At 44.5% G+C, this 115,343-nt stretch carries 93 protein-coding genes and 2 pseudogenes (1 of these 95 only partly in view); 75 read left to right on the top strand and 20 right to left on the bottom strand.

Annotation, left to right across the window (positions count from 1 at the left end; genetic code table 11):
- The 4 genes from H7T88_RS15990 to H7T88_RS15975 form a co-directional block, all read left to right on the top strand.
- Window positions 1-2,182: the 3' portion of a beta-L-arabinofuranosidase domain-containing protein gene (locus tag H7T88_RS15990; protein WP_221789291.1), read on the top strand. It extends 137 nt beyond the left edge of the window; 2,182 of the gene's 2,319 nt are visible here — the last part of the coding sequence; its start codon lies beyond the left edge, outside the window; its stop codon occupies window positions 2,180-2,182.
- Between the two features lie 693 nt (window positions 2,183-2,875).
- Window positions 2,876-3,607 (top strand): hypothetical protein, encoded by a 732-nt coding sequence (locus tag H7T88_RS15985; RefSeq protein WP_221789289.1) that lies wholly within the window; start codon window positions 2,876-2,878, stop codon window positions 3,605-3,607.
- A gap of 12 nt (window positions 3,608-3,619) precedes the next feature.
- Window positions 3,620-5,308, top strand: a complete 1,689-nt coding sequence (locus H7T88_RS15980; RefSeq protein ID WP_221789288.1) for a vWA domain-containing protein — start codon at window positions 3,620-3,622, stop codon at window positions 5,306-5,308.
- Between the two features lie 59 nt (window positions 5,309-5,367).
- Window positions 5,368-6,507: a toxic anion resistance protein gene (locus H7T88_RS15975; RefSeq protein WP_221789287.1), complete on the top strand. Its 1,140-nt coding sequence runs from the start codon at window positions 5,368-5,370 to the stop codon at window positions 6,505-6,507.
- A 96-nt stretch (window positions 6,508-6,603) separates the two neighbouring features.
- Here H7T88_RS15975 and H7T88_RS15970 read toward each other — a convergent pair whose 3' ends face one another.
- The 4 genes from H7T88_RS15970 to H7T88_RS15955 all read right to left on the bottom strand — a co-directional run bounded on the left by H7T88_RS15970 (window position 6,604) and on the right by H7T88_RS15955 (window position 9,921).
- Window positions 6,604-7,239 carry a hypothetical protein gene (locus tag H7T88_RS15970; RefSeq protein ID WP_221789286.1) on the bottom strand — a complete coding sequence of 212 codons (636 nt, stop codon included), beginning with the start codon at window positions 7,237-7,239 and terminating at the stop codon, window positions 6,604-6,606.
- A gap of 111 nt (window positions 7,240-7,350) precedes the next feature.
- The gene (locus tag H7T88_RS15965) at window positions 7,351-8,070 is read right to left on the bottom strand and encodes a YoaK family protein (protein WP_221789285.1); all 720 of its coding nucleotides are present in this window, start codon (window positions 8,068-8,070) and stop codon (window positions 7,351-7,353) included.
- A gap of 129 nt (window positions 8,071-8,199) precedes the next feature.
- Window positions 8,200-9,243, bottom strand: coding sequence for a cupin domain-containing protein (locus tag H7T88_RS15960; RefSeq protein ID WP_260510948.1), 1,044 nt, complete (start codon window positions 9,241-9,243; stop codon window positions 8,200-8,202).
- Window positions 9,244-9,327: 84 nt separating this feature from the next.
- Window positions 9,328-9,921 carry a TetR/AcrR family transcriptional regulator gene (locus H7T88_RS15955; protein ID WP_221789284.1) on the bottom strand — a complete coding sequence of 198 codons (594 nt, stop codon included), beginning with the start codon at window positions 9,919-9,921 and terminating at the stop codon, window positions 9,328-9,330.
- Window positions 9,922-10,116: 195 nt separating this feature from the next.
- Here H7T88_RS15955 and H7T88_RS15950 point away from each other — a divergent pair, with 195 nt between their 5' ends.
- Window positions 10,117-10,875 (top strand): SDR family oxidoreductase, encoded by a 759-nt coding sequence (locus H7T88_RS15950; protein ID WP_221789283.1) that lies wholly within the window; start codon window positions 10,117-10,119, stop codon window positions 10,873-10,875.
- Between the two features lie 184 nt (window positions 10,876-11,059).
- Here the strand turns inward: H7T88_RS15950 and H7T88_RS15945 are convergent, their stop codons facing one another.
- Entirely contained in the window at window positions 11,060-12,094 is a 1,035-nt protein-coding gene (locus H7T88_RS15945) for a LacI family DNA-binding transcriptional regulator (protein ID WP_154891249.1), read from the bottom strand.
- A 448-nt stretch (window positions 12,095-12,542) separates the two neighbouring features.
- Here H7T88_RS15945 and H7T88_RS15940 point away from each other — a divergent pair, with 448 nt between their 5' ends.
- The 4 genes from H7T88_RS15940 (at window position 12,543) to H7T88_RS15925 (ending at window position 17,594) form a co-directional block, all read left to right on the top strand.
- Complete coding sequence (locus H7T88_RS15940; RefSeq protein ID WP_221789282.1) at window positions 12,543-13,832, top strand: sugar ABC transporter substrate-binding protein; 1,290 nt, start codon at window positions 12,543-12,545, stop codon at window positions 13,830-13,832.
- Window positions 13,833-13,900: 68 nt separating this feature from the next.
- Window positions 13,901-15,256, top strand: a complete 1,356-nt coding sequence (locus H7T88_RS15935; RefSeq protein WP_090917488.1) for a carbohydrate ABC transporter permease — start codon at window positions 13,901-13,903, stop codon at window positions 15,254-15,256.
- Window positions 15,253-16,089, top strand: a complete 837-nt coding sequence (locus H7T88_RS15930) for a sugar ABC transporter permease (RefSeq protein WP_221789281.1) — start codon at window positions 15,253-15,255, stop codon at window positions 16,087-16,089. The genes H7T88_RS15935 and H7T88_RS15930 overlap by 4 nt, the downstream gene beginning before the upstream one ends.
- A gap of 218 nt (window positions 16,090-16,307) precedes the next feature.
- Complete coding sequence (locus H7T88_RS15925) at window positions 16,308-17,594, top strand: MFS transporter (RefSeq protein ID WP_221789280.1); 1,287 nt, start codon at window positions 16,308-16,310, stop codon at window positions 17,592-17,594.
- A gap of 149 nt (window positions 17,595-17,743) precedes the next feature.
- On the opposite strand, the gene H7T88_RS15920 is transcribed toward H7T88_RS15925, so the two are convergent.
- Complete coding sequence (locus tag H7T88_RS15920) at window positions 17,744-19,900, bottom strand: alpha-amylase family glycosyl hydrolase (RefSeq protein WP_221789279.1); 2,157 nt, start codon at window positions 19,898-19,900, stop codon at window positions 17,744-17,746.
- Between the two features lie 499 nt (window positions 19,901-20,399).
- Between H7T88_RS15920 and H7T88_RS15915 the strand changes: the two genes are divergently transcribed.
- The 3 genes from H7T88_RS15915 to H7T88_RS15905 are packed head-to-tail and all read left to right on the top strand — an operon-like array spanning window position 20,400 to window position 24,567.
- Window positions 20,400-21,797, top strand: a complete 1,398-nt coding sequence (locus tag H7T88_RS15915; protein ID WP_260510947.1) for an alpha/beta hydrolase — start codon at window positions 20,400-20,402, stop codon at window positions 21,795-21,797.
- On the top strand, window positions 21,794-23,218 hold the full coding sequence (locus H7T88_RS15910) for a cysteine peptidase family C39 domain-containing protein (RefSeq protein ID WP_221789277.1): 1,425 nt from the start codon (window positions 21,794-21,796) through the stop codon (window positions 23,216-23,218). Before H7T88_RS15915 ends, H7T88_RS15910 begins: the two co-directional genes overlap by 4 nt.
- Complete coding sequence (locus tag H7T88_RS15905; protein WP_312027628.1) at window positions 23,215-24,567, top strand: ANL family adenylate-forming protein; 1,353 nt, start codon at window positions 23,215-23,217, stop codon at window positions 24,565-24,567. Before H7T88_RS15910 ends, H7T88_RS15905 begins: the two co-directional genes overlap by 4 nt.
- Window positions 24,568-24,786: 219 nt before the next feature.
- Here H7T88_RS15905 and H7T88_RS15900 read toward each other — a convergent pair whose 3' ends face one another.
- Window positions 24,787-26,559, bottom strand: a complete 1,773-nt coding sequence (locus tag H7T88_RS15900) for a glycoside hydrolase family 13 protein (RefSeq protein WP_221789275.1) — start codon at window positions 26,557-26,559, stop codon at window positions 24,787-24,789.
- 217 nt (window positions 26,560-26,776) lie between these two features.
- On the bottom strand, window positions 26,777-27,352 hold the full coding sequence (locus H7T88_RS15895; RefSeq protein WP_221789273.1) for a hypothetical protein: 576 nt from the start codon (window positions 27,350-27,352) through the stop codon (window positions 26,777-26,779).
- Window positions 27,353-27,831: 479 nt separating this feature from the next.
- On the opposite strand from H7T88_RS15895, the gene H7T88_RS15890 reads away from it, so the two are divergent.
- The 13 genes from H7T88_RS15890 (at window position 27,832) to H7T88_RS15830 (ending at window position 48,172) form a co-directional block, all read left to right on the top strand.
- On the top strand, window positions 27,832-28,851 hold the full coding sequence (locus tag H7T88_RS15890) for an ABC transporter substrate-binding protein (RefSeq protein WP_154891182.1): 1,020 nt from the start codon (window positions 27,832-27,834) through the stop codon (window positions 28,849-28,851).
- Between the two features lie 96 nt (window positions 28,852-28,947).
- Window positions 28,948-29,961 (top strand): FecCD family ABC transporter permease, encoded by a 1,014-nt coding sequence (locus H7T88_RS15885; protein ID WP_221789272.1) that lies wholly within the window; start codon window positions 28,948-28,950, stop codon window positions 29,959-29,961.
- Window positions 29,958-31,001: a FecCD family ABC transporter permease gene (locus H7T88_RS15880; protein ID WP_154891184.1), complete on the top strand. Its 1,044-nt coding sequence runs from the start codon at window positions 29,958-29,960 to the stop codon at window positions 30,999-31,001. The genes H7T88_RS15885 and H7T88_RS15880 overlap by 4 nt, the downstream gene beginning before the upstream one ends.
- A 13-nt stretch (window positions 31,002-31,014) precedes the next feature.
- A complete protein-coding gene (locus H7T88_RS15875; protein ID WP_221789271.1) occupies window positions 31,015-31,839 on the top strand; it encodes an ABC transporter ATP-binding protein in 825 nt (274 codons plus the stop codon).
- 413 nt (window positions 31,840-32,252) lie between these two features.
- Window positions 32,253-33,275, top strand: a complete 1,023-nt coding sequence (locus tag H7T88_RS15870; protein WP_221789270.1) for an ATP-grasp domain-containing protein — start codon at window positions 32,253-32,255, stop codon at window positions 33,273-33,275.
- A gap of 73 nt (window positions 33,276-33,348) precedes the next feature.
- A complete protein-coding gene (locus tag H7T88_RS15865) occupies window positions 33,349-34,704 on the top strand; it encodes a diaminobutyrate--2-oxoglutarate transaminase (RefSeq protein WP_221789269.1) in 1,356 nt (451 codons plus the stop codon).
- A complete protein-coding gene (locus tag H7T88_RS15860; RefSeq protein WP_221789268.1) occupies window positions 34,698-36,152 on the top strand; it encodes an MFS transporter in 1,455 nt (484 codons plus the stop codon). Before H7T88_RS15865 ends, H7T88_RS15860 begins: the two co-directional genes overlap by 7 nt.
- Entirely contained in the window at window positions 36,109-37,842 is a 1,734-nt protein-coding gene (locus H7T88_RS15855; protein WP_260510946.1) for an IucA/IucC family protein, read from the top strand. The genes H7T88_RS15860 and H7T88_RS15855 overlap by 44 nt, the downstream gene beginning before the upstream one ends.
- Window positions 37,817-39,823 (top strand): IucA/IucC family protein, encoded by a 2,007-nt coding sequence (locus tag H7T88_RS15850; RefSeq protein ID WP_312027627.1) that lies wholly within the window; start codon window positions 37,817-37,819, stop codon window positions 39,821-39,823. Before H7T88_RS15855 ends, H7T88_RS15850 begins: the two co-directional genes overlap by 26 nt.
- A complete protein-coding gene (locus H7T88_RS15845) occupies window positions 39,820-40,596 on the top strand; it encodes an HpcH/HpaI aldolase family protein (protein WP_221789266.1) in 777 nt (258 codons plus the stop codon). The genes H7T88_RS15850 and H7T88_RS15845 overlap by 4 nt, the downstream gene beginning before the upstream one ends.
- The gene (locus tag H7T88_RS15840) at window positions 40,593-42,029 is read left to right on the top strand and encodes a type III PLP-dependent enzyme (RefSeq protein ID WP_221789265.1); all 1,437 of its coding nucleotides are present in this window, start codon (window positions 40,593-40,595) and stop codon (window positions 42,027-42,029) included. Before H7T88_RS15845 ends, H7T88_RS15840 begins: the two co-directional genes overlap by 4 nt.
- Window positions 41,989-43,887 carry an IucA/IucC family protein gene (locus tag H7T88_RS15835; protein ID WP_221789264.1) on the top strand — a complete coding sequence of 633 codons (1,899 nt, stop codon included), beginning with the start codon at window positions 41,989-41,991 and terminating at the stop codon, window positions 43,885-43,887. Before H7T88_RS15840 ends, H7T88_RS15835 begins: the two co-directional genes overlap by 41 nt.
- Before the next feature lie 655 nt (window positions 43,888-44,542).
- Window positions 44,543-48,172 (top strand): glycoside hydrolase family 2 TIM barrel-domain containing protein, encoded by a 3,630-nt coding sequence (locus tag H7T88_RS15830; RefSeq protein WP_221789262.1) that lies wholly within the window; start codon window positions 44,543-44,545, stop codon window positions 48,170-48,172.
- A gap of 173 nt (window positions 48,173-48,345) precedes the next feature.
- Here the strand turns inward: H7T88_RS15830 and H7T88_RS15825 are convergent, their stop codons facing one another.
- The gene (locus H7T88_RS15825; protein WP_221789260.1) at window positions 48,346-49,965 is read right to left on the bottom strand and encodes a stalk domain-containing protein; all 1,620 of its coding nucleotides are present in this window, start codon (window positions 49,963-49,965) and stop codon (window positions 48,346-48,348) included.
- Between the two features lie 196 nt (window positions 49,966-50,161).
- Here H7T88_RS15825 and H7T88_RS15820 point away from each other — a divergent pair, with 196 nt between their 5' ends.
- The 13 genes from H7T88_RS15820 (at window position 50,162) to H7T88_RS15765 (ending at window position 61,509) form a co-directional block, all read left to right on the top strand.
- Window positions 50,162-50,638, top strand: a complete 477-nt coding sequence (locus H7T88_RS15820) for a DUF4362 domain-containing protein (protein ID WP_221789258.1) — start codon at window positions 50,162-50,164, stop codon at window positions 50,636-50,638.
- 221 nt (window positions 50,639-50,859) lie between these two features.
- Window positions 50,860-52,314 carry a DUF2207 family protein gene (locus H7T88_RS15815; protein WP_221789256.1) on the top strand — a complete coding sequence of 485 codons (1,455 nt, stop codon included), beginning with the start codon at window positions 50,860-50,862 and terminating at the stop codon, window positions 52,312-52,314.
- A 208-nt stretch (window positions 52,315-52,522) separates the two neighbouring features.
- Window positions 52,523-53,707: a WXG100 family type VII secretion target gene (locus H7T88_RS15810; protein ID WP_221789254.1), complete on the top strand. Its 1,185-nt coding sequence runs from the start codon at window positions 52,523-52,525 to the stop codon at window positions 53,705-53,707.
- Between the two features lie 18 nt (window positions 53,708-53,725).
- Complete coding sequence (locus H7T88_RS15805; protein ID WP_154891196.1) at window positions 53,726-54,196, top strand: hypothetical protein; 471 nt, start codon at window positions 53,726-53,728, stop codon at window positions 54,194-54,196.
- Between the two features lie 206 nt (window positions 54,197-54,402).
- Window positions 54,403-54,693, top strand: coding sequence for a SitI3 family protein (locus H7T88_RS29185; protein ID WP_423246141.1), 291 nt, complete (start codon window positions 54,403-54,405; stop codon window positions 54,691-54,693).
- 118 nt (window positions 54,694-54,811) lie between these two features.
- On the top strand, window positions 54,812-55,207 hold the full coding sequence (locus H7T88_RS15800) for a hypothetical protein (RefSeq protein WP_154960823.1): 396 nt from the start codon (window positions 54,812-54,814) through the stop codon (window positions 55,205-55,207).
- Window positions 55,208-55,225: 18 nt separating this feature from the next.
- Window positions 55,226-55,702 (top strand): hypothetical protein, encoded by a 477-nt coding sequence (locus H7T88_RS15795; RefSeq protein ID WP_154960824.1) that lies wholly within the window; start codon window positions 55,226-55,228, stop codon window positions 55,700-55,702.
- 350 nt (window positions 55,703-56,052) lie between these two features.
- Window positions 56,053-57,246, top strand: coding sequence for a WXG100 family type VII secretion target (locus H7T88_RS15790; RefSeq protein WP_221789252.1), 1,194 nt, complete (start codon window positions 56,053-56,055; stop codon window positions 57,244-57,246).
- Entirely contained in the window at window positions 57,243-57,728 is a 486-nt protein-coding gene (locus H7T88_RS15785; protein ID WP_221789250.1) for a hypothetical protein, read from the top strand. Before H7T88_RS15790 ends, H7T88_RS15785 begins: the two co-directional genes overlap by 4 nt.
- Before the next feature lie 201 nt (window positions 57,729-57,929).
- Window positions 57,930-59,123, top strand: coding sequence for a hypothetical protein (locus tag H7T88_RS15780; RefSeq protein ID WP_221789248.1), 1,194 nt, complete (start codon window positions 57,930-57,932; stop codon window positions 59,121-59,123).
- A gap of 133 nt (window positions 59,124-59,256) precedes the next feature.
- Window positions 59,257-59,928 carry a hypothetical protein gene (locus H7T88_RS15775; protein ID WP_221789246.1) on the top strand — a complete coding sequence of 224 codons (672 nt, stop codon included), beginning with the start codon at window positions 59,257-59,259 and terminating at the stop codon, window positions 59,926-59,928.
- Between the two features lie 413 nt (window positions 59,929-60,341).
- Window positions 60,342-61,142, top strand: coding sequence for a DUF4183 domain-containing protein (locus H7T88_RS15770; RefSeq protein ID WP_221789243.1), 801 nt, complete (start codon window positions 60,342-60,344; stop codon window positions 61,140-61,142).
- Between the two features lie 82 nt (window positions 61,143-61,224).
- Complete coding sequence (locus tag H7T88_RS15765) at window positions 61,225-61,509, top strand: DUF4183 domain-containing protein (RefSeq protein ID WP_221789241.1); 285 nt, start codon at window positions 61,225-61,227, stop codon at window positions 61,507-61,509.
- Between the two features lie 205 nt (window positions 61,510-61,714).
- Here H7T88_RS15765 and H7T88_RS15760 read toward each other — a convergent pair whose 3' ends face one another.
- Window positions 61,715-62,179 carry a hypothetical protein gene (locus tag H7T88_RS15760; protein WP_221789239.1) on the bottom strand — a complete coding sequence of 155 codons (465 nt, stop codon included), beginning with the start codon at window positions 62,177-62,179 and terminating at the stop codon, window positions 61,715-61,717.
- A 383-nt stretch (window positions 62,180-62,562) separates the two neighbouring features.
- Here H7T88_RS15760 and H7T88_RS15755 point away from each other — a divergent pair.
- The 9 genes and pseudogenes from H7T88_RS15755 to drmB form a co-directional block, all read left to right on the top strand.
- Window positions 62,563-63,654: pseudogene (locus tag H7T88_RS15755) on the top strand (phospholipase D-like domain-containing protein); the annotation flags it as partial.
- Window positions 63,655-63,705: 51 nt separating this feature from the next.
- Window positions 63,706-64,362, top strand: a complete 657-nt coding sequence (locus H7T88_RS15750) for a hypothetical protein (protein WP_221789237.1) — start codon at window positions 63,706-63,708, stop codon at window positions 64,360-64,362.
- A 20-nt stretch (window positions 64,363-64,382) separates the two neighbouring features.
- The gene (locus H7T88_RS15745) at window positions 64,383-65,438 is read left to right on the top strand and encodes a DUF3427 domain-containing protein (protein ID WP_260510945.1); all 1,056 of its coding nucleotides are present in this window, start codon (window positions 64,383-64,385) and stop codon (window positions 65,436-65,438) included.
- A 153-nt stretch (window positions 65,439-65,591) separates the two neighbouring features.
- Window positions 65,592-66,728: a DNA cytosine methyltransferase gene (gene dcm / locus H7T88_RS15740; RefSeq protein WP_221789235.1), complete on the top strand. Its 1,137-nt coding sequence runs from the start codon at window positions 65,592-65,594 to the stop codon at window positions 66,726-66,728.
- Window positions 66,721-67,812, top strand: coding sequence for a type II restriction enzyme NmeDI-related protein (locus H7T88_RS15735; RefSeq protein WP_221789233.1), 1,092 nt, complete (start codon window positions 66,721-66,723; stop codon window positions 67,810-67,812). Before dcm ends, H7T88_RS15735 begins: the two co-directional genes overlap by 8 nt.
- A 319-nt stretch (window positions 67,813-68,131) precedes the next feature.
- On the top strand, window positions 68,132-69,115 hold the full coding sequence (locus tag H7T88_RS15730) for a hypothetical protein (RefSeq protein WP_221789232.1): 984 nt from the start codon (window positions 68,132-68,134) through the stop codon (window positions 69,113-69,115).
- On the top strand, window positions 69,112-70,644 hold the full coding sequence (locus H7T88_RS15725; RefSeq protein WP_221789230.1) for a DISARM anti-phage system protein DrmE domain-containing protein: 1,533 nt from the start codon (window positions 69,112-69,114) through the stop codon (window positions 70,642-70,644). Before H7T88_RS15730 ends, H7T88_RS15725 begins: the two co-directional genes overlap by 4 nt.
- Window positions 70,641-74,159, top strand: coding sequence for a helicase-related protein (locus H7T88_RS15720; RefSeq protein ID WP_221789227.1), 3,519 nt, complete (start codon window positions 70,641-70,643; stop codon window positions 74,157-74,159). The genes H7T88_RS15725 and H7T88_RS15720 overlap by 4 nt, the downstream gene beginning before the upstream one ends.
- Window positions 74,156-76,042, top strand: coding sequence for an MrfA Zn-binding domain-containing protein (gene drmB, locus H7T88_RS15715; RefSeq protein ID WP_221789225.1), 1,887 nt, complete (start codon window positions 74,156-74,158; stop codon window positions 76,040-76,042). The genes H7T88_RS15720 and drmB overlap by 4 nt, the downstream gene beginning before the upstream one ends.
- Before the next feature lie 182 nt (window positions 76,043-76,224).
- Here the strand turns inward: drmB and H7T88_RS15710 are convergent, their stop codons facing one another.
- Entirely contained in the window at window positions 76,225-76,578 is a 354-nt protein-coding gene (locus H7T88_RS15710; RefSeq protein WP_221789223.1) for a helix-turn-helix domain-containing protein, read from the bottom strand.
- Between the two features lie 144 nt (window positions 76,579-76,722).
- Between H7T88_RS15710 and H7T88_RS15705 the strand changes: the two genes are divergently transcribed.
- The 5 genes and pseudogenes from H7T88_RS15705 to H7T88_RS15680 all read left to right on the top strand — a co-directional run bounded on the left by H7T88_RS15705 (window position 76,723) and on the right by H7T88_RS15680 (window position 81,882).
- Window positions 76,723-77,241 carry a hypothetical protein gene (locus tag H7T88_RS15705; protein WP_221789221.1) on the top strand — a complete coding sequence of 173 codons (519 nt, stop codon included), beginning with the start codon at window positions 76,723-76,725 and terminating at the stop codon, window positions 77,239-77,241.
- A gap of 113 nt (window positions 77,242-77,354) precedes the next feature.
- A pseudogene (locus H7T88_RS15700) lies at window positions 77,355-78,568 on the top strand (WXG100 family type VII secretion target).
- 1 nt (window position 78,569) lies between these two features.
- A complete protein-coding gene (locus H7T88_RS15690) occupies window positions 78,570-78,947 on the top strand; it encodes a hypothetical protein (protein ID WP_221789217.1) in 378 nt (125 codons plus the stop codon).
- A gap of 186 nt (window positions 78,948-79,133) precedes the next feature.
- Window positions 79,134-79,460 carry a nucleoside triphosphate pyrophosphohydrolase gene (locus tag H7T88_RS15685; protein ID WP_221789216.1) on the top strand — a complete coding sequence of 109 codons (327 nt, stop codon included), beginning with the start codon at window positions 79,134-79,136 and terminating at the stop codon, window positions 79,458-79,460.
- Window positions 79,444-81,882, top strand: a complete 2,439-nt coding sequence (locus H7T88_RS15680) for a DEAD/DEAH box helicase family protein (RefSeq protein WP_221789215.1) — start codon at window positions 79,444-79,446, stop codon at window positions 81,880-81,882. Before H7T88_RS15685 ends, H7T88_RS15680 begins: the two co-directional genes overlap by 17 nt.
- 128 nt (window positions 81,883-82,010) lie before the next feature.
- Here H7T88_RS15680 and H7T88_RS15675 read toward each other — a convergent pair whose 3' ends face one another.
- Window positions 82,011-82,454, bottom strand: coding sequence for a hypothetical protein (locus H7T88_RS15675; RefSeq protein ID WP_221789214.1), 444 nt, complete (start codon window positions 82,452-82,454; stop codon window positions 82,011-82,013).
- A gap of 269 nt (window positions 82,455-82,723) precedes the next feature.
- On the opposite strand from H7T88_RS15675, the gene H7T88_RS15670 reads away from it, so the two are divergent.
- Entirely contained in the window at window positions 82,724-84,646 is a 1,923-nt protein-coding gene (locus tag H7T88_RS15670; protein ID WP_221789213.1) for a 3'-5' exonuclease, read from the top strand.
- A 148-nt stretch (window positions 84,647-84,794) separates the two neighbouring features.
- Here H7T88_RS15670 and H7T88_RS15665 read toward each other — a convergent pair whose 3' ends face one another.
- The gene (locus H7T88_RS15665) at window positions 84,795-85,649 is read right to left on the bottom strand and encodes a hypothetical protein (RefSeq protein WP_221789212.1); all 855 of its coding nucleotides are present in this window, start codon (window positions 85,647-85,649) and stop codon (window positions 84,795-84,797) included.
- 82 nt (window positions 85,650-85,731) lie between these two features.
- Window positions 85,732-87,126, bottom strand: coding sequence for an RHS repeat-associated core domain-containing protein (locus tag H7T88_RS15660; RefSeq protein WP_221789211.1), 1,395 nt, complete (start codon window positions 87,124-87,126; stop codon window positions 85,732-85,734).
- 352 nt (window positions 87,127-87,478) lie between these two features.
- Here H7T88_RS15660 and H7T88_RS15655 point away from each other — a divergent pair, with 352 nt between their 5' ends.
- Together H7T88_RS15655 and H7T88_RS15650 are read left to right on the top strand one after the other, a co-directional pair.
- Window positions 87,479-87,967, top strand: coding sequence for a stalk domain-containing protein (locus H7T88_RS15655; protein ID WP_221789210.1), 489 nt, complete (start codon window positions 87,479-87,481; stop codon window positions 87,965-87,967).
- A gap of 522 nt (window positions 87,968-88,489) precedes the next feature.
- Window positions 88,490-89,779, top strand: coding sequence for a galactokinase (locus tag H7T88_RS15650; RefSeq protein WP_221789208.1), 1,290 nt, complete (start codon window positions 88,490-88,492; stop codon window positions 89,777-89,779).
- Window positions 89,780-89,974: 195 nt separating this feature from the next.
- On the opposite strand, the gene H7T88_RS15645 is transcribed toward H7T88_RS15650, so the two are convergent.
- Window positions 89,975-91,228, bottom strand: coding sequence for an MFS transporter (locus H7T88_RS15645; RefSeq protein WP_186811758.1), 1,254 nt, complete (start codon window positions 91,226-91,228; stop codon window positions 89,975-89,977).
- Between the two features lie 438 nt (window positions 91,229-91,666).
- Between H7T88_RS15645 and H7T88_RS15640 the strand changes: the two genes are divergently transcribed.
- From H7T88_RS15640 to H7T88_RS15570, 15 genes are all read left to right on the top strand, one after another.
- Window positions 91,667-92,113 carry a tellurite resistance TerB family protein gene (locus tag H7T88_RS15640; protein ID WP_090917587.1) on the top strand — a complete coding sequence of 149 codons (447 nt, stop codon included), beginning with the start codon at window positions 91,667-91,669 and terminating at the stop codon, window positions 92,111-92,113.
- A gap of 39 nt (window positions 92,114-92,152) precedes the next feature.
- The gene (locus H7T88_RS15635) at window positions 92,153-92,746 is read left to right on the top strand and encodes a TerD family protein (RefSeq protein WP_154891224.1); all 594 of its coding nucleotides are present in this window, start codon (window positions 92,153-92,155) and stop codon (window positions 92,744-92,746) included.
- Window positions 92,747-92,809: 63 nt separating this feature from the next.
- Window positions 92,810-93,385, top strand: a complete 576-nt coding sequence (locus tag H7T88_RS15630; protein WP_154891225.1) for a TerD family protein — start codon at window positions 92,810-92,812, stop codon at window positions 93,383-93,385.
- Window positions 93,386-93,506: 121 nt separating this feature from the next.
- Window positions 93,507-94,088, top strand: coding sequence for a TerD family protein (locus H7T88_RS15625; RefSeq protein ID WP_154891226.1), 582 nt, complete (start codon window positions 93,507-93,509; stop codon window positions 94,086-94,088).
- A 22-nt stretch (window positions 94,089-94,110) separates the two neighbouring features.
- Window positions 94,111-95,355 (top strand): TerD family protein, encoded by a 1,245-nt coding sequence (locus H7T88_RS15620; RefSeq protein ID WP_154891227.1) that lies wholly within the window; start codon window positions 94,111-94,113, stop codon window positions 95,353-95,355.
- Between the two features lie 29 nt (window positions 95,356-95,384).
- Entirely contained in the window at window positions 95,385-96,119 is a 735-nt protein-coding gene (locus H7T88_RS15615) for a MeeY/MeeF family manganese export membrane protein (protein ID WP_221789206.1), read from the top strand.
- A gap of 145 nt (window positions 96,120-96,264) precedes the next feature.
- Window positions 96,265-97,461 carry an HpcH/HpaI aldolase/citrate lyase family protein gene (locus tag H7T88_RS15610; RefSeq protein ID WP_260510944.1) on the top strand — a complete coding sequence of 399 codons (1,197 nt, stop codon included), beginning with the start codon at window positions 96,265-96,267 and terminating at the stop codon, window positions 97,459-97,461.
- Window positions 97,397-98,797 (top strand): phosphoribosyltransferase family protein, encoded by a 1,401-nt coding sequence (locus H7T88_RS15605; RefSeq protein ID WP_221789204.1) that lies wholly within the window; start codon window positions 97,397-97,399, stop codon window positions 98,795-98,797. Before H7T88_RS15610 ends, H7T88_RS15605 begins: the two co-directional genes overlap by 65 nt.
- Window positions 98,798-98,808: 11 nt before the next feature.
- Window positions 98,809-99,960 carry a cysteine protease StiP family protein gene (locus H7T88_RS15600; RefSeq protein WP_221789203.1) on the top strand — a complete coding sequence of 384 codons (1,152 nt, stop codon included), beginning with the start codon at window positions 98,809-98,811 and terminating at the stop codon, window positions 99,958-99,960.
- Window positions 99,957-100,784 (top strand): HAD family hydrolase, encoded by an 828-nt coding sequence (locus H7T88_RS15595; RefSeq protein WP_221789202.1) that lies wholly within the window; start codon window positions 99,957-99,959, stop codon window positions 100,782-100,784. Before H7T88_RS15600 ends, H7T88_RS15595 begins: the two co-directional genes overlap by 4 nt.
- Entirely contained in the window at window positions 100,781-101,821 is a 1,041-nt protein-coding gene (locus H7T88_RS15590; RefSeq protein WP_221789201.1) for an ATP-grasp domain-containing protein, read from the top strand. Before H7T88_RS15595 ends, H7T88_RS15590 begins: the two co-directional genes overlap by 4 nt.
- Window positions 101,822-101,975: 154 nt before the next feature.
- The gene (locus tag H7T88_RS15585; protein ID WP_221789200.1) at window positions 101,976-102,704 is read left to right on the top strand and encodes a hypothetical protein; all 729 of its coding nucleotides are present in this window, start codon (window positions 101,976-101,978) and stop codon (window positions 102,702-102,704) included.
- Window positions 102,705-102,719: 15 nt separating this feature from the next.
- Complete coding sequence (locus tag H7T88_RS15580; RefSeq protein WP_090917612.1) at window positions 102,720-103,823, top strand: toxic anion resistance protein; 1,104 nt, start codon at window positions 102,720-102,722, stop codon at window positions 103,821-103,823.
- 586 nt (window positions 103,824-104,409) lie between these two features.
- Window positions 104,410-104,976 (top strand): hypothetical protein, encoded by a 567-nt coding sequence (locus tag H7T88_RS15575; RefSeq protein ID WP_221789199.1) that lies wholly within the window; start codon window positions 104,410-104,412, stop codon window positions 104,974-104,976.
- 205 nt (window positions 104,977-105,181) lie between these two features.
- Complete coding sequence (locus H7T88_RS15570) at window positions 105,182-105,469, top strand: hypothetical protein (protein ID WP_154891235.1); 288 nt, start codon at window positions 105,182-105,184, stop codon at window positions 105,467-105,469.
- 301 nt (window positions 105,470-105,770) lie between these two features.
- Here H7T88_RS15570 and H7T88_RS15565 read toward each other — a convergent pair whose 3' ends face one another.
- The gene (locus tag H7T88_RS15565; RefSeq protein ID WP_154891236.1) at window positions 105,771-106,019 is read right to left on the bottom strand and encodes a DUF1433 domain-containing protein; all 249 of its coding nucleotides are present in this window, start codon (window positions 106,017-106,019) and stop codon (window positions 105,771-105,773) included.
- A 175-nt stretch (window positions 106,020-106,194) separates the two neighbouring features.
- Here H7T88_RS15565 and H7T88_RS15560 point away from each other — a divergent pair, with 175 nt between their 5' ends.
- Together H7T88_RS15560 and H7T88_RS15555 are read left to right on the top strand one after the other, a co-directional pair.
- Window positions 106,195-107,535, top strand: coding sequence for a lipase family protein (locus H7T88_RS15560; RefSeq protein ID WP_154891237.1), 1,341 nt, complete (start codon window positions 106,195-106,197; stop codon window positions 107,533-107,535).
- Window positions 107,536-107,574: 39 nt separating this feature from the next.
- Complete coding sequence (locus tag H7T88_RS15555) at window positions 107,575-107,871, top strand: WXG100 family type VII secretion target (protein ID WP_090917626.1); 297 nt, start codon at window positions 107,575-107,577, stop codon at window positions 107,869-107,871.
- A gap of 108 nt (window positions 107,872-107,979) precedes the next feature.
- Here H7T88_RS15555 and H7T88_RS15550 read toward each other — a convergent pair whose 3' ends face one another.
- A complete protein-coding gene (locus H7T88_RS15550; RefSeq protein WP_154891238.1) occupies window positions 107,980-108,507 on the bottom strand; it encodes a hypothetical protein in 528 nt (175 codons plus the stop codon).
- A gap of 157 nt (window positions 108,508-108,664) precedes the next feature.
- On the opposite strand from H7T88_RS15550, the gene H7T88_RS15545 reads away from it, so the two are divergent.
- The gene (locus H7T88_RS15545) at window positions 108,665-109,027 is read left to right on the top strand and encodes a hypothetical protein (RefSeq protein ID WP_154891239.1); all 363 of its coding nucleotides are present in this window, start codon (window positions 108,665-108,667) and stop codon (window positions 109,025-109,027) included.
- A 36-nt stretch (window positions 109,028-109,063) separates the two neighbouring features.
- Complete coding sequence (locus H7T88_RS15540; protein ID WP_154891240.1) at window positions 109,064-109,567, top strand: hypothetical protein; 504 nt, start codon at window positions 109,064-109,066, stop codon at window positions 109,565-109,567.
- An 84-nt stretch (window positions 109,568-109,651) separates the two neighbouring features.
- Here the strand turns inward: H7T88_RS15540 and H7T88_RS15535 are convergent, their stop codons facing one another.
- Genes H7T88_RS15535 through H7T88_RS15525 form a run of 3 tightly spaced genes read right to left on the bottom strand, consistent with a single transcriptional unit; the run spans window position 109,652 to window position 113,422 of the window.
- Entirely contained in the window at window positions 109,652-110,827 is a 1,176-nt protein-coding gene (locus H7T88_RS15535) for a Ger(x)C family spore germination protein (RefSeq protein WP_154891241.1), read from the bottom strand.
- Window positions 110,824-112,329, bottom strand: a complete 1,506-nt coding sequence (locus tag H7T88_RS15530) for a spore germination protein (protein WP_154891242.1) — start codon at window positions 112,327-112,329, stop codon at window positions 110,824-110,826. The genes H7T88_RS15535 and H7T88_RS15530 overlap by 4 nt, the downstream gene beginning before the upstream one ends.
- A complete protein-coding gene (locus H7T88_RS15525; protein ID WP_221789198.1) occupies window positions 112,286-113,422 on the bottom strand; it encodes a GerAB/ArcD/ProY family transporter in 1,137 nt (378 codons plus the stop codon). The genes H7T88_RS15530 and H7T88_RS15525 overlap by 44 nt, the downstream gene beginning before the upstream one ends.
- A gap of 757 nt (window positions 113,423-114,179) precedes the next feature.
- Between H7T88_RS15525 and H7T88_RS15520 the strand changes: the two genes are divergently transcribed.
- Window positions 114,180-115,073, top strand: a complete 894-nt coding sequence (locus H7T88_RS15520) for an NAD(P)-dependent oxidoreductase (protein WP_221789197.1) — start codon at window positions 114,180-114,182, stop codon at window positions 115,071-115,073.
- Window positions 115,074-115,343 lie beyond the last annotated feature (270 nt).

Genomic DNA, 115,343 nt, shown 5'->3' with positions numbered 1-115,343 from the left:
AGCCCACGGATTAACACCACGCAAGGAACGATATGCAGGCTGGGAGGCACGCTCGATTAGCGGACATTCCCTCGGGCATTACATGTCGGCTCTCGCGGTGACGTATCAGGCGACGGGTAATTCTACTTTAAAGCAAACGCTCGATTATGCTGTGAATGAACTGGCGGCAATTCAACAGACGACGGGCAGCGGATATATCGGAGGTTTGTCCGAGGACGCTTTCCGTATGGCTTTTCGTGCGGAGAACATTGGCGGATTTAACATCGGCGAATATTGGGTTCCGTGGTACAGCGTACATAAAATCTATCGCGGTCTGATTGACGCCTATCAAATGACGGGCAATGAGCAGGCGCTTGAGGTGGTTGCACGTTTTGCGGATTGGGCAGTGACGGGACTGAGTGCCATGACCGAGGAGCAGATCCAGACGATGCTGATGTCTGAGCATGGCGGGATGAACGAAGTGTTTGCCCAATTGTACGGGATTACAGGAAACTCAGCCTATCTGAGGGCTGCCCTTCAATTCACGCACCAACTCATTCTGGAACCGCTGGAGCAGGAGCGGGATGAGTTGCAAGGAAGGCATGCCAACACCCAGATTCCGAAAGTTATTGGCGCAGCCGAAATATACAATCAAGACCCTGCACGGACATCGTACCGGACAGCGGCACAATTTTTCTGGGATACAACCGTGAAGCATCGTTCTTATGTCTTTGGCGCGACGAGCATATCCGAGCATTATGAAGCAAAGGGCATGGAGAGCCTTGGCATCAAAACCGGGGAGAGTTGCTGTACGCACAACATGATGCATCTGACCAAGCAGCTGTTTGCCTGGAACCGGGACAGTGCCTACATGGACTATTATGAGAATGCAGTCTATAACCATATCCTTGGCACGCAAGACCCGGATACGGGCAACAAAACCTATTTTGCCTCCACCCTGCAAGGGCATTACAAAATCTACGGCACACATGATACGGCTTGGTGGTGCTGCACCGGATCAGGCATGGAGAACCCGGGAAAGTATGCAGAAGCTATCTATTATGAGGATGAACAAGACTTGTATGTGAACCTCTACATCGCTTCCGAGCTGGAGTGGGCATCACAGGGACTGAACTTAAAGCTGGAAACGGACTTCCCCTATTCGGAAAAAGCAACCCTGACAATCACCGAAGGCAGCGCCTCGGCTTGTCTAAGACTACGCGTGCCGTCCTGGCTCCAGGAGCCGATGACGGCAACTGTAGGCGGGGATTCGGCTCAGTCGTATACACGTCTGGAACCCGGCTATCTGTCCATCGATCGCACTTGGTCAGCGGGCGATACGATTACTATTATGCTGCCGATGGCACTGCGTAAATATACAGCACGGGATGATGCCCACAAGGTGGCATTCCAGTATGGCCCGATTGTGTTAGCTGGTGCGCTTGGCAGTGAAGGACTTCCCGAGGATACCATTATCGACGAAACTGCACTGAATCCAAAAACAGCTCCCGTACCCGTTATCCAAACGGAAGAAGAGGATGTGAGCAAGTGGATCAAGGTTGTCGATAAAGAGAAGCTTACATTTGAGCTTAGTGAGGAAGTGACATCTACAGGTGAAGCGGTGAAACTAATTCCGTTCTATGAGGTGCATCATGAGTTCTATACGGTGTATTGGGCGTTGAATGATGAAGGGGATGCGCTGGAGAAAGCGTTGAACGATATCACCATCGATAGCGTGCAGCCGGATGGTCAGCAGGATGAGATCGGGCATCAATTGGAGAGCAACTGCCGCGGGGAGCAATATAATGGCTCCGGTACAGACGGACGCAACAGGCTGTATATGTGGCGTGAGGCTTACGGAGTAAACGAAGCAGCATTCGGCTACCGCTTGGCTGTAGACTCGGGTGCTATGAACTATTTGTGCGTAGCCTACTGGGGCGGGGATTATTTGCATTTTGACCGAGAGGGAATTCGATATGAGCGGCAGTTTAACATTTTGGTGGATGGTACAGTTGTCGGGGAACAGCGCATTCATATGAACAAGATCGGAGAGGTATTCCGTGTCAGCTATGAGATTCCGGAAGAGGTCACCAGAGGCAAGGAGAGCGTGACCATAACATTCCAGGCAATCGGGGACAAGGGCTGTGCGGGAAAAGTGACAGAGGTTCGTACAACACGTAGCAGACCGAATTCTTTAGTGTGAGCGTCCAGTAACAACAAATCATCTGTACACCAAATAGCGTCATCTGTGATCGTTAGCCTGATGGGTAGTGAGTAGGTGGATTCAGATTTGACGAACAATAACGTACACAAGACGAAATGGGAGGTATTCGCCGTTTCGTCTTTTTGGCGTGCAACTCCCTCAAGAAATCTCTTTCTCGCACCGCATCCTACTCCAGCCCGCTAAGACAAGTCTATATAAAAAATGACACGTAACCTGATTTTCCACGTATTACCGGATAACATTTCATTTACCACTAACGCGCCTCCGTAGTTCCTGGTTGTCCAGCAGTTCTTCTAAACAGCAAGTTGTGAAGCTCGTTCTGTTTTGTCCGTGAAAAGGATAATGGGATAAGCTCTATCCACGTATATTACTATGAAGAATACTGCTCTGACATCATAGCTTATGGAGTACAGTACCAATACCAGCGCGAGTTCTCTTTTAAATATCTGGCAAGAATCATTTAAAGATCTTTCAAATCCACTGGACAATCACTCAAACTACAAGTCAAACATCTACTTTATAGCGCTCTAATATTAACGTAAATATCCCTTCCATTTTCCAATCCTATCCACCTGAGAGCGTTCACATCATGTACAATAAGAAGATGAGAGACAGGGAATATACGACATTTAATCCTAATATCTAACATGAAAGGAGGCCTTAGGATCGACCATGACCAGGTACATACAATTGTTTGGGCTCATCATCGGCATCGTGGCCGTGAATGTTCTGGCCTTCTCCCCGGGTTTTGCTGGACTTGGATTCGGAGAGAATGCGTTCCAGACCGCACTTTCCGTGACGCTACTCTTCGGAAGCGTACTTGCACTTTTCTATGGCAGTTACAATGTATTGTTCAAACAGCCGGTGGTTTTACCCGTGAGACAGATCGAAACCCATGAAGATTATGTAGAAGCTTTATCCTTTTACAGACGCATCAAAATTCTTGAAGAAGATATTACGCTGGGGCTGTCCCAACTGAACCGGATGAAAAAAAAGAAAGAGACATTGATGAATGTGCTTCATCAACGTTTTGACCCCGGCGAGTTGAGTTTTAAGAAATTCGCTTCGGTCACGGAAGAGGTAGAGAAGCTGTTATATCTGAACATTCGCAGCATACTGAATCGACTGAACGTCTTCGATGAAGCCGATTATGCCAGCATGATGAAAGCCAAATCGCCTGCGATCCCGCAGAGGATTTTTCAGGAGAAAACGAAAGTGTACAACGATTACCTGACCTACGTGAAGGATTCACTTCACACGAATGAAGAGATTTTATTGAAGCTGGATCAGCTGTTGCTGGAGATATCACGCCTGGACAGTGTTGAAGCTGGAGATATTGAGCAGATGCCTTGTATGCAGGAGATTGATCAGTTAATCAAGCACACCAAATTATATAGACAGTGAGGGGTTGCACCTATGGCAAAGAAGGGAAAGTTTTTTCTCATATCCATGATCATGTTAGTCCTAGTATTTGGTCTCGTTTATGGAGGAATCACACTGACATCGAACTTTGGCAAGTCTACCACACAGGTCACGACCGAAAATGCAGGTAAGGAACTTGGCAAATTGTACGCGGACATTGCACCAGCTACGGCGGAACCGGTGAAAGGACAGATTGATCTTGATCCGGTTGATGTTGCAGAATCCCTTCCGGACATTTCCAAATTCCCGGTTACAGTGGAGAACACCACCAATGATTTCGTCGAAATTTTCTCCTCCACCGAGAAGTCGGGTAGTGGCGTGGATGGATGGTTAACCGAGGTCGCAGAGGCATTTAACCAAGCGAACATCACGGCCGGCGGCAAACAGGTATCGGTCAAAATCCGTAATATTGCTTCCGGTACCGCAACGGATTACATCAAGTCCGGTAAGTATGTGCCCGATGCCTTCACCCCGTCCAATGAGTTGTGGGGCGAGATGGTGGAAGCCAGCGGAGTGAAGACGAAGCTGATCTCGAAGCGGCTCGTTGGCAACGTACCGGGAATCGTCATCTCCAAAGCCAAATATGATGCACTGGTGAACACCTACGGCTCCGTGAACGTCAAAACGATAACCGAAGCTATTGCCAATAATGAGCTGACGATGGGCTATACCGACCCGTTTGCCAGTTCTACAGGACTGAACTTCCTGGTTACCGCATTAAATACGTATGACAGCGCTAATCCGCTGGGCGAGAAAGCCATTCAAGGCTTTGAAAAATTCCAGGCGAACGTGCCATTCACTGCATCCACCACGATTCAGATGAGGGAAGCGGCCAAGTCGGGCAGACTGGATGCCTTTGTACTGGAGTATCAGACCTATGTGAATACAGCCGATCTGAAGAGCGGATATGTGTTTACCCCATTCGGTGTAAGGCATGACAGCCCGCTATATGCTCTTGGTCAACTGCCGCAGAACAAACAGGAGATCATCCAGAAGTTCGCTGATTTTGTCACGCAAGATCAGTATCAGAAAAAGGCAGTAGAGTTCGGATTCAACGGCCTGCAAGATTACAAATCGGAGCTGGCTACGGTGGATGGTGGAACATTGCTGTCCGCGCAGAAAGTCTGGAAAGAGAAGAAGAACGGCAGTAATCCAATTGCCGCTGTGTTTGTAACGGACGTATCCGGGAGTATGGCGGGGGAACCGCTTAACCGTCTTAAAGAATCTTTGCGCAAAGGCCAGAAGTATCTCGGTACCGACAACAGCATTGGCTTGGTTTCTTACTCCAGCGATGTAACCGTGAACCTGCCGATTGCCAAATATGATACGAACCAGCAATCCATGTTTGTCGGAACGGTGGATAGTTTGCAAGCAAGTGGGGGAACAGCGACATTCGACGGCATCGTGGTTGCAATGAAAATGCTGGAGGATTACAAAGCAGCCAACCCTAACGTGAAACCGCTGATTTTTGTTCTGAGTGATGGCGAGACGAACGAAGGACATTCGCTCAAAGATATTCGAGACCTGGTGGAGACGTACAAAGTGCCGATCTACACGATTGGATATAACGCCGACATCAAAGCCCTGGAGAGCATCTCCAGCATTAACGAGGCGGCGAGCATTAATGCGGACACCGACGATGTTGTCTACAAAATCGGAAACCTGTTTAACGTACAGATGTAAGTCTATATTAATGTTCAGATGTAAGCAGATACGGATGTAACTAAAAGGGGGAACTGTGAATGTCGTTTACGATGGAAATACCGAGCCAGAAGGAAATTCAGAAGGTGATTGAAGAAGAGATCAAACCGGTGCCCGCCGAGGTCGCGGAATTGCAACTGGTAGCAACTTCGAATGTGGATATGATTATGAACCTGGACCTCGAATCTCTGGAGAAGCGCAAAGAAATTTTGCAATCCATCGACGGCTTTGGCATGAACACCATGCGATCCTCTTCCGAGAAAAACGCGCTGCTTCAAGTCTCCGTTGGACATCTGTCCAAGACGGGAGACGAGGGCGGTCAGGTCGCCAAAGGCTTGACCGAGCTGCATATGCAACTGAAGGATCTCGACCCAAGCGTGGTCGATTTCGCCAAAACAGGCTTTCTGGGCAAGCTGTTCAACCCGCTGCGCGCGTATTTCCTCAAGTACCAGAAAGCCGACGCCGTCATCGCCGACATTGTCGTTTCACTCGACAAGGGCCGTGCCACGCTACGCAATGACAACACCACGCTTGAGATCGAGCAGCAGAGCCTGCGCGAACTAACCAAGCGGCTGCAGAAGGAGATCCAGCTTGGTATGTTAATGGATGAATCCATTGATACACAGATTGAGACAGCCAAGGTTCGCGGGGAAGACCACGAGAAAGTACGTTTTATTACCGAAGAAGTGTTGTTTCCACTGCGTCAGCGAGTCATGGATTTGCAACAGATGCTGGTCGTAAACCAACAGGGAATCATGGCGATTGAAGTGGTCATTCGCAACAACAAAGAGTTAATTCGTGGTGTGGATCGGGCGAAAAATGTGACGATCTCCGCGCTTAAGATTGCAGTCACCGTTGCCAGTGCACTATACAACCAGAAGATCGTCTTGCAGAAAATCGAATTGCTTAACCGTACCACGAATGATCTGATCGCTGGCACATCCAAAATGCTGAAAGATCAGGGAACAGCGATCCAGAAGCAGGCTTACGAAGCAAGTATTTCGGTGGATACGATGAAGCAAGCCTTTACGGATGTGCTGTCTGCGCTCGACTCCATCTCGGTCTACAAACAAGAGGCCTTGCCAAGAATGCGCGAGACGATCGGTCAGTTCCGTGAATTGGCGGAGAGCGGGGAACAGCAGATTCAGCGATTAGAAAAAGGACAGAAGCTTGGTCTGTAATTCACACTAAGTCATAAAGTCATATGCCCAACTGCTCTTAATAAAAGCGACCATATCCTGTTAATTAAACAGAAGATGGTCGCTTATTTATTTGCGCTATTGCGATGAGGACTCGTATCCAATTTCCACAGCATAATTGTACAGTGACTCTGTAGATTGCTCGACTAAAGCACGACCTGCATCAACTTTTGCATTCCCTTGTTGGAGTGTCTTGAGATTTACTTTGTTTCTGGAGAAGGCTTGCTTGTACAATATGTATCCTTCAAGCTGGAGGTAATGTCCTCTCACCAAATGTGTATGTAATCTTTTGATTTCCGGATTGGAGGACGTGATAAGTTTGGCCTTGGAGACCAGTTTCGTAAAATTTGGAACTACCGTATTCGCAAGTTTTAGATATATCGATTTTCGACTCGCTGTATTCCCTTCAGAAGCAATACTGTGCAAGGAGTCCACTGCTTTCTTTTCATAAGACAGTAGAGTTGAAAGCTGATCGAAATAGGTTTTTAACTCCGCTCGTGCTTGAATTAATGCCTGTTCTTCTTCAGACTCTTCGTCTGCGTCTGACTCGTCTGTTTGATCTTCATCATCCCAATATTCGTCCGGTATATCGTTAAAATCCCAATATGTAGAGAATTCTCCTTTGGCAGCATTGGCTTGAGGAGCAGGAAAGAGAAGCACCCCGCCAAGCAAAATGAAACTGGTCATTAATGAGATAATACTTGATTTTTTCATGTGAAATGTCACCTCCTTTTATCCTATTTCTGCACTCCTCTATAGTATACATGAAGCCGAGGGCGATCTCCTAGAACTAAAGTACAAAACGGTTGGCCCTTTTATTCAGGGTCAACCGTTTTTCAGACGTTGCATATAAACGACATAGGGGATAACGAGGACAAGAAACAACAGAGCTGCAATGAGGGATAGGAGCAGACCGCCATTAACGAGCATCCAGGCGCCCAGCGCCGCGCCAATGACAAAAATAAACCAAGATAGTGCCAGCACGGCCCATTCCGATGCAGGAGCTTTGCCACGTACAGCTTTGGCCAGAGCCTGACCGATCCCAAAAAGCGTACCCGATACAAAGCCTTTGCCTACATCTGCATGTGCAACCATCTGGTGCATCGTATTTTGCATGCCCATCGCCATAGTGAGCGGGAATATAATATAATGCGTGTGGAACAGGAGCGACAACAGGATTGCGAAGAGAAACAATACACACTCCACGCCCAAAATAAGGGTCAGATGCCATTTCCCCCATGACTCTGAAATGAAAGTGCCCACAAATGCTCCTGTAATAAATAAAAGAACGACAGTCCCTGTCATTGCCCATAACGCATAATCTGCTTCAAATAGAGCGATGCCCAGCTTGGTGCTGTTGCCGCTCATGAAGGATAAATACACTTTACCCAGCCCCAAATATCCAATGGAATCGATGAAACCGGCAAGCAGTACAAGAACGGAAGATAACAAAAGCCGGGAAAATCCCGGCTCTAAACGTTCTACCGTGTGTCCGATACTCTCGTTGTTAACGTTCGGGGAAGACGAGTCATGTACGGAATGCATAGGCATCTGTCCTCCAATTTCAGATAACCATAGGGTTCACTTAATCTAGCTTAAGTTTATGTTACCATTCCATTAACTGAGCTAATCTCCGGGAATGAACCTTGCAACACTCACGTATAGCCTTCTTGGTTATTTTCCCTTGTTCTGATCGGGTGCAATAAACAGCGTATCGTCAGGGAGCTGTTCTGCTTCCTCACGGGACATGCCTAGATTCGTGGAGAGCACGTCTACCGGATTGCCTGAGATCCACTCACTCAGATCAATAGCTTCATAGTGTCCACTGTTGAATCCAATGAGTACACGGCAGACATCATCACCCGTGTTTTTGATGTAGTGACCCGCACCCATCGGAGCGTACCCAACATCTCCAGCTTCGAATTGTTCAGTGACAGCCTGCCCTTCGGCGAGAAATACCGTCATTTCGGCACTGCCGCTAATGTAATACTGCCACTCATCCGCATTGGGATGCCAATGCAGTTCCCGCAGAGCGCCTGGTTGAAGCTCGATCAGAGAACCCGCCATCGTGGTGGAGATGGGGAAATCTTCGACGGTTACCGTACGCTGCGTACCGCCGCCTGGCGCGCGGCGTGGCTGTTTGGCATGCAAGGGATAACGATGCGGCGTGGTCAGTTCCGAGTTACGGCGATAAGTCGCAGAGGAGGAACTGTCATCGGGTACCGGGCCTTTGGCAAAATAGGCTTCGCCCTGATTGAGCTTGCCTGCTTGTTCGAGAGAGATACCAAGGTTCTGTGCCACGATATGATCTGGTGTCTGAGTCAGAAAGTCGGTAATACTGAACGTGTGATCCTCCGAAAAATCCCCATTGTCAAAAATCAAAATGAAGTGGCATTCGTCCGGCCCGAGTCCCTGGATGGAATGACCGTATCCGCGTGGGAAATACCATACATCTCCGGGTTCAAAGGTATCGGTATACGCGTGTCCGTCCGGATGGATAACGGTGGTACGACAGGAACCGCTGATCACATATGCCCACTCGGCCGCATTTGCATGCCAGTGCAGTTCACGCATGCCGCCTGGTTCCAGGCGCATGGATACTCCCGCAATACCGATGGATGCGGGGAAGTCATGAACCGAGGCTCCGCGAGTAATGCCGCCGGGACCGGTCCGAGGTTCTTTTTGCTCAAGACGATACTTGAAAGATTTCATCATCATTCCTCCTGCTTCAAATTTGAATTCACTAGACAATGTGTAAATAATTGAATAATAACTATATTATTATACCCATATTTTGAGAAATTATTCAGTTTTTAATCGTTGTGCGGGCGTATAATGAATAATTTTAAATAACTCTTCCGCCATGTACGTAGGACTGTGTTTGAAATCCTGTCTAATCCACTCCATGATCATGCCAAATATGGCATGAGACTGATAGCTTGCGAGCAGTTCCGGGTTAATATGGGGCGGGAAAGTATGAGTCAGATCCTGCAAAGACAGATCCCGCAGCACATCACAGATCATACGCTGAAAGCTGGATGAAGCTTCCGATTGCACAACGAGAGTGTAGAAATGGGCGTGCTGATGCACATGTGCGAAGATGGCAATGGCAGAAGAGGGCATTTGCCCCACCTGGAAATCCTCCATCCCCTCGTAAGGCTTGCGAAATGAAGTCACCAGATCCTGAGTCACATCATGCAGGATTTCGTTGAACAGATCTTCCTTGTATTGATAATGTCTGTAAAAGGTTCCCCGATTCAGATCAGCTTGCTGCACGATATCCGAAATGGAGATTTCCTTGAAATTTCGCTTCTGCATCAAATGAAGCAGTGCCTCCTTCAGGGCAGCTTTGGATTTGCGGATTCGTCGATCCATCGCGTCTGATGTTTCAGGCATTGGAATTCCTCCCGAGTGATATTTATTAAAAGATAACGTACAAACAGGTGAGAGCCTGTTGTTTAACGTACATTTGGACAGGCTTTTACTGATTGTATCGAAAAGCTATGACTTATTATACTAAGGATAAGAGATAATGAACATTTGTTTGTTATCTTTATGTAAGCGAATACATTTTAAAGGAGGAATAGACAAATGAAACTTCAAAATAAAGTGGCCATTGTCACAGGGGCAGGATCAGGAATGGGCAAAGCCATTGCCACATTGTATGCACAAGAAGGAGCCAAGGTCGTTGTTTCCGATATTAACGAAGAAGCTGCTCAGGCTGTCGTTCAAGAGATTCAGGCAAACGGTGGAGAAGCCTTCGTTCTTCTGGCTAATGTAGCGAAAGAGGAAGATGTACAGCAACTTATTGATCAAACGGTGAGTAAATACGGTACAGTAGACATTCTGGTCAACAATGCGGGGATCATGGATGGGATGGAGCCAGCTGCGGATATTAGCGATGAGCGGTGGGAGAAGGTTTTTGCCGTGAACACAACAAGTGTGATGCGAACCACACGCAAAGTACTGCCAATTTTCCTGGAGAAACAGCAAGGGGTTATTGTGAATATTGCTTCAGCAGGGGGCTTGCACGGTGGACGGGCAGGAGCGGCATATACCGCTTCCAAACACGCTGTGGTGGGCTTTACCAAAAATACAGGATACATGTATGCCGAGCAAGGCATTCGTTGTAATGCCATTGCACCCGGAGCGGTTGCGACTAACATCGGGGCATCCATGACAGGCATTAACCCGTTCGGTGCGGGACGGCAGCAGCAGGGGATGGCGATCAACCCGCGAGTAGGAACGAGTGAAGAGATTGCCAAAGTGGCTCTGTTCCTTGGATCGGACGAGTCCAGTTTTGTAAATGGGACTGTCATTACGGCTGATGCAGGCTGGAGTTCGTATTAATTTGTTGGTAAATTAATTGTGCTTAGGAACGGGAAATAGTACTGACGCTTAGCAAGGACAGGGAAATAAAGTGAAGAAAAAGCCGCAGAAATGCGGCTTCTTTGGCATCTGTGCTCATCACAGATCTTGCCTGAGTTGTTAAAAGGACAAACGTTTGCACTTCCCAAAAGATGAGGTAGAGCGCTTAACTCAGGAAGGGCTTTGCCTTCAAATATAGGGAGGACTCACGTACAATCAGGCGGTGCGGGATAATAACCGGGTTCTGAGCGAGAGGCTCGTTGCCGAGAATTTTTAGTAAAACCTGAACTGCGGTATACCCGAGCTGGTATGTGCCAATATCAATGGAACTGAGCGGAGGTGAAGCAAGTTCGGACAACGCGATATTGTTAAAACTGACCACACTGATATCCTCAGGCACTCGATATCCCAGCTCCGCAAGTGCTCTTAACACACCGAAAGCGACATTGTCATCGATAACTACAATGGCGGTAGGCCTGTCGGGCAGCGACATAAAAAGGGACATTGCCCGGAAGCCGCTTTCCTGTAAGAATTCACCCTCCACGATCCAGTCGTTCGTTGCCGTTAATCCGGATTCTTCAAGAGCCTTCCGATATCCACGCATGCGATCATGCGATAACGTAATATCAGGCGGGCCGCTCACAAAGCCGATGCGTGTGTGTCCCTGTGCAATAAGATGCTGCGTTGCATCATACGCGGTCTGCACATTATCGTTGTCGACCATAGGGGCATTCGGATGTGTCTCACTTCGGCCAATGAGAACAAACGGGAATTTTTCCTCTTCGAGAAAAGAGATGATGGGATCGTCCCGTTTGGAACCGAGCAACAGAATACCGTCGACCCTGCGACCATGCACGAGACGGGAAATGGCCTGTAATTCATCATCGGAGGACGTCTCGGTGGACAGCAGTAACTCATAGTTGTTACGAGTCGCGTGGGTAATAATGCCGCGCAACAACTCTCCAAAGAAATAATTTTGAAAAAGCTCCTCCGCAGGACGGGGCAGCATAATTCCAAGCGTCTGTGTTGTTTTGGATACAAGGCTCTTAGCCATCATATTGGGATGATAATTAAGTTCTTTCATAATTTGTTTAACTTTAAGAGATGTTTCCGTACTGATTCTGGGATGGCCTGAAATCACCCGTGACACTGTAGAAGGGGAAACACCCGCCAATTTGGCAATATCCTTGATCGTAATCATGTAAAAAACCCCTTCTGATTCAATCATTTCAACATTCTCCTATGGTAATGCAAAGGGTACCAGAAATCAATTGTTAACTCGTTAACCCGGAATGCAAGTGGAGCAAAATAAAGGAAGATAGAGTTAGATCAAGGAAATAGGAAATTACTGTGAACAAAATTTAGGATATGGTTAAATTTGAAGGAATACAGCTTGTGCAAACGTTTGTACAAATAAAGTGCGATATTGTATGATGTGGTATATATTATAGCGCTTACATCATTGAATTTACATACTTTTAACTCATTTACCCCTACATATCGAATGCATCAGTGACATTGTGTTTCGTTTTGAGCAAACGTTTGTACAACGATTCACATGGAACACAAATCCTGACAATCTACGGCGTTTAAAGGGTGAAAAGCGCAAAATTTTCTTGAACTACACAGAGGGAAAGGGGACATTTCACATGAGAAAATGGCAAGGCACAGTTCTGTCCATCGGAATGGCTTTTACACTAGCTGCATGTTCAACCGGAGGAGGAGGAAGTTCTACTTCTGCAGCGCCAAGTGATAATCCAGAGGATACCGTGCAGCTGACTGCTGAGAATCTCCAGCCAGAAGAGGGCGCAACACTGGTGATCTGGGAGGATAAAAACCAGAGTAGCTTTATTCAGCAACGAGTCAAAAAATTCGAAGAAAAATATGGCGTCACGGTCAAAATGGAGGAATTACCGCCAACAGATCAGGTAACCAAGTTAACGACGGATGGCCCTGCCGGGCTTGCTGCGGATGTCGTTGTGTTCCCGCATGACAAGATTGGAAGCGCCTCGGAAGCAGGACTTATTTTGCCTAATGATATCTTCGAAGCTGAGACCACAGCTAATATCAGCGAGAATGCGCTGAAAGCGGTGACGTTCAAAGACATTTTATACGGATATCCGTACAGCGTCGAAACGTATGCCCTCTTTTACAACAAAGCCTTGTACCCTGAAGCACCGAAAAACTTTGATGAAATTATCGATTTTGCCAAAACGTTTAACAATACCAAATCCAATCAGTATGCGCTGATGTGGGAATTACAACAATTCTATTATAACTATGCTTTCCTAGCGTCTCAGGGTGGATATATCTTTGGGGACAACGGGATGGATAGCAGTGACCTCGGTTTGAACAACGAAGGAGCGCAGAAGGGGGGAGAATTCCTCCAAAAGCTGAAGGCTGAAGTGCTGCCGCTCAAGATGGGCGATGTGAACTACGATATCAAAAAGGGACTGTTCTCCAGCGGCAAGCTGGCCATGGATATTAACGGACCTTGGACCATTGCCGACTATCGCAACGCCGGAATTGATTTTGGAGTTGCTCCGCTTCCCGCTATTGATGGCAAGCCGATGACTTCCTTCTCGGGTGTCAAAGCCTATTACGTCAATGCGTTTACCCAGTATCCTAATGCTTCCAAGTTGCTGGCCGCATTCCTCTCGAACGAAGAAGCCCAGATGGAGAACTTTGACATGAACGGTACGCTTCCAGCGAACAAAAATGTGGCGGCAGACGCCAAAGTACAGGAAGATCCGATCAACAAAGCCTTCCTTGAACAATTCAACAACTCAACACCGATGCCTTCCCTTCCAGCCATGGACAGTGTATGGGGACCTATATCGTCAGCTATTACAGATATTTGGGATAGCGGCAAGGATGTGAAAGCCTCCCTTGACAATGCTGTGAAACAGATTAAGGAGAGCCTGGCAACCACACAATAATGACGAAACAGCGATGACACGAATGAACGGTGAACGATGAATGATACCAAACGGAGAGGAGGGAGCATATGCGGCAACAGCATGTCCCGGTGTCTGCCCAGCCCAATCGGGAAAAGCAGCACCGGATGACAGCAGCCATATGCTCCATCATACTGCAAGGTCTCGGACAGTTATACAATCGGCAGTGGATTAAAGGTATTATTCTATTGCTGCTGGAGGGAGCAGGGCTTGCATACCTGCTTCCTCGGCTGTCCCAAGCGGTATGGGGAATATGGACACTGGGGGAGAATACACAGCGTTTTGTGAAAGTGAACGGTTCAACGGTGCTTCAAAAGGGCGACCATTCTATCTTTTTGTTGCTTGACGGAATTATTGTGCTGCTGGTCTTTTTTGTGTTTGTGCTTGTTTACATTCTGAATATCCGGGATGCGTATATGACCGGACTTGCAAGAGAGCAAGGGAAACCGACGCTGGGAGCCGCGGCAACGATGCGCAATGTAATGGACAAAAATTTTCCGTATCTGTTCCTGTCCATCCCGGCACTCGGTATTCTGTTTTTTACAATCATGCCGATTCTGTTCACCGTTACGATTGCGTTTACGAACTATGCGGCACCGGATCATATTCCACCAGCCAAACTGGTGGACTGGGTAGGGTTCAAAACATTTACGGATCTGATCCAGCTCAAATCCTGGAGCCAGACGTTCTACGGCGTGCTCACCTGGACAGTCATCTGGGCAGTCTTGGCGACAGTAACGACGTACTTCGGCGGAGTGCTTGTAGCTTTGTTAATTGAACAGAAAGGCATCCGCTTCAAAAAGTTGTGGCGTACCATTTTTATTTTGCCTTATGCCATTCCACAGATTATCTCGCTACTACTGATGCGCAATCTGTTCAACGGTCAGTTTGGACCGATCAATACGTATATGCGAGCATTCGGACTGGAAGGCTTGCCTTGGCTGACGGACCCTTTCTGGGCCAAAGTTACTGTCATTGTCGTCAACATGTGGATTGGTATTCCGGTCAGCATGGTGCTCATTTTGGGTGTGCTTACCGCTATTCCGCGTGATCTGTATGAGGCAGCCGAAGTGGATGGCGCTTCTGCGTTCCAGAAGTTCAAGATTATTACGATGCCGTTCATTTTATTTGCCACGACACCGGTGCTGATTATGCAGTTTGCCGGAAACTTCAACAACTTCAACGTCATTTTCCTGTTAACGAACGGTAACCCGCTTCGAGGAGACTATCAGTATGCAGGGGCAACGGATTTGCTGGTGACCTGGCTCTACAAACTCACACTCGACAATAATAAATTCAATATGGCTTCTGCGGTAGGTATTATCATCTTCCTGATTATTGCTACCTTCTCCATCTGGAATTTCCGCCGCTCCAAATCATTCAAGGAGGAGGACATGATCCAATGAAGAAACGCAACAATCCAATTCGTTTGACACTCAGTTACGTGCTTTTAGTGATTATTGCCGTCGTATCCGTATATCCGGTTTTATGGATTTTTCTGTCGTCCCTGCGTCCCGGCGCGGCATTGTTCAGTGAACGCTTATGGCCGGAAAGCTTCACTCTTTCTCACTATGGAGAGCTGTTTAACAATCCGTCCTTTATGTACGGCAGATGGTATATGAATACGCTGAAAATCGCATTCTTCACGATGATTTTCTCCACATTAATGGTGACGCTGGGCATGTACGCGTTATCCCGGTTCCGTTTTCGGGGGCGTAAAACGATTCTGTCCACCATGCTCATTCTGGGCATGTTCCCAAGCTTCATGAGCATGATTGCCATCTATATTATTTTGCTACAAATCAAACTGCTCGACACGCATGCTGCGCTTATTCTGGTCTATTCCTCAGGGGCAGTGCTGGGCGGATTCATCGTCAAAGGTTTCTTTGACACCATCCCGCGCAGTCTGGATGAAGCAGCTCGTATCGATGGTGCCAGTCATCTGCGTGTGTTCACCAGCATCATCCTCCCATTATCCAAGCCGATGCTAACTTACGTTGCCTTAACCAGCTTCACGGGGGCGTGGATGGATTTTATTTTTGCCCGACTCGTGCTGCGTACCAAAGAAAATTGGACTCTGGCTGTAGGAATGTGGGATCTCGTGAATCGATATCAGGACAGTAACTTCACGATGTTTGCTGCAGGAGCTGTACTGATTGCTATTCCAATTACTTTGTTGTTTGTATTCCTGCAACGTTTCCTCGTTCAGGGGCTGACCACAGGGGCGTCCAAAGGGTAAGAAGACACCGTGCCTTCAACAGCATAGTCAGCCGCAGCAATGGCAAGATAAGCCGCAGTTGCGGCAATTCAACCAGGCACTTCCGCAACGTCATGTCTTTGTTGACTGACCATGCTTCGGAAGTGTCTGCTTGTGCTTAGGGAGAATTATATCCAGGCTTTCTGATTAAGGCTTGCTTGTCGAGGGCTTCTAATGAAGAAAAAGGAGGAAGGTGATGTATGGGCATGAACCCTTCCAGTGAGCCTGAAGCTACAGTCTATCCAGGGGGACAAGCTACTCTGCAGAGCAGTGAAGCTCCGCGCACCCTATGGTGTAACAGGACGTTCCGCAGAATCCTGTACGGGTATGGCATATCTGTTTTTGGTGACTGTTTTAATAGTATTGCCATCAGCCTGTGGGTACTTCAGACAACGGGCAGTGCTAAGAGCATGGCTGCTGTGCAGATCTGCAATATGGTGGTCAGTTTTCTATTTGGATCAGTAGCGGGTACGGTGGCCGATCGGCTGGATCGAAGGAAGCTGATGCTGGCTTCAGACGTGTTTCGCGGTGTGATCGCTTTGCTGGTTGCAGTTAGCCTGTTCAGCTGGCATGTACCTTTTCCTGTATTGCTGTTGTTGCTCTCATTATCGATGTTTTCCAGTCTGTTTCAGGCTCCGGCATTTCATGCTTCCGCTGCGAGCATCGTGGGTAAAGAGCGCATCCAGCAGGCAACGGGTACCATTCATCTGGTGGACAATCTGGCTCGTATCAGTGGTTTGGCGGCAGCCGGGGTCGCTGTAGCTGCGTTCGGCGGTTTTGTCGCCATCCTGATCACGGGGGCAACTTTCCTATTGTCTGCAATCTGTGTGCTGCTGGCAGGGCGTTTTCCACAGGTGATGCGTGCCAGTGGTGACCCGAAATCTTTTGCACAGGCGTGGCGCAGTTCGTTTGCTTACATCTATCGGAGTCGACTCATTCGTTCCATTGTATTACTCAATCCGCTGATACTTCTCTTTTTTATGTCAGCCATGATGCTCATTCAGGTGATGGCTGTTAACGTATGGAAGGCGAATCCAGTTCAATTTGGTTTGATCGAGACCTGTATTCCTCTGGGATACATGATTGGATCAGGGGTATTGATTGCTTCGGGAAAAAGATTGAAACATCGCGGGCGCTGGGTCTTTATCGGCTTACTTGTGTTAGGGCCTGTTTATATGCTTCTGGCGAATGTATCCTCGCCTCTCATGGCCTTGCCGCTTATCATAGGTGGAGGAGCCATGTTTGCCTGTTGCACGATGCTCACCCAGATTATGCTTCGCACCGCCGTGCCAGATGAGATGCAGGGTAGCGTTTATGGTGTCGTTGGCACCATTACGAGTACGGCGCCGATCCTGGGCCTGACGGTAGTCTCGATCTTCGCGGATCACTGGGGTGCCGCCGCCGTATTGGAAGGCGTAGGGATGATGTTGCTTGCAACAGGAATCGTTGCCATCACAACCTTGAAGTCCATTCGAACCTATACTTAGTTATTCATACAAATGAAGACAGGCGGTTCTTTTAATAAGATCTTAACGAAACATCCTCTGTCACCGATCCGATCGCATAGCAAAAACCCGGAATATACGCTACATTTGCGTATTCCGGGTTAGCTTGTGTATTCAATGATATGAAGTTCTTACTGCCAGTTCACCGTAACGGTGGCTGTTCCGCTTGCTGGTGTAGTGAATGTGTGGTTAGAGCCGTTTTCCCATGTAATCGTTGAACCGTTTTTCTTGAAAAATTTGAACTCCAGCTGTTTGCCTGCCGGTACGCTGACATCATAGTACCAGGTTGGGTATTGATGAATGACCTGATTGAATGCTGGTCCAATGGCAGTCGAACCGGTGCTCCAATTACCCAGTTCAGCCACATTTCCTGTCAAATAGAGGTTCTGTCCAAGCGTTGTGGACGCATTGTTTACGACGAAGCGAACGGTGACCTGATCGCCAGTCAGGATGGTGAAGTTGTTGTAAGCATTGCTGTTTACTCCGCTCGCGGCAACTTTGACTGCATAGTTGCCAGCGGCAACGGAAGGGATGGTTACTTTAATCTGTGTATCTTCCCAAGACGTAATCGCTGCTCCGGTAACCGCTGTAGTGCCGAAGTAGACCGTGCCTTTCGTCGAGCCGAATCCACGGCCATCAATTGTCACCACATTACCGGGTTTCCCCATAACCGGACCAACATGACCGATGGTTGGTGTTGTTTCGGCAGTTGTGTATTGCCATACTGCCGTTGCGCCCGCAGCAAGGGTAAAGTTATTAATACTGCCGTTCGTGGAGGTGATGTTATTTCCGTTCAGCACCCCGCCAAGTACATCCGTGTATGAGCCTGTAGGCAGGGAAGTACTTAATCCTGTAATGCTTGCTGACGTGGAAAGATTGCGGTTTACCGCGACAACGGCTACGCTCTTGCCGAATTTACGCTCATAAACATATACATCATTATTAATCCAGCGCTGCTGTGTGGAACCGTAGGCAATGGCCGGATTGGATTTGCGCAGAGGCGCGAGTTTACTTATGACGTTAAAAGCTGTAGTGGATTTGGAGAACGAAGGCATTTTGGCACGGTTATCCGGATCGCCATTCCCCGTCAAATACTGTTCAGTACCATAGTAGATGGCAGGTACACCACGTGAAGTCAATGTGAAGGCCAAAGCCTGTTCCAGACGGCGATTGTTGACCGCGCTTGTTTTGAAACGATCCATATCATGGTTGTCGATGAACGTCACCTGATCGTTCACTTGGTTGTAGTCCGTAGCTGTGCTGTTAATCATGGAATCCAGAGCGTACATGTTGGACGTGTTATCACGGAACACATTACGCACCGCAGAGTTAAAGCGGAAGTCGAGCAGGCTCATACCAGACTTGTTAGCAAAGTCATTGTTATCTGCATCGGATGCAGCTGATCCCAGGAACCATTCTCCAAAAGTGAACACGGGTTTGTGTGCGTAGATGGAGGACATCCAGCTCTTTTGCCAGCCGAGAGGCATATGTTTCACCGCATCCACCCGAATACCGTCAACGCCCATATCAAGCCACAGTTTGATCGCATCTTTGAAGTATTTGTCGATGGTCGCATTATTGTGGTTGAAGTCGGCCAGGTCATACAGGTTTTTGTAGATGCCGTTCTCCAGAGAAGAAAAATCGGAACCGCCATTGTGATGGAAGTACCCGTTGGTATCATTGGTATAACCGCCTACCAGTGTACCGTTATCGTACAGTCTGCCATTTTCGGCAAAAGAGGTGTCGGTTTCCATCGCTGGAGAGGTGTGATTCGGTGCAAAGTCAATGACAATCTTGATGCCTTTGGCATGAGCCGTCGTAATCAGGTTCTGAAAGTCCGCCATCGTGCCGAAGTACGGATTGGTCTTTTTGAAGTCTCGAGCCCAGTAGCCGTGGTAGGCAGTATTGGTTACGCCGCTATAGTTGATCGTCGCAAAAATATTTTCGACAGGCTGGGATATCCACAACGCTGTGACACCCAGATCACTGAAATAGTTATCGTTGATTTTGTTGATTAACCCTTGCCAGTCTCCTCCGCAGTACAGCTTCAAATTGCTGCATGTGGCATCATAAGCGGCTCCGGTGGGGTTGTTGGAGGGATTGCCATCCAAAAAGCGATCCGTAAATACTTGGTAAATCACATCTGTACTGAAGCTCTGTTTGTTGGTCACAGCGGTGTCCGGATCGGCGTATACAGCGGAAGCTGGCAAGAACGGCAGGGCGCTGCCGGCAAGCAAGCCGAGGGTCAGTGTAGTGCTGAGGAATGCGCGTTTGGCCATTTGAAACATGGTAATCCACCCTTCGTGAATGTAGTAGTTTTTGATAAACAACCAACGGACTTTGAATTGTAGCGCTTACAATAGTACAGGTTGATTCACTGAGATGTTTGGATTCCTCCTTCCAGGCGCAAACGCAGGCAACCCCGGTATCTCCATGGGAGTTACCGGGGTTGTCCTAAACCACTGGGGTTTAAAAGCATAGCCCTCGAGTTATGATCACAACGCTATCTTAAGAAAATTTGGTTTTTATGTCAATAACTTTTTTCTGAGTATTTTTTTTCTATTTTTATATTTACAAAAGTATCCCGCTCGATTTAAACTATTCGCAGATTCAATCAAATTAAGGGCTATGCTTTCCGGATCAGCTTGTAATTCAGCTGACCTATCCGGGACAACCCCGTCTCTCCTGAGGCGGGGTTGTTTGTTGTCACCTAGGATTCACAGCAGAATCCGGGGGAGGTTTGCTTAGTTAGTTTGTCCTGAGGGAAAAGGAAGAGAGAGGCGGTTGATGGCAGTGAGCACAGGATCGGTTATAGCGTGTCTGAAAAACATTCAGGCATCGCAGCTCGGCAATAAGAGAAACATTTACGTATATCTTCCGTCAGGTTACGAGGAGCAGATTAAACGGCATTATCCGGTGTTGTACGTTCATGCAGGACAGCGGGCTTTTGGGCCATCCAGTCCGGGAAACGAAACGTGGCAACTTGACCTGGCAGCAGATAAACTCATCTCTGCTGGCCGGATTGAACCCATCATTATTGTTGCCATTGCCCACGTTCGTCCGGTTACCCGCAACGAGTTCTATCACTACGTTGATGCTGAGCAGGAAGCAATCGGCATAGGAGGCTCCGGAATTGAATACGAGCAATTTATTATTGATGAGCTTAAACCGATGATTGATCAGCGATACCGGACAAAAAGGGATAGAGATAACACGGGATTACTCGGTTCCTCGGCGGCTGCATTATGCACCTTGCATATCGGGATGCGTCATCCCAATGTGTTTGGCAAGCTGATCATGATGTCTCCGTACTTTGTGGATGCACAATTGGATGAACAAGCTGAGAATGGACTGCGGGAGAAAAACATGTACCGACTGCCGGATAGCATTCCGGATGTGAACATGTGGGTGGATATTGGAGACACCGAAGGACTGTTCTTGCCTGAACAGGTAAGAAGGGTTGTACAGAAGATGCTGGATCGGGGAGCGGACGCAAAAAAGCTGGCTTACTTCGAACAGGCAGACGCTTGCCATCAGGAAGCGGATTGGGGAGCGCGAGTGCAATTCCCCCTGTTGTACATGTTCGGCCAAGAAGGGCAACCGACTTCATTAGAGCTATATGGCAGAGATGTCATCGGACTAGAAGGTGGAATGCAGGTGAGGGTTCAGGCGCGGTTCCAGTGTGATAACGGTCTGAGTCAGACCTTGCTAAGCGGAGAGTATGTTTCAAGTCATCCCGAAGTTCTTCAGGTTCTTGCAGACGGTACGCTGATTCCTCAGGCCATAGGGAGTGCTACAATTACGCTGGAATCGGGTGATTTAACGGCTACACGAGATTACAGGGTTATATCTGAACTAACCCCCGTTGTACAGGTCTGTATGCAGGCAAAGCTTACACCAACTTTCAGGTCATCGGAGCCATGGGAAGAATTCATCTACGGCGGGATGGGCATGAAGCTTGCGCATGCAGGTGATGGTCACTATGAAGGCTGTTATCTTATTCCGCGAGACAGTGGCTTCTCTTTCCGTTTTACCCGTGGTTTCCGGCAATTCGAGACGGATCAGGAAGGCAATCCCATAGCCAATCGAAAATTTCGTGCAATCGAAGACATGTCTCTCCACTATCATATTCAGGCTTGGGGCAGTGCATCTGCCAAAGTAGAAATAGGAGGCTCCCTCAAATGATAATCCATTCCTTCGCTCCAACACTGGACATCCCTTACTATTATCCATGCAATTTCCCCTTGATTCATGAAGTGCTTGAGCGGCAAGGCTCCGTTTCAAGTCTTGCCATGCTGGCTGCCAGCCGATTATATACGCTGCCATCATGCGAAGATAATGGCTTTGTGAAGACGTATTTTCACAAGCTGGATTATGAGGAACCGATCTGGAAGATCAATAATCAGCGGGAGCTGGGCAGCTTTGAGGAAGGAAAAATAGAGATTCGGCGGCAGCTTGAAACGGGCGGGCTTTTTTTGGCCACAGGCACCAGCTATCATCTGCCTTATTGCGACGACTATCACAATCCCGAGTATATTAACAAACATGTCAAACAAGGCTCAAGGCATTACCTGATGGATCATTGGCTTGCCGTGTATGGCATGGATGAAGACCATATGTATGTCTACGACCCTGTGTTTTACAAGTTTAAAGGCAAGGTGGAACATGCAGCTTTTCATGATTTTTGGAGAGGGCATCAAACGATCCCTGAACTTGCAGAGGTTAAACGGAAGGAGACGCTGCGAACCTACGGAACAACGGATATTCAGGCCAAAGTCCTGCTGGATTCGCAGGGGTACCGGGAGATGCTGGCCCAAGCATTGACTACTCAGGTACATGAATTTTTGACAGGTAGAACGATCATGAAGGGAGCACGGCGTTTTTATTTTGGACATGCTGTCTCTACCAGTCTGATCGATGCACTGGAAGGAAATGCAGGAGGGAATGCAGAGAGCGAAGCGCGAATATCGGGTCTGCTTTTTGATATGCGGTGGAGCCGATATTATTTCCGGGACGTGCTCAAGGAGTCTGCTGAGTGGCTGGGTGCTCCGCTTGACCAGTACGCCAAGGAATATGAGAACATCATTCTCCGATGGGAAAAGGCCAATAGTTTGCTTCAGGTGGCAAGGATGAAGCAACGTGAAGGGTGGCAAGCTCAGTTGTCAGGCGTAGTGCAAGAGCTAGCCGCAGATGAATACAACTGGTATTCGTCGTTAAGAAAAGCACTGCCTCAAGCTTCCACATATCCGCGGCAATCCCAAACAGATATAGACAACGAAAATGAACACAAGGCAGCTCTGCTACGCATTGTACTGGATAGCTGCCGGGAGCTGAATGCGTATCATAACACATTCATTGCCTTGGATGAGGGCGGTAATGCACCACTATATGGTCGGGATGGACGACTGAATTCACTGGAACTGGTGTCTTTACTGGCTGTGGTAGAGCAGGGCATTGAAGAGCATTGGGGAAAAGGCCTGGGGAACGCTCTCGCCGAGATTGCTGCTGCTTCCTTGCCGGAAAGTCCGTATCAGACGGTCGGCTCGCTGGTGAATTATCTTGCACAGCAGCAGACCTTGGGCAGTGATGGGGAGGGTGTGAGGTGATTGATTTTTTGCTAGAGCGCTTTACCGCTCACATGCAGCACCCGGCGTTTATTTGGGAGGAGCAAGAGTACAGTTACGACTGGCTGGTTCGTCAGATTTTTCTCATGGGAGAATGGATCGAGAGAGAGAGGATATCGGGGCGGGTTGTCACATTGGAAGAGGACTATTCTCCCTATGCAGCATCGGCAATGCTGGCATTGCTTGGAGCAGGGTGCATCGTGCTTCCGATCGATCGTCATTTGGTCGAAGCGAAACGGGACGAGTACGTAAAGTTGGCACATGTAGCTATGCGCTTGGGGGTAGATGCCGGCAAGCTTGTGGTGAGACAGGTGCGCGAGACTCATGAAGTAGAAGCGATGCCATCCATTTTGACTGAATTGCGACTGGAGCAGATTGGCGGATTGGTTCTGTTCTCCTCAGGTTCTACGGGAGTGAGTAAGGCGACGGTTCACCGGGCAGACCGGTTGTTACAGTCCTTTCGGCGGCAGGTGCGTCCGCTACGGACCATACCCTTCATGATGTTTGACCACATCGGCGGGGTGAACACCATGTTACAATCGCTATCCAGCGGCGGCTGCTTATGTATTGTGGCGAATCGTACTCCGGAGGAAGTGTGCCGTACCATTCAGAAACATCGTGTACAGGCGCTGCCCGTATCCCCGACTTTTATGAATCTGCTGCTTCTGGGAAAACAAGATGAGCATTACGACCTTTCCAGCCTGGAAGTGGTCTCTTATGGCTCGGAAGTAATGCCTGAGTCGGTTTTGGAAGCCTGGACTCGGCGCTTTCCGAGGATCAGGACGATTCAAGCTTACGGCATGTCCGAATTGGGGATTTTACCAACACGTTCTAAAGAACCGGGTTCGCTGTTATTTTCCATTCAGGATGACGAGGTGAAGTGTCGGCTTGTAGATGGGGAGTTACAGATTTATACCGCAACGGCGATGATGGGTTACCTGAATGCTCCGTCTCCTTTTACAGAAGACGGTTGGTTGCGAACGGGAGATGAGGCAGTGGTGGAGGGAGGATATATCCGCATCCTGGGTCGTCGTTCCGAGATTATTAACGTAGGTGGCTGGAAAGTGTACCCTGCTGAAGTGGAGAGTGTGCTTGAAGAGATGGATGGCATTGAAGCGGCGGTAGTTACGGGAGAAGTGAGCGGGATAACAGGCCAGCAGGTGAAAGCGACAGTGCGACTCGCGGGCCCTAGTTCACTGAAAGAGCTTCGCAGGGCTATATGGACTTATTGCCAAGACAAACTACCTGCATACAAAATTCCGCAGAAAATTGTGATTACAGAGGAAGCACTCGTCAGCTCCCGTATGAAAAAGGTCAGAAAGCCGGTATGATCGCCGCCGGATCATGCGTAACCGCTTAATCAGAGGATGATCAGGCTGATGAATCCAATACAATCCATGAACTGGAGAACGCATAAATCCGAAGGGATGTGCGTTTTTTTTGTTCATACAGGAGAGACGTTGCTTCAGACGTAAGGGTGTGCTTTTTATACAAAAAAGGGCCGGACGTTATTCACGTTCAGCCCTTCGGAATTTTACCCTTTACCAAAATCATGCTTCTGCTGGCTGTTTCGCCTCACATTGCAACAAAGAGAAGCCGTATGCGCCGAGCTCCAAGGTCAACTTGTTCTGTCTTGCCTCAACCGAAGCCGCAGTATACAAGTCACGCCATACGTTATGATCTCCCCATCCAAGCTCCAGTGTACGAGGCTCATCACTGGCATTGATCACCAGTACCATACGTTCTCCCGTCTCCGAATCCACACGTTCCATAGCAAGGCAAGGATCACCTGCTTCGGCATACATAATCTTTAACCCCGCGCTGCGCAAAGCTGGATGTTTCTTTCGTACCTCAATCGTATGGATGAAAAATTCAAGCAGTTCCCGGTTCTGTTTGCCCACGTCCCACTCCATACATTTGCGGCAACCCGGGTCATATCCACCGTCCAGTCCGACCTCATCTCCATAATAGACGCAAGGCGCACCCGGATAGGAGAAAAGCAACGTGACAGCCAATTTCATTTTGCGTATATCGCCATCACATAACGTCAGTAACCGCGGCGTATCGTGGCTGCCCAGCAGGTTAAACGCTGCTTCGGTAACGGGTTGGGAGTACGCAGCAAGCAGTTTGCCAATCTCGTTGGCGAATCCGAGTCCATCCAGCTTGCCGTGCACGGCATAATCCAGTACGGAGTTGGTAAAAGGGTAGTTCATGACTGCATCGAACTGGTCGCCTTGCAGCCACATTAATGAATCATGCCAGATTTCACCGAGCAGATAAGCATCGGGCTTGATCGCTTTGACCGTCTGACGGAATTCACGCCAGAACTGGTGATCCACCTCATTGGCCACATCCAGTCGCCAACCGTCAATATCCATCTCCTCTATCCAGTAGCGTGCAACCTCAAGCAGGTACGCTTTGACATCCGGGTGCTCCGTGTTGAGCTTCGGCATGAGCGGCTCAAAGGCAAAGGTTTCGTAGGTTGGAATGCCATCCTCAACCCGTGGCGGCCAATCCTTGATGTAGAACCAGTCTGCATAAGGGGAATTAGCGCCATTTTTCATGACGTCGACAAAAGGAGGAAACTCTCTTCCCGAATGGTTAAATACAGCATCCAGAACGACTCGTATACCACGAGCATGACATGCGTCCACTAGCATTCTCAATTGTTCATTCGTGCCAAACTGAGGATCAACTTTCAAGTAATCCGCGGTGTTGTATTTATGGTTGGTCGTGGCCTCGAACAATGGACAGAAATAGATGGCTGTGATCCCGAGTTTATGAAGATGATCCAGATGATCCATCACGCCTTGCAGGTCTCCGCCAAAGAAATTGGTAGGTGTAGGCGTACCGCCCCAAGACTCAGCATTTGCTGGCGTTAGAGATGGGTCGCCATTCGCAAAACGTTCGGGGAAAATTTGATAAAATACAGCATTTTTAACCCATGCAGGCGGTTCAAAAATATCAACCGGATTCATGAATGGAAAATCAAACATTTCCAGCGGATGATCCGGCAGTGCCTGTTCAAATCCTCGCTCTGTCATCCACACAGAAACTTCCCCCTGGATTAGCTGAAAGGCATAACGGAGTCTGCGGTAAGGCGGAGATGTCTCGGCTTCCCAGTAATCAAACATTTCGTCCCGGGCGAAAATTCGCATAGGAATATGTGTGATCGTCCGATCCCAGGCATATTTATCCCCTGTAATCGCAATGACGGCATCCAAATCTCCCCGTTTGGAGCGCAAACGAAGATGCATGGTTGTGCGATTATACGCATAAGACCAGTTCAGTTTGGGACGATGATAGATCGCTTCTAAAATCATAGATATCACTCCTTGGCACATGGTTAAATGCAAATTAGGGCTAGAGAATGCCGTGGAAAACGCGTATAAAACGCAAAAAAGGCACAACCTCTCATGTTCACGAGGTTGTACCTTTCGGCAGCATAGCCTTTTGATTATACGGTTATTATACGAATTATTTTTGCGAAAGAAAACACTTTTTTTCCTTAATTATCAATTAATTATGGAGCGGAGTATACTACATCTGGAATCCCAGTTGTTCTCCGTATGTCTTAACTTCTTTGAGGTACTGCTCGATGCTCTTCTTACCCGCAGCAATCTTGTCATTGCCCTGCTTGAGGAACGTACGGTTTATTGTTGTTTTAGACACGGCCTTTTTGAACAACTGATAACCTTCCAGTTGTGCGTAGCTGCCTCTAATCAATTTGTCATGGATTTTTTTCAACTCCGTATTCTCCGGTTTGATCTGCTTTAGCATGGAAACATACTTTGTGTAATTCGGGATAGCTGTGTTGTTTAACGTCAAAAAGAAAGATTTGCGATTGGCAGAGGTGATGTATGTGTTTCCGCCTATGGCGTTTATAGCTTTCGTTTCATAAACAGCCGCTGCTTCCAATGCATCTAAATAATCCAGAAAATCTTGGTCATCCGCCGTAAGTTCCTGTTCTTCCTGGTTGATTGTCTCTTCCGTGTTTACCTCGTCCGAAATCACAGTGGAATTGTCTGCTGCCGCAGCGTAATGCCCTGTTGGAAGAACTATGCCGCCGATCAACGCCATACTCATCAGGATCGAAAGAATCCAATTTTTTTTCATAATGTCCGTCCCCTGTCTCTATATGTGATTTTATTCCAAGGGATAATCTAACATAAGAAGAGTTTTATTTACAGGAATAATTTAGGAATAAATGATGAGTTATATGAGCCGACTCTAAGTACGAAAAGTACAAAGTACGGTCAAATTATTCATAAATATAAGACTTTTATGTATAAATATTAATTTACTTGTATACCGTCACATCATGAAATAGAAGGATAGTTCAAGTTGTATTTGGACCAGAAGAAGTAGGTGACAATTGACATAAGTGGTTACACCAACGTTGGATAATATCGATTTATATTATATGTATTCACCTGAAATTTGCTTTTATAGCGGCGTTTATAGAATAAATGAAGCTGGATATGAATCGTAAATATTTTTCCAAATAAGTGCTTGTCTAAATCACCCAACTCCATTACAATACAATTGATAATGAGATTCAATATCATTTAGAGTGAAAAGGGGAGACGGGTTCCATGTTTCGATTCAGCAAAAAGTTATATATTTATGCAGCACTTATTCTTATGATTTCGCTGCTGGCTGGCTGTGCTTCAGGGGGAAGTGCGGGTACAACCAATACAGCAAGCTCAGCAACAAGTGGTAAAAGTGCTGAAGGTAGCACGGATGGAGATCAAGCGGTCAAAGCTACAGACGAGACTCGGGTAATCAAACATGCCATGGGGGAAACAAAGATCACGGGAACTCCGCAACGAATCGTGACACTGTTCCAAGGTGCGAATGATGTCGTTGTTGCACTTGGCGTGAAACCGGCAGGTGTCGTGGAATCATGGGTGCAGCAGCCGGTATATGAATATCTGCGTAAAGATCTGGATGGCGTACCGCAAGTAGGTCAGGAATCCCAGCCGAATCTGGAAGAAATCAACAAGTTGAAGCCTGATCTTATTATTGCTACCAAAATTAGAGATGAAGAAATCTATGATCAGCTGTCCCAGATCGCACCAACGGTCGTGACCGAAACGCTGTTCGATTGGAAAGAAACATTGAAGATGGTCGGGGAAGCCATGAACAAAACAGAGCAATCGAATAAGCTACTTGCCGATTGGGAGACACGCGTAGCGGATTTCAAAGAGAAAATGGGTGACCGTCTGCCGATTGAAGCAACCATTACTAACTTCAGAGCAGATCAGGTTCGTATTTTCTACATGGGTTATGCAGGTAAAATTCTGAAGGAACTTGGATTTACAAGACCAGCGGGCCATGATGCAGATAAATGGGGTGTTGAACTGACATCCAAAGAGGCCATTCCGGATATGAATGCAGACATGATTTTTAATTTCAATTCAGGTACGGATACGGCTGCGATCGAGAAAAATTATAAAGATTGGACGAGCAGTCCGCTCTGGAAAAACCTTGATGCTGTGAAAAACAATCAATTGTACCAGGTCGATGAGGTAGCCTGGAACATGGCAGGCGGATATACATCAGCCAACATGATGCTGGACGATCTATACAAGCTCTTCAACCTGAATAAATAATAACCGGATCAGGATCTGCCATGCACCAGAACTTTCGTTAGCAAAGTGTATGGGCAGGCAGGTCCTGTTTCACTTCATAGATGAAAGAGTGAGAGTATGTTTCCCCTTTTTACCAAGGCAAGTGCGAAAATATACGGGTTAGTTGGTTTGTTCATTCTTATGCTAGTCGCTGCAACCGCCAGCATGATTCTGGGACGCACACCGATTACGTTTCATATGTTGTGGGATGCGGTTCAGTCCTATGATGAAACATTAGTAGAGCATGTGGTTCTTCTGACAGAGCGATTGCCACGCACGATTATTGCGGCTGTTGTAGGGGCAAGTCTGGCTGTTGCAGGCGGACTGATGCAGGCACTGACGCGTAATCCGCTCGCTTCCCCGAGTGTGTTCGGGATCAACGCAGGTGCAATTTTCTTTATTGTTATTGCTGTTGTCGTATTGTCCGTGTCTTCGTTAACCACGATGATGTGGTTTGGATTTGCCGGAGCGGCAATCTCGGCAGCTATTGTATATGGTTTGGGTTCACTGGGGCGTGATGGTCTGACGCCAATCAAAATTATATTAGCGGGTACCGCTATTTCAGCCTTGTTTGCCTCTTTTACGCAAGCGATTCTTGTTCTGGACGGCACAGGACTGCAGGATGTTCTGTTCTGGCTTGCCGGTTCGGTAAGTGGGCGAACACTAGAAATGCTGTATCCCGTTTTACCTTATATGGCGGTAGCCGCAGTGGTGTCGTTATTTATGGGGAGAGCTATCAATTTGTTATTAACAGGGGATGACATTGCCAAAGGCATGGGACAGAACGTGCTTCTGGTCAAAGTGATGATGGGAATCGTTACGGTAGTACTCGCGGGTGGTTCTGTAGCAGTTGCCGGTTCCATAGGTTTGGTGGGTCTGGTCGTACCACATATCATGCGTGCATTTGTTGGTAATGACTACCGCTGGCTTGTCCCGTATTGCTTCTTGGGTGGAGCGATATTGCTAATGTCAGCTGATGTCGTAGCAAGGCTTGTCATTATGCCGCAGGAAGTTCCACTGGGTGTAATGACGGCATTAATCGGCGGACCCTTCTTCATCTATATCGCCCGGAAGGGGGTGACGAAGATATGAGGAAGATGCTGACGTATCGGAATAAAAAAGATACTGTTTCCATTCAAGTGGAACGTAAGTCCGTGATGGTTATCGCTGTATGTGTCCTTCTGTTTCTGGTAGCAGGGGTAGTCGGAACAAGCTTAGGCAGTGACTTTATTTCTCCACTGGACGTCCTTCGCACCATCTTTGGACTGAATGCAGGAGAGCATGATTTCGTCGTGCTGACACTCAGGCTTCCACGTGTATTGTTATCTCTGCTTGTCGGGGCCGCACTGGGAATGTCGGGAGCACTGCTCCAGGGAATTATCCGTAATCCACTTGCCTCACCTGATGTCATCGGTATAACTGGTGGTGCTGCAGTGGCAGCTGTAGGATTTGTAACATTACTGGGTGGAGCCGTAAGCATTAAATTGCTACCACTTTTTGCGGTCATGGGTGCGATGGTCACAGCATTTATCATTTATATCTTGGCCTGGAAAAAAGGAGTCAGTCCGATCCGGCTGGTGCTGATCGGTATAGGCGTATCGGCTATAACGGGCGCTGGCACGACCTTTATGTTGATTCTAAGCCCCTTTTATACAGCAAGTCAGGCTTATATCTGGCTAACTGGAAGCATCTATGGAGCCACATGGACAGATATTCAGACGATATTACCTGTGATTATCATCGTCCTGCCCCTCGCCATGTGGTTTGGTCGCAGTTTGAATGCACAGGAGTTCGGAGATGACCTTGCCACAGGGCTTGGCGTTACGGTGCAATGGCATCGATCTGCCTTGTTATTATGCAGTGTGCTTCTCGCCGGGATTGCTGTGTCTGTCGCAGGTACGATTGGCTTTGTGGGTTTAATTGCTCCTCATATTGCACGAAAACTGGTAGGGCGGATGTTTGGCAGTTTGCTGCTGGTATCCGGCTTTGTAGGTGCTTTATTGGTATGTACAGCCGATCTCATTGCCCGAACAGTATTTCTGCCGCTGGATATCCCTGCAGGCGTATTTACCGCAGGTATTGGAGCACCGTTTTTTCTGTATCTATTATTTAAGAATCGAAACCATTATTGAGGAGGAGAGAGCCGTGAGTATTCTGGAAGCCAAGGAGCTTACCATCTCCTATGGAGCAGATCCGATTATTGAAAACCTGAACCTGACCATTCCGAAGGGAGAGATTACAGTCCTGATCGGCAGTAATGGTTGCGGCAAATCGACGCTGCTACGTACGCTGGCAAGACTGCTGAAGTCCAACTCAGGCACTGTGCTACTGGATGGTGAGGAGATTGCAAAGCTACCCACCAAAGAAATCTCAAGACGCATGTCTATTCTGCCCCAAGGACCGACGGCACCGGAAGGTTTGACCGTGAACCAGCTGGTTCGCCAAGGACGCTATCCTCATCAGACATGGCTTAAACAATGGTCGCGTGAGGATGAGCGCATGGTTGAACTGGCTCTTGCGTCCACACATCTGACAGAACTTGCAGATCGTCCTGTTGATGCGTTATCCGGTGGTCAGCGTCAACGTGCATGGATCGCGATGACCTTGGCACAAGGTACAGAAACATTGCTGCTGGACGAGCCTACAACGTATCTGGATATGACACATCAGATTGATATTCTGGACCTGCTGTTTGAATTAAATGAACGGGAAGGGCGTACCATCGTGATGGTGCTTCACGACCTGAATCTGGCTTGCCGATACGCACATCATATCGTTGCGGTTCACAACAAGTCCATCTACGCAGAGGGCAAACCGGAGGATATTATCACTCGTGACCTCGTGCGAAACGTTTTTCAGATGGAGTGTGACATTGCTGTAGATCCGTTATTCGGTACACCCACCTGTATCCCGCACGGAAGAGGCAGGAAGCTGCATGAAACGCAGCAACGTTATACACAGATGGCTTGATAAACAAGAGCTTCGAGGCACCTGTTGGTCAAAAATACCCGTAATGCTGAATCGGTACGTTTGCTTTGCCTTTTTTGGCAAATGCTACGATTCTTATAGCATCATGGACACAGGCGTATACGTCATGTTCTTACGGCCATCCACCCCCAAAATTATTCCTCAGTACCATCAATTTATTGTCATGGGGATAACGAAACGGGCAAGCAGAGGATTTGGAAACTCCATAGCTTGCCTTGTTTGTTATGCCTAAGTATGCCAATACTCCACGATTACAATGCCAATACCCTTCTGAAATAAAGATATTTTTTCCTTAAAAGTTTCATATTGACAACGGGTGAATAATTACCATAAAATAGATTTTGTGTGATACTGATAATCATTATCAATAAAATCAACCGATAGGAAGGTCGGATATGAATTTACTTCGTTCCAAATGTTCCGTATTTCCAGAAGGTTTTGAGAATCTACAGAATCGGCTGATTCTGAACAAAGCAAGAGAGATGGGGATTGGCTGCGAGTTGCTAGTGGATGGTTGTGAGGATTTTCTAAAACTGTCCTTGGAGCACAAACAGATCATCATTAACAAAACGAGAACTCACCGGCTACCGCTGATCGCAGGACTGCTTGCCAAGAATAAACAGGCATGTAATCTGATCCTGCATGAACAGGGGATGCCAGTTCCCCCTCATATCGTTGTAGCGGCCATGGGAGAAGAGGCCGAAGTTTTCCTTCATCAATACAGTTCCATCGTAGTCAAACCACTGGATTCGAGCAGCAGTCAGGGGGTTACGCTGGATGTACGCACCGTTGCTGAGTTGGAAGCGGCAATTCATCTCGCAACCCAATATGGCAGTAGCATTTTGCTACAACAATATGTCATTGGAACCGACTACCGGGTGTTAATTATCAACGAACAGGTAGCGGCGGTTAACCAATACCGTCCTGTGTATGTGACGGGCAACGGCAGCTCATCTGTCCGTGAACGGATTGAAATGCTGAACCGGAACCGCATGCAGGACACAGAGATCGGTGCGTACGAATCTTTCCCCGCGATTGACCTAGAAAATACTCATCTGCTGGATACATTGCATAAGCAAGGACTTGCTTTGAATGACGTGTCTCCTGTGGATCAGGAGATTGAACTGTATGACCTCCGTAATTCGGCAGCCGGAAAGATCAGTGAATTTTACAGCGATTGTACGGATGACATTCACCCGGATAATGCCCGCATGATGATACAGGCAGCCCGAGCGCTCCAGATTGACGTTGCAGGTATCGATGTTCGCTGTAAGGACATTCGAGTACCTATTACAACCGAACAGGGCGGTATTCTGGAGGTCAACGCCTTGCCAGATCTCACTCACCATGTATATCCACATGGCGGCACGACACGAGACGTTGTGCGTCAGTATCTGGAATATCTCAGTCAGAGTTAGCGGTTAGCACTATTCAATAACGAATGAACAGGCAATTTGAGCCTGAATTGATAAAAAGGGGCGTTAGAGAGTTATGTCAGTAGAGGTACAGACGGAATACCTGAAGCTGCAGAACGAAAAGGAGTCCAACGCACGAGCGTACCCACGGCATTTCCCGCTCGTCATCAGCAAAGCTCAAGGCATCAAGATCACGGATACGGAAGGCCGTGAGTATTACGATTGCTTGGCAGGTGCGGGAACACTCGCGCTTGGACATAACCATGAATCAGTCGTTGGTGCTATTCGGGATGTTCTGGATCAGCAGATTCCATTACATACACTCGATTTGGCCACACCACTTAAGCTTTCGTTTATGCAAGAGATATTCTCTTTACTGCCCGATGAGATGCGGAATACATCCAAAATTCAGTTCTGCGGCCCAACGGGAGCGGATGCGGTCGAAGCCGCAATTAAGCTGGTGAAGCATGCTACAGGCGGGAAGTCCATTCTGGCTTTCCAAGGTGGATACCACGGTTCAACCCAAGCGACGATGTCCATGAGCGGCAATTTGAGTAAAAAAGAAAACCTGCAAAGTCTCCTGCCGGATGTGCATTTCTTGCCATTTCCCTATGAATATCGTTGTCCGTTTGGTGTTGGCGAAGGCATGACTGCCCGATTAAGTGCACAGTATATCGAGAATGTACTGGATGATTGCGAGAGCGGAATAGCTGCACCGTGCGGAGTGATCGTAGAAACGGTACAGGGAGAGGGTGGAGCGATTCCTGCAGATATTGAGTGGCTGAAAGAGTTACGCCGAATCACTGCGGAACGAAATATTCCGCTCATTATTGACGAAGTGCAGACCGGCATTGCACGTACGGGGCGGATGTTTTCGTTTGAACATGCGGGCATTGTGCCTGATGTCATTATTTGCTCAAAAGCCGTAGGTGGCAGTCTTCCCATGTCGGTTGTGATCTATAAGGAGGAGCTGGATCAGTGGAAACCCGGTGCGCATACGGGCACATTTCGTGGCAATCAGCTGGCCATGGCAGCAGGTCTAGCCACGCTCCGTTATATTCGGGAGCAGAATGTGATGCAGAACGTGCATCTGCGTAGTGAGCAGTTCATGGCAAGGTTACAGGCGATGAAAAGCCGTTTTGCCGAGATTGGCGATGTTCGTGGCCGAGGGCTAATGATCGGTGTTGAAGTGGTTAACCCGCAAGGGGGTAAGGATCGTCTTGGACATTATCTACAGCATGGTGAACTAGCGTCCATTATACAGCAGCAATGTTTCCGTAATGGACTCATTGTGGAAGTCGGCGGACGTCATTCTGCGGTTGTGCGTTTCTTGCCGCCGCTGAATATTACGGAGAAGGAAGCAGGCGAGGTACTCGCGATCTTTGAGCGATCGGTATCGGAAGCCATTGCATTAACGCCAACTTTATGCTGAGTGTATCGCTGCTTCGGCGGCATGCGGTTTTACTTGCCATTCTGCTGGGAGCCTTCACGCTTGTGCTTACCAACAGTGCCTTTAACCTGCTGCTTCCGTATTTTATCGAATATTATGACATTTCCGCCACGGCGGGCGGCTGGATCATTGCCCTGTATATGCTCGCCATGACATTAACGATGCCGCTGGCTTCCCTGGTCGTAGATCGGCTGGGACGTAAGCAGACCTATATGCTCGGTATTTGCATCTATGGGGTATTTTCGGTGCTCGGAGCATTGCTCCATTCCTATATTGAAGTATTGCTACTTGTAAGGTTCATGCATGGTGTGGCAGCTGGCCTGATGATTCCTTTATCCCTTGTGTTGCTGTTCGATGTCTACGGCCCGGAGGTTCGAGGACGCATTACGGGTGCATGGGGACTGCTGCTGATGCTAGCTCCTGCGGCTGGACCGACCCTTGGCGGATTTATCATTCAGTATGGAAGGCTGGAGATGCTGTTCTGGTTGAATGTACCCTTGGCTGTTTTTTCATTGATCGGCTGTGGACGAGTGATTCAAGCCTACACACCTGCTCGCAGGAAAAAGTGGCATCCATCCAGTGTGATGCGGCTTGTTGGCGCAGTGGGTGCACTCAGTCTGGGCGTACAGGTGTACGCCAGCCCAGCAGTAGCTCCATGGATATCATGGACACTGATTGTGCTTGGCCTAGTGCTTCTTATTCGTTTTATCCAGGTTGAGAATGAACGTGATGAACCGCTGATCCGTTATTCGTTACTGCGGAGAAAAGGTGTATTTCCTCTTACGGTTCTGATCTCCACGATCCAGGATTGTGTCATGTTTGGCGTGATTTTTGCGCTTCCCCTGCTTTTTCAGGAGGTATTTCAGTTGTCTCCAGCGCTTTCCGGTGCCTTGTTCATTCCGCTCTCCATTTTTACGAGTCTGTTCATGTGGATCGGAGGAAACTTGCTGGATCGCGGGAGGTCACTTCAGTTTATCGCTTGGGGCACATTGCTGGTATCGATCTCTATTCTGACGTTTGCCTTTCTGCCCATGGGGGCGTCCATATGGATTATTGGGGTGCTTATGGCGTGCCGGGGCATTGGCGTAGGACTGTCCGGTATGAGCATTTCTGCAATCGGACTGCAGGCGTTACCTGAGGAAGACATGCATGAAGGATCGGTGCTGTCCACAACGATTGAACGACTGGCTTCATCGTTTGCAGTCATGGGCATGACGCTGTATTACGATATGCGCTGGCAATGGCTCGCCGGACATGGAAGAGCGATTGAGCTAGCGAAATGGGGAGCCGTTAAAGAAATATGCGTAGGTCTTGGTTGTGCCATTCTGCTGACGTTACCTCTAGTCTTACTTATAACTCGAAAGAAGGTTGGCTTCATTGTTCAAAATGGAAAACAAACTCCGGTCCAAGGCGGAGCAACAGGCCGATGAGCATTCCTGCAAGTTGCTACTGAACTGTTATATCCGTGAGCTTGGACCAAAAAAAGCAGAACATATGCAGCTTAACCCGGATACGCTGACGTATACGATTGCTTTTCCAACCAGCCGTGTAAGCGTGATGGGGTTGCTATCTTACTACTCGGCGATGGGGGAGCATGAATATCTCAGCATGAACTGGAATGGACAAGCCGTGCATAGCCGGGATCTGGTACGCTGGATTGCGTCTGAAATTAGTGGAGATCAAGGTCGGGGAGCCGAACGCGTTCGTGAATTTACTCAAAAAGTGGAGAACAGTGTGGCTAACATGACTTTGTATATTGAGCAGGCGTCCGATCTCGGGATATATGACTATATTACCTCTGAACAATCTCTGCTGTACGGTCACCCGTTTCATCCTTTTCCCAAAAACTCCAGAGGTTTCACTGCCACGGATGTACAGCGATACAGTCCAGAACTTCGAACCTCTTTTCAGCTCTGTTACATCGCCGTAAGGCAGGATGTGTATACAGAGGAATGGGTACAACATGCGGACAAAATGGATCTGCATCAGCTTCTGGGAAGCCATGAATGGTCTGTCTCCAAAGAAAAGCTGGCCATGTATGGGATTGTGCCAATCCATCCGTGGCAGTATGCGTATATCTCCGGTCTGGACGAGGTGCAGTCCTACATCGTTGAAGAAAAGATATTGTTGCTCGACCAGGCAGGGCCCCTTGCCTATCCGACTTCTTCCGTACGTACAGTATACATTCCGGATTGGAACTGCAACATCAAGCTGTCGCTGCATATGCAGATTACGAATATGATTCGCACCAATAGTGCCGAGCAGATGCGGCGGACACTGGATGCGTCCAATTATGTGTGGCAACAGGGCTGTTTCGAAGCGGAGCCTTGTACCCATATCGCATATGAGACAGGTGTAGCGACATGTAAGTTTGAGGACGAAGAACTTACCCGATTATTCACCGTTGCTTATCGTCCGATTGAGTTCGACGCTGCGAGTACCTATGTATTGTCCAGTCTGGTGGAGTCGCCATTGCCAGGAGCACCATCCCGCTTAGTGACCATGCTGTGTGGTAGACAGGATGATGCCGATGTCGTTGATCGTGACAAGGTAGAGCAATGGTTGTCACGATACTTGGACTGTTCACTGTTGCCGCTTGTGCGGGCGGCTGGAGAGAAAGGCATTCATTTTGAATCCCATTTGCAGAATACGTTGGTGACGCTGGAGCAGGGCATGCCGGTTGCTTTTATCGTACGTGATCTGGAAGGGGTCAGTGTAGATGAGCAGCTAGTGGATGGATGGCAGCGGCATGAGCAAAGGGAGATTCTAAGTTCAGAAGTGTCCGAGCTGTTACGTTATTCGCGTGAGAAGGCATGGGCGCGAACCTCGTATTATTTTATCGTGAACCATCTGGGTTCGTTAATTCATGTATTGGCTCGGGATGTGAACGTATCGGAGAAATACTTCTGGATGCAGGTACGTGAGGTGCTTGAGGAAGAATGGGCACGAACAGGTAACGCTTATGTGGAGCATTTGCTGACCGCAGACGCTTTTCTGGCCAAACAAAATCTGGTGAGTTGTCTCACGGGCATTAGTCAAACTCCGGCTTATGTGCCGGTAGGTAACGTCATGAAACGTTTAGGGAGTGAAGCACGTGAGATTCGTGGAAATCGGCAATGAGGCAGAAGAGAAGAAGGAAAGTAAACCAGCAGAAATGTTAAAAACAGAGACAACTGAAATAAGCGGAACAAGTGGAACAAATAAAATTAACAGCACGAGTGAACGAAGCGGAAAAAACGAACCTAATGAATCACACGAATCACCCCAATCAAATGAATCACATCAACCAAACATAGCGGGTAAAGGACGTAGAACGCCAAATGACAGTACAGTCCCTGTGTACGTGGAAGTTCAGGAAAGGATCATACGCCAGGCGCTGGAAGCGATGTGGTTCGAAGACATCTTGGATCGTCAGGTGAGAGGGAGTGAGTGGTCGACCTGCGGTGTTACTGCAACTGGTGAATCCGTGGTGTATACGTGTGACGCAGAGCAGAAGTTTTCGTTTGGAAGGGTGAAGGTGAAGGTCGGGTCGATCAAGCGAGAAGGCGTTCTCTGCACGGATCTGGATGTGTTTTTGGAAGAGATGGTGCTGAATCGTTTGCAGGGTGCGAAACTGACGGCATTTGTTCAGGAATTGCAAGAAACGATGGCTAAAGACAGTCAGTGCCGGGCTTTGTTGTCTCTTCGCATTCCGGCAGGGGATCGTCACTACGATGCGCTGGAAAGTCACATGACTGATGGCCATCTGTATCATCCAAGCTACAAGTCCAGGTTAGGATTCTCGCTGAAAGACAATCTAGCCTATGGCCCCGAGTTCAATGCCGACGTTCCACTCATTTGGGTTGCGGTGAGAAAAGAATTGGCTCAAGCGGCTACATCCGATGGATACGAAATGGCAGCACTGCTGGAACAGCATCTGACCAAGGAAGATTTGCAGCAATTTCGTCAGGTGATTTCGGACAAAACGGCTTCCTTACATATGGATGCTTACGTATTCATTCCGATTCATCCGTGGCAGTGGGAGCACGCGATCGAATCCATATTTGCCAAACAACTAATGGATGGAGACATCATATATCTGGGGGCTTCGGCCTCAACCTATCGTGTGCAACAATCCATTCGTTCCCTCTCAAATCGTGAAAATCCAGAAGCACCTTACATCAAGCTGGCTTTAAGTATTACGAACACATCTAGCACACGTATTCTTGCCCAACATACAACGCAAAACGCCCCCCTGATTAGTGACTGGCTGGATCAACTGGTACGCGAGGATGAGGTGTTACAGCGGGAGCAGTTTGCCATTTTAAAAGAAATCATGGGTCTTTCGTTCCGTTATGAACAATTACCTGTTACGCAGTACGGCCGCGCTTACGGCACCCTGGGAGCGATCTGGCGGGAGAATGTATCCGTTCACCTGAATGAGGGCGAGACGGCTTGGCCACTGAATGCTCTTATGCTGGTGCAACGAAACGGGGTTCCTTATATCCAGGAGGCGATCGAGCGACATGGGGTTCAGCTATGGGCAGAGGCCTTGGTGCATACACTTACACTGCCTGTTATTCATCTTTTGTATGCGCACGGAATTGCGTTTGAATGCCATGCCCAGAATATCATTTTGGTGTTGGAAAATGAGTTGCCGAAACGCATCATCCTGAAAGATTTACATGATGGCGTTCGTTATGTCCCGGATCAGCTACTACACCCGGAACGTGCACCGAAGCTGCATCCTGAACCGGAAACTCATCGCAAATTCAATCGATATTCGTTCATATATGCCGGAGATGTGTCGGAGGTACGTGACTATACGTACGATGCGTTCTTTTTTATCTGCATGACGGATATTGCGCTGTCGCTGGAGCCATATGGTTTGTCCGAAGAAGCCTTTTGGCAACTGTGTGCCGGAGTAATTATGGGTTATCAGCAGCAGCATCCCGAGTATGCCGAGCGGTTTGACATGTTTGATCTTTTGGCAGAGGATGCCCTGATTGAAGAGATGACGAAGCGGCGTTTGTATGGGGATGGGGAATTATATTTCCGCAAAACAAACAATCCACTCCGGTTAGCCAAGGATATGATTGAACAGAAGGCAGCAAACCGATGAGGAAGAATACGCTTCAGGAAAAAATTGCTCGCAAACAGCAGGTATTCGGCTTATTTGTATCTATTCCACATCCGATCATCATCGAGATGATTGGTCATGCCAACTATGATTTTGTCATCATTGATCTGGAGCATACGTCAACGTCGATGGAATCGTTAGAAGAGATGATAAGAGCCGCCGAACTGGTTGGTATTACACCACTTGTACGTATTGCGAAGGTCGAGCGCACGGAGATTCTAAAGGTACTGGACTGCGGGGCACAGGGGATCGTGATTCCTCATGTGGAGACGCTCTCGCAAGTGAAAGAAGCCGTACATCATGCATATTACCATCCATTGGGTATGCGCAGTCTTAACAGTGGACGTCCAGGTGTATTCGGTAAATTCCCGCTAACGGAATACATTACGGAAGCCAACTCGCAGGTGATGATCGTGCCGATGATTGAAAGTGTGAAAGGGGTACGTCAGAGCTCGGAGATTTTATCTCATCCGCAGGTGAGCTTTGTGCTGGAAGGTGCAGCGGACTTATCACAATCACTTGGTGTGCCTTGGCAGACCAACCACCCGGATGTGAGAGAAGCACTAGGCGTATTGTATGAGAACGCGCAACAATTCGGCGTACCTTATGCAACAGTCACCCGAGGAATGGAAGATATGGCGGTATGGCGTGAGCGTGGTGTGCACATCTATGTGCTGGGGGATGACCGGAATACGGCATTTCGGGCCTACGCCCAAAAGCGGAATGACTATGGAAGCGCAGGTGGACAGTTATGAAAACCAGTGTACAGCAAGCCTTAGATGCGATCCAACGCGAAAAGAATGAACCGATCTGCGCGTACATTTACGATCTGGCAGGTATTCGGGAGCAGGTACGTGGTATGTTGCAAACGATGCCATTAAATACGCGGTTATTCTATGCCATCAAAGCCAATCCCGATCCACGCATTATTGAAGCGCTACTTCCACTCGTGAAGGGTTTCGAGGTGGCATCTATTGGCGAGCTGCTCAAGGTTCGGGCGGTGAGCCAGGAAGTTCCGATCCTGTTTGGCGGCCCGGGTAAGAAGGAGAGCGAGCTGAAGCTGGCGATCGAGCATAACGTGAGTTATATCCATGTAGAGAGCCTGCTGGAGTTGCGCCGTATCATTGCGATTGCCAAAGAGCGAGAGCAAGAAAGAGAAGATGGAAAAGTACGAGGAAGAGAACAAGTTAGAGAACGAGGACAAGGAAGAGGGCAAGACATAGTAAGAGGACAAGTGCGAGAGACAGGATATGAGCGAGAGGAACAGGCACTAGCACAAATACAAACACATGTACAAGCTGGGAAAGGGCAGACAAGAGAGCAACAAAAGCCCGAGGTGCGTGTGTTGCTCCGCATCAATTTGCGAAGTAACACCTTGCCACAGACCAAAATTGTGATGGGCGGCGGCCCTAGTCCTTTTGGTATCGATGAAGAGTCGGTGGACGAAGCGATGGAGCTGATTCGTGTGGAAGGCGCGGGTTCGGTTCGGTTATGCGGATTCCATTTCCACTCCCTGTCGAACAATATGGACGCCAGACTGCATGCCGAGATGATCGAGCTATATTTGCAAAAGGTGGAGCACTGGCAACAGCAATATAACTTGCAGGTGGACGTGGTCAATGCAGGCGGAGGGTTTGGTGTGACGTATGACGGCAGTCCGGGCTTCGACTGGTCTTTATTTACTGGACTTTTGCAACAGAGTGAAGCCGTAAAGCGCCTTGCTACCCATGGGGGAGAATTGCTCTTTGAATCAGGTCGCTTGTTAGTGGCAGATCACGGTTATTATGCAACCGAGGTAACGGATATTAAACGTTCGCACGGACAGATGTTTGTCATTTTAAGGGGAGGTACACATCATCATCGGCTGCCTGCGTCATGGGGACATAATCATCCCTTCCACATTGTATATACGGATCGATGGAAGCATGAGTTTACAAGACCCGAGGTGCGGAGAGAGCGAGCCCATATTGTAGGTGAATTATGTACGCCGAAGGATCGGATGCACTCCGATGCAGAGATTGACTGTTTAAGAGTCGGCGATGTGATTGTGTTCGAAAAATCCGGTGCGTACGCCTGGACGATCTCGCATCATGATTTTCTGGGGCATCCGCACCCGGCATTCCACTATTTGATGGAGGGTGATGAACATGTCAACGTTAATGCAACGTTCCAGTCGGCAAACTGCTGAACAGCAGGTGATGTCCGATCTGATGAATAGTCTGTTCGCTGAGCAGTTACTTCCACTGCAAGGTCATCATTTTGTTGATTTTGCTACTGCACCTGCACAGCTTCGACAGTTATATGATGGGGTTGGAGCGGACTTGGAAGAGAAGCACGAGAAAAAACGTACAACTCATCAAGTAGCTGAGGATACGTCCGCAGTTACGCTGCCTTTCAGTCTGGGTTTGCATACCGAAGGTGTACTTTGTCTAGTTCAAAACGGAGTAAGACAAGGCATTCTGTGGGTTCAGGGATCACCGATCTATCAGCAACATTCAGACGGTAGCTGGACGATGCTTGATACTCCGGCGGCGGTGGGGCGTGCGGTATTACAACGGGCATTATCCGAAGATGAATTTAAGCAACCGGGCGTGGCAGATTTTCTGGCAAGTTTGGACATGGCTGTAGAGCAATATGAACTTGGCTGGAATCAGGTGCAGACGTTGTCTGCTTATCATCCGAAGTCCGCATATGAATGGTTTGTGAAAAGTGAGCGTATTGCTGCGCTTCGGGATCGCCCGTTCCATCCTTCCTCCAAAGCGAAGGTTGGATTCAGCGCCGAAGATGTTAAGGTATACGCAGCCGAGTTCGGTAAGGAGATTCGATTGCGCTGGGTAGCGATCAAGCGGGATGCTGTGCAACAAGGTTGTGAAGACGGCTTGTCAATTCTGGATATGCTGTATGATGCTCAGCGAGAGGAAGTTCAGGCTGAATGCTCTCGCAGAGGTTTGTCGATGGACGAGTACTTGCCTATGCCCGTGCATCCTTGGCAGCTGGAACACATCATTTTGCCGCGATTTACGAAAGAAATCGTAGAAGGCAGCATTGTGGTGCTGGATGTGCAGATCGGAGATGTATTTGCTACGTCATCTCTGCGGTCGATGGCTCAAGCGGCTGAGTCTGCACTCATGCTCAAGTTGCCCGTTAGTGTGCTGTCGCTCGGTGCCGCGCGATATCTTCCGGTTGTTAAGCTGCTGAATGGACTTGTGGGAGAGAAGATGTTAAGGCAGGCAGTGGCTTGCGACGAGACATTGAAAGACAAAGTATACATGTGTGAGGAGCAGAACTGGTGGGGCTTCATGCCGGAGTCCATGGGATTGTTCGACGATCACCCGCGGCATCTGGCAGCACAGATTCGTGTATATCCCGCCGAACTGCTGGATGATGCCTACAAAATTGTGCCGATGGCTGCACTCGGCGTAAATCTGGATGGGCACCATCTGCTCACCGAAATCATGGGCAGGAATCTGAGTGTAGAAGATGTTCTGGAGTTCTACAATCGAATTGCGACTACATTCTATGATATCGTGATGCGTTTGTTCAAGGTGGGGGTTGTACCGGAGATTCATGGTCAGAACTGCTGTCTGGTGTTGGAGCATAATCAGGTGAAGGGATTATTATTCCGGGACCATGACTCTGTCCGTCTGCATCAACTGTATCTGGACAAGCACGGAATTGCTGATCCGGGATATCATATTCGTCCGGGTTATTCGAACAGTCTCTATAATGAGACGATCCAGAAGCTGATCTTTTATGTGCAGTCCCTTGGGACGCAGGTGAATCTGGCTGCGATCATGGAAGCGATGAGCGAAGTGTACAACATCCCGGAAACGAAGTTCTGGGAGATCACGGAGCAGGCCTGGCGGGAAGCGTTGCACGAGGTGCGGCTTCCCGAGACGGATCGGTCCACGCTGGAGCGCGTGATCTTCGAGAGCGAGGCGTGGCCTGTGAAGTTAGTTGTCCGTCCGCTACTTGAGGCGGACGGTGTGCCAGGCGCGATGCCATCGGGCAAAGGCCAAGGGTGGAACCCTTTTTACAAGGCGTAGGATTGGATGGGAGTATTCCTCCGATAACTTAACAACGCTAACGATCTCAGATGAGCTTATTGGAGTGATATAGGGTCCTCTGGAATTCTAACGATCACCAGGGAGCTTATTTCGCAAAAAACATAGGTTTATCGCCTGTTTTCGCTTCCTTTTCTCAAAATAGGGTTCCCTGTGATCGTTAGAAAATAAAACGGTGTGATTCTGCCCAAATAGCGTCTCTGGTGATCGTTAGAAAAAGGGACAGGTGGTAAGGGGATTGATTTAAGTTAGTGAGGCTTAATTAGAGAGTCGTGATTAGAGAGATAATACGGGGAACGTAAAACAGAATTTCAACTGGTATCAGCCATTTAGAGGTGGCCCGTGCGCGGGTTACCTTCTTTTTTGCCTTTTTTTGATACTGGTTTCGTCGTAGATCGTGAGATTATGTTAAGTTGCCATACGATAAAAGATTAATGCCAGATATGAAAACGTTCACTTTTTTGTTTGATTAGTTAGATTAAATTACGTTACAAAGATGAGAGAAATGGTATAATTGTTGCATTGTTAACTGGCGACAAGAATTTTTTATCATCTTACGAAAAGGTTTTCGATTATAAAGCGGAATTAGGCTGTTTAACGTAATAAACTATTCAACCAGAAGAGAGTGAGAGATGGCATGAATGCGAAGAGACTTTTTAATAACGGATGGCAATTTGCCAAAAGTGATTTAAGCGTTACACAGCGGACGGAGTCTAATACAGATACTGATCTTACTAAAGATGCGGATTCTACCGAGCAAACTAATCTCACTGAGGCAACGAGTCGTATTGGCCCTATTGATCTGACTGAGCTTTCCTTCGATGCGGTTGAGCTCCCTCACGATTGGCTGATCTACAATACGCTGGATTTATATGAGAACAGTATTGGGTGGTATCGCAAGACGTTTGAATATACGAAGGATGAGCAGCAGGTGATTCTGTGTTTCGACGGAATATACATGGATTCATCCATATATGTGAATGGGCAGTTTGTTGGGGAGTGGAAGTATGGTTACTCTGCGTTTGAGCACGAAATTACGAATGCGTTGTTGGACGGGGTTAACGAAATTTTGGTCAAAGTTGTGCATCAGAGTCCGAACAGCAGATGGTATTCCGGGGCGGGTATCTATCGTAATGTGTGGCTGAAAACGAGGAGTCGCAATCACATCGTAACGGACGGCATCTATGTTTCCATAGAGCAGCAACCCGATGGCTGGCAGGTGGAGGTAGATACAGAGCTGTGTCTGGAACAGAATCAGCGTGCGCAGTTGCTGCATACGATTCTGTACAACGGTGAAGTCATTGCATCCTCTCAGGCGGAGATAGTGGCGAGCGCTATAGATGAAGGTGTTGAAGCACATGAACACCCAATTCAGTTTACAAACAGCCAGCAGCTTAACGTCCTTAATCCCAACGTATGGAGCCCGGATAAACCCCATTTATATGATCTCGTAACAGAACTACGTCTGATCTCGGGAGAGCAACATGAGGAGCTTATCGAGTCTGTTCCACAGCGGATCGGGTTCAAACAGGTCAGACTGGATGCCAGCGAAGGCTTCTATCTCAACGGTGTCAAAATGAAATTGAACGGTGTCTGCGAACACCATGATCTCGGTGCATTAGGGTCTGCGTTTAATGTGACAGCGCTGAGAAGAAGGTTTGTTTTGCTGAAAAAGATGGGAGTCAACGCGATTCGAACCGCGCATAACATGCCGGCGAAAGAGTTCATGGAACTGGCCGACGAGATGGGCATGCTGGTGGTGTCCGAAGCATTTGATATGTGGGAACGGGCGAAGACGCCGTATGACTATGCCAGGTTTTTCAAGGAGTGGGTACATGGCGACGTAAGAAGTTGGGTGAGGCGTGATCGAAATCACGTCAGTCTGATCATGTGGAGTATCGGGAACGAAATCTATGATACCCATGCGGATGAGCGTGGGCAGGAAGTGACGCGAGTGCTGATGGAGTATGTGCAGGAATTTGATCCGAAAGGAAACGCAAGGGTGACGATTGGTTCGAACTACATGCCTTGGGAAAATGCTCAGAAATGTGCGGATATCGTGAAGCTGGCTGGCTACAACTACGCTGAAAAATATTATGACCAGCATCATGCCGAACATCCGGACTGGATTATCTATGGTAGCGAGACCTCTTCAGTTGTGCAAAGTCGGGGCATTTATCACTTTCCATATGAACAACCTGTTCTGGACGATGATGACGAGCAGTGCTCGGCAATTGGAAACAGCACGACCAGCTGGGGAGCGAAATCGCCGGAGTATTGCATTATAGCTGAGCGCGATCATCCGTTTTCCTTGGGGCAATTCCTTTGGACAGGGTTTGACTATATTGGCGAACCGACGCCGTATCATACGAAGAATTCATATTTTGGACAGCTGGACACGGCTACGTTCCCGAAAGACTCTTATTACATCTATCAAGCCGCCTGGACGGATTATAAAAAAAGTCCAATGGTGCATCTTTTCCCGTACTGGGATTTTAGCCCTGGTCAGATCATTGATGTTCGTGTTTGCAGTAACGCACCCAAAATTGAATTGCAGCTCAATGGTGAAACCATCGGCACGTATGATATCGACCATGCTCACGGAACTCAGTTATCCGGCTGGTGGAAAGTACCGTTTGAAGAAGGTGAGCTGAGAGCCATCGCTTATGATGAGCATGGTACAGTGATTGCTACCGATGTACAGCACTCTTTTACCGATGCGAAGAAAGTGTGCCTGTCGACAGATCGTCAGGAGTTGCAGGCTAACGGAAAAGACCTCGTTTTTGTAGAGATTACAGTAGAAGACGAAGCAGGCCATCCGGTACACAATGCCAATAATCGTGTGCAGGTGAAGGTGTCTGGTGCGGGACGTTTGCTCGGTCTGGATAACGGGGATAGCACGGACTATGACCCGTATAAAGGGCTAAGCAGAAGATTGTTCAGCGGCAAGCTGATGGCGATTATCGGCTCGACGAATGAGGCAGGAACAATTCAGGTCGAGGTGTCTTCGGAAGGACTAGAAGGAGCAACAGCTACATTTGAATCTAAGGTAGCGGATGTGGAGCGAGAATCCATAACAGTGGATGCAAAACCTGTCTTCATGAAAAATGAAAATTGCCCGGTACTGACGGGTCACGCTCAGGAGATCCCTCTGCGCAAAATTGAAATCATCAGTGAATCAGGACAGATTCTTGATGCCTCTAACCCGGAAGTGATAGTTACAGCCAAACTGTACCCGGAGAGTACTTCCTATCGGGATGTGGAATGGTCTGTTGTAAATGATGCTGGCATCGTGTCCAATATTGCCAAGGTAGAAGTGATCACTTCTGGAACGGGCGACGAGCCAGGTTCACAGAGTATAGACGTAGACGAGAGAAGGCATAGGGTCAGAGTATCAGCTGTGGGCGACGGGGCGTTCCGCCTGCGTGCAACCAGCAACAACGGTACAGACAAACCCAAACTCATCTCCCAACTGGAGTTCAAGGCAGAAGGTTTAGGTACAGCCTACAAAGATCCATATGGATTTATCTCAGGTGGCCTGTATGACTATACCAAAGGTGATGTGGGCAACGGTAATGAACGTGGCGTAGCTACCAGCAGGGACAGTGAAACTCACGTGGGCTTTCGCAATATCGACTTCGGCCCATACGGCTCGGATACGATCACGATTCCCATTTTTGCGCTGTCGAGTGAAACATATTTCCTTCAAATCTGGGAAGGCATGCCGGGTGAAGAGGGCAGTGTGATGATTGCCGATGTCGTGTACGACAAGGAATCGATATGGAATGTATACCAGGAGGAGACGTATCGTCTGTCCAAACGACTCAGCGGCATTACGTCGATCTGCTTTGTGCTGAAACAGAAGATTCATATTAAGGGCTTTTCATTTGAACGCCAAAGCAGGGCTTTTGAAACCAATGCGGCTGCGTCTTGCGATCATCTGTACGGAGATACGTTCACGATTGAGGACGACCGTGTGGCAGGCATCGGGAATAACGTTTCGCTGGAGTTTGAACAGATGAATTTCACAACTAAAGGTACGTCAAAACTAGTGATCTATGGCGCTTCAGCGATAGATAAAAACACGATTCATATCCGCTTCTCGGGTGCGAACGGGCAGAGCAACCAACTGGTGGAGTTTACTCAATCCGAAGGGTACGAGGAACGGACATTTGAATTAGAACCGGTATACGGGGAGCAAAAGGTAACTTTTATTTTTCTGCCCGGTAGTCAGTTTGACTTTGGCTGGTTCCGGTTCGAGAAGTAAATGAAAGACCGCCGCTTCTAACAAATAAAAATAAAAATCCTCCTGAAATCTTAGATGCTGCTTCTTAACAGCTACTGATTTCAGGAGGATTTTTTCAGTTCGTGTGTATGCTTAGCTTTCTAAGTTGGCTACAAGTGTTAATTAATTTGTCCATGTGCGGGTAGTGTCTTCCGTCAGTTCACTTCATCAATCGTTACTTTGGCGGTGTTACTATCCCAGGTTACGTCCAGCCCAAGCCCCCGCAACATGTCATAAGGTGCTGTGGTGCCTCCAGAGTAGTTGCCAATGGGTTCACGTAGCGATATAACCTGTTCTTCCTGCGGGTCAAGCTTATTTAAGGTGGATACCGTGTATTGCAGTTCATTCGGCTTGATCGTAATGATCCGATCGTTATATTTTAAGGTATAGTGACTTATTAATCCATCTGCGGTATGCACCTCAAATGTTGCTCCAAGTGTTAACGCAATCGTTTTGATCGGAAGTTGGAGCGTTCCGCTCGTTTCTACTGCAGGATATACGGATTGTAGTAACTTGCCATTTACATAGATATCTGTACCTAGCTTAGCTTGAACAGGGATGTACACCATGCCTCCCGAAGATGTGGCCGGCGCACCTGCCTCCTGATATTTGTCACCACCCCATCCCCAGACGTTTCCATCGGAGGAAAGTGCAAGACTATGGTAGTACCCGGCAGACACACCTTTGATATCCGATAACTGCTTTATTTTCCCTTGTTTGCCTGTTACGGTGTTCCCGAAGCTGTATACCTCGCCTTTTGTAGTCACCAGAAGGACATAATTGGAGCTTGCATCCAACGTTTTCACTTTAAGCTCATGGTGGTATGGAATCCGTTTTCCTTGCACATCCATTCTCCAGACTCTGCCTTTCGAATCGAGCGCCATCAGTTGTCCGCCTTTACCCGTGATGAACGTGATATTGGTGAGGCCTTTGACTGGCTTGGCTTTGGAAGGGGTACTGCCCGCTTCATCCGCTTCTTTCCATGTCCAGACAGAACCGTCTTTTTTCAACGCATATCCATCGTAACCAGATAGCGTGGTTTGCACGACATTTTTCAAACCGCTGATTCGGTGCAGGGTGGGCTTCTTCCCAGCCTCTTCGTTCATCATGTTAGAAAGCTTCTGAGGTGGGGTCTGCCAGGATTGAACGGTACCATCCCGAAGGAGGGCTACACTCATGAAAGATCCTGCGGTAACATGTCTAGCATCGGTGATGCCAGGAACTTGACTGGGGGTTCTGCCATCTCCCCACTGCCACACGGTTCCGTCTGCTTGAACAGCTAAACTGTATCCTCCACCGGAGTTAGAGGTTGCTGTGACATTGGTTAAGTGCGGAATACGGACAGGACTGAATGTATGGCGATATCTCACCGTGTCGCTGATTCCCAGCTCTCCTAACAGATTTCGTCCCCATGTCCAGACAGAACCGTCACTTCTTAACGCCACCGTGTAATAGTAACCTCCTGCTACTTGAGTGTAGTGGAGCTCTTGAGCTGTATTGGAAGTTACAGAAGATTCGGGGGAGGAGCCTGAGGATGAAGCCGAGACTGCTCGATCCGGAGCGCTCCCCGTGAAAGTCTGCTCGTCATTGGCTGCGTACGTAGTAGACACTGAAGGCAGCGTAGCTATGAGCAGAGTAGAGACAACACTAGCTGAAATGATGATTCTACTGAAGCGGCGAAGGGATGCACTTTGTTGCTTGCGGGCCGGATTGACCAGTGAGGAAGAGAATGCTTTTTCTGTTGTTACATGATTAGCATGATTATCGGAATACATAAGATCGCCTCTTTTGGAAGATTTATGGTAAAAATGGAAGTGCTGTTAAATAAACGTAAGAACTAGCACGAAGGTTACATGAATTGAAGAGATTTCACTAAAAAAGTTGCAGGGGATGTTACAGAGTTTGGACATCCATTTTCAAAAAATGTAACCTATCCAGTCTTGTTCACGTTGTACATATGAGGTGATTGCAATGGGAAAATATTTCATTATGTTATGTTTAGCAACTGTACTTGTAACAGGGTGTAGTTCGAATGATCCGCAGCAGGCTGTCGATCCGGTAGAGAAGAAAAATCCTTTTCCTGCTATAGTTGAGCCGCATAACGGGGAGCAAGCAGAAAAAAGTGGAGATGTTGTCTTCCTCCATGGAGAGATGCGAAACCAAGAGAAGTGGGAGTCTTTTCTGCAAAATGTGAAAAAGAATCAACCGGATCACGTCCGGGTCACCATGTATACGATTGAAGGGGATCCCATCATCCATGAGCTAATCTATGACGGTACGCTGTTTCAATCCACCTATGATGCGACAAGAGATAAGTATGGCTCCAGAGAAGAGATCATGACGAATACTTGCAAGGGATTGGAACTGACCAAAATGGAGCGAGGAGAGTCAGTGTACGTTTTAACCAATTGTGAGAAGCAAAATAGTTTCTACTTTCCAAAGATGTAGAAGAAAGATAAGAGTTACGAATGATGAATTATGAAACATGAAACATGAAGCATGAAGCATGAAGCATGAAGCATGAATGATGAATGTTTAAGAATGAACACTGAAAGGCGCAGCGATGAAAAAGGGTGCTCTGGTGGGATTCTTTTGGGATATGAACAGGTTTATATAGAGTAGGGTAGATTGCCGAAGTTTTATTTTTTTCCTATGAAAGGGGTCATCACATGAGAGATATACTAACAGATTGGCAAGCTTCATCTCAGTTCTATCATTCGGTTCTTGTCCAGAGACAGCTGGCCCCGATCTTGCAGGAGGCATGGTTGAAGCAGCTTATGGAAGGGATCATGTGGATGCTTCTGGGTATCATTGTCGTTCAATTGCTGATCCGGGTGAGGGCTCGCTTGAGCAAGGGACCTTTCACAGACGAAGAAGTGGAGCAAGCAGACCCACTGTTTCTCGCCTATTTGCGGAGCAAGGGCAGGCTGAAGTTGAAGGACACACAGGCGACCATGTTCCAGTTAATTCGTAAAGGCATATTGTCGATGCGAGTTGTGAAAACCAAAGGACGATATCGGAATGATCCAGGTGAAAGCAATCCTCAACTTAGACCCAAAACAACGTTGGAGTACAGTGTGGAATCCTCGGTTACTAGCAGTTCGCCGGATGAACAGGGTCTGTTGCAATGGCTATTCTCTACCTATGGTTTCGGTAAACAACGGCTGAGACTCGATGCTTTGGCCGGACCAAGCGAAGGGGAAAGCAAGCAGAGAGAAGCCATGCAGTACTACCGGCTTAAAGAAAAGGCGCTGAGCGAAGGCGTTCAGTCGTGGAAGGAACAAGTCGTAGAGACGAGAGACTGGGGACAGCTGATTCGAACTCCGTTGCTTTTGCGATTGCTTGTCTATGTCATGTTTCCTATTCTGATGCTCCTTACAGGTATCGTGTGTTTTGTAGAGCGTGTATCTGTGCCAGGTGTGATGGGTCTGGCAGTTACAGTGGTGATCTGGTTCTTGGTCATTCGGAAAATTCATGTGCGTTTGCTCTATCAAGCGGCTTGTGTAGGATTAATAATCAGCCTCACCGTGGCGATCAACGGCAATTCAGCGTTTACTTCATCGCTATACAGTATTATATTTCTGTCTATTTTTGTTCGTCTGTTCTTGCCTGCTAGAGAAGTGGCTCCATCTGAGAGGGATTGGGAGGCCTCTATGCGTCACTGGCGTAAACGATACAGAAAGGGCATTCCAGCCGAGCGTTTGAGTGAGTCGCCAGAAGTGTTGGAACAGATCATTCAGACCGCTCTGGTGCTGGGCATTGGATCACGATGTGTACGCAAAACAGATTGGTCTGTGTTACAGCAACACCATGATCCAGAGCTCAGACGCCTTGCGGATCGTGAACCTGCATCAGATAACAGTGTACCTGGATCAACAACATTAAAACATACACCTCTATTGGTGCTAGCTTTGCATCTGCGAGGCATATTCAGGCCGATGTTTGCGGCAGAGTTTCCGTTTGATCGCACCAATTATGTCTTCGCCACGATATTCCCTGATTCGGGTGGAAGCAGCGGTCACACTTCGGTCAATACGGATAGCTACAGCGGGGACGGTCATCATCACGGATCAGACAGCGGGGATTCCGGCGGAGGCGGGGACTCGGGCGGTGGTGGAGATTAATTATCATGGATTGAAATGATGCCTCCGCTGAACGCCTGTTCTTCATATGGGAGCCTAATAATACATCAAATTAGATAGGGTATGCGTACATGTGCAAGCTTGGCTGTGTAGAGCAGTTACCTAATTACTGAATCTTTGAGGGAGAAAATGATCCTTCTGTTCAATTTCAAAGATAAATTCCATTTGTTAAAATTTAGGTATAACGACTATGATCAGGTTTGGTGGTGAAAACGGCATGTTGCGGATTCAGGTACACCCCGATGAATTGGATGCCAAGGCACGTTATGTTCAGCAATGTAAATTGGATTTGGACCGAATGGTTCGTGAACTGGATAAATCGCTTAATATGCTACAATCCGAATGGTCGGGGGTTACACAAGAAAAGTTTTTCTGGGATTTCATGGAGGTCAAGCATGTTTTCCCGTCAACACTCGGCATGCTGGATAATATTCAGAAGGAGTTTACCTTCATTGCGAATAATTTCAGAACGACAGACAGCACAGGTGAGGTGGCTCTGTACATCCCCAATGAGTTGAAACCAAGTTTTTTCACTGGAGCAGTGGACAAAGCCATTGGTGACACCGTTACAGGTCTGGGCGAGACAGCCGAAGCACTCATCTATAATCCGTTAAGCACATTAGGCAGTTTGGCTTATGCGATGACTCTAGGTAAGGTAGTTGACGCTGGACGTGGACTCGCATTTGCTTGGGATGCAGCCTGGGGCAACGGAACAGCAAGGTCTGAGATCGAGCAGTTTGTGGATGGAAAGAAGAAGCAACTCGATGAGGACGAGTCAGGTTATGTTAAAGGTGCGATGGTCGGCCAAGCCCTCTCTTATTTTATCTTTGGTAAGGCTTTACACTCGAAGGATCATCATGGGTCGGGTGGAGGAGGTAAGAAGGAAAAGGGAAATGAAAAAAACAATGCAAAATCTGGTGTGATTAAGCCAAGTGGACTACCTAATCCAGAAGCTGTGCCAAATGGTACCAGAACAAAAATCCCCAATAATGCAGATAAGGCAACTAAACAGTCCTTAGAACTTGAAAATGATGCTGCTGATGTATTAGCGAAAAATGGTTATCAAATTGAACAAAACCCAAAAGTTCGCGAAAGCGATGGTATTGATATTAATAGAGATCCAGATTTTCGAATTGAAGATCGTATATTTGATTGCTACTCACCAACTGAGAATAAAGGTATCCGAGGTATTTGGAGTGAAGTAGAAGAAAAAGTCGTAGCCAAAAAACAAACTAAGAATGTGGTAATTAACTTGTCAAAGTGGGCTGGAGATGACGCTTCTTTGCTGAAACAATTCCGAGATTGGAAAATTGAAGGTTTAGAAGAAGTTATCGCAATAAAAAAGGACGGTAAGATAATTTCTGTATATCCATAAAGTAGGGGAGATAAGTCTATGGAGTATTCACTTAAACTAAACGGAAAACAGGATGCCTTACGGATGAAGAATCTATTAATAAGTAAAAATCTTAAGGTGAGTTATAAAAAAAATGAAAACAATGATGAGTTTGATCTGGGCAACGGTTTGAAAATAACTTTATATGATAATCATTTCCCGCGAAATCATCCAGCCGCTTCTTATGAAACGATGTTCCAAGAAGAGGATTTTATATATGAACAGACTATATCTTACGAATTAAAAAACAATCAACATTATGAAATCTGTTATAAAATGATGTACGAAATCTCATTTGCAATTCTAGAATCGCTCCATGTAAGTGGAATATTCTATCACACATCGGGAGAGGAAATATTTTTTTATGCAGAAGGAACGTATACGTTCAACATAACTTACCTTGAAATGCTTCAGACGAATTATGGAGAGCTTCTTGAGCATATTGAATATGAGAACTTTATGGAACGTTAAAGTTAGATTTAAAGGCACTTCTGCCATGTAAATGTAAGAGGGACTTCTTGTGTTGAATGTCTGTACGTTGTATTTATAGTAGAAGCGCTAATAAAGAAATTAAATAAGATTGGGTTTATTTGTAAAGAGGTGATCCAGTTAAGGAATTGAGATTGATGAAACGATTAGCAGATATGGCTTCTCTAATTCTTTAATTGATACGTCAGATGATCCCTTTGGATACGAGTCGAAATTCCTCTCTAGTGACTTTTGAATATACTCAAAGTTTAAATTTTCGCCTAGATAATGAGTGGGATAGCATTGAAGCAACCAAGAATATTCTATTGATCGTCTTCGAAATCATTGATTCTACAGATAGTAATCTACTTTTTTCCCATAACGATAATGAATACTTCTACAGAATTGACGGAATTCTGAGAATTAATAACGAAGAGGGATTTTGGAATCGGGAAGAGTACAGAACGTTGATTCAAAATCGAAAATATCAGGAGATATAGAGAATTTCAAGGAGGCTTAAAGGAAATTAGCTCAGTAATAATTCTAAAAAAAATATCAAATTATTCTCCAGAGCAGACCCTTGAGAACTTCAAGAAGGCAGCGCGGAGAGCGAATATTTTGTACTATTTTCACATTACAGTTGAACTTGATACAGATCAGAACTTTCAATCTGCAGAAGGCACACTATCCGAGGTAGACGAAGAGACTCTGTTGAGTTCCGAAGATGAAGATAAAATTAGGTACTTTACGTTTAACGTAAACAAGGTTGTTGAAAGTTCATATGATAGTTTCACGTGGCTCACCCAATCAACGGATTATTTTTGGGCATTGGATATTGTGAATATCAATCATGAGTATGAATTCATTTACAAGTTTGTAGTAGAGTATTTTAAAGATAATCCAGAAGATTACTTGTGGTTTGATGATGCCGAGTGGTACTACACGGCTGATGATATCTTAAGACTAAGTCAGGGACCTTATAATCCTAAGTGGTGTAGTGAAAAAGTTATTTGAGTTAAGAGGGCTGAAATAATGGGAATTTCAACTTTTGTATTATTTAGGCAAGGAGAAAGTATCTCGGCAAGCGATTTATTAAAAATTATTAGAGAAATATCTATTAATTACGGGCTCTACTTTGCTAACAATTATGACAAGTATGATGAAACTGGGAAATTAAAGTTTTGCTCAATATATATTAGTGACATTCCGTTTGAAGACAGTTATTCAAGGCAAATACCTTGGAATTTGTATGATGAGCCTTATAAATTTCAAACCGTAGATTTTAATTGGGATGATTCTAAAAGCCAATATTTTAAGGCATTAGTATCTGAAGATTTCTATGAGAATGAAGATTTATTATTTAAAGTACTTTATGGAATTCTAAAAATATATCCTTCTGCAAAAGTATGGATTGAAGATAATTGGTTTTATACAATAGAGGATTTAGAAAAAATAAAAAATAAGCCATTGGACAATGAATGGTGCTATAAGAATCCCATAGATTTGTAAGAGAACTTACTTGAATGATTTGCTAATTCATTAAGAGAGCGTAATATGAAGGCTCAATGATTTCCATAATAAATTGAATCATAATCCAACTAATCATTCCAAGGGAACATTGATTGGATTGAAATACCGACTGAAATAAAACGGGGCAAAGGCACTTCTACACATAAACATAGAAGTGATTCATCATTATAGAACGTATGTTTGAATGCGCAATCTTGGTTGTGTAGGCAGTTGCTTAATTACTGAATCTTTGAGGGAGAAAATGATCCTTCTGTTCAATTTCAAAGATAAATTCCATTTGTTAAAATTTAGGTATAACGACTATGATCAGGTTTGGTGGTGAAAACGGCATGTTGCGGATTCAGGTACACCCCGATGAATTGGATGCCAAGGCACGTTATGTTCAGCAATGTAAATTGGATTTGGACCGAATGGTTCGTGAACTGGACAAATCTCTTAATACGCTGCATTCTGAATGGTCGGGGGTTACACAAGAAAAGTTCTTCTGGGATTTCATGGAGGTCAAGCATGTTTTCCCGTCAACACTCGGCATGCTGGATAATATTCAGAAGGAGTTTACCTTCATTGCGAATAATTTCAGAACGACAGACAGCACAGGTGAGGTGGCTCTGTACATCCCTAATGAGTTGAAACCAAGTTTTTTCACTGGAGCCGTGGACAAAGCCATTGGTGACACCGTTACAGGTATGGGCGAGACAGCCGAAGCACTCATCTATAATCCGTTAAGCACATTAGGCAGTTTGGCTTATGCGATGACTCTAGGTAAGGTAGTTGACGCTGGACGTGGACTCGCATTTGCTTGGGATGCAGCCTGGGGCAACGGAACAGCAAGGTCTGAGATCGAGCAGTTTGTGGATGGAAAGAAGAAGCAACTCGATGAGGACGAGTCAGGTTATGTTAAAGGTGCGATGGTCGGCCAAGCCCTCTCTTATTTGATCTTCGGCAGAGCCTTACACCCGAAGGAACGTCATGAATCGGGTGGAGGTGGGGGAGGTAAGAAGGAGACTGATAAGGAGAGTGGCCTGAGTCATAACGGTAAAATAAGAATGGAAGGTATTAAAACCATATATACAAATTCATATGGGAATGAAATATCCTGGACGAATCAAGGCCCAAAAGATTTAGACGCAATTATTGAGAAGAATTTAAAAAGCTCGATCGATGGTGATATCTTAGAGGGCAAAGTAGCACAAACTGTAAAAGGTACAGGAAGGTTACAAGGAACGGCAATACAATTGCATATGAAAGATGATACAAAAGCAGGAGACATTGATATTTTGACCGATTCCCATCTTATTGAGGTAAAGAAATCGTTAAGCGCGGTAAGCAAAAAACAATTCAATAAACTTACTGATCCAATGGACGAAAAATTTTTCAATTTCAATAATAGAGAGGTTATTTACTATATCGAAGATACTACTGTAAAAAATAAAACACAGGAAAATATACTTAAAATGATTCATGATAAAGGGATAAGAATAATAAGTTCTACCGGTGAATTAGAGGAGGTTATGAGAAAGTGAGTTCGTTAATTATTTTGAAAAACATAGAACATTACGTCCCTGAGAAAGCTATTGAAGATTTTCAGAAGGCAGCTGATAAAGCAAATATGTATTGTATTTTAGTAAAACTTAAATATGATGGACAACTCTTTTTATCCGGGGAAGGAACACTTTCTGATGTAGATGAATCCACGTTTAAAAGTATACAGAATAAAGAAGGTTTGAAGTATTTCACTTTTAACGTTAATGCGATCGAAGAGGATTCGCTTGACAGTTTTACATGGCTTACACAGGACGAGAATTATTTTTGGGCATTAGACATTGAAAATATAAAATATGAGGATTATGAATTCATTTACAAGTTTGTAGTGGAGTATTTTAAAGATAATCCAGAAGATTACTTGTGGTTTGATGATGCTGAGTGGTGCTACACGGCTGATGATATCTTTAGACTAAGTCAAAGACCTTATAACCCTAAGTGGTGTAGTGAAAAAGTTATTTGAGTTAAGAGGATGGAGAATGAATGAGTATTTCATCTTTTATCGTATTTGAATGTATAAATGCAACACATGATCTGAAAATGGATTAGTATGAATTCATTTTTCTTCGTGTACATAAAAGTAAACATAAAATAAGAGAAGGGCTGTGTCGTATTGAAAAGTAAAGTATCCAAAAGATTAATAGCCATTTTTGTAGTTTTAACATTGTATTTAGCCAGTACAAATCAGACTTATGCAGAGTTTAAGGAATTAAGCTTAGAAGAGCACGGAGGGTTACAGCAGGAGTGGATACATACGTTTCCGAAAGAAATTGATTATCTGAGCTTTGATCTGGGTTACACTCCACTAGATATTATTAATCGTGCTGCTCAGCTTGTGATGGTAAATCCCGCCAAGGTATCTGGTAATAACTTCAGCCTATACACGATAAATAATAAGACAGGGAAACTAGCTTGGACGTATGACATTAAAAATAAAGTGAAGAACTTTTACCCTCTGAATCATACTTGGTTCTATAACGAAAGCGGCAGTATATTCTATCAGTATTCTACGAATCGCGGAAAAACGTTTAACATTCTTAGTTTAGATGGGAAAGGAAAGCGTCTATTCGAGAAGAAAGATCTAAGTTTCTCCAATATCTATCCGTATAAAAATGGAATTGTTCTGCAACAAACGGATAGTCTTAAAGATCAGTCTCGTTTTATTACATTAAATTCCAAAGGGGTCACAACAAGCGAAACGGTATTAGGTTTTAATACGAAGGTATTGAATTCTGGTTATGTACTTCATTTTAAAAGTGAGAATAAAATCGAGGTTTTCAAAGATGTAACATCTTTGAAAAAGCCATTATTTACGATAAACACTCAAAAGTTTAGTGGATTCTACGTTGCGGGTTATCATCAATTAAGTGGCGGTACACTGATTATAGAATATGTTAGAAACAATTCAGATGGTGGACAGAAATTAATGGCTTATGGATTGAATGGTAAACTCAAATGGGACACCGTGCTGGATAGAAACATGAGCATGTCTATGCATTCAACCGGAAGTAAACTATTAATTGATAACCAATCTGAACACAATTTCACGGTATACGACCATAACTTCAAAAAGCTGTTTTCTCATGCTTACGAAGGTGAGCTTAATGCTAACTATTTAATGAGCTTCTATCGTAACGATAGCTATATTGAGTATATTGATTATGGAACCATTAATGGCAAATGGGGAGAACGGTATACACTAATGAAAGATAATGGAGACATGTTGCTTAGTACATATTTTGTTTTAGATGATGTGCATAAGAGTAACTTCACATATGACGCGTCTGAAAATGTGGTCTATCGTACCGTGGTTAGCGACGGCAGATATCATCTGATCAAATACAAGATAACGAAGTAATCGTTGGTGTTACATTGATCCGATAAACATTTAGATGAAATCTTACAACTAAAACTATGAAAGACTTAAGGCACTTCTACCAAGTAAACGTAGAGGTGCTTCTTACTATAAAAACCAAGGAGAATATCTCGCCATGATTCTTAAAAAACGGATTATCAAGATTGGTTGCTGCCTTGCGTTTGTGATCTTGCTTGTTCTAACCTACAGTTTCTACAAAGAGAAAAAGATGTATGAACAATACCTGACCTCGAATATCCGTCAAGATATGGTTGATATGAAAAGTGCGATTATCACGAATGATCGTATTTTTGACCGCATACTGGAGGATGGCAAAATTATAAACGAGATGGTTGAGGACGGAGAGCAGGCAAGGCAAGTCTATTACGGTCTAATAAATATGATGCAGATCATCAATAAATATAACTTCATGAATCTCACTTTAAGTCAGGAAGCGAATTGGCTGGCTCAACCTGCAGCGTTATTTATCAATCATATAGAAGTAGGAGACATATGGCCGCAGGCGCTTCGCCGTATGCAGATGACATTCGAAAGGCTGGATATCAGCAATTATCCTGTATCCGCTGAACTAAAAGCCAGAATACAGGGCTACCAAGAGTTAAATCAGCGGTGGTTGAATATCGTCGGAGACTTTGAAACGACAGTGATCGAAGAGAAGGACTGGCCTCAGATCCTAAATGATTTGGAGCAAGAGACACGATCTTATTTTAAGGAGAAAAAGGTTGATTTCGTGGAAGATGACGTTTGGAGAGATGCGTTGAATCCCAGGTGCGATCAAAGCAAATAAGGGTGAAACAGGTAAGAGGGAGGACTATAGCAGAAGCTGTAGTTCTTTTTTATTGGGCTGTGGTCATAGTTATTCGCACACTCTCCGCATATGCAGAAGACATAGTATAGGGCATATATACTGTGTTTACTGGCCTAAGGAGTGTGGCGACTTTGAAGCATACGAAAAAGGTGAAAACGACTCTTCACTCATTAAGAAAGAGACATTCTTCAACGAAACGCTGTAACAATAACCCGAGAAAACGTAAGAAACGGTATGTGATACGTAAAGCTGTGGGAAGAAAAAGATGTGCTTGCAAGCAACGCGTGAGACAAAAGAAAGTATCCCGCAGATACAGAAATAGCATATTCTCTGGAAGAAGAAATATTCCTCTCGCCTGTCCTGAGCCCACTTTGGATTTTACCCCCGCTAAAATGGAGGAAATAAAAACAGTCAGTTTTCCTGAAACGCAGGGACTGATCACACAACAAGGTTCCCAAGGCTTGGCAGGCCCAAGGGGAGAGCAGGGTGAAGCAGGCAGTTCAGGAGTACAAGGTGTCGCTGGTCCTCGGGGCGATCGCGGTGAACCGGGAAGAGCGGGAGCCCAAGGTCCGATTGGCCCTCAGGGTGTATCTGGTGAGCAGGGCCCCCCTGGAGTGCAGGGACTTGCTGGCCCTCGTGGTGAACAAGGCGAACCGGGAAGTCCGGGAGCTCAAGGTCTGGTTGGCCCTCAAGGTGTCGGCGGTGAGCAGGGGCCTCCCGGAGTGCAGGGACCTGCTGGTCCTCGTGGTGAACAAGGCGAACCGGGAAGTCCGGGAGCTCAAGGTCCGGTTGGCCCACAGGGTGTAGCTGGGGAGCAGGGACCTCCTGGAGTGCAAGGGCCAACAGGACCTCCGGGTGAGCAAGGCCCGCCGGGAAGTATCCCCGGAATTCAGATTATTCCTACATCAGACCGCTACTTTTATTTCCCTGACACTGATTTGGATTTATCGAACTCGGTTACGGTTGCTGCTAGTGAATTTGTTAATGATGAGGGAGGAAGTATATCTCAATTTGCAGGGATCGGCATGACGAGTTACTACAATCTTTATATTAATGGGATCGTACAACCTGGCAATTCGTATGTGTTAACTGCAGATGATTTATTTATTCCATCTCAAAGCGGTGTCCTGTTTGCTGAAACACCAGTCATTATTGAGATCGTTCAATTAACAGCGGTAATCCTAAATAATTGAAAATGGTTATATCATCTCATCCCTCTGCCTTCACTACTCTCAAATCTACTACATATACTATGTCAGGTAGGAGGTGAGAAACATGCCACTTGTTACACCATTTCAGAACAGTTTAAGATTCGCTGCGACTATAGGGGATGGAACAGGAACCGGAGCAACGTTTGCAATTGCTGCGACGGCTTTTACCGACGATGCAGGTACAGCCGCAACAGCTTTTCCAGGCACGTTCAATTACTACAATCTCTACGTTAATGGCCTTATGCAAACTGCAGACACATCCTCAGTTACCACCACTACACTTACCATCCCCGGCGGAGATGCATTAAATGATGGCACCCCAATTGTCGTACAATTTGTAGTGTCATAAGGATTGCATGAAGTGATTTAACAAAGCATTGCACGGCTTCTATCTGTGATAGGAGCCGTTTTTCTTATTTTAACGATCAGAATAAAGAGGTGTAAGGATCCCGTAGATGCGTGAGAAGCTGAGGGATGAATCCGGATCATAAGTAATTCTAAAAATATGCCCTCAAATAGGGCATTCTAAAGAGTTAACTCATGGAGATCATGAATTAACTCTTTTCTTTCTCTAGTACAAGTTCGAACGGGATAGAAATGTTATGTTGTTCGGCTGAGTTCGGACGTGCTTTAATCTCAAAAGTAAGATTCAATGATTCTGGCAGATCACGGATTTGATCCGTTTTTGCTGTAATGTAATAATGTTTATCTCCGAGTTGTAGAAGCGTTCCACTTACAGATTCAACGAAAGGGTCACCTTCATTATAGAAGGTATATCCCAAATCGTTCTCGGACTGTCCGCCTCCCTCTATTTCATATCCCAACTGCAACTCCTTGTTGTTATATTTTGCATTTTGTAACGTGATCGTGATGCCATTTACGGTTTTGGTTTGAGTGGGGATATTAGGTTCAGGCAGCGCTGATTCTTCTGATGAGCCAGTAAAAAAGTAAAATACGGCGGGAAGAACTAAAATAAGGATACCAATGATTAGGGCAATGACTGTGCTCTTTTTATTCATAAAAGTGTCGTGCTCCTTCCGTAATAAAGGACATATAGAGTCTGTGCACTCTTTATTTCTAACTATGCTTAGTTATAACTTGTGGATTCATAAATTTGATATAACAGTCGTTCATTGTATATACAAATTAAGTATATGTAAAATGTGGAATATAGGCGTATTTTGACATATCATCCTGTGCATCTTAATCGTTGTACTGTATCCACACCCTATCTTAAACTTGCTTCCATATCCCCCCTTAAGTTGATAGATATTATTTAAATCATAAACTATAATGAAAAGTTCTCTTCATTTGTCGATAATAGTATAGAAGACTCTAAAAATATTACATATAGAACACAACTACATATCCACAACCATTCTAACCCTCGCGAGGTACATTCATGAAACAAGGCATATATGAACAGCTTATCAACACAATCACCAGGCAGGAGATTTCAGCGCTGGACCCGGATGTATATCACATTGGGACTGAGAAGCTGGATGCGGAGGAAGCGCGTAAGCTGCTGTCCACGTATTTGGCGGCAGTGACCCGGAGAGCGCTTAAGATTATACGGGAACAGACGGAAGACAAGATGGCTGTGTTAGAGCAGATTCGAACCTGTAATGAGATTATTGCGACCCTGAAAGACACGTTGGGGGAAGAGGAGTATAACGACTTGCAACTGGATGAGCAGGGGGAGGTGCTGACCCATGTGTATTCCAAGCTGAACAGCATCCGTGCCATTCGAGATACCAAAATCATTCGCCCGGATACGCCAATTGCCCAAAGCTCGTTATTCACAGGGGCCAAGTCTGAACCCAGTATGTTGCTGGAGTTGCAAAAAGAGATCGTGACCGCCGACCGGATCGATTGGCTGGTGTCTTTTATCAAATTCAGCGGGCTTCGCCTGCTGTTGGAACAACTTCAGCAATTCACATCAGGTGGGGGAAAGCTGCGGATCATTACAACCACCTATATGGAGGCTACCGACCTTAAGGCGATTACCGAACTTAGCAAATTACCAAACACCGAAATCCAGATTTCGTATGATACCAGAGTCACGCGGCTGCATGCCAAAACGTACATCTTCCACCGCGATACGGGATTCACCACCGCTTATGTCGGCTCTTCGAATCTGTCCAACCCGGCCCTGACCAGTGGCATGGAGTGGAATCTCAAGGTGACGGAGAAGGATTCCCAAGATGTGCTGCGCAAGATCGAAGCAACCTTCGAGAGTTACTGGAATGACCGCGAATTTACGAGATACATTCCTGAGGATCAGGAACATGAGGCACAGCTGAGAGCAGCCCTGAATCGCAAAAAAGACCCATCCGGACATTTCCACCTCGACATCCAGCCTTACGATTATCAAAAGGAAGTGCTGGAACAGCTGAGCGCCGAGCGCACACTGTATGGACGAAACCGTAACCTGATCGTCGCCGCCACAGGCGTTGGCAAAACGGTTATCTCTGCATTCGATTACAAGCGATTCCGGGCCGACCGGGGGTAATTATATCTTTGATAATATTAGGAGTTGTATACTATGGAAAAATACATTTCAATGCTATTAACAATCGTTATTATAGTTTTTTCCTTACTCTCTATTTTGCTTAATTTTAATTTAAGGAAATTTGTTATGAGTTTATCTAAGTATAAAAATCAAAATTTTTGGAAAGTTACGGGAAGGTTCCTTAAATATATATTTTCAATTGATCCGCTTTATCAATATTTATCTAGTTCCAAACTAAAGAGATTTTCTGTTATTGGTGTTATTATCTTTATGTGCATTTTGTTGTTAAGTTCATTCTATACTACAGCTTCTATAAGGTATGACTCTGTTTCTTTGGTGAGGTTTCTGATTATATCTTTTATTATTTCTTGGATTATTATCGGTTTAGCTGCATCTTTAATATATAAGCTTTTATATTTCATGCTAACTTCTGTGCAGCAACTGAAAGTGCATAAGAGTCTTAATACAGTAGATCCTTTCTTTTTGTTCACAGTACCAGTAATGTTTATGTTTATGTTTTTTACTTCTGATATATCAGATAAACAACCATGGCTAGTTTATGTTATGTTAGTTCCTATCTACATTTGCCATTTCAATATTTTAAAATCTATGTTGTTAACCGCTTTTAATTCTGATTTGTTAGTTATTGATAAATACAAAAGTGATATATATATAACAAATTTAAAGTAATTGCAAACTGGTTTACGATCTTGTTTACAACTACTTATTTTGAAACTATTCTCACTGAAGTATTTGAAGAAAAACCTAAAGGCAACTTTGCCTTGTTATTAAACACCTTCTCAACTTTTACTACTTTAGATATACCAGAAAAAACAAATGAATTTGCTCAAGTACAAAGTCTTGTAACCTCATCCTCAGGAGTATTTTTTATTGTCATTTTTATTGCCACTGTGCTAACAACAGAAATGAGAAAACAAATGATAGACATTACAACCCCTAATGAATTTCAATCCAAGAGAAATGGTGAATTTACATTTTTAGGAGTGATAATAATGATCAATTATTTTATTGTAGGTAATAAGTATTCGAGAAAAGATGTTTATAAAATTGTGGAGGTTCCAAAAGAGAAACAAGGAGGAAATTGGAACACAGGTTATACAAAATTTAAAGATGATCTCTATATATTTTCGAATATTAACTCTGCTGGACGAACTGGGCATGATTACAATAATAAATTTCTGGGTGACTATTTTCAATGGTTCAGTAAAGGCACCCATGGAATAAACTCAGCGACATTAAAATATATATTAAATCCTAAAGGAAATATATATATCTTCACTAGAAATAGTAGTAAAGAGTTACTGTTTACTTATCATGGCCTTGGAAAAGTTAAACTGATCGAAAACTCTCACCCTACACGAATATTATGGTCTTTTATAGATCATGAATCTCAAAATACTCAATCAATAGAAGAAAATGAAGTGTTAGAGTTGTATTATGAAGGAAATAGCCAGAGAAGAATTGTGAATACATATGAACGAAATCTCGAGGCTCGACAAAAGTGTATTGAACATTATGGTTTCAGTTGCGCTGTCTGTGATATCAGGTTTGAAAATGTATATGGATCTATAGGTGAAGATTTTATTGAAGTACATCACTTGGTTGAACTAAACCAAATAGGTAAGAGATATGCAGTCGATCCCATTAAAGATTTAAGACCTGTATGTCCTAATTGTCACGCGATGCTACATCGAAAGAAACCTGCATATACAATAGAAGAATTAAAAAATTTAATGCTGAATTAGTTGTATCATATTTCAATATTTTGTTTCTAATTTAATATATTTGCGATTACCTTGGTTACAAAAAGCTTGTAGTAGACAAGCTTAAAAGTGTAAACTAAAGAGCGAACATTAGTTTGTAATTTTTAAAAAATCGTCCAAGGTAGGGTAAATATAATGAATAAGGCACCAGTAATTTTTTCGTTTTTTTCAGGAGCAGGTTTCTTGGATCTTGGTTTTGAAGAGAGTGGTTATAATATTGCTTTTGTTAACGAGTATCATCGTCCTTTTCTAGAAACGTATATACATTCTCGTCAGGTAATGGGGATTCCAGAGCCAAGGTACGGTTATCATTTGTGTGATATAACTGAATTTGAGGATAAGAAGAAAAGCGATAGTCTCTCTTTATTGATACAAGAGACGAAAAAGGAAGGTAATTTAGTTGGTTTTATCGGAGGACCTCCATGTCCAGACTTCTCAGTTGGTGGTAAAAACAAAGGACATGAAGGTGAAAACGGTAAATTAACAGCAACATATATTGATCTAATTTGTAAACAGTCACCGGATTTTTTCCTGTTTGAAAATGTAAAAGGTTTATGGAGAACTAAAAAGCATAGAGCTTTTTACGATCTTATGAAAGAAAGGCTCCAGGATAAAGAATATGTTATGACAGAACGTCTCATAAATTCTATTGAGTATGGTGCTCCACAACAAAGAGAGAGAATTATTCTAATAGGATTTAAAAAGAATGTTTTAGAAAACTTAGGAATTAAACTTGATTCAAGCCGTTCACTTAATGACACTTTCCCCTGGGAGGAACACATAAAATATCGGATGGAAAACATTAATGAAGTAAACTGGCCTGGGATGGAAACATTTGAAGAAAATATTGAGAGAACTAAACCCGAAAATATTATAGAAGATGTTACCGTTAATTACTGGTTTAAGAGGAATGATGTGGAGCGTCATCCCAATTCCAATCAATTTTTCACACCTAGAGCAGGACTTACTAAGTTTCTGGTGATTCCAGAAGGGGATGACTCTAAGAAATCATATAAACGTTTGCATCGCTGGAGACCTTCCCCAACAGCAGCTTATGGAAATAATGAAGTACATCTTCATCCATATAAAGCTCGGCGTTTATCAGTTGCTGAAGCATTAGCATTACAAAGTTTGCCGAAAGAATACGAATTACCTCAAGATATTACTTTATCTAATGCATTCAAAACAGTAGGGAATGGAGTACCTTTTTTAGCGTCAAAAGGAATTGCAGAGACTATACTAGACTTTTTGGAGTTGGATAAAAATGGTTAAAATAACAGCTGCTAATCTTGTTCATCAACTTGGACTTTTACCCAAGAATACTAGCTTTAATTACATTCATTCTAAAACCCCTACGGAAATAAGGATTGTTAATATTGTAAGACCGGAAGGGCCAATCTCTATTCAAAGGATACGTTCGGATAAAGGTGAAACGTGGTCGGATGCAAAAGTCGAATCTATATCATCACAAATGATATGGAGACTAGCTAACGCATTTATTCCTGATCAGCCAATTAATGTAGATAGAATATTCGGAGGAAGTTATAACACTCGTTCTGCCTTAGAGGCGTTACTGGCGCATACGCCACAATTTTATTATTGCTATCCGGGGAGGATTGAGAGCACAAGTTCAAACAATAAAATAAAAAAAGGTCACAAACATATTATGTGGTGTCCCAATACCCCTCATGCTCCTGGTACCTTGGTTGAAGCACAGGTAGACATGGTGGTTTCGGAGGTACCTTTTACTGATATAGTGTATGATTCACTAATTTTACCTGATGAGATGAACAACCCTGCACTAGATATTGAGATGAAACGTAGACATAGCCAAATACAAATAGCTCTTATTGAAATAGGTAAACATTTAGGATTTAAAACATGGGTTGCACAAAATGATAAGGGGATAGTTTATAAGGATAAAAAAATAGGTGAGATGGAGGGCGTAATAGCTTCCTTAAGTAAAGAGCAGAATTTTATAGCACCGTACTATAGTGCTCAAAGAGCAGCTCATTTGATTGACTGTATCTGGTTTAAAAACGGGAGGTTAATGCCAGCTGTGATGGAGGTTGAGCATAGTACTGGTGTAACAAGTGGACTGACTAGGATGAAAGGGTTTCAAGATGCATTACGTGAAGTGCTCCCACCTTTTCCTACCAGATTTGTAATTGTTGCAGCTGATGAAGAGAGGGAAAAGGTTTATAGAGAAGCCTCCCGCCCACAGTTCAGAGAGTTAGATGCGAGATTTTTTCCATATAGTGCTGTTGAAGAAATGTACGTATTATTTAAAAAGCGCAAGATAAAAGGAATTACGGAAGAATTTTTAGATAGCTATATGGAGCCGATTTTAGCGTGATTCAAGATGTAATTATAAAAGACTGGTTAAAGGCAAAGTGGCGAGAGTGCTGCTTTGTCTTTTTTATTTTTATATCTTATTTTTAATTATGTGGTTTATGTAGACACAGAAGCGAATAGTATTATCATCAATAAAAGCAGGAAAAAAGTCTCATCGTTAGATTTATGAAAAGAGGGGATTGTAGATTTACGTCGAATATTTGGTTTCATGATATACGAAAGGCATTCTTTATAAAAGCAAAGTAGAGAATTTGTGATATTTATTACTACATTTAGAATGATACCCCTTTTAGAAAGGAAGTTGAAAGGAAGGCGTTTAGATGGGACTGAATCTATATTATAAAGATCATATCAACTGGGTTCCTATTCCAGAATGGTCTAGATTTTTTATTAAGCTTGGAGAATTACTTGCTGATAGATGCAACGAAAATAAAAGATGGACAGCGGCTCTAGCTTTGCCTACAACTGATTATGTAGCGCCTTTTGTTGGTTTGGGGATTTTAACTTCAATTGTCTCGAAGAGTTCATCGGACGAATTAGTGGAAGCACATTTTCAAATGTTAGCATCACTTGAGAGATACACTTTTGTCTGGTACAGAAAAAACAAAAGATTATTGAAAGCTAATTTTTTAGGGATTGCAGATTTTGAGGGAGAACAAAGGCTACTGATACAAACACAATCAATAAATGCAGGAGGTTTAACGGAGTACATATCAAAAAAGGATGCTCTAGATATACAAATAAGCACAAACAAGAGTTCCAGATTACCTAAAAATCAATTAGGAAGGACTGTTATTACTGAATTCCCTCTGGCCGACGCTGTATTTGGATTGCATTCTCGAGAGTTATTAAAGCAATCAGAAACTAAATTGTGTTTTGTTGGGAGAAGAGAACAGCTTGAGAGTGAGACCACAAAAACTGTAATTTCCATTCCAAAAGAAAACCTATTTCTAAAGGGAACATTAAACGAATTATTGCGTATTAGGCAATTTCAACATACAGTGGACTCATACCAATCACAGTTTCTTTCCTCGCAAGCGAAGAAAAATGAAAATGAAATATATTTGAGCGATGGCCCCATAATGATATATTCTGGATCAAATGGTTATCTGAATTGGAAAGAAGACTTTTTATGTCTTAATTCAGTCGTAATCCTCGACAGATCAGAGCCCCAATTTGTGTATGCAATTGAAGAAATCAATAACCGATACATTGAAGTTAATCGAATGACCACTTCTAACTTGGACCTTGGGATAGTACCAGGAGGAATAGAATTATTATTTTGGGAGGAGGAGGTGCGATGAATTCCTTAGCTAGTGTGAACAAATTATTTGAAATAACAAGTAATTATTATTTGCGTTTTAATGAAATATCATCGAAACCTCTTGCAGAGTACGCTCTATCTTTAAAAGTACTTGAATATAAAGTTCACAATCTAGATGAAAGCGATTTTTTACTATACGATTTTTTAATGCTTTTAAGAAAGTTTAGATTCATATTGTCAGCTAGCCCGCTCCCATTTTCCTCTCATAAGGATATGTTTAGTGGGAGCGAGTTAACAAGATTATCAATTCAATGTAAGTTAATGTATCCGAACTTAAAGAATGATATTGAATTGGTTATGGACAGTTATAGAGTGTTACATAACTCCTCTGAGAAACCTGTACTAGAATATCTGAGAAGTAACTTTAATGATAAAATTTCTACAGGTTTGGTTATAAAGACTGCAATCGACTTGAACACTATAGAAGAAGTGCTAAAACGCACTTTTATTACTCACAATACTTTTACTATAGTTACACCTTCAAAGTTAAAAAAAAATAATTTTTATAAGAGATTGATAATTTTAGGACCAACATATTGGTATCCAGATTTTGTGTTTAACTGTCCCAGATCCCAAACTATTGAAATCATATCTTATGATTGGCAATTGTTTCGTGCTCCTACAATGCAATATTTTATTGAATCGGAGTCACAAATTTCAACTATAAATCATGGCTGTGATATTGTCTTTAATAAACGAAAAGATTCTCCTCTAACAAAGGTAATTGAAGTTAATGATCAAATAGTAGATTACAAAAAAGTGGAAAATACTCTTTCTGTAAAGTTAAAACATACAACACCGAATTCTGTTAAGGCAAAGTTAGTTGGTTTGACTGATATGAAAGGTATATTTTTTGAGGATCATTCAATTAAGAACATATGGACTATATCACTACAATCAGAGGACCAGGTAACTAAGTGTTCTATTAACAAATTGGATACTGACAGTTACTTGCTAATTCGTACTGGCACTGGACGAGATATTATTCAAATAAAAGCCGATGAGTATCTAGGTAAACGGGCAGCAAAAATACGTTATCGTCATTCTATTTGGAAGAAAAGATTACACAAGTATACTATAAAATATGCTTCCGAAAGAATTTGTAGATACCTTCGGCGTCATGGAGGAGTTCGTGCAAATGAAGCTAACCTTCGTAATTGGATTTCAAATGATTACATTAAACCAAGGGAGTACAAAGATTTTTTGGCAATAATGAAGCTAGTAAAACTTGAAGAGCATGCAGAGAAATTGTGGAAGGAAGCAGATGAATTATATCGTGCACACCAACGGGCGGGGACAGTAATTCGAAATCTTATAATACAAGAAATTAATAAATCAAATCTTGGTAAATTAGAGATAGAGCAAAAAATGACTTTTGGTTTACCTGATGCAGAAAATGCAACTTTTACAGCATATAAAATTGAATACGTAAGCCAAGTTGTATATCAGCTACAACCACAGCAGTTAAGAAGTGTAATTGATTTATGTCAATTGGAGGGCTTTAAATGAGTAAATCACTAGATGTTAATTTGAAAAACAGAGATATGCTTTATGATGATTTAATGAAAGAATTCATTGGTCCTTCTGTAGCTGATAAAAGTATTACACTGAATACTGATAAGAGTGTCATATTTGATAACGCTGATGAGTTGTACAAGCCATACAAGGATCAAAAAACTGGTGAAGAGATTTTACATCAAGCTCCAACACGGCGATATGGAGCAGCTGTTTTGTATCCCCTACGTAGTAAAAAGGAAGAAAATTTAGAAGAATATAAAAATAATAGTTTAGAACAAGAAGAAAAACTATTCTTCCAAGAGGCAGCAAATGATCTAGAGACGATTGATAACCGAAATGCTTCTGACGAAGAAGATACAGAACTTGATATGGATTCCGCGAATGCTTACCATCAGAGCAGTATGGCCGTTAGTTTTAAAGCAGATTTACCACGTGGCAGTGAAATAGTTATTAATGTGGTTGGTGGAAGATATTATCCTTTATCTATTAAGTTAAAAGGAGAAAAAGAGGGGAAAACACGCAAGTGGTGGGTCCGTGTTCCAGTATATTTTCTAGTAAAAGTGCAAGCGGAAAAACTTTTAGGTACACAAGACATACTAGAACATGGAAATATAACAGATGCAATGAATATTGAGGGTCTGGACATTCAAACGGATATATTATCCCGCCCGTCTAAAGATACTCAAAGGCTTGTTACTGTAAGCCTAATAAATCGTACTGAAGTTGTCAGACATATTTCCTTAGATAGCTCTTGTCTTTTTCAGGTTTCTTTTAAAGTTCAAGTTGTAACATCTGATCAAGAACCATCAATTTTGCCTTATCCTGAGATGGAAAACCTAGATATTCTGGATGAAGAAGAGCTTTCCATTGCCTTGTTATACCGCAAGACGAAAACATATGCTGTGGGTCATGGTTGTGCTGCTGATTGGGGGGAGGCAATATCCGACAAAGTCGATTTTGTACAAACTAGCTTTTTGCCGTCCTACGAAACTAAAAGTATGACACCAGATATAAAAAGAGACGACGGTACTGATATTGTAGTATCTATGAGCGATTTAGCGGGCTTAAATCCAAATAACGACGGTATAGAGCAATTAGAGGAGATTGTTCAACTTTATGAAAAATGGATTAGGAACCGCTGGGAAAGTGCTGAAAGGCTTGATCATAAGTTGTTTTTCGCGGCTGAAAGGAATCTTCAAGAATGTGATAAATGTGTAAAGCGGATGAAGCGGGGGCTTAAATACCTAAAAAATCCAGATGTGTTACGTGCCTTCCAGTTGGCCAATCAAGCTATGCTTTTACAACAAGTGACAGGTGGATACAGCCGTTCAGCGGAGGTTTTTGATGAAACAATTAGATTTACGTCTCCTTATTTGTCACCCGATTTGACTTTACTGCCGAAAAATAAGGGGAATTGGCGTGCTTTTCAGATCGCATTTATTCTGATGGCTATGGAATCAACAGAAGAATCAGACTCACCTGAGCGTGAAGTTGTTGAATTGATTTTCTTTCCAACTGGCGGTGGTAAAACAGAAGCTTACCTGGGGTTATCCTCATTCTCCATATTTATGCGAAGATTGAAGAATAAAACAGACTCTGGGGTACACGTACTTATGCGTTACACATTGCGTTTGCTCACAGCTGATCAATTTCAGAGAGCCTCCAGGTTGATTTGCTCAATGGAATATATACGGCGTAAGAATGAAAAAGAATTAGGAAGTCATGAATTTTCCATTGGCATCTGGCTAGGCGGGGATACAACGCCAAACAACCATACCATTGCAAGAAGTCAATTGACTGAATTGAGAAGCGGTAAGAGTAATGTAAACCCGTTTTTGATTACTACTTGTCCTTGGTGCGGCGCTAAAATGGGAAAACTCCCATCGAAACTAGTTACGTCTGGGACTGTTAAAGGAAAAAAATGGGGCACAAAAAATAAAAAACAAGCACAATCCAATTTCAGCGTACATGGTTATAGGAACGCAGATGGTAAGATTATTATTCATTGTACTGACAATACATGCCCTTTCAGTGAAAGATTGCCTGTTTATGTAGTAGATGATGACATTTATGAAAAATGTCCTACCTTTATTATCGGAACAATTGATAAGTTTGCTCAACTTGCTTGGAATCCCTTACCACGTTCTATTTTTGGTATAGGAAAAGATGGGACCCGAGTTACTTCTCCACCAGGCTTGATTATCCAAGATGAGTTACATCTTATTTCCGGTCCATTGGGTTCTATGTCTGGGGTTTTCGAAGTTCTTATAGAAGAATTGTGTACAGATTATCGAGGCGATAAAAGTGTGAAACCTAAGATTATTTGTTCTACCGCAACGATTCGAAGGTATCAAAAGCAGATTATGGACATATATGACCGTACGAATGTGACTTTATTCCCAGCACCTGGGTTAGATGCAGATGATTCATTTTTCGCAACATACGCCCGTGACAAAAATGGGGATTTGTTGCCAGGTAGAAAATATGTTGGGCTGAATGCTCCTGGCCTTGGATCTATGCAAACCTTACAGGTGCGTTCATTAACCTCTTTACTTCAGACTCCAGCAGAAATGGATGAACATGAAAGAGATCCGTGGTGGACTCTGCTTATCTTTTTTAACAGTTTGAGGGAACTGGGTACAACAGCAACGTTGCTTCAATCTGACATACCTAATCACCTTAAAGTTATAAAAAATAGGGAGAACATAGACTACAAAGAACTGCGTCGTTTACATAAGATTAAGGAACTAACATCCCGCTTATCTAGTGACGAAGTAGCTTCCGCGATAAGTGAATTGAAGACAGAAATAGGATCCGGAACAGTAACTGACGTTTGCCTAGCCTCAAATATTATTGAGGTTGGTGTAGACATTGACCGCCTTTCCCTTTTAACTGTTGTAGGCCAGCCTAAGACTACAGCACAATACATTCAGGTTACAGGACGTATAGGACGACGTTGGTATGAAAGACCGGGGCTTGTTGTCACATTGTATAGTGCATCGAAACCAAGAGATCGCTCTCATTTTGAAAAATTCCGAAGTTACCATGAAAGATTATATGCTCAAGTGGAACCAACAAGTGTAACTCCTTTTTCGCCCGCGGTAGTAGATCGGATGCTTCACGCGGTCATGGTAGGTTATGTGCGTCAATTTGCTCATATGGATGAGGTTGGTTCACCATCACCCTTACCCGAAGAACTATTGATGAACTTAAGAGAGATTATCAGTAACCGGGTAAAATCAATAGATAAGGAAGAGTTGGAGAATGTTCAGAAGGTTTTTGACCGCCGAATCTCTCAATGGAAAAAATTAAAACCATCCGAATGGTCAAAAAAGAAAAGTGCTGATGATTATCCGTTGCTTTATTTTGCTGGTTCCTATGTGGACTCAACAACAAAAAGAATTTCCTGGGCTACACCAAATTCCATGAGAAACGTGGATTCACAATGTCTGGGAGAAATCAGCACACTTTATGTGCTTCAAGATATGGAGGATTTGGAATCATGAAGTACCCAATTCGCAGGGCGCAGTTAATTTCCCCCTTTGGTACAGGGGCTATGTCTATTTCTAAAAATGGTACGTCGGCTGTGTGTAGCGGACTGGATCATTGGTTTAAGAATCGGCAGGGCAATATGGATTCTACCGATTTGTCCCAATATAAAATAAAAGAGTGGCGTTTGGAGCGAATGTTGGGAGTAAGTCATTTTCGGCTCCCACCCGATTTTAGGAAAACAGGCAACTCTGATAATGATATAAATAGATATCTAACTGTCCCATTTCTTCGCTTTCCTAAATGGAACTACTGTTCATTTTGTGGCCAAATGAAAGAGCTAGAGTATCATCAAAAAAATAAGGAATTATGTAAAGGTTGCGAAGGAAAAGGATATAAAAACTTTATTTCCCAAGTTCCTTTCATTGCGATGTGCGAAAAAGGTCATTTACAAGATTTTCCATGGCGTGAGTGGGTCCATAAAGAAAAAAATACATCATGCAAAAAAACATTGTATCTGATAAGCACAGGAGGAGAAGCACTTACATCTATGCAAGTAAAATGTGAGTGCGGAGTTAAACCGAGAATGCTTCATAGTATAACTTCTGTAGATGAGGATGGAAAAACGGAACTAAGTAGATCACTGTGCGACGATGGTTCTGAATTCTTTTGTCAAGGTAAACGTCCATGGCTTGGGACTGATGAAGGGGAAGAATGTGGCTGCCATTTACGTGCCTCATTGAGAAGTGCATCAAATGTTTACTTTGCTCAAGTACGTAGTGCCATTTATATTCCTGGGAACAGCAATAAACAAATTGTAGACCTATTGTCTTATTTTGAACAATCTCAGTTTTTAAGGATCATAACTCTAGCCAATCGTGCAAATTTGAGTTTAGATGAAATAGTTAAGGAATTAAAAGAACATTTCTTATTAGAATTAAACGAATATTCTGATTCTGATATCAGGCGTGCATTACTTGCTATGGAAGCACGTGAGGGCAACAAAGATGATAAGGAACAGCCTATTGATATGGAAGTGGTATTGAGGGAAGAGGAGTACGAGGTACTAAATGGGGAAATAAATCAGGAAGATCTAAGAATCAATCCTGTATCTCTAGATACATACAAAGGTGATATATTTGATGTATCCAGATATTTTTCTAATATTCATTTGGTAGAAAAATTAAAAGAAACCCGAGTTTTATCAGGGTTCAACCGTGTATTTAATGACCAGTGTAGCGATCTAGAGGTTATGAAATCAATGCTGTGGCGCAATCAGCCGAGTGATTTAACTGATGATTGGCTTCCAGCATATGTGGTGTATGGTGAAGGGATATTCTTTAATTTCAATGAAGATGTTGTTAGAGAGTGGGAGCAAAAAATACAAGTAACAGATAGGGCTCATCCCCTGATTTTAAGATATCGAAATTTAGTGGCCAATTACCGTACTAAAGAGAAAAAGATAACTCCGCGGTTTATCATGGCCCATACCTTTGCACATTTACTTATAAACCAGCTCGTCTTCGAGTGTGGGTACAGCTCTTCATCTCTAAGGGAAAGATTATACGTCTCCGATAATGCATTAAATCCGATGTGTGGTGTTCTTATTTATACCGCTGCGGGTGATTCAGATGGAACTATGGGCGGGCTGGTTCGGATGGGGAAGCCTGACTATCTTGAAGCTGTTATCCAAAAAGCATTTATTAATGCGGGGTGGTGCTCTGCTGATCCGGTTTGTACGGAAATAGGGTTACAAGGGCCAAACTCTTGTAATTTAGCTGCTTGCCATAGTTGCTCATTAATACCGGAAACAGCTTGTGAAGAATTTAACCATTTTTTAGATAGGGGACTTGTTGTTCCATTACATGGTGTAGATCCTCGTATCTCCTTCTTCAATTAGTCAGAATCTAATCTACTATTTGGTTGTGGATTCTGCTTTTAATCTTAGATTTGATTAGGCCATTAAGAATTTAAAAAGGCAACTTCTTGTCACCATTAAAATGGTACCCTCGGTCCAGACACTTTTTTCAAAGTGTCAAATCTTTGGGTACCATTTTTATGAAAGATATTTTGCTATTATCGTTAGTCATCTTTAGATTCATTCAGCAACTCTCTTATAATGTTTCTGGATAAACGGATTTTATTTGAAGAAGCTTCTCTTAACATATCTACTATTTCCTGAATCATTATATCTGTCTCAGTAAACTCAATTTCATCACTTACATAAGCAAAAAGCTGAGATACATTGACCTCCAATGCCTCTGCTATTTTACCAAGATTAATCAAAGCAACATTCTTTTCTCCACGTTCAATTTGTCCAATGTATGTAAAATGGAACCCACCTTTTTCTCCAAGTGCCTCCTGAGATAATCCCTTTTCTTTTCTTAAAACTTTAATTCGTGCACCGACTAACTTTAAAATTTTTCTATCATCCACAATGCATACCCCCTCTATTTAAAAGTGTAGACAAGATTTTGGGGGCTAAACACGATCTAATAAATCGTAAAAATTGAGTAAATTATATCTTTGGATATTTATTTTGTTGTATAATATTGGTATTAACTCATTGGAGGAATGACAATGGTAAGAAATCGGTCCATTTCCGAAGCACATTGTAATCACCAAGTAGATTTTACTCCACGTTTTCAAGGACGTTATGAGTCTATACAATCTGTGTCCAGACATAATCCAGATGAGCATAGACTGCATAATACAATATCGGACTTTCACCAGCTTTCGACGTACCACATCAAACTTGCCAACATCATGCATAGTCACAATCAGTTCCAAGCTTGTCTGATCCTCTGCGATTGGGCGCTAGCTTCCATGATCAAGGCATTATATGTCCAAAAGTATCAGGTAGTACATCCACCGAAGGAGCTTACCATGAATGAGATTTTGCATATATTGCATACGGATATTGAGCCTGGACTGGATATTGCTTTGTTCATCGGTACGATTCAACATATGTCTTCCATAGAAGAGTTTAACCAGGATCGGACGCTAAAACCAAACCACATCAAGAAGCTGCTTCAACGAACAGGAGAAATACTAGAGGAGTTAAAGAATCGATTGAAGAATGCCATAAAGTTGAAATAAACTATTGATTTAATATGTTATGTAAAGTGGCCGCTTTTTGAAGATAGGACTCCAAGAGTACAGATACTTAAAGGAAACTTTTTATTATAAGGAAAAATCAGGATATTGGACGGATGTATGTATCTTGTACTCCTGCTAACATAGTTAAATCTTATTTTTTCGGAGAGAACCCTATGAGTACAATTAAAGTGACACCAGAGCAACTATTACATGTATCTAAACAGATTGAGCAGGGAAGACAGCAGCTGGAATCCATACGAAGTGACCTGACTGCACGAATCGGTTTTATTGAGTCACAGTGGGCGGGAGCAACACAGGAACGGTTTTTCTATGATTTTCAGCAATCTCGTCCTGTGTTGGATCGTGCATTGGAAAGTATGGTGAAGTCCTCTCAGGAACTCAAGTTTATTGCCGAGAGGTTCCAGCAAGCAGATCAGGAACAGGTTAGCGTGGGGGCAGTTGCTGGTTCGATCGCATTGCAGAAAATGGTGTCTGATTCAAATCACAATTCGGATAAAACAGAGTACACGATGGTATATAATACGCAATTCCGTAAAATGATGCCAACGGATAAAGACGGTAATGTAACACCAGAGACACTTCGCGCGTATGAGAGAGATACCGGGTCGCTGGACATGAAATCTGCACCTGATGTTGAACCTGAGGGTGAGGATATCATGCAGTATCAGGTCAATGAATTGAAGAACGGGGTATACCCATTCTCAGGAGAACCCGTTTCCGAGAACAGGGCAATGCTGCTTATAACCAGTCTGCAAGCCAGTAATATGTTGATGGCTTTTACAGGAATGATTAATAGGGGCTACAAGGTTCCGAAAAATGGATTAAAGTTTTCGAATCAAAATTTAGGAATTAAACAAAAGCAAGCACCTCCTGTAAAGCCTAGCAGTGCAGGTGAAGGGGCTAGTGTAAGTAGTAGTCATGCTTCTAAGAAATTAGTATTATCTGATAAGGCAAGGATGCTGAAAGAAAAAGGTCATCACAGTCAGGCTCTGGATGTTCATTACGAGGATACGATTAGAAGGAAAACGGGTGGTAAAGAAGTTATATATGGTGAGAAGGGGAAAGAACGAGAGTTAGATAGTGTCACATCAGATGCTGTAATTGAAGCAAAGCGTTCGACATCAGCTATTCATAAACCAGATAATTTTCTCAATAAAAAAATGAAAAAACAGCTACAAGCCACAATGAGTATGCTGAAGAGAATGGTTTGAGAGTGGAGTATTGGTTCAAGTATGGTGTTCATCCCAAAATACAAAAGTATTTAGAAGACAAGGGAATTGTTGTGAAAACAGGACTGGGGGATTGAAATGGGAAAGTATGTATCTGTTAGAGGTTGGTTGGAGTGTGATGAGAGCACAATTAATGAAGTGAAAAAGATACGAAATGACTTCACAGCGAATTACAATGAAGGTTTGCTGGATAAATATAAATTGGAACTGTATCAGTCTGGCTGGACATTTCCGGAGAAGCAAATTAATTGGACGGCTTATGTTTTTTATGGGGCAGATATCAGAGAGTATCATCTTGATTTTATGAAAAAGCAGCTTTCTGAGATGGCTAACATTCAGGACATAACAGGATATTTTTTGATAGATGATCATGATGGAGATTATCATTTGTGCTGGCAGATATATGATAATAAAGTTATTGAAAGTGAACAGGAAAATATCGTGTTCAACAAATAAATAAGTTAAAATTGAAGGCCCATATCGACTTCTAAACGAGTGGCTATGGGCTTTTTTGCTTTTCATCCGCTCCCGCTACTTTACAAAATCAACCGTTCACCATCTATGGCAAATGGTATAATGGCAAAAAGGGATATTCTGGCGCACAGCTAGAAGGTTCTCACAGTAGAGAGGATGATATACCACATGCCTACATACAACAAATTGGTGCGGGACAAGATTCCGCATATTATCACATCCAGCGGTAAGGAGTGTCGGACGCGCATTCTGGACCTGGAGGAATATAAGCAAGAATTGAGAACAAAGCTGAGTGAAGAGTCGGAAGAATACATGAGTGCAGGAAGTGATCAGGAAGCACTGGAAGAACTGGCTGATATGCTCGAAGTGATTCGGGCGCTGGCAGAAGTTCATGGAGCTAACGCGGCGCAATTGGACAAATTGCGTGCAGATAAAGCCGAGGCTCGTGGAGGATTTCAGGAGAGAGTGTATCTGATCGATGTCGACGAAGCTTAATGTAAAACTCATTACCGACAATCTGGCCGATGAACTTATTACCCGGATGCAGCATGCGTCCGGGATTTATATTATGACGTCCTTTATGATGCAATCTGGAGTGAAGCTGCTTGCTCCACATTTGAAACGAGCGGCAGAACGCGGGGCAGAGGTGCGGATGCTCGCGGGAGATTATTTATACATCACACAGCCTGAAGGGTTACGGGCGCTATGTGAAGTTGATTCACGAATCGAAGCAAGACTGTGGCGAAGCATGGGTACTTCTTTTCACCCGAAAGCGTATTTGTTTGATCATGAACATGGAGAAGGCATGTTGATTGTCGGCTCTTCCAACTTTTCATTCACAGCGCTCAAGACAGGTTATGAATGGAATTTGGCAATGAATGCGGAGGCAGAGCCGTATACGTTCCAGTCGGCTTTGGAAAAGTTCATGCAGAGTTTCTATCACGAGACAACTTTGCCAGTGAACCCGGATTCCATTGCACAATATGAAGAAGAGTATCGGCAGTATCACCAGAAGAACCCGGAGATGATCCAGCGGATCACGGAGATGGAGGAAGCAGAGTTTGGCACAAGGCTGCCAGATGAGGAGACCGAACAAGAGTCTGCTGTCTTGTCTCTTTTGCCTATTCAGCCGCGATTTGCTCAGTTAGATGCGCTCGAAGCATTGGACGCCACGATGGAAGAACAGTATGAAAGAGCCATGGTGGTGATGGCAACGGGACTTGGTAAAACCTATTTGGCGGGCTTTTTCGCCCAAAGGTTTGAGCGGATTTTGTTCATAGCGCATCGGGAAGAGATTTTGAATCAGGCAAAAAAATCGTTCCAGCAGATCATGCCAGAACGCAGTCATGGGATATTTAACGGCAAGCATAAGGACGGAGAGGCGGACTGTGTGTACGCCTCAATCTATACACTGAGTTTGCAACGACATCGGGATGTGTTTGCGGCTGATGCCTTTGATCTGATCGTGGTGGATGAGTTCCATCATGCGGCGGCGAAGACGTATATGAAGGTCATTGAATATTTCTGTCCACGGTTTCTACTTGGCATTACGGCAACCCCGGATCGACTGGATGGTAAGGATGTATATGCACTGTGTGACGGAAATGTCGCGTACCAGATGCATTTTATCGAAGCGATCCGGCGCGGGTGGCTGGCGCCATTCCAGTATTACGGTGTGTTCGATGATACGGATTATTCCAAAATTCGCTTAATCGGCACCAAGTATGATGAAGAACAGCTTATGTCCGTTCAGCTACAAGAGGAGCATGTGGAAACGATCTATGCGGCTTGGATGCGGCACAAGCAGACGAGAACTATCGGTTTCTGCTCATCCATTCGTCAAGCGGACTACTTGGCTGCGTATTTCCGCAGTCAGGGGGTGAAGGTGCTAAGTCTGCATTCACGTACGTCGGAAATGTCACGCGAAGAAGCCATCCGGCTTCTGGGTGCGGGTGAACTCGAAGTTGTGCTTACCGTCGATTTGTTTAATGAAGGAACGGATATTCCAAGCGTAGATACGCTACTCTTCGTTCGTCCAACAGAATCACTTACCGTATTTACTCAGCAGGTAGGTCGCGGGTTGAGATTAGCGGAAGGAAAGTCACACTGTGTTATCATCGACCTGATCGGGAATTACCGCAATGCGGATGTGAAGCTGAGCCTGTTTGATGTACGGGGAGATGAGGAACGCGGCGGAAAAGCGCTGGACGTAGCTATACCGGAGGTTCCGGATAACTGCGGCATTCATTTGGAGACCCGAGTAGTGAATCTGCTTCAGGAGCTAAGCCGCAAGCGGATGCCACGCCGCGAGAAATTGCATCAGGATTTTCTGGCTGTCAAACGTGAGCTTGGTCGCATCCCGACTTATCTGGAGCTTCATCTTATGGGACAGTCTAAAAGCATCGGATACCGGAGCGAATTTGGCTCATATGTTGGTTTCCTGTACTGGGCGGAATTATTATCCCCGGCTGAGGGTGAAATCTATGTTCGGCACGAGGCATGGCTACGGGATGTAGAGAAGACGATCATGAACAAAAGCTATAAAATGGTCGTATTGCTCTATATGCTGGAGCGAGGCGAAGTGCATTGGATGGAACCGATCACACCGGGTGAAATGGCTGAATTTTTTTATACGTACCTGACGGCAAAGGAGTATCGGAAACGAAAGGACTTTTCGGATAAAGGTAAGGTCGCGCTCACGGAATGGAATGAGAAAACGGAAAGTGAGATCAAGAATCTGATTATCGATATGCCCATGTCCAAGTGGAGCGGGGCAAAGGGAAGTATGACGCGGTTCGAAGATGGCGTGTTCTCACTGAATGTAGAAGTGCAGAACTCAGAGGAACGAGCAGTGTTATATCGCTGGACACGGGAAATATGTCTGTATCGGTTGCATGCGTATTTTGAGCGGGGATAGTTTCTATTCACTTCGAAATCATAGTATGGCTTTATCTTCAGATGGGATTAAAATCACCAATAGAAACTACAATAGACCATTTAAATAAAAACCAGACCACACACCGTTTAGTGTATGTAGTCTGGTTTCTATTTTTCATATCTTGTTTTCCATAACCGATAAATATAAAGGGCGACGAGTATGAAGACAGGTACAATTATAGGTTGGATTAAATTACCAATAGGCATAGAGCTCATAAGTGAAATGACATAACTAACGACTGCAATTCCAACAAACAGTGCTGCATTCCCAATGAAAAATTGGTTTGTGGGCTTCTTTTGATAGCGAAGCATGACAACAATCATTGCGATCACAAATATTACGAGGAACATCGATTCTGAGAGCGTTGTCCATCTTCCAAGCTGGCTAATGGAGTCAACACCGTTTTGTGTAATGTTCGTCTCAGAAAGCCACTGTTGAGCATGGCTTAACCGTGTATTCTCCCAAATAACATACATACTGTAACTGATAAGTAATAGAACCATGTATATAAGTAAAAAGAGTGAGGGGAGCCTTTCATTTTTGGTTTGCATGTAGTAGTGTCACCTCTTACTTTCATAGTGCTTCTATCTGTCTAAGGCTGTGATCTGATGGATGTATTGGTAAACCTTAACATAAATATAGTTATTAAGAAACCTAATAAGCGATTATGAGATACATTACTACAAAAGATTCAGGAAAAAAGAATGAATTTAATCTGTACCTTTGCACAACTGCGAATTTTAAATGTGGAAAATTGTGGTCGACTAGTAGATAATGAAATTATAGCAAGTTTAGATCATTAGAATTAGGAGCGATTGGCATGGCGAATACAGTACCAGAAGTAATTCCGAAGAAGGCGACAGCAGGAGAACGACTATTATTTGAGACGTTAAAGAAACATCTGCCTGAAGAATATATCATTTATTATGAACCTGAAATTCGCGGGAGAAGACCGGATTTTGTCATTATCGGACCTGATTTAGGATTGCTGGTACTGGAAGTGAAGGATTATACCAAAGGCACGTTGCATCAAGTGAATCGGGATGAATGGACGCTTCGTAATACAGCAGGTGAGTTGGTCACTGCCCGAAGCCCTTTGAAGCAAGCGAGGGATTATGCTTTTTCGATTGCAGACCAGTTGAAGAAGGATAAGAATCTGATCAAAGAGGGAACACCAGGATATTTAAAATTCAATTACGGCTACGGTGTGGTATTCAGTCGTTTGAAGCAGCAAGATTTTCTACACATGGACCTATACAGTGTAATCGATCCCTTGTTTGTACTGACTAGAGAAGAAATGGACCCAGATGATGAAGATTTCTCGGCAGAGATATTGATTGAGAAATTACTACATATGTTCACGGTTCCTACTCGGAATCGTTATAGCTTGACACATGAAGATATACAGGCGATCCGCTACCATCTGTTTCCTGAAGTGCGAATCAGTGCGGAGCGCAAAGAAGTTGTGCCTCATCAGGATCAGCTCCTATTATCCTTGCATAATATTAAGACGATGGACCTACATCAGGAGAAGATGTCGAAGCAGGTTGGGGATAAGCATCGTTTGATTCGCGGTGTTGCCGGTAGTGGTAAAACGCTCGTTCTTGTCAGTCGTGCAAGCATGCTCGCTAAGGAGCATCCAGACTGGAATATCCTTGTACTTTGCTATGGTTCAACCTTGTCACAGTATCTAAAACAGGCCATTGTACAGAAGTTGGCGGAGCCTGAGGATTTATTTGATTTTGCTGCCCAGACTACGTCTTCCGAGCTCCAATCTAATATTCAGGTGAAAACGTTCCACTCGTGGCTTGGACAGCAGTTTCGAATCATAGACAGGAAACTGCCCGATTTGCTGGAAAAGGTGGAACAGGGGCAACAAGAATTACCGAAGTATGATGCCATTCTGATTGATGAGGGACAGGACTTTGATGCAGATTGGCTGAGGCTGGTGAGCTTATGCCTCAATGATGAGACGCAGTCGCTGTTACTCGTAGAGGACCGGGCACAAACCATCTTCAAACGTAAAAACAGCCTGGCACAGGATACCGGATTAGACTTCCGTGGTCGTTCCAAGATTTTAACGATTAATTACCGGAATACGGCACAGATTGTGCAGTTTGCCTGGGATTTCTATAAAGATCAGTCCAAGTTACAGCAGAAAGTTATTAGTAACGGGGCTGATGCGATTGAGATTATTCCTCCTCAGTTCACGAAACGCAGAGGTCCTGAACCTCTGATCTATCGAAGTAAGAGTACAAAACTTGAAATGGAGTTTGTTTCCAAATCCATAGACTATTTACGTCGTGAAAAATCATTTGCTCTGAAGGATATTGCCATTTTGTACAGGGTACAGGAATCCAATCAAGTAAATATTATTGAAGAATTGGGAAAAACTCTGGACGATAACAGTCTGACGTATAATTGGGTAACGCGGGATGATCAGTCCAAGAAGAATTTTAATCGCGAAGAGGACAGTATCAAAGTATTAACGATTGACAGTGCAAAGGGACTGGATTTCAGAGCCGTGTTTATCATCTCGATTGAGACGATGCCTCGCAAAGCGGGGAAAAAAGAAGAAGTCGATGAACGTGAAGTGTCTCGTTTCTATATCGGAATGACACGAGCGTTGGAATGGTTATTTCTAAGCTACTCTGGAGAATCCCGATTCACCCAATATCTTGATGAGGTTCAACGGCAGAAAGCGAATAATCCTACATCTGGTTCTGCATCCCTTGTGAAATAGGTGGTAAAGCTAAAATAAACAAAGAAAAGCTTATCATTACTTCATCTTATTGAAGCGGATAAGCTTTTCTTGCGATATGGATCTTGAATCTGATGAGTAGTCCAGTATTCTGGCTGTTCTGGATGCTTAGTGAGGAGCAATTTTAGGATCAAGAAGATATGCTATCCCATTCATTCGATGAATTGGATAGCTGTTTAACCGCATCATTAATCTGGCGTTCGAACATTATTCGATCTGGATCATCTGTAGCCTTGTCCATCATATTCTTCACACTATACCCTGTGATGCCATCCACAGTTATCGTTCCATTGTTCTCAATAAACGCAAATGGTACGTAAACGGCTTCGCCATTACTTTTAATGAACCAGGCATTCGCTGTTTCGTCATACTCCTGAAAATTCACCAAATATCCTTGCACATGATCCCAATCCTTTGCTTGTTCACCACTTTTCATATCAATTAAAAATTTCTCCAAATAGTTGATGGCAGCAGTGACCATCTTATCTTTGTATGGTGAATCGCTATAAGTAGGTTGATGCGGCTCTTGGATATCTATTTGAGTGTACTCTACAAGCTCATATTTCTCTTGTGGCCAGGCAGAATCCTTTGGAAATAAAAGTGAATCACAGTAAACTATCCCGTTTTTAAGATTGAAATAAGCAAGCCATTCTTCGTCGTTCTTTTCTGCAGAGTTGATTGCATAGATTTTACCATTGTAGTTTCGTATTTCTAACTGGATGTTCTGCCCGATATTTTTCTCGAAAGCTGTAATATTCTGCCCTGAGTTTTCATGATTTGATCCTGAATTGTACCACAATTGATTATTGATATAATTTTGTAGTGCTACTTTGATCGCATCAAGTGTGTACCCTGCGGGCAAAATACTCTCAGATTTAGTTTGAGTCTCCTGTTTCTCAGAAGCTTGATTTGTAGTTGTACAGGAAACGAGTAACACTCCAAGAGCAAAGAATAGAAAAAGGCAGATTCGCTTCAATTTGTTCACCTTCTAATAAGAATTTTAATATAATATAGTGCAACAGCAGAGCATATCTCTACTGTTGCACTATACAGTGAAAATAGATTAATTATTTTGTATTAAAGAATATATTATGGGAGTTTCTTTTCGCTGTTGTATTTAGTCTGGAATTCGATGTAATTGCAGATCTTGAAGTAGGGTTCTGGAAAACATCTGTAGTATCAAAAACAACGACAATATCCTTAATATCTACAAAAGAACTTCCACCATTGAAACTATATTTGATGCCTGAGCCTGTAGGTGACTTATCTTGGCTAACGCCTGTTAAAAAGTATGAAAGTCCTACAAAATAGAGTTGATTGGAAATTCCTGTAGGTTTTGTTATGAATTCATTATAGTCAGCTGTGCTAGAAGTAGTCAACAAGGTGCAGGCAATCCATACCGCATTGCTCCAGCGTGGAGAACTGGTATTCGGAACACGTGCATTCGTTGTACCACTGCTCCCACCCGTGAGGGGTTCAAAAGCGCCAGATTTAGTGGCTACTCCTCGATACGTGCTACCACCAAAAACAGAGGAGTTTTGATTTTTTCGGTTAATCAAGACCCAAGCTACTGCATTTTGGTCTGCAGTCAAAACGGTGTTTTCACCATATATTAATCGAGATAGTAGTTCTACATCAGATAAATTATCATACCATTTCGATGAGTAGGAGATTGATTTTCCAAAATCTGAGCTATTCATCAGACTTGTTCTCCAATTGTGTATTCTAATAGCCATATTATCTGAAGCCATAGCAGAGACAGAGTCATCTGTCACTGCTCTCAGATAGTCCGTACCAACTATATATTTGTTATTTACAGAATCATAATATTGACGACCATTATAGTACCAACCGGTCTCGGCATCATAGTATAAAGAGTGCAAACGAATCGGATTAATTACGCCAATGAATTCAGTATCTTCACTACGGTCTACCCATTCTCCGTTGCTATCTTGTCCCAGTATATTAAGTGTCTTTCCATCCGTACCATATTGATATTTTGCAACTTCATTTCCTTCACTGTCATTAATCGCTATAACATTAAGGTCATCATCTTTAATGTAATGATAGACGTTCTCCTCTACAATCAGTCCATCGATAAGAGCAGTAGATTCATCGTAAATAAATTGAATATTTTGGTTGCTGTTGGACTCAGATATCAGTTGCGAGTCTTGATTATAGGTATAGTTGACGATATCATTGGGAATCACTTTTGAAACTCTATTGTTATTAGAGTTATAGGAGTATACTATTTCCTGATCGTTTAAAAGGACCTTTTCTAGTGTTTGTCCAGTTTCATTTGTATTCCAGATGAGTTCCGTCCCCTGGAGCTTAATTGTCTCCTCAACTGAAGAACTAGCATAAGTGGGCATTGCTACTTGCCCAAAGAGAACTGAGGAAGCTACAGCTACCGAAAGAAAAAACTTGAATTGAACATTCATTTTTTTGAATTTTAGACGCATTCCATTGCACTCCCTACATAGATATTTAATGGTTTGAACAGTCAGGTATACTAAAAACATAACATTGGTAAGTGAAAGGTTTGATGATAGTAAGCTGGCCAGCTATATTTGAATAGGAAATGTTGTAAAAAATATAAATAATTCCTACTCTTGTGTTTTACTATATCAATTCATAAATGGAATGTATATACAAATTAGAGAATAAAATTATTTTTTATTTTCTATGATAAATGTAGTTGAAAGGAGTGTGTATGCCTATCATTGAACAACAGAAAATTTAAATTCTATGAAACTAAACCCGTTGCGATCACGTTTACCACAATAGAAACTGAAACAGAAGGGATGACATTTTATGAAAAAATGGATACTGTTTGCTACCGCACTATGCGTTGTCACCGTAGCCGGTGCGCTATATGCTTCAGCTACCAAAGTCAGTGCAGCGGCGGCCGCACCAGCATACACCTTAACCGTGAACGGTAAAGAGATACAGACGAGTAAAACGGAATTGATGCCTTTCGAGCAAAAAGGAACGGTCTTGGTGCCTTTGCGCGCTACGGCAGAGTCTTTGGGATACAAGGTCAGCTGGCTCGTAGCAGAGAAGGCCATTCGTGTAGAAGACAGCATTCAATCCGTTATCGTGAAGGATGGCAGTACGCTAGCTAAGTTTACGGGGAAACTGAAAGTCATCAATCTGACTCAGGATGTAGAATTGCCTGTACCCGTTCAATCCAGAAAAGGCATAACCTATGTGCCTGCTTCATTCTTTGAACCTTTTTTCAACGAGGTTATTGTAAAAGAGGGGAACGTGTCCATCTCAGCGCAAATGTCGAGCATCCAATAGATTCATGTCCACAACGATGTTTGAGTTAGATACGATATGGGTCGATGTTTGCAGACTGTTCATGGAAGGAAGTACGATCCATCCGAACCTTACCTTTGAAGACATGCCCCCACAACGGAGCATAAGTCTTAAAGGTTTTTTCTTTTTTCAGGCGGGCGAACAAATCAACAAAACAAAATAAGATCAGACCAGATATGCAACCAAAAAGACTACAAGCACATCAGTTCGTATATTACTCAAATAAATTCCTGTAGTCAGTACGTATATTACCGCAACTTTTCAACGAAAATATGGAAGAAAATACACCATCAAGATTCATATTCCATAATCTCGTGCAAGTTAGGGATTATGCATTTCCCAAATGGACACATGTTTCAAAAAACGCTTCCAAAATTTCAATTCTGCCCTACCTTTTCGGCTCAGAAGCTGAGATAATGGGGATGGCTAATCCGATGAAGGATTTTAGACGACATAAGGGATAGCGGTTACATACCGCTTGCATATGAAATGGGAGGAATAGAGATGACCACACAGGTAACAGAACTCATTCAATCAAAACAGGGACAGGCTTTGCTTGCGCAAATGTACGGACCACAGCATGCAGAGGAGCAGGGTGCCCGTTACGAGAAGCTGGATGCTTCGTTCCGCGAGCATTTCGGTGAGCAGGAGCACATGCATCTATTCAGTTCCCCGGGCCGCAGTGAGATCGGCGGTAATCATACGGATCATAACCATGGTAAAGTGCTCGCGGGAAGCATTACGCTGGACACGATTGCCGTGGCTGTGCCGACAGGCGACAACGTCATTACGTTCTACTCCGAGGGATACGACAAAAAGTATGTCATCAACCTTGCGGACTTGAAACCTAATACCGAAGATGACGGTACTACCGGATTGATTCGTGGTATGGCTGCGGGCTTTGTAGAGCTTGGGTTCAACATTGGTGGATTCCAAGCAGACATCTCCAGTAACGTATTTGCGGCTTCGGGTGTAAGTTCTTCTGCATCCTTCGAAATGTTGATCTGTACGATCCTGAACCATTTCTATAACGATGGCAAACTGGATGTCGTAACGCTGGCTAAAATCGGACAATATGCCGAAAATCACTACTGGAACAAACCGTCCGGCCTGCTGGATCAGATGGCTTGTGCATATGGCGGTTTGATCTCGATTGATTTTGCAAATCCGGCTGAACCTGTGATTGAGCCTGTGGAGTGGAATTTCCAAAAAAACGGATATTCCCTGGTCATCGTGAATACAGGTGGCAACCATGCCGACCTGACAGAAGATTATGCTTCTGTACCTAACGAGATGAGAGCTGTTGCGAAAGCACTTGGCGCTGAATACGTGCGTGAAATCTCAGAAGAAGATATTTATGCAAAATTGCCTGCGATTCGTGAAGCAGCAGGAGACCGTGCGGTATTACGTGCATTGCACTTCCTGGCTGAGAACACACGCGTGGATGGACAGGTATCCGCTCTGCGTGAAGGACGTTTTGCTGATTTCTTGTCACTGATCACTGCATCAGGTAACTCTTCATGGAAATGGCTGCAGAACGTGTATCAAGGCGGGGCTTCCCGTGCACAAGAGATTTCCGTGGCGCTTGCCTTGACTGAGAACTACCTGAGCAACCTTGGCGATGGTGCATGTCGTGTGCATGGTGGTGGATTCGCAGGTGTTATTCTGGCGATTGTGCCAAACGAGAAGGCAGAAGAGTATATGAACTGGATGCGCGGTATGTTGGATACACCAGTCATTGTCGTTAACGTGCGTCAGCACGGTTCGATCTGCTTGAATGCAGAACTGAATTAATCAGGCTTGATTATAGCTATAAAAAGACAGAATAAATTCAAAAGCGGACTCGGGTAGGATATTCCTTCCGAGTCCGCTTTTTTGTTTGAAAATGGAGATCCACCAATAGCCTCATGGTGAAACGACAGTTAAGATTGTCACTGTTTTTGAAGCAAGCGAATCAACGATATGTGCGTATATTGACGATTGCTACTGTCACTGCTCAGGTACATTTCGCATTTTGGAAGCAAACAGGAAGCAGGCCAGGATGTAAACAACGCTAAGTAAAAGATAAGGTAATTGCAGTGAGAACAGACGGTCGAAAAACGTTTCGCTCACGCGAACGAGCAATCCGCCCAGCAAGGTGCCGATAGCGCTTATGCCAAACGACAGGAAACGGAACACACTGCCTACACGCCCGAGCAGTTCATTCGGGACGGAGCGCTGCAGAATCGACGAACGGACCACGTTATAGACAACAATGAAGAAGGCTGCGCAGAAGTATAGACCACCGACCACATACGCATTGGACGTTAGACCAACAGCTCCATAGAGTAGCCCCATCGACAGGATGGAGAGCAGAATGAGCTGCTTGGAACTCCAGCGTTTCCGCATATAAGCTACAGCCTGACTCCCCAGAATACTGCCGATGGTCGCAATGGAAATCAGAATACCGAAGGCATACGCTTCCAGCTGTAATACTTCACGTACAAAGAAAATTTGAGTCACCAGAATCATCGAGAACATTAACGTGATAGTCACCGACAAGATGGCCAGGCCGCGAAGAAACCGGTCTTGAAACACATACTGAATGCCGGACCACATCTCGCGTTTCCAATTTTTCATCGGGCGAGTTTCCTTCTCCGCCTGTTCTTCAACTTGGGATTCTTTTGATTTCGCGGGATGAAAGCTGCCTCGCAAGCCACTAATGAGTAACAACGAGAGTATGGCCGTCACGGTGTCAATGGCAAAAGGGTATACGATATGCATCGTAATAATGAATCCGCCAAGCGCTACGCCCAGAATATCACTGGTGATCAGTTGCCCGGCAGTAAATTGGCCGTTGGCTTTTTCCAGTTTTTTCTCCTCTACAACCTGAGGAATGATCGTCTGCACGGTGCTGTCAAAGACAACGCGGCTTAGACCAATCCCGAACATAAACAAGGCAAGCAAAGGTATACTGATCCAGCCTCCCCAGATACAGATTGTCAGGAATAATAGAAATATCATCCGGGTAAAGCTGGCTCCAACCAGCATATGTTTGCGTGAATATCGGTCGATCAGTACACCAACCGGCAGGCTAAAAATCAGCCAAGGTAATCGCAGGGCAGTCATCGTAATGGATGCATATAACGTATCCGTTGTTAGGGTGGAGACAAGCCAGGGTACGGCAGCGAGAGTTAATCCATCTCCTAGAAAAGTAAGGGAAAAGGCACCGAACAGCTTGGAGTAGTTTGATTTTGATTTCATATATTCCTCCGTTCGTAGATATGGTACTGGTATGTAGCGTGTGAATAGGATTCTCATGTAATAGATTAATTTAAAGGCTTTCTCTAGTACTAATTTATGCCATTTGGTAGAAACCTGCAAATTTTGGAGATTATATGATCCCTGTTTTCTTCAAGAGATGTTGTTCATACATGCATTTATTGTCGAATTGTGATGTCGAATATTGTAATAAATTGTAGATGAAATGAATAAATTACGAATTATATTAGAAAAAAGTATGGATTGGTATAAAAGATTGGTTTTTGTTTTTTATTGTAGAAAATTGGCACAGAAAAGAGTATAGTTGAGGAAGAATTTAACTGTTGATTTCTGACATTTAGGTTGTAAACAGTATACTGGAATTTTACAGTGTATTGACCAGAATAAATGCATTTATTATGAAGTTAACGGAGGGTACATATGAGTGCTTTTAAGAATTGGCTCAATTCAACCAAGCAAGGGTTAGAGGATCAAGTCAAGCGATTTAAGAACAAAGATTTCATGGATGCTGTAGTAGCTGGTTGTGCCCTGGTTGCTTTTGCTGATGGGTCCGTCGATGCCTCGGAGAAGAACAAGATGGCGGGTTACATTAACCTGAGTCAGGAATTGAAGGTTTTTGATATGACAACCGTGATTGAAAGATTCAATCATTATGTGAATAATTTCGAATTTTCCCCTGAGATCGGGAAGCAGGAAGCTTTGAAGGCGATTGCCAAGTTCAAGTCCAAACCTGAAGTAGGGCGTGTCATTGTAGGTGTATGCAGTGCTATTGGTGCTGCTGATGGTAACTTTGATGATCAAGAGCGCAGAGTAGTGGCGGAAATTTGTACAGTTCTGGGCCTGAATCCAGGTGAGTTTAGTCTCTAGAGTCTATTAGATAGAGAAGTTGAAAGGAGGTGAATATTAGTGGCCGGTATTAACTTGGTAAAGGGACAGAAAATTGATTTAACCAAAGGTAAAGCTGGATTAACCCAGGTGATCGCCGGTTTGGGTTGGGACCCTGTAGCCTCGAAAGGGTTTTTCGGGAGAAAAAAACAAGCCAATATCGATTGTGATGCCTCAGCTTTGCTATTAGGTGAAAATGGAAAGCTAACCAAAGAAACAAATCTGGTTTGTTTTCATAACAAAACGAGTTTATGTAGATCTGTCGTTCACTCCGGAGATAATTTGACGGGCGAAGGTGAAGGGGACGATGAGCAAATCAAAATTAACCTCTCCGTCGTACCTGCTGATGTTCATAAAATTCTGATCGTCGTGAACATATACGATTGTGTTAATCGTAAACAGGATTTTGGAATGATTGAACGTGCTTATATTCGTATCCTGGATGGTAGCAATTCGCAAGAATTGGTTCGTTTTAACCTGTCGGATAGCTATGCGGGTATGACAGCCCTCATCTGTGGAGAACTGTACCGACATGGTGGCGAATGGAAATTCTCAGCTATTGGTGAAGGTGCTCATGCTGTACATATCGATGAGCTTGCTCGTCGTTATACGTAAAAATGAGGATTACCTGAAATGAATTCAGTAACTAAAATTATAGTGAGCGGAGATGAATCTTGAATGGCTATTAATCTGTCTAAAGGTCAAAAGATTGACTTAACAAAAACAAACCCGGGATTGGCTAAAATCACTGTAGGTTTGGGTTGGGATACGAACAAATATGACGGCGGTAAAGATTTTGACCTCGATGTCTCCGTATTCTGCGCTAACGCTGACGGTAAAGTGAACGGGGAGAAAAACTTTATTTTCTTCAATAATCCTCAAAATGAGAACGGTTCTGTCGTGCATACAGGTGACAACCGCACTGGAGAAGGCGATGGCGATGATGAGCAAATTAAAATCGACCTGCCTAACGTTCCGGCTGACGTTGAGAAAATCGCGTTTACCATTACGATCTATGAAGCTCAGGAGCGCAGCCAAAACTTTGGACAAGTATCACGTGCTTACGTACGCATTGTAAACGAAGCGAATTCCGAAGAATTGATCCGTTTTGACTTGGGCGAAGATTTCTCTATTGAGACAGGTGTTGTCGTTGGAGAGTTGTACCGTCATAGCGGTGAGTGGAAATTCAGCGCAATCGGTAGCGGTTACCAAGACGGTCTGGTTGGACTGACTCGGGATTATGGCTTGCAATAGAACTTTTTAATCAAGCTCTGCATGTATAGCAATACCGGAAAGCCGTCGATCTGACGGTTTTCCTTTTCATTACATTAAGATCTTTTAAAATCTTTTGCTGAAAAGAAGGGCGGACGAATAGATGACGATTAGCTTGGCTAAAGGACAGCGGATTGACCTTACGAAAACAAACCCTGGTCTGACTAAAGTTGTAGTGGGCCTGGGATGGGATACCAACAAATATAGTGGCGGAGTCGATTTCGACTTGGATGCTTCCGCTTTCCTGCTTCATGAGGATGGCAAAGCCAAAGGAACAGATGATTTTGTCTTTTATAACAATCCAACAGGCGGCGCAGGATCATTGACTCACACAGGAGATAACCGGACAGGTGAGGGAGAGGGCGATGATGAGCAGATCATCGTAGATTTCAGCAAGGTCCCTGCAAACATCACGAGAATCGGCATTACAGTAACGATCTACGATTATGAAGCACGCGCACAAAATTTTGGTCAGGTATCCAACGCTTTTGTTCGTGTTGTCGATGCTTCTAGTGACCGTGAAGTTTTACGTTATGACCTGGGCGAAGACTTCTCTACCGAGACGGCTGTTGTGTTCTGCGAATTTTATCGTTCCGGTGCAGACTGGAAGTTCCAGGCGATCGGCAGTGGTTTTGCAGGCGGGCTCGCCGCGTTATGCCAGAATTATGGACTAGACGCGAAATAAGAGAAGGATAGGTGAATCTGTTATGGCTGTAACAGTCGTCAAAGGGCAAAAAACGGACCTCACTAAAACGAATCCCGGGCTGACCCGGCTGACGGTGGGCATTGGCTGGGATTCTTCTCCTGCCCTTGAACTAGACACATCTGCTTTTCTTCTTGGTGCTAGCGGAAAGGTATCGGGTGATGAAGATTTTATCTTCTATAACCAGCCCACAGGCGGTTTTATTACCTACAAAGACACACCGCAGCAATCGGATAAAAAGCAGTTCGATATCGATCTGAGCCAAATTCCTGCCCGTATTGAAAAGATTGCGTTCAGTCTGACGATCTATGAAGGGGAGTCCAAAAACCAGAGTTTTAGCCAGGTTCAGAACACCTATATTCGTTTTGGTCATGCGAATAGCGGACAGGAAGCGTTGCGGTATGATTTAGCGAGTGGTTTTACCGTGGAAACGGCGATCGTTATTGGCGAGTTATACCGACATAACGGAGAATGGAAATTCAACGCTGTAGGGGCTGGTTTTTCCGGTGGACTGGATGCACTATGCAGTAACTTTGGCGTGAGTGTGGAGAACGACACGACTTCTTCACAGCCCGTCCCTCCAGTGCCTCAGCCACCTGCGCCGAAACCTCCTGCTCCACCAGTTCCACCGCCTCAACCCAAGATTGAGTTGAACCTGAGCAAGATTGAGCTGAAGAAAAAGGGCGATACCATCAATCTGAAGAAAAATGCAGGTGGACTTGGTGAGATTCTAATTAATCTGAACTGGAATCAACAGACGAGCAAGGGATTGTTCGGGCGAAACAAGAGCGTGGATCTGGATCTGGGTTGCCTTTTCGAAATGAAGGATGGTAGCAAAGGAGTAATTCAGGCGTTAGGTGAATCGTTTGGTTCTTTGAATCGGTACCCTTATATTGCTTTGGATGGGGATGACCGGACAGGTTCAGTGAAAACGGGAGAGAATCTGCGTATTAATGGTGCACGTATTTCGGAAATCAAACGACTCCTCGTATTCACCTACATCTATGAAGGGGTTACGAACTGGTCGCAAGCGGACGGCGTCGTTACGATTAACCAGAAGGACGGCCCGGATATCATCGTGCGAATGAATGAATATGGAAGTTCCTTAGGTATGTGTGGAATCGCTATGTTCAGCAACGTGAATGATGAAACATTTAGTATTGAGAGGATTGTTCAGTTCTATAATGGACACCGCGCTCTGGATGAAGCCCATGGATGGGGTATGCGCTGGACTGCCGGCAGTAAATAACAATTTGAGTTAGCGGAGGCTCTCTGTTCATGTTTAGTGATTTCTTTAGAAGTATTAGTGAGAATTATGGTCATTTTTTCTCTTGGACCGAAATCGTAGCCACACTCTCCGACCCCGTAAGTTGGGGAATCATCGGCAGTTTGATCTTGCTGGAAGGGCTTTTGTCCGCAGATAACGCGCTGGTACTTGCTGTAATGGTTAAACACCTACCTAAGGAGCAACAGAAACGGGCGTTGTTCTATGGTATTTTAGGTGCGTATATTTTCAGGTTTATTGCCATTGGGCTCGGAACATTCCTTGTCAAGATTACCTTGGTCAAGGTCCTCGGGGCGTTGTACCTTCTCTACATTGCTTACAAGGGACTATTCAAGCCTCAGGAAGAGGAGAATCAGGAAGGAAAGCAATACTCGTTCTGGAAAACCGTACTTATGGTGGAACTGATGGACATTGCTTTCAGTATCGATAGTGTTATTGCTGCATTTGGTATCAGTGAGCAGATTTGGGTGTTGTTCCTCGGAGGTATTATCGGGGTACTCATGATGCGTGGAGTTGCACAAGTGTTCCTCAAACTCATTGACAAATTTCCTGAATTGGAAAAAGCGGCGTTTATTCTTATCGCGATCATTTCTGTAAAAATGATGTTGAGTGCTTTTGGCTTCCATATCCCTAACGTACTCTTCTTCTCGTTACTGATTGTTGTATTTGTTGGAGCAATGCTGATAAGTTCTGCAAGAAAGAAAAAAGAAAATCAAGGTAAGGCTTAGCTTTAAAATCGCCACACCTACTACCAATCCCTCCGCATCTTGGAGGGATTGGTTTTTATACCCCCGACAGCATTCATTTTATGATGCAGAACTGACTTCAAGTCAGAAGTGCAAGGAGGAGAATAACCTGAAATATTTTAGTTTTTTGAATGCAGAGGAAGAAGAAGCTTTATTTTTTTCTTCGCCCATATCGTTTAGTCACCGAACCTCCAAAGAAATGCTGGCATACGCTGTTGGGGCTGCTTTGTACATGCCAGCCACACGTCCGCATATAGCAGACGATATTCTACAACGTAAACATGAAGGACTTACAACCATCGTTATTGATCTGGAAGATGCGGTAGGCGACGAGCAAGTCGAATTTGCGGAACAATGTCTGTCTCAGCAACTTGGACTGATTACCGACTACATGGAGGCAGGGAAATTGCACACCGATGACATGCCTTTATTATTCGTCCGGATGAGATCCCCTGAACAGTTGGAACACCTTATAGAAATGTTGGGAGAACGAATCTCTTTATTAACAGGTGTTGTACTGCCGAAGTTTAGCTGTGAGAATGGACGTGCTTATCTGCAGCTTGTTCACCAGTATAATCAGCAGAAAGATCATTCACATCCACTCTTATATGCGATGCCCATTTTGGAGACGGCGGAAGTTATTTACCGTGAGTCACGTTGGCAGACATTGATGGATCTGAAACAGATTGTGGATGAGTATGCACCATATGTATTGAATGTCCGAATCGGAGCCACAGATTTCTCAAGCCTGTTCGGTCTGCGGCGAAGCCCGGAGCTTACGATTTACGACATTGCAACGATACGTGATTGCATAGCTGATATTGTCAATTTATTCGGGCGTGCAGATCAGGGATATGTGATATCCGGGCCGGTCTGGGAGTATTTTAGCCAGCGTGAACGTGTATTCAAACCCCAATTAAGGCAGACGCCATTCGAGGAATCTCTGGGCAAGACAGGGCGGAACCTCAGAATGAAATATATTACGAACTCCATGGACGGGCTCATGCGTGAAGTGATGATGGATAAGGAGAACGGCATTGTAGGTAAAACAATCATCCATCCGACACAGATCAAACCTGTTCAGGCGATGTATGTGGTTACGCATGAGGAATTCATGGACGCACAGGGAATTATCGCTCGAAATGATGGGAGCCTGGGTGTTTTTAAAAGCACGTATACCAATAAAATGAACGAAATTAAACCGCATTTAAGTTGGGCTAAACGAATCTTGATCCGATCACAAATATATGGGGTGTTACATGAACAGCAGCATTTTGTCGGGCTCTTGCCCAAACACGAACAGACTTACGTTTCCTATTCTTGATCAGTTTGAAGTCACCGTCGAGGCTACACATAATCCGCTTGCAATCCCATTGGAAAATCTGTTCTCTATGGCGGCACGCCTGAATAAAAAGAGATCTTTTCTCTTTGTCAGCAAGCTGCTGGGCAAGCATATTGCCGTTAATCCATATACTTCACTACTAAGCGGCGCTGCTCTGGCCGTTCTATTGTATGAGGATATAACGCACGGAGAGGACAAGCGCACTATAGAGTGGAAGCAACAAATGGTCCGTGGACTAATCGATCCAGAACAGGCCCGTGAGGCTTATGAATATCTAATGGGTGTGCAGATGAGTTTGCCTGAAGAGGTTCGCTTTGTTGGTTTTGCCGAGACGGCCACAGCTTTGGGACACAGCATGTACGAGCTATTTGCTAACCGTGCAACGTACATTCATTCTACGAGAGAATACCTTCCCGAGATTGAGCCGGATATCCAGTTCGAGGAGGAGCATTCCCATGCCATGTCTCATCGCTGTTATGCAGTGGACTCTGCCTCCCTTGCTGAGGGTGGGCCGCTGGTCCTCGTGGATGATGAGATTACAACAGGCAACACCACGTTAAACATCATTCGGGATATTCAGCGTAATTATCCGCGTAAACATTATTATATTGCGTCATTACTGGATTGGCGTACGGATGCAGATGAGCAAAAATTTTCTTCATTAGAAGATGAACTTGGAATAACCATCACCCCTCTCTCTTTGTTAAAAGGAAAAATTCAGGTCACGGGTGAGCCAGCCATTGATATCTCGGGGGAAAAGAAAATCCCTGAATCCACATCTCTGATAAGTGTTATATCTGTAGCAGGTGAACTGGAGCCTTGGGCTATAGTGTCCGCAGATTCCGAGGGGAATCGCTGTTCACTGCCCTACCTGAAATATTCAGGACGATTCGGCATTCATTCCGGCCTTAATTCAATGCTGAGTGCAGGCATCTCAAGGATTGCATCCATTTTACGTGAAAAAAGAAAAGGACAACGAACCCTTGTCATGGGAACGGGTGAGTTTATGCATATCCCGATGCGGATTGCAGCTGAGATGGGCGACGGTGTTCTCTATCAGTCTACGACTCGAAGTCCGATCTATACGGTCAATCGCCCGGGATATGCTGTTGTTGCAGGTGAAGGATATGCTTCTCCAGAAGATCCGGCTGTCCGAAATTATATCTACAATATATTGCCTGGGCAATATGATGAGATCTTTGTTTTGATGGAAAGACATATGCCGGAGGAACGCATGCGGCCTATGCTTGATGTGTTGTTACAACTCGGATGTAAGCAAATACATGTGGTGTACTGCGGTGCTCCACAGGAAGGCTGAGAAGACAAGCGATGAACTTACCTGCTATGGAAAGCATAATCAAGAAACAGATTAAACCTCCTGAACCAATGGGGAGTTATGACCCGTCCGATGTTATATTTTTGTTGAAGGATCTAAGTAACATTTCATTAGAAAAAGAGACCGGAGAACGTGAACACGCAATTCAGTCGGGCGTGCATTATTCAGAGATGCTGCCTGTCGAGTATCACCCTTCGGATGAATATATTGAGCTATTTCACGAGACTTTAGCACAATCTGCGGAAAAAGTAGCCAGAGCCGCCGCAACGGTAGCGGAGATTATTGTACGCAAGCGGGGATTGAACACCGTTCTTGTCTCGTTGGCTCGTGCAGGAACGCCCATTGGCATTCTGGTGAAACGTTATATTTCCATGAAATATAATGTGGACTTGCCTCATTACAGCATTTCGATTATCCGTGGCAAAGGAATAGATGAGAATGCCATTTTATATATTTGGCAACAGCATGGGGTTGATATGCCAATCCAATTCATCGATGGCTGGACAGGCAAAGGAGCCATTCGCAAGGTGCTGGTCGATGCCTGCGACAGTCTGGATCAGCGTTATGGTATTCGGTTGAATGATAATCTGGCCGTACTCGCTGACCCCGGTCATTGCTCAGATACCTATGGCACCCGAGAAGATTATTTGATTCCAAGTGCCTGTCTCAACTCGACCGTATCGGGTTTGATGAGTCGGACTGTGCTACGGGACGATCTTATTGGACCGAATGACTTCCATGGAGCCAAATGGTACAAGGAGTGGGCTTCTTCTGATCTGTCGACGATGTATGTAGACAAGATTTCAGAATATTTTACCAAAGTTGAGACGGAGGCCTCGCTTCAAGCAGAGGATGCGCTAGCCGATCCTCCAGAAGTCACATGGCAGGGAATGAAGGATATTCAATCCATTCAACAGGCGTTTGATATCCAGGATGTAAATCTGATCAAGCCAGGGATTGGAGAGACGACACGGGTACTGCTTCGCCGTGTGCCTTGGAAAATACTGATTGACCGTCCGAACAATCCTAACCTGAAACATATCATGCTACTTGCTCAAGATCGTGGAGTTCCCGTTGAGATATTCCCTGGGCTAAGTTATTCATGTTGTGGCATTATTCGATCTGTAAAGGGGGGCGGCGAATGATCTATGCAAGTGATTTGGATCAGACACTGGTCTATTCTCGCCGTTCTATGGGCGTTGGTGAGGATGCGCCCGGGTTGGTTCCTGCAGAATGGATTCGTGGTGAGTTGTCTGCCTTTATGTCAGCCGAGACGTTGAATCAACTGATGACACTCCCCAAAGATATCCTGTTCATTCCAGTAACGACACGGACAGTGGCACAGTATCAGCGGATACAGATCTTTCAGCAAGAGGTTATTCCGTCCTATGCGATAACTAGCAATGGTGGCAACATTCTGATGAATGGCAAGGTCGATCCCTCTTGGAACGAACATGTTCGTTCCAAGCTTCAAGAGCATGCAGCAACGGCTGCCGAGGTGCGTCAGATCTTTGACGATGTACTGAACAAGGAATGGGTTATAGGAGAGCGACTATGTGATGAGTTGTTTTTCGCTTTTGTCATCCATCGTGATCTCATGCCGGTAGAAGAAGTTACAGAGAAGATCAAGCGTGTGGAATCCCTGGGCTGGGAGGCTTCCATACAAGGCCGTAAGTTATATCTGGTTCCCTCGGCGGTGAATAAACGAGCTGCGGTAGAATATATTCGCCATCAGATTGGCGATGTACCCGTTGTTGCGTCCGGTGATTCTTTACTGGATCGCTGTCTGCTCGATTATGCAGATTATGCGATTGCTCCACGGCATGGAGAGTTATATCGGGAGAAACAGCGGAATCCTGAAACGGTTCACTACCAGTTCACCGAACAATCCGGTATTTTTGCCGCAGACGAGATATTGAAATATGTCCGCTCTATACACCACGCTGCGATAGGAGATGTCGTCTCATGACCAAGACTCGTATATATTTTAACCGCTGGTTTTCGGTGGCATATCACTATATGAATATGATTCGGAACAACGAAGACGGGATGCAGTTCGAAATCTATGGCACACATTCTGATCCGAACAACATGGCGCTTCAGGCATGTGATCATGCAGAACTGGAGCCGAAGGTGACAGGAAAAGAGTATATTGATTTCTGTGTTGATTTTTGCCGCAGACATCAGATTGATCTATTTATCCCACGTCTCCACATGCTGGATATCAGTCGGAATATACATCTCTTTGAAGAGGTAGGAACCAAGGTTTTGGTTTGCAGAGATACAGACTTAATGGAAAAATTGATGGAGAAGGATCACTTCTATGAATCTGTTCGTGAACTCGGGATCATGAGCATTCCAGATTACTTTACGGTCAGCAATGCATCTCAATTCAAACATGCTTATGAAGCACTCACTAACGCAGGACATGAAGTATGCTTCAAGCCTTGTAACGGTGAAGGCGGTATGGGATTCAGGGTGATTGACAATAGTCGTAATCCGCTGGAAGAACTGTCTGGACATACGCAGAATCGCATATCATTCGAAGATGCATTTCGAGCCTTTTCTTCTGTAGAATCTTTTCCGAATCTTATGGTTATGGAGAGACTTCAGGGGTATGAGTACAGTATCGATTGTCTGGCTGACAGTGAAGGGAAGCTGCTGGCAGCTGTGCCTCGACGTAAAGCAGGCGGTCGTTTAAGAAAACTAGAGGAAAATGCAGACCTGTTGAACATCGCGAGTGAGGTGGCCAGCGCATATCGCATCCCATATAACTTCAATATTCAGATGAAATATCAGAATGATACTCCCAAACTGCTAGAGATTAACCCAAGGATGTCTGGAGGACTACATGTGTCTTGTCTTTCAGGGATCAACTTCCCTTATCTGGCAGTAAAGCTGGCTTTAGGTTATGAGGTGGGGCCACTACACCCACAGTATGGCATACTGGGAAGTCATGTAGAGCAGCCACTCATTATGGATGAGCAGAAGGTTAGGAATCATTAAAGAACCGTTGCCAAAGATTGACACCTTCTGACTGATTTTTTTACAATACGATTATATAGATGATCTTGAGAGGTACACCGCAGCGAAGTGATCAAGTGTAGTCTTCATTTGTTCATTGTATACGATAGTGTTGTTACAGGCAGGAGGAAAACAGATGTTACGCAAAACAAAAATCGGATTAGGTGCACTGATCGGATATGGACTTGCCGCTGTAAGCAGCTTTTTTGTCCCTGAATTTGTAACCTGGGCCATCCCGGCTTTGGCGACAATGGTTGGTGCCTTGATTCCATCCAGGCCGCATGAGCCTGCAGTGAAAACATTGGATTCAAATCGACACCCTGAACCATCAGCGTTGAATAGTGCATCCAGCGAGCAGGGGACCGTTGAACGTACAGCTAATCAGCGAATTCATCCTACTACTGGACAAGCAGAGATGACTAGCGCTTCCGAAGTCGGTTCAAAGCATAAACAGACGGATATGGACCCTGTTTTTGGCCCGGTCATTGAGTATCTTGAAGTGCTGGAGGATATGGTGATCTCCGAAGGGCAAAAAAATGAACTGGACAATGAAATCGTGGAGAAGTCGTTAGCTCTGTTTGCCAGATTGCAACGAGTCATTCCGGCGTTGAAAGAGTTAAACAATGGTGATATTAACCATACGATGCGAAGATTGATTTTGAAAGATCTCAATGGATTTATTAATCCCTTCCTGCGTTTGAGTGGAGAAGCGAAGCGCACGAATCGCCGAATGTTGTTAAATGGTTTGAAGGATGTGGATTCCAAAGTTTCAGAGATTGTATCTACCATTGAACATAAGGATTTAATGGAGCTTCAGAATAAAGCAGAGCTTATTCATCAGAGGTATAGTAGCTCCGAATTATAGGAGGGATGGTCAGAGATGGCAACGGAATATATTCAACTGAAGCAGGATGATCAGCAGCGAATTAACCAGGAAGCAAGCCAATTAATCCAGAAAGTATCACAGACGGATGTTGTTCAGCTAGATCTGTTAATGGATGATATCGGCAAACTGGGTGTCAAAACGCAAGAAAAAGCGGGTCAAACGTTAAAAATGCTGGACCGACCTGTTAATGATCTGATGTCTGGTAATCGGGCAGAAGTGTCAACGATGATCTTGAAGCTACGTGATGAGTGCGAAAGCTTGCAACAGAGCAAAAATGTGAGTTTTGTAGGACGATTACTGCGCAAAAGCCCACTGAAAAACTATGTCTATCGCTACCAGTCTGTCAGAACCAACATTGATAGTATCATTAATGGGTTAAGAGATGGTAAGGACAATCTGGAAGAAAGCATTGTAAGCATGCGTCAGTTAAAACGCTCTTCGATTCAGGAAATCTATAACTTGCAAACCAAAATTGCTTTTGGTAATCAGTTGAAGGAACTATTCGAGGCGGAGATTGCCAAGCCGGAAAATGAGAACCGCAAGGCTCACTTGGAGCGCGGATTGCGAAAGGTCGTTACGCGTACACAATCCATGACCGAGATGATTATGCTCTATAATCAGGCGATTGCGGCTACCGATATTATTAATGATAACAATGATAAACTGATTGATTCCGTAAACAATGCGATTGATAAAACGGCTAATTTGATCACGGTATCGGCCATGATTGCGATGGCTTTGAATGATCAGGAGAAGGTCATCTCGGCTGTGGAAGCCACCAATAGAACGATTGAAGAACAGTTCAAGGAGAATGCAAGATTGCTGCGAACCACGACCGAAAAGACAAATGATCTGTTAGCCAAACCGGCGATGTCGATGGAATCGGTTAATCAGGCTATTGGAGATTTGATGTCAGCTCTGGATCTCTCGGAGCAGTCGAATCGCCGTATTATTGAAAGTTGCAATGATTATACAGCCAAGATGACTGCGCTCAATGCTGGCATGAGTGAACGGTTAGGCCTGGAAGCTCCCAAAGCCGGCAGTATCCAGACTAAAAAGCAACCGGATGCGAATGCGTTAAGCTCTTATCTGGATTAGTTCGATGTTTATATAAGTTGAACTAGAGAGTTTACACAGTCCACTCCGATGACAGAAGAACCTGGAGAGTAGCGGTTATCCCCAGATTTTTTGGATTTCCTTTCACAAAGGTAAAAATCCGGTGATAAAGGCGAGCGCTCCGCTTTTCCAGGTTTTTTCTGTCCTCTCCGTTAATGTATAAAAGAATAGTTCAACTTATTTAGTAAGTTAACTTATGTATTTATCAGAGTTTATGAAAAGAGAGGCGCCGTGGCGTCTCTTTTTGCTTTTCTGTAGTTGCATCGATGAGAAGAAACTCTCAAGTCCGAAATTGGCACAGGTTTATTCCAATCTCATGCGGACGATACTGGGCATACATTGAAGTTTGTTGGCATACACATGTGAACATGTACATCTTCATCGTGAAGGGGGCAGGGCATGTTATCTCTCATTATTGCCGGTATCGTGGGTGTTCTGATCGTCGTAGCTAGCAGTGAAAAAGCAGAGTCTATTGCGGAATTAAATGAACGTTAATATGCTGTATTTTCCGGGGAGTCTTTGATAAAATTAAGGCAAACCTTGGAAGTCGAAGAAGGAGCCGCCTAACATGCTGGAGTTTACTTTCGAAATCATTGATGAGGCCAAAATTAACATTCAATACAAGTATGGTAGTCAGTTTTTCAACTTTAATCTGTTCTGTTCCAATGGAGAATGGAAGCTGCATCCGTTTGATGGCATTCTGATTGAGAACCGGGAGATGTGTCGTCTGGTCGTTTCGGATCTGTTACAAAACAAGGACTTTCATGTGATGCTTGCCAAAGAAAAAATCGTATTATCGCGTCTGCGAACCACGGTTAATCTACAATCAGATGATTCGGAAGAGTTCGAGAGGGATCAGCGGTGGGATGATCGATCATCACAGAACGATGAGTTAATGGATTACATAGAGAATCATAGTTTTGAAGAGGTGCTTGAACTGGAGAAACAGCAACTGGGTGCAAGGGTGGACTTTTTTCAACAGATCATTCAGAGAATGTTTATGGAGGGAATCGGGCCTGAAGATCCTGACTTTCGCAAGGTTCAGTCTCTCATTAAAATTTATAAAGATACCATAGAAAGTCTGGGTGATATTAACGGTCATCAATCTGGAGATCATCCGCGTAAGAGATGGTAGAACCCGATGTTAATTAACTTGGATTCGCTAAAATTTCAATATGCCTGAAAAGAAGTTAACAAGCCCAGGAACACTTGGGCTTTTTTCTATTATTAAAATGTTGAACGTATTGTCATCGACTTGTCTTTTTTATGAAATGGACCAAACTTTAGGGTGGGTTCGTTTGTTGAGTAGGTATAGGGATCATGATATGGGAGGTTAGAAGATGAGTAATCCACATCTAGAAGAAACAAGTCTGGAAGAGGCGCATTTATATGAGGAGCTTCGTCGTGCACTGGAAGACGTGCCGCAAGGGAAAGAACGGGAGCAAGTGATGCAGCGAATGATTCGTCAGTTAAAGTCCGCCAACTGGCGCAATGGACGTTTGAATGGGGTCAAAAAGTATTGGAGAGACGCTAGACCGGTTAAGTTATGGATATGGATTGCTGCCGGAGCGCTGGCTCCCGTTGTATTTTTCTGCTTATTTATCTGGGCATCCCTTTGGGTGGAGTGAAGCGCAAGATGTGGTCGATGAAGAAGTGTTGATAGAGCACGTGTAAAGATGCAATATGATATTAATATTCTGGTAACAACGTCCTATGAATAAATCAAATAAACTAGGTTTAGATTAGGATGTGCATAATGACCTTTTACTCATTTATGAGCGATGTTATACACGATATGTATTAGATGATCTATAATGATTCTACTTCTTTGGAAAATGCAGGATAGATTCAATCCTATACGTTTATACCAAAAAAGAGCCTGATGGAGTATCAGGCTCTTACGCAGGGTCAAGCTGGTGACATTATATTCTATTTAGAGGATTTGATCGCATCAGGTACTGAACCGGTTTTTACCGTATACGTATCATAATCAACCATTGCAAAAATTTCCTGATCTTTGTGTCCTTGTACATACCCTGTCAGTGAAACCGTATGAGATAGATCCGCGGGGATGAACTTATGATCTGTAAACACAACGTCAATGCCGTAGGTTTCTTTGAAATAAGCCAAGCTTACTTCCTCGGCCTTTTGGATAATCTCCTTTTTTTCGCTGGACATACAACCTAATAAAGTAAGTGCAACCGTGCCTAGTATTAGAAAAAGAAATAATGACTTTTTCAATATTTCACCTCATATTCCTAATGTTGTCGTTAGATATTGTGCATTATACAACTTCTTCTAAATTGAGAAAAGGGTGATTTGATTGAATTCTTACAAGCCGGACGAATTATATATGAAAATATCAGAACTTGCTTATACGAATGTCCCTGCTGGAAGAAGTAATGTTTTAGATAAGGATGAATATAAAGATTGGACTACAGTCGAACCTGATGGTGCAGAATTGCATAGAAAGTATTCAGGATTTGATGCAGTTGTACTTGAGAATCCAAAAACGAATCAAGTAATTATAGGTTATCGTGGTACAGAACCGGCAGGCAAGCTTACAGATAAGGCAGCGGATTGGGAAACAGACGTCTTCGATGTTCTAGGTGGTAGAACAAGAAGACTTGAAGATGCAGTGACCGACCCGGAACGTTATAACATTTTTAAGAATAGTCCATTTAAAGCTATAGTGGATAATGAACGATGGGAGAACAATCAGTTTCACCAAGCTGAGGAACTATATGAGGTGGTACAGAAGACATATCCTGACTCAGATATTACGGTGACAGGTCATTCTCTTGGTGGTGGCTTAGCTCAATATGTTGCCGCTCGGAATGATGTATCCGGGATGACCTACAGTGCCCCAAGTGTGATGAATCTGCTGGATGATGCCAGCATTGCCAAGGTTAACGAAGGATACTTCGATAACAAAATACTTAATGTTGTTCATCCTAATGACTCTGTAGGTGCGGGCGGATTAGTCGAATATGACAGACATGTCGGTGTTACCGTATATAAAGGGCAAGATTTCGAGTCGGCCAATGCGATGTATCAGGATTGGAAATTTCAGTTACAGCTTAAAATCCCGTTTCAACCTCTCGGGGCTGGATCACCGATGCTGGTGCATGATTTAAAACTCGGTTTTGATCTGGATAAACTGCAAATGGGCAACATTGTTAGACTCATGGATTCCTTTTCCAAGGATGAGGGGAAAGGATATCACTCCATGAAACAATATAGTTTTGATGAACAAGGGAATTTGATTGGTCCATTAATTGATCGGAAAACAGGTGCTACCCTGGATATCTCTCCAAGATGGACTGCACACCAAGAGGCTCTTGCTGCCTTCTCTAAAATCACCTCAGGAGCAGTAGGCACACTGATAACAGCTATTGCTGGGAATCAAGGGGGACTAGGCGGAGGAAAGATACAATTAACACCGGAAGAGTTAGCACAGTCTGCTCGTGAAATGAGAATGAGTCTAACTGGGTTTTCCAGTGATGCGCAAGCTTCGATTCAGATGTTTCAGACGCATATTTCCACAAGCGAAAGTCAGTCTTTTACCCCAATTGCGTATAACGCGACAGCGACTCTGCAACGGATCAATCGTTGGTACCAGGAATCGATTAGTGAGATTGCAGATTACATTGAGCGTAAGCGAGAAGATTTTGTCATTGCAGACCAGCAGTAAAGCACAAGGCATCTTATTCAGACTAACAGGAGGAAGGACATGGGCAGAATTTCCGTATCCTTATCAGACTTAAGAAGAGCAGTTCAGCAATGTGAACAGTTACAACAACGGCTTATGCAACAGGAACAGAAAATGCGAACGATCCATGGAAGATTAAAGCAGGATTGGGTAGGGGTATCGGCAACCGAATTAACCTCCAAAATGCAGTCTTTTGTAGAAGGAGCCTCCACTAAACTTGCCGAACTTGAAGCCCATAAAGAGGAACTCAAACGATATATTCGTAAGATGGAGGAAGCAGATCGGGAAGATCGCAGAGCAAGACGAATGTCTCAATAACTATAGATATGACGATAACGAAGAAATAGTTAGAATCGGCAGATCAAAGGCTCCGAGTCTAACTATTTATAATATATGTGGCTGGCCTGAGATAAAGGAGGCTTGTTGTTACTTATTCATCACCTTGACCTGACCTTGTACATATTCATGGTAGTCACGAAAACTGTTGATGTGTTGCAGGGCATCTGTTTTCGCAGACTGGATTTTAATTTTTCCGGACGGAGGATTGTTTTTCATTTCGGTGACTGCATTTTTGGAGCCCTCAATATCTCCTGACATTTCCTGAATTCGTTGTAACAAAGCAGGGTGGCCTTCATATTGGAGCATCTCGGCGAGTGGTCTCATCTCTTCAAGTTTTTGACTTGAACGCTCTAGCGTTGTCATGACCTGATTGCCATCCGTGTTAACGCTCAGAGAAACCATGCGATGGATATGATCTTTCTCCATTCTTTCCAGAGCTTCCAGGTGAGAAGCTTCTAACCGTTTGGGATCTCCCCAGCTTCGGGTTTGTTGTTCGTTCGGGTTCGTTTGCTCGGCAGTAGGCATGTTATTGCTGTTGTTGCCGTTACCGCATCCCCAAACTAGAGATGTACATGCCAGAATCGCTCCAATAGCAACGATGCGTTTTAAACTCATGTTGTCACTCCTTCAATATTTTCCTGAAGGTAGTATGAGCTATTTTTTCCAAAAACATGCCTGACTTTTAAGGATACATTCCTATTCGGAATGATTAGGACGTAACAATGCTAGGCATCGATGTTCAACACAGGTTAAACAAGGAGGAAGGTCAAATATGAGGATGTATAAAAATCCAATCTGGAGATGGACGACTATTCTTCTGTATCCCGCCATTATTTTCATTTTTCAGAGCTGGGGCCCTATCTTAAACTCATGGACGATTCCAATCTTATTTGCGGCTATATTTTGCTTTCTCTGGAGTGACGTCAAGGATATGCTGGCTTCGACGATACTAACATGGGTTGTTGCTATTCCGATATGGTGGTACTTTGTGGAGCGACCAAAGCCATCGTTTGGTGCTGAACATTTTGCCGCTCATCTGTGGTTAATTATTCTGGTGTATATTGTCTTTGTGTTTATCCCACAACTTATGATTCTTGTTACTCGATTACGAGTGATGGACTATTATTGGAAGTGAGCCGGGATAGGATAGGAGAGGAGAGGAGAGGGTGAAATGAAGGTAATCAAACGCATTAACAAGCCGTATCTGATCTTCCTGATATGGAATGTGCTCATGGTTTTTGCCGTAGATGGAATGACGATCAAGCATGAAATGGGTAAAGGTGTATCTGGGAATGGCAATTTGGGCATTCTTGCTTTATTTCCATCCGTGCTTACTTTTCTGATCTTATGTTTCTGGACGGCATATGTCACGAAATGGTGGTTCTATGACCAACGCGAGTACTGGGACAAATGGGGCAATGCGGCGGTCAGTATTGTTGCTGCAGCGTTGTGTGTATTATCTGTCTTCTGGGAAATCTACATCTTTGAAGACCTGCGTGTGCAGCTAAACGGTTATACACATGACCCAGAATCGGCAGTGTATCGTTTTGGCTGGCTGAACCAATATACGAATACGCTATACTACAACTTCCCGATTTTGCTGTTTGGCGTATCTTTCGCAGTCATCATCGGTTGGGTGCTGGAGCTAGTGCAGCGTTTACGCTCGAAGTCTTGATGGCAACGTTTTTTACGATGAAAAAATGATGTCTAAAAGCCCTGCTGCTGAACATGTTTTGTTATCAGCAGAAGGGTTTTTCCTTTAAACTTTCCTCTTATATTTCCCAGTATACGGAATGGTCAGGTGAATATTTAAAGTTTCAATGGAATCCTCCGTGAGAATGAGGTTTTCCCCATCCCCGGATAACTTGTGCCACAGTTTCGGGTTTTTGCGATACAGTTTTTCTTGTAGACCGTATACATCGACTCCTCGTTTTAATCCATTTCGATAGGTTTCCATAATCTGCTCTTTAAGCGTGTCCTCGCTTACTTGGGTCATTTCGTCATAAGTCATGGGAACGAGGTATTCATACAGTGCGGTCAGATATTTGGCATCAATTCGAAATGTAACGTTCTCTCCCCGAACGATTGGTTCAATTTTTATCGTAGGCAGACCGACACTGAGGGCTCCATAAATGACACCATTTTTTTGCACCAATAGAGGAGCCCGGCGCATACCTTTAATCAACCAATGATAGCCGGACAATTCGTCTCGCGACAAAAAATTGAACTTTTCACCCATCCTTTCAAAATAAGCTCCTTCAATTAGAAACAAGTCATGTTCTTTTTTATTTTGCAGCCATAAGTCCTTGTTTAAGGCAATGACAGGCAGATACGTCGTAGTTGCGGGATCATTGTGCTTGGCAATCAGTTCGAAGCTGAGTACAGGTGCAAACAGTGAATTTTCCATGTAGCTGGGCAACGGATTGTGCAGGATGCTGTCCAGTGGAGACAAATTGTAGATTGAAGCGGTGCTCAGAATGTCCAGCAAAGGCTCTCGCGTACCGTATACCCATGTCGTATATCGTGCTTCCGGAAATCGTCCGAGCATGTCAAACACATCCTTGATGTGCTGGTTGTTCAGCACGCTCTCTGCCATAACGATGGCTGTCACATGCCCCCAGGCAATGTGAAGCTGAGATGCACGCCATAACTCGTTCATGGCAAGGCTCATCGTTTTCCCTTGAGCATGTCCGACCCAGATTGGAGGGGATTCGGCTGTTTTCCCTGAATTATCCGTTTTGGCTATACTTGAAAAATCAAGAGTTTGCACGTAAATATGATACATGCCGTCCTTATATTCAATGCCAATGGCCTTGGCATAATCCACCTGCTGAATCTCGTATGCACTCCAGCATCCCGTGGTCATGAGGCAAAGCAAAAGACTCAACAAACTTAATAACCAGCGTTGTAACCAGCACGGTAGTATGTTGCTCATCGACCTTTGCCATCCTTACGCGGTTTTTGTGTCTCCAGGTAAATAGGTCTACGTTTTCCCAAACCCGTAGGGACTTTGAACAGAGAGGCAATGGCTTGTTTGAAATTCAGCGGTGTTAAGGGTGTAAGGTATGGGATTCCAAACGATTTTAAGTCCGTCAGATAGATCAGAAACAGGATCATGGACAGAATGAACCCGTAAATCCCCAATGTAGCTCCCAAAATAAAACAAAGGAAGCGAAGGATAAGTATGGAGCTGGTCATGACTTGATTGACAATGGTTGCTCCAGCTACAACGGTAACGGCGATGACGACAATCATGAGCGGAGAGACCATACCGGCCCGAATGGCTGCATCTCCGATAATCAGACCACCGACGACGGTTAGCGTCTGTCCAATGGCGCTGGGCAAACGGACGCCTGCTTCCCGGAACAGCTCCATAAGCAGCATAATGAGAAACATCTCAATGCCAGACTCCATAGGAAGCCCCATGCGGCCGACAGATATCGTTGCGACGAGGGGAAACGGAATTTGATCCATATGGAAAGAAGTCAGCGCGATATAGAAACCGGGCAAAAATATAGTGACAAATAGACCGATGAATCGAAGCAAGCGCCCCATATTCACCGGAAGGAAGGGGAAGCTGGCATCCTCTGGTGATTTGAGTAACAGAAACAGGTTTACAGGCCCGATAATCACACTGGGATTACCGTCTACGATCAGAACGAAGCGACCGCTTAGCAAGCATTCCGATGCAAAATCAGGTCGACCCGTGTAATGCGTCAATGGAAACAAGGTGATCTTGGCAGGTGAGAGCAACTCTTCCAGATCATTCGCTGTCATAAGACGTTCAGTTTGAATGGCATGGAGACGATGTTTTATATCCTTGATCAACGCTGGGTTGGCAATGTTTTTCATATACATCAGAGCCACTTTGGTTGCTGAACGTGATCCGATGAGTTCGATACTGCATGCAAGTTCGGCCGTACGCAACCGGCTGCGAATCAAGGATACATTGACAGCAAGTGGTTCGATAAAACCATCCCTTGCTCCGCGGATCGAGACTTCTGTCGTTGACTCTTCTGGTGTTCGTGTAGCCATATTGGAGATATCGATGCTCCACATGGTCTGCAGAGAGGGAAGGCATAGGAGCAGATGCCCTTCAAAAACACGAAGCGATATTAGCTCCGTTCCATACTGCGCATCATCAAGGTCAACGCTGTTCCATTGCAGGTTAATATTTTTTTCAATGTCAGGCTTGTGAATGAAATGTGTGATGTCGTAGGTTCGTTTCATTTCCGGCAAGATGATGTCATGGATAATCTGTGTATCGACCATGCCGCTGCAATAAGCGACAACGAGCTTCATCTGTCCGTCACCAAGCCGGTGGCTGTCGATAATAACATCATCGGAGCCTGCAAAAAAAGTTTCCAGATGATGCTGATCGATACGGAACGGTTTAGTCCCTGGACGGGTTGGTTTCGTTCGCGGCGTTTGAGCCATGAGCAGGAGCCTCCTTGTCCTTTTTATGAATAAGAGCGGCCAGTGTCAAAAGAGTGGTGATGATTGCCACGTAAGAGAGCATGGCTGGAAATTGAATGTGATCGACATAATAATCAACGTAATCAATGCGCCACCACTGAATGGCCAAAGCGCACATGATCAGCGTGAGACAGAGGATGGTGATGTAGCGTTTCTTAGGTCTGCGGATATCCAGCAGATCAACAATCAGGTACATGGAGATGGCAACACGTGCAAATGAACCACTGAGCCATTGGTAGATCGAGAGAAAATCAACGTGCTGAAACAGTTTGCCGATATTGACGAGTTTCCATTGTTCGTATGGACTGTTCCGCTGTTTCGCCGCTTCTTCTGGCCCGAATTCAACAATGGCTCCGAGCGTAGGTCCCAGTGCCATGCTGATCATGAAGAGGCCAAGCAACAACACATGCCACCAGCGTAGTTTGCCTTTAATGTCATGTTGGAAGAGCATCAACACCCAAATTTCCATGAGTCCCGCTAGAGAGTAAATCATTCCTCGGATGACGGGAGTCCAGCCATGTTCCATGATGGGGAAGAGCTGACTGTAATCTTTGTATTTCATATTGGCCGACATGACAAAGTAGCCAAGCAGAATGACCAAGGGCAACAGGATACTGGAAGTCATCGCGATTGAACGAATGCCTTTGGCTGCTGACCAGGCAGCAACCAGGGCACCTCCACCAGCCAGCACATAGGTCGGTGTAAAAGGGAGATAGGTGGATACCGTCCAGTTGGTGGTTTCATATAAGGTGTGTGTCCCTAGCGAGAAGAGCAACAAGACCGCAGTAATGCGAAAGATCCAGGAGGGAACGACGCCGAACTCACGCGTGATCCAATCGGTCAACCGCTGTCCGCGAATACGGCGGATAATGATGTACATCATACCCAGGAACAGCATGAACAATGGCGCTGCAGCGAGAACAGAGAGCCAGCCATCTCTTCCGGCCACATCCAGAATGGCGGGGACAGACAAGACGTGACAGACTAGCCCGGCACTGAGCAAAATAATGGAGATGGATAACCAGATGGTGATCTGTCCTTTTTCCTGACTCATGTCCATCCCCTCTCATTTCGATGTGTTTTCGTTAGATTGTACAGTCTATGAGAAAATGATTCGTTTTTCAGATTTTTTCACAGAAAAATCAGCCCGAGATGGACGGAGGGGAAAGAAAGCTATAACATATACGATATAAGGAATAGGTCAAGGTAAGAGGTATAAGGGATGAGAAGTGAAGTGTGAGGTATAAGGTAGGTATCGTGTGTACGGAATGAGTAGTAAGCCATAAGGTATGGAGTGTAAGGCATAAGATAGGTATCGAGTATAAGGAATGAGCTACCTATCAGGTTATGCAGGATGAGGATTATCGTGGAGGATTCAGAGTGTAGGAGTAATTTTGAATCGATTGTAGGTTTAGGGAGCTCTCGCTCACCACTTAAATATTCTAACGATCTCAGATGAGCTTATTTAAGCGAAATGGGGAGTTCTGGAATCCTAACGATCACCAGAAGCCTTATTTTGCTGAAAAGACAAGATTAACGCCCATTTTTGAACCAATTCTCCGAAATAAGGTCTCCTGAGATCGTTAGAATATAAAAAGGTGTGATATTGCTCAAATAGCGTTCCTGGTGATCGTTAGAGAATGATAGCATCAGTAACCACTTACTCACTCGCATCGTTGTCTCTGTCCGCGCTCGCCGCAGTATCCGCATCCGCTTCAACAGAGCTATGGACAAGCACTTGTAGCACCCAATCTTACGATGCATCACCCAAAATCACTATGGATCACTCAAGAACAGGGAGGAAACTTGCGATGACACAATCAACTAAATCACCTGAAGAGATTAAAGTAGGCTTTATTGGAACAGGCGTTATGGGAAAAAGCATGGCTGGTCACATTCAGCGTGCAGGCTATCCGCTTCATGTATACACGCGCACTGCCGCTAAGGCAGAAGCGCTCGTGAAGGAAGGAGCTGTTTGGCATGGAACGCCGGCAGAACTGGCTGCTGCTTGTGATGTAATCATCACCATGGTCGGTTATCCCAAGGATGTCGAGGAGATTTATCTGGGGGAAGGCGGGCTTGTTGCTCATGCCCAATCAGGTTCAACCCTGATTGACATGACGACTTCCAGCCCGCTGCTGGCTGCACGCATCGCCGAAGCTGCGGAGGCTAAAGGTTTGCATGCCCTGGACGCGCCTGTATCCGGCGGCGACATCGGCGCACGGGACGGCAGGCTGTCCATTATGGTGGGTGGTGACGCGCAAGCTTTCGAAGCGGTGCGTCCAATCTTTGAGCAGATGGGCACCAATATTGTGCTGCAAGGCAAGCCCGGCGCCGGACAGCATACCAAAATGTGCAACCAGATTGCCATCGCTTCTGGCATGCTCGGCGTATGCGAAGCACTCGCCTATGCCAAGACGTCGGGACTGGACGCGGAGAATGTGCTGAAGAGTATTGCGACCGGTGCAGCCGGAAGCTGGTCCCTCAGCAACCTGGGTCCGCGCATGATCGCAGGCGATTATGAGCCTGGATTCTATGTGAAACATTTTATCAAAGACATGGGTATTGCACTGGAGTCTGCTCAAGCGATGGGCATGAACACACCGGGACTGGCTCTGGCGGAATCGCTCTATCAGGAAATATCGAAGAATGGCTTGGATGAGAAAGGTACACAAGTGCTGTACACGTACTATCTCCAGGCGTAGAAGACGAACATGGGAAGACAGCAGCGGACTCTTTTGCTTAGGGAAAAGGGGATGCTGCTTTTTCTTTATATTTTGGAATTGAAGGGAACTTCATATGGATTTGAAATGAACTTGATAGGGATTTGAAATGAACTTGTTAGGGATTTGATATGGACTATTGTGGATTTGATGTGCGTCTAAAGTCGCAGGTTTGGGTATATAATGTCGTGCGCATTTAACGAAACAATGAATTTGGCTAATGTCTCTTTATTTTTGTTCGACTTTATCCGA

Origin of the sequence: Paenibacillus cucumis (ex Kampfer et al. 2016) (genome assembly GCF_019748695.1) — a bacterium.
Classification (GTDB): domain Bacteria; phylum Bacillota; class Bacilli; order Paenibacillales; family Paenibacillaceae; genus Paenibacillus; species Paenibacillus polysaccharolyticus.
Note: the sequence above shows the minus strand (reverse complement) of the source record. Positions and strands in the feature narration are given on the sequence as shown.

Coding starts and splice junctions, on each gene's coding strand:
- H7T88_RS15985 (WP_221789289.1), top strand. CDS start 2,876: ATGACCAGGTACATACAATTGTTTGGGCTCATCATCGGCATCGTGGCC.
- H7T88_RS15980 (WP_221789288.1), top strand. CDS start 3,620: ATGGCAAAGAAGGGAAAGTTTTTTCTCATATCCATGATCATGTTAGTC.
- H7T88_RS15975 (WP_221789287.1), top strand. CDS start 5,368: ATGTCGTTTACGATGGAAATACCGAGCCAGAAGGAAATTCAGAAGGTG.
- H7T88_RS15970 (WP_221789286.1), bottom strand. CDS start 7,239: ATGAAAAAATCAAGTATTATCTCATTAATGACCAGTTTCATTTTGCTT.
- H7T88_RS15965 (WP_221789285.1), bottom strand. CDS start 8,070: ATGCATTCCGTACATGACTCGTCTTCCCCGAACGTTAACAACGAGAGT.
- H7T88_RS15960 (WP_260510948.1), bottom strand. CDS start 9,243: ATGATGATGAAATCTTTCAAGTATCGTCTTGAGCAAAAAGAACCTCGG.
- H7T88_RS15955 (WP_221789284.1), bottom strand. CDS start 9,921: ATGCCTGAAACATCAGACGCGATGGATCGACGAATCCGCAAATCCAAA.
- H7T88_RS15950 (WP_221789283.1), top strand. CDS start 10,117: ATGAAACTTCAAAATAAAGTGGCCATTGTCACAGGGGCAGGATCAGGA.
- H7T88_RS15945 (WP_154891249.1), bottom strand. CDS start 12,094: ATGATTACGATCAAGGATATTGCCAAATTGGCGGGTGTTTCCCCTTCT.
- H7T88_RS15940 (WP_221789282.1), top strand. CDS start 12,543: ATGAGAAAATGGCAAGGCACAGTTCTGTCCATCGGAATGGCTTTTACA.
- H7T88_RS15935 (WP_090917488.1), top strand. CDS start 13,901: ATGCGGCAACAGCATGTCCCGGTGTCTGCCCAGCCCAATCGGGAAAAG.
- H7T88_RS15930 (WP_221789281.1), top strand. CDS start 15,253: ATGAAGAAACGCAACAATCCAATTCGTTTGACACTCAGTTACGTGCTT.
- H7T88_RS15925 (WP_221789280.1), top strand. CDS start 16,308: ATGGGCATGAACCCTTCCAGTGAGCCTGAAGCTACAGTCTATCCAGGG.
- H7T88_RS15920 (WP_221789279.1), bottom strand. CDS start 19,900: ATGTTTCAAATGGCCAAACGCGCATTCCTCAGCACTACACTGACCCTC.
- H7T88_RS15915 (WP_260510947.1), top strand. CDS start 20,400: ATGGCAGTGAGCACAGGATCGGTTATAGCGTGTCTGAAAAACATTCAG.
- H7T88_RS15910 (WP_221789277.1), top strand. CDS start 21,794: ATGATAATCCATTCCTTCGCTCCAACACTGGACATCCCTTACTATTAT.
- H7T88_RS15900 (WP_221789275.1), bottom strand. CDS start 26,559: ATGATTTTAGAAGCGATCTATCATCGTCCCAAACTGAACTGGTCTTAT.
- H7T88_RS15895 (WP_221789273.1), bottom strand. CDS start 27,352: ATGAAAAAAAATTGGATTCTTTCGATCCTGATGAGTATGGCGTTGATC.
- H7T88_RS15890 (WP_154891182.1), top strand. CDS start 27,832: ATGTTTCGATTCAGCAAAAAGTTATATATTTATGCAGCACTTATTCTT.
- H7T88_RS15885 (WP_221789272.1), top strand. CDS start 28,948: ATGTTTCCCCTTTTTACCAAGGCAAGTGCGAAAATATACGGGTTAGTT.
- H7T88_RS15880 (WP_154891184.1), top strand. CDS start 29,958: ATGAGGAAGATGCTGACGTATCGGAATAAAAAAGATACTGTTTCCATT.
- H7T88_RS15870 (WP_221789270.1), top strand. CDS start 32,253: ATGAATTTACTTCGTTCCAAATGTTCCGTATTTCCAGAAGGTTTTGAG.
- H7T88_RS15865 (WP_221789269.1), top strand. CDS start 33,349: ATGTCAGTAGAGGTACAGACGGAATACCTGAAGCTGCAGAACGAAAAG.
- H7T88_RS15860 (WP_221789268.1), top strand. CDS start 34,698: ATGCTGAGTGTATCGCTGCTTCGGCGGCATGCGGTTTTACTTGCCATT.
- H7T88_RS15855 (WP_260510946.1), top strand. CDS start 36,109: ATGGAAAACAAACTCCGGTCCAAGGCGGAGCAACAGGCCGATGAGCAT.
- H7T88_RS15845 (WP_221789266.1), top strand. CDS start 39,820: ATGAGGAAGAATACGCTTCAGGAAAAAATTGCTCGCAAACAGCAGGTA.
- H7T88_RS15840 (WP_221789265.1), top strand. CDS start 40,593: ATGAAAACCAGTGTACAGCAAGCCTTAGATGCGATCCAACGCGAAAAG.
- H7T88_RS15835 (WP_221789264.1), top strand. CDS start 41,989: ATGTCAACGTTAATGCAACGTTCCAGTCGGCAAACTGCTGAACAGCAG.
- H7T88_RS15830 (WP_221789262.1), top strand. CDS start 44,543: ATGAATGCGAAGAGACTTTTTAATAACGGATGGCAATTTGCCAAAAGT.
- H7T88_RS15825 (WP_221789260.1), bottom strand. CDS start 49,965: ATGTATTCCGATAATCATGCTAATCATGTAACAACAGAAAAAGCATTC.
- H7T88_RS15820 (WP_221789258.1), top strand. CDS start 50,162: ATGGGAAAATATTTCATTATGTTATGTTTAGCAACTGTACTTGTAACA.
- H7T88_RS15815 (WP_221789256.1), top strand. CDS start 50,860: ATGAGAGATATACTAACAGATTGGCAAGCTTCATCTCAGTTCTATCAT.
- H7T88_RS15810 (WP_221789254.1), top strand. CDS start 52,523: ATGATCAGGTTTGGTGGTGAAAACGGCATGTTGCGGATTCAGGTACAC.
- H7T88_RS15805 (WP_154891196.1), top strand. CDS start 53,726: ATGGAGTATTCACTTAAACTAAACGGAAAACAGGATGCCTTACGGATG.
- H7T88_RS29185 (WP_423246141.1), top strand. CDS start 54,403: ATGATCCCTTTGGATACGAGTCGAAATTCCTCTCTAGTGACTTTTGAA.
- H7T88_RS15795 (WP_154960824.1), top strand. CDS start 55,226: ATGGGAATTTCAACTTTTGTATTATTTAGGCAAGGAGAAAGTATCTCG.
- H7T88_RS15790 (WP_221789252.1), top strand. CDS start 56,053: ATGTTGCGGATTCAGGTACACCCCGATGAATTGGATGCCAAGGCACGT.
- H7T88_RS15775 (WP_221789246.1), top strand. CDS start 59,257: ATGATTCTTAAAAAACGGATTATCAAGATTGGTTGCTGCCTTGCGTTT.
- H7T88_RS15770 (WP_221789243.1), top strand. CDS start 60,342: ATGGAGGAAATAAAAACAGTCAGTTTTCCTGAAACGCAGGGACTGATC.
- H7T88_RS15765 (WP_221789241.1), top strand. CDS start 61,225: ATGCCACTTGTTACACCATTTCAGAACAGTTTAAGATTCGCTGCGACT.
- H7T88_RS15760 (WP_221789239.1), bottom strand. CDS start 62,179: ATGAATAAAAAGAGCACAGTCATTGCCCTAATCATTGGTATCCTTATT.
- H7T88_RS15750 (WP_221789237.1), top strand. CDS start 63,706: ATGGAAAAATACATTTCAATGCTATTAACAATCGTTATTATAGTTTTT.
- dcm (WP_221789235.1), top strand. CDS start 65,592: ATGAATAAGGCACCAGTAATTTTTTCGTTTTTTTCAGGAGCAGGTTTC.
- H7T88_RS15735 (WP_221789233.1), top strand. CDS start 66,721: ATGGTTAAAATAACAGCTGCTAATCTTGTTCATCAACTTGGACTTTTA.
- H7T88_RS15730 (WP_221789232.1), top strand. CDS start 68,132: ATGGGACTGAATCTATATTATAAAGATCATATCAACTGGGTTCCTATT.
- H7T88_RS15725 (WP_221789230.1), top strand. CDS start 69,112: ATGAATTCCTTAGCTAGTGTGAACAAATTATTTGAAATAACAAGTAAT.
- H7T88_RS15720 (WP_221789227.1), top strand. CDS start 70,641: ATGAGTAAATCACTAGATGTTAATTTGAAAAACAGAGATATGCTTTAT.
- drmB (WP_221789225.1), top strand. CDS start 74,156: ATGAAGTACCCAATTCGCAGGGCGCAGTTAATTTCCCCCTTTGGTACA.
- H7T88_RS15705 (WP_221789221.1), top strand. CDS start 76,723: ATGGTAAGAAATCGGTCCATTTCCGAAGCACATTGTAATCACCAAGTA.
- H7T88_RS15690 (WP_221789217.1), top strand. CDS start 78,570: ATGGGAAAGTATGTATCTGTTAGAGGTTGGTTGGAGTGTGATGAGAGC.
- H7T88_RS15685 (WP_221789216.1), top strand. CDS start 79,134: ATGCCTACATACAACAAATTGGTGCGGGACAAGATTCCGCATATTATC.
- H7T88_RS15680 (WP_221789215.1), top strand. CDS start 79,444: ATGTCGACGAAGCTTAATGTAAAACTCATTACCGACAATCTGGCCGAT.
- H7T88_RS15675 (WP_221789214.1), bottom strand. CDS start 82,454: ATGCAAACCAAAAATGAAAGGCTCCCCTCACTCTTTTTACTTATATAC.
- H7T88_RS15670 (WP_221789213.1), top strand. CDS start 82,724: ATGGCGAATACAGTACCAGAAGTAATTCCGAAGAAGGCGACAGCAGGA.
- H7T88_RS15660 (WP_221789211.1), bottom strand. CDS start 87,126: ATGCGTCTAAAATTCAAAAAAATGAATGTTCAATTCAAGTTTTTTCTT.
- H7T88_RS15655 (WP_221789210.1), top strand. CDS start 87,479: ATGAAAAAATGGATACTGTTTGCTACCGCACTATGCGTTGTCACCGTA.
- H7T88_RS15650 (WP_221789208.1), top strand. CDS start 88,490: ATGACCACACAGGTAACAGAACTCATTCAATCAAAACAGGGACAGGCT.
- H7T88_RS15645 (WP_186811758.1), bottom strand. CDS start 91,228: ATGAAATCAAAATCAAACTACTCCAAGCTGTTCGGTGCCTTTTCCCTT.
- H7T88_RS15640 (WP_090917587.1), top strand. CDS start 91,667: ATGAGTGCTTTTAAGAATTGGCTCAATTCAACCAAGCAAGGGTTAGAG.
- H7T88_RS15630 (WP_154891225.1), top strand. CDS start 92,810: ATGGCTATTAATCTGTCTAAAGGTCAAAAGATTGACTTAACAAAAACA.
- H7T88_RS15625 (WP_154891226.1), top strand. CDS start 93,507: ATGACGATTAGCTTGGCTAAAGGACAGCGGATTGACCTTACGAAAACA.
- H7T88_RS15620 (WP_154891227.1), top strand. CDS start 94,111: ATGGCTGTAACAGTCGTCAAAGGGCAAAAAACGGACCTCACTAAAACG.
- H7T88_RS15615 (WP_221789206.1), top strand. CDS start 95,385: ATGTTTAGTGATTTCTTTAGAAGTATTAGTGAGAATTATGGTCATTTT.
- H7T88_RS15605 (WP_221789204.1), top strand. CDS start 97,397: ATGAACAGCAGCATTTTGTCGGGCTCTTGCCCAAACACGAACAGACTT.
- H7T88_RS15600 (WP_221789203.1), top strand. CDS start 98,809: ATGAACTTACCTGCTATGGAAAGCATAATCAAGAAACAGATTAAACCT.
- H7T88_RS15595 (WP_221789202.1), top strand. CDS start 99,957: ATGATCTATGCAAGTGATTTGGATCAGACACTGGTCTATTCTCGCCGT.
- H7T88_RS15590 (WP_221789201.1), top strand. CDS start 100,781: ATGACCAAGACTCGTATATATTTTAACCGCTGGTTTTCGGTGGCATAT.
- H7T88_RS15585 (WP_221789200.1), top strand. CDS start 101,976: ATGTTACGCAAAACAAAAATCGGATTAGGTGCACTGATCGGATATGGA.
- H7T88_RS15580 (WP_090917612.1), top strand. CDS start 102,720: ATGGCAACGGAATATATTCAACTGAAGCAGGATGATCAGCAGCGAATT.
- H7T88_RS15575 (WP_221789199.1), top strand. CDS start 104,410: ATGCTGGAGTTTACTTTCGAAATCATTGATGAGGCCAAAATTAACATT.
- H7T88_RS15570 (WP_154891235.1), top strand. CDS start 105,182: ATGAGTAATCCACATCTAGAAGAAACAAGTCTGGAAGAGGCGCATTTA.
- H7T88_RS15565 (WP_154891236.1), bottom strand. CDS start 106,019: ATGTCCAGCGAAAAAAAGGAGATTATCCAAAAGGCCGAGGAAGTAAGC.
- H7T88_RS15560 (WP_154891237.1), top strand. CDS start 106,195: ATGAAAATATCAGAACTTGCTTATACGAATGTCCCTGCTGGAAGAAGT.
- H7T88_RS15555 (WP_090917626.1), top strand. CDS start 107,575: ATGGGCAGAATTTCCGTATCCTTATCAGACTTAAGAAGAGCAGTTCAG.
- H7T88_RS15550 (WP_154891238.1), bottom strand. CDS start 108,507: ATGAGTTTAAAACGCATCGTTGCTATTGGAGCGATTCTGGCATGTACA.
- H7T88_RS15545 (WP_154891239.1), top strand. CDS start 108,665: ATGAGGATGTATAAAAATCCAATCTGGAGATGGACGACTATTCTTCTG.
- H7T88_RS15540 (WP_154891240.1), top strand. CDS start 109,064: ATGAAGGTAATCAAACGCATTAACAAGCCGTATCTGATCTTCCTGATA.
- H7T88_RS15535 (WP_154891241.1), bottom strand. CDS start 110,827: ATGAGCAACATACTACCGTGCTGGTTACAACGCTGGTTATTAAGTTTG.
- H7T88_RS15530 (WP_154891242.1), bottom strand. CDS start 112,329: ATGGCTCAAACGCCGCGAACGAAACCAACCCGTCCAGGGACTAAACCG.
- H7T88_RS15525 (WP_221789198.1), bottom strand. CDS start 113,422: ATGAGTCAGGAAAAAGGACAGATCACCATCTGGTTATCCATCTCCATT.
- H7T88_RS15520 (WP_221789197.1), top strand. CDS start 114,180: ATGACACAATCAACTAAATCACCTGAAGAGATTAAAGTAGGCTTTATT.